At 39.5% G+C, this 115,343-nt stretch carries 103 protein-coding genes, 1 pseudogene and 1 other annotated feature (2 of these 105 only partly in view); of the genes and pseudogenes, 83 read left to right on the top strand and 21 right to left on the bottom strand.

Going from position 1 to position 115,343, the window contains the following annotated elements; translation table 11 throughout:
- The 21 genes from I6N96_RS02200 to I6N96_RS02100 all read left to right on the top strand — a co-directional run.
- Positions 1–420, top strand: the 3' end of a protein-coding gene (locus I6N96_RS02200) for a phosphotriesterase family protein (protein ID WP_209555862.1). It extends 462 nt beyond the left edge of the window; 420 of the gene's 882 nt are visible here — the last part of the coding sequence; the start codon falls outside the window, past its left edge; it ends in the stop codon at positions 418–420.
- 57 nt (positions 421–477) lie between these two features.
- Entirely contained in the window at positions 478–1,569 is a 1,092-nt protein-coding gene (locus tag I6N96_RS02195; protein WP_209555861.1) for an aminotransferase class V-fold PLP-dependent enzyme, read from the top strand.
- A gap of 21 nt (positions 1,570–1,590) precedes the next feature.
- Positions 1,591–2,514: a GntR family transcriptional regulator YhfZ gene (yhfZ, locus tag I6N96_RS02190; RefSeq protein ID WP_209555860.1), complete on the top strand. Its 924-nt coding sequence runs from the start codon at positions 1,591–1,593 to the stop codon at positions 2,512–2,514.
- Between the two features lie 11 nt (positions 2,515–2,525).
- The gene (locus I6N96_RS02185; protein WP_209555859.1) at positions 2,526–2,876 is read left to right on the top strand and encodes a PRD domain-containing protein; all 351 of its coding nucleotides are present in this window, start codon (positions 2,526–2,528) and stop codon (positions 2,874–2,876) included.
- A gap of 8 nt (positions 2,877–2,884) precedes the next feature.
- Positions 2,885–4,036, top strand: coding sequence for a YhfX family PLP-dependent enzyme (locus tag I6N96_RS02180; RefSeq protein ID WP_209555858.1), 1,152 nt, complete (start codon positions 2,885–2,887; stop codon positions 4,034–4,036).
- 5 nt (positions 4,037–4,041) lie between these two features.
- Positions 4,042–5,256 carry a phosphopentomutase gene (locus I6N96_RS02175; RefSeq protein ID WP_209555857.1) on the top strand — a complete coding sequence of 405 codons (1,215 nt, stop codon included), beginning with the start codon at positions 4,042–4,044 and terminating at the stop codon, positions 5,254–5,256.
- Between the two features lie 149 nt (positions 5,257–5,405).
- The gene (locus I6N96_RS02170) at positions 5,406–6,431 is read left to right on the top strand and encodes an amidase family protein (RefSeq protein ID WP_209555856.1); all 1,026 of its coding nucleotides are present in this window, start codon (positions 5,406–5,408) and stop codon (positions 6,429–6,431) included.
- Between the two features lie 338 nt (positions 6,432–6,769).
- Positions 6,770–7,543, top strand: a complete 774-nt coding sequence (sufC, locus tag I6N96_RS02165; RefSeq protein ID WP_209555855.1) for a Fe-S cluster assembly ATPase SufC — start codon at positions 6,770–6,772, stop codon at positions 7,541–7,543.
- Positions 7,544–7,557: 14 nt separating this feature from the next.
- Positions 7,558–8,844 carry a Fe-S cluster assembly protein SufD gene (gene sufD, locus I6N96_RS02160; RefSeq protein WP_209555854.1) on the top strand — a complete coding sequence of 429 codons (1,287 nt, stop codon included), beginning with the start codon at positions 7,558–7,560 and terminating at the stop codon, positions 8,842–8,844.
- Complete coding sequence (locus I6N96_RS02155; RefSeq protein ID WP_209555853.1) at positions 8,841–10,076, top strand: cysteine desulfurase; 1,236 nt, start codon at positions 8,841–8,843, stop codon at positions 10,074–10,076. The genes sufD and I6N96_RS02155 overlap by 4 nt, the downstream gene beginning before the upstream one ends.
- Complete coding sequence (gene sufU / locus I6N96_RS02150; RefSeq protein WP_209555852.1) at positions 10,063–10,524, top strand: Fe-S cluster assembly sulfur transfer protein SufU; 462 nt, start codon at positions 10,063–10,065, stop codon at positions 10,522–10,524. The genes I6N96_RS02155 and sufU overlap by 14 nt, the downstream gene beginning before the upstream one ends.
- A 288-nt stretch (positions 10,525–10,812) precedes the next feature.
- On the top strand, positions 10,813–12,207 hold the full coding sequence (gene sufB, locus I6N96_RS02145) for a Fe-S cluster assembly protein SufB (RefSeq protein ID WP_209555851.1): 1,395 nt from the start codon (positions 10,813–10,815) through the stop codon (positions 12,205–12,207).
- A gap of 292 nt (positions 12,208–12,499) precedes the next feature.
- Complete coding sequence (locus I6N96_RS02140) at positions 12,500–12,970, top strand: hypothetical protein (RefSeq protein ID WP_209555850.1); 471 nt, start codon at positions 12,500–12,502, stop codon at positions 12,968–12,970.
- 16 nt (positions 12,971–12,986) lie between these two features.
- Positions 12,987–13,280: a hypothetical protein gene (locus I6N96_RS02135; RefSeq protein ID WP_209555849.1), complete on the top strand. Its 294-nt coding sequence runs from the start codon at positions 12,987–12,989 to the stop codon at positions 13,278–13,280.
- Positions 13,281–13,298: 18 nt separating this feature from the next.
- Positions 13,299–13,583, top strand: coding sequence for a hypothetical protein (locus I6N96_RS02130; RefSeq protein ID WP_209555848.1), 285 nt, complete (start codon positions 13,299–13,301; stop codon positions 13,581–13,583).
- A complete protein-coding gene (locus I6N96_RS02125; RefSeq protein WP_209555847.1) occupies positions 13,580–14,833 on the top strand; it encodes a C39 family peptidase in 1,254 nt (417 codons plus the stop codon). Before I6N96_RS02130 ends, I6N96_RS02125 begins: the two co-directional genes overlap by 4 nt.
- 18 nt (positions 14,834–14,851) lie before the next feature.
- Positions 14,852–15,646 (top strand): hypothetical protein, encoded by a 795-nt coding sequence (locus I6N96_RS02120; RefSeq protein WP_209555846.1) that lies wholly within the window; start codon positions 14,852–14,854, stop codon positions 15,644–15,646.
- A 276-nt stretch (positions 15,647–15,922) separates the two neighbouring features.
- Positions 15,923–16,381, top strand: a complete 459-nt coding sequence (locus tag I6N96_RS02115; protein WP_209555845.1) for a DUF1310 family protein — start codon at positions 15,923–15,925, stop codon at positions 16,379–16,381.
- Complete coding sequence (locus tag I6N96_RS02110) at positions 16,371–17,636, top strand: hypothetical protein (RefSeq protein WP_209555844.1); 1,266 nt, start codon at positions 16,371–16,373, stop codon at positions 17,634–17,636. The genes I6N96_RS02115 and I6N96_RS02110 overlap by 11 nt, the downstream gene beginning before the upstream one ends.
- Positions 17,633–17,995, top strand: coding sequence for a hypothetical protein (locus tag I6N96_RS02105; protein WP_209555843.1), 363 nt, complete (start codon positions 17,633–17,635; stop codon positions 17,993–17,995). Before I6N96_RS02110 ends, I6N96_RS02105 begins: the two co-directional genes overlap by 4 nt.
- Before the next feature lie 2 nt (positions 17,996–17,997).
- Positions 17,998–18,276, top strand: coding sequence for a hypothetical protein (locus I6N96_RS02100; protein WP_209555842.1), 279 nt, complete (start codon positions 17,998–18,000; stop codon positions 18,274–18,276).
- A 206-nt stretch (positions 18,277–18,482) separates the two neighbouring features.
- On the opposite strand, the gene I6N96_RS02095 is transcribed toward I6N96_RS02100, so the two are convergent.
- Complete coding sequence (locus I6N96_RS02095) at positions 18,483–19,394, bottom strand: ArsR/SmtB family transcription factor (protein WP_209555841.1); 912 nt, start codon at positions 19,392–19,394, stop codon at positions 18,483–18,485.
- A 246-nt stretch (positions 19,395–19,640) separates the two neighbouring features.
- On the opposite strand from I6N96_RS02095, the gene I6N96_RS02090 reads away from it, so the two are divergent.
- The 7 genes from I6N96_RS02090 to msrA all read left to right on the top strand — a co-directional run bounded on the left by I6N96_RS02090 (position 19,641) and on the right by msrA (position 28,108).
- Positions 19,641–20,912 (top strand): extracellular solute-binding protein, encoded by a 1,272-nt coding sequence (locus tag I6N96_RS02090; protein ID WP_209555840.1) that lies wholly within the window; start codon positions 19,641–19,643, stop codon positions 20,910–20,912.
- A 259-nt stretch (positions 20,913–21,171) separates the two neighbouring features.
- Positions 21,172–22,014, top strand: coding sequence for a carbohydrate ABC transporter permease (locus I6N96_RS02085; protein WP_209555839.1), 843 nt, complete (start codon positions 21,172–21,174; stop codon positions 22,012–22,014).
- An 11-nt stretch (positions 22,015–22,025) separates the two neighbouring features.
- A complete protein-coding gene (locus I6N96_RS02080) occupies positions 22,026–22,862 on the top strand; it encodes a carbohydrate ABC transporter permease (protein ID WP_209555838.1) in 837 nt (278 codons plus the stop codon).
- A gap of 6 nt (positions 22,863–22,868) precedes the next feature.
- Entirely contained in the window at positions 22,869–23,279 is a 411-nt protein-coding gene (locus tag I6N96_RS02075) for a hypothetical protein (protein WP_209555837.1), read from the top strand.
- Positions 23,280–23,294: 15 nt separating this feature from the next.
- Positions 23,295–25,103 carry a glycoside hydrolase family 2 protein gene (locus tag I6N96_RS02070; RefSeq protein ID WP_209555836.1) on the top strand — a complete coding sequence of 603 codons (1,809 nt, stop codon included), beginning with the start codon at positions 23,295–23,297 and terminating at the stop codon, positions 25,101–25,103.
- 8 nt (positions 25,104–25,111) lie between these two features.
- Positions 25,112–26,878 (top strand): glycoside hydrolase family 2 protein, encoded by a 1,767-nt coding sequence (locus I6N96_RS02065; protein WP_209555835.1) that lies wholly within the window; start codon positions 25,112–25,114, stop codon positions 26,876–26,878.
- 390 nt (positions 26,879–27,268) lie between these two features.
- Positions 27,269–28,108, top strand: coding sequence for a peptide-methionine (S)-S-oxide reductase MsrA (gene msrA / locus I6N96_RS02060; protein WP_209555834.1), 840 nt, complete (start codon positions 27,269–27,271; stop codon positions 28,106–28,108).
- Between the two features lie 22 nt (positions 28,109–28,130).
- Here msrA and I6N96_RS02055 read toward each other — a convergent pair whose 3' ends face one another.
- Positions 28,131–28,568, bottom strand: a complete 438-nt coding sequence (locus tag I6N96_RS02055; protein WP_209555833.1) for a MerR family transcriptional regulator — start codon at positions 28,566–28,568, stop codon at positions 28,131–28,133.
- A gap of 228 nt (positions 28,569–28,796) precedes the next feature.
- Between I6N96_RS02055 and I6N96_RS02050 the strand changes: the two genes are divergently transcribed.
- Together I6N96_RS02050 and I6N96_RS02045 are read left to right on the top strand one after the other, a co-directional pair.
- A complete protein-coding gene (locus I6N96_RS02050) occupies positions 28,797–29,831 on the top strand; it encodes an SDR family oxidoreductase (protein WP_209555832.1) in 1,035 nt (344 codons plus the stop codon).
- A gap of 156 nt (positions 29,832–29,987) precedes the next feature.
- Entirely contained in the window at positions 29,988–32,306 is a 2,319-nt protein-coding gene (locus I6N96_RS02045; protein ID WP_209555831.1) for a hypothetical protein, read from the top strand.
- A 79-nt stretch (positions 32,307–32,385) separates the two neighbouring features.
- Here the strand turns inward: I6N96_RS02045 and I6N96_RS02040 are convergent, their stop codons facing one another.
- Positions 32,386–33,258 carry a helix-turn-helix transcriptional regulator gene (locus I6N96_RS02040; protein WP_209555830.1) on the bottom strand — a complete coding sequence of 291 codons (873 nt, stop codon included), beginning with the start codon at positions 33,256–33,258 and terminating at the stop codon, positions 32,386–32,388.
- 132 nt (positions 33,259–33,390) lie between these two features.
- Here I6N96_RS02040 and arfA point away from each other — a divergent pair, with 132 nt between their 5' ends.
- From arfA to I6N96_RS01990, 10 genes are all read left to right on the top strand, one after another.
- On the top strand, positions 33,391–34,893 hold the full coding sequence (gene arfA, locus I6N96_RS02035) for an arabinosylfuranosidase ArfA (protein WP_347339054.1): 1,503 nt from the start codon (positions 33,391–33,393) through the stop codon (positions 34,891–34,893).
- Between the two features lie 30 nt (positions 34,894–34,923).
- Positions 34,924–36,180, top strand: a complete 1,257-nt coding sequence (locus I6N96_RS02030; protein ID WP_209555829.1) for an ABC transporter substrate-binding protein — start codon at positions 34,924–34,926, stop codon at positions 36,178–36,180.
- Positions 36,181–36,493: 313 nt separating this feature from the next.
- A complete protein-coding gene (locus I6N96_RS02025) occupies positions 36,494–37,411 on the top strand; it encodes a carbohydrate ABC transporter permease (RefSeq protein WP_209555828.1) in 918 nt (305 codons plus the stop codon).
- Between the two features lie 18 nt (positions 37,412–37,429).
- Positions 37,430–38,272, top strand: coding sequence for a carbohydrate ABC transporter permease (locus tag I6N96_RS02020; RefSeq protein WP_209555827.1), 843 nt, complete (start codon positions 37,430–37,432; stop codon positions 38,270–38,272).
- A 406-nt stretch (positions 38,273–38,678) separates the two neighbouring features.
- Positions 38,679–39,125, top strand: a complete 447-nt coding sequence (locus I6N96_RS02015) for a MarR family transcriptional regulator (protein ID WP_209555826.1) — start codon at positions 38,679–38,681, stop codon at positions 39,123–39,125.
- Positions 39,125–41,506 (top strand): ABC transporter ATP-binding protein, encoded by a 2,382-nt coding sequence (locus tag I6N96_RS02010; RefSeq protein ID WP_209555825.1) that lies wholly within the window; start codon positions 39,125–39,127, stop codon positions 41,504–41,506. The genes I6N96_RS02015 and I6N96_RS02010 overlap by 1 nt, the downstream gene beginning before the upstream one ends.
- A 15-nt stretch (positions 41,507–41,521) precedes the next feature.
- Entirely contained in the window at positions 41,522–43,360 is a 1,839-nt protein-coding gene (locus I6N96_RS02005; RefSeq protein ID WP_209555824.1) for an ABC transporter ATP-binding protein, read from the top strand.
- A gap of 317 nt (positions 43,361–43,677) precedes the next feature.
- Positions 43,678–44,814 (top strand): peptidoglycan-binding protein, encoded by a 1,137-nt coding sequence (locus I6N96_RS02000; RefSeq protein ID WP_209555823.1) that lies wholly within the window; start codon positions 43,678–43,680, stop codon positions 44,812–44,814.
- Between the two features lie 199 nt (positions 44,815–45,013).
- Positions 45,014–45,589 carry a GNAT family N-acetyltransferase gene (locus tag I6N96_RS01995; RefSeq protein WP_209555822.1) on the top strand — a complete coding sequence of 192 codons (576 nt, stop codon included), beginning with the start codon at positions 45,014–45,016 and terminating at the stop codon, positions 45,587–45,589.
- 252 nt (positions 45,590–45,841) lie between these two features.
- A complete protein-coding gene (locus I6N96_RS01990; protein ID WP_209555821.1) occupies positions 45,842–46,477 on the top strand; it encodes a DUF2238 domain-containing protein in 636 nt (211 codons plus the stop codon).
- A 266-nt stretch (positions 46,478–46,743) separates the two neighbouring features.
- Here I6N96_RS01990 and I6N96_RS01985 read toward each other — a convergent pair whose 3' ends face one another.
- The 4 genes from I6N96_RS01985 to I6N96_RS01970 form a co-directional block, all read right to left on the bottom strand.
- Positions 46,744–49,290, bottom strand: coding sequence for an ABC transporter permease (locus I6N96_RS01985; protein WP_209555820.1), 2,547 nt, complete (start codon positions 49,288–49,290; stop codon positions 46,744–46,746).
- The gene (locus I6N96_RS01980) at positions 49,287–49,970 is read right to left on the bottom strand and encodes an ABC transporter ATP-binding protein (RefSeq protein ID WP_209556208.1); all 684 of its coding nucleotides are present in this window, start codon (positions 49,968–49,970) and stop codon (positions 49,287–49,289) included. Before I6N96_RS01980 ends, I6N96_RS01985 begins: the two co-directional genes overlap by 4 nt.
- An 84-nt stretch (positions 49,971–50,054) precedes the next feature.
- On the bottom strand, positions 50,055–51,062 hold the full coding sequence (locus tag I6N96_RS01975; protein ID WP_209555819.1) for a sensor histidine kinase: 1,008 nt from the start codon (positions 51,060–51,062) through the stop codon (positions 50,055–50,057).
- A gap of 1 nt (position 51,063) precedes the next feature.
- Positions 51,064–51,738 (bottom strand): response regulator transcription factor, encoded by a 675-nt coding sequence (locus I6N96_RS01970; protein WP_209555818.1) that lies wholly within the window; start codon positions 51,736–51,738, stop codon positions 51,064–51,066.
- A 242-nt stretch (positions 51,739–51,980) separates the two neighbouring features.
- On the opposite strand from I6N96_RS01970, the gene I6N96_RS01965 reads away from it, so the two are divergent.
- The 8 genes from I6N96_RS01965 (at position 51,981) to I6N96_RS01930 (ending at position 59,892) form a co-directional block, all read left to right on the top strand.
- Entirely contained in the window at positions 51,981–52,418 is a 438-nt protein-coding gene (locus I6N96_RS01965) for a MarR family winged helix-turn-helix transcriptional regulator (RefSeq protein ID WP_209555817.1), read from the top strand.
- An 82-nt stretch (positions 52,419–52,500) separates the two neighbouring features.
- The gene (locus I6N96_RS01960) at positions 52,501–54,264 is read left to right on the top strand and encodes an ABC transporter ATP-binding protein (protein ID WP_209555816.1); all 1,764 of its coding nucleotides are present in this window, start codon (positions 52,501–52,503) and stop codon (positions 54,262–54,264) included.
- Positions 54,257–56,032, top strand: a complete 1,776-nt coding sequence (locus I6N96_RS01955; protein ID WP_209555815.1) for an ABC transporter ATP-binding protein — start codon at positions 54,257–54,259, stop codon at positions 56,030–56,032. Before I6N96_RS01960 ends, I6N96_RS01955 begins: the two co-directional genes overlap by 8 nt.
- 45 nt (positions 56,033–56,077) lie before the next feature.
- A complete protein-coding gene (locus I6N96_RS01950) occupies positions 56,078–56,377 on the top strand; it encodes a hypothetical protein (RefSeq protein ID WP_209555814.1) in 300 nt (99 codons plus the stop codon).
- A gap of 17 nt (positions 56,378–56,394) precedes the next feature.
- Positions 56,395–56,928, top strand: coding sequence for a TetR/AcrR family transcriptional regulator (locus tag I6N96_RS01945; RefSeq protein ID WP_209555813.1), 534 nt, complete (start codon positions 56,395–56,397; stop codon positions 56,926–56,928).
- A gap of 209 nt (positions 56,929–57,137) precedes the next feature.
- Entirely contained in the window at positions 57,138–57,599 is a 462-nt protein-coding gene (locus tag I6N96_RS01940) for an adenine nucleotide alpha hydrolase family protein (RefSeq protein WP_209555812.1), read from the top strand.
- Positions 57,600–57,732: 133 nt separating this feature from the next.
- Positions 57,733–57,980 (top strand) — a binding site (T-box leader).
- A gap of 58 nt (positions 57,981–58,038) precedes the next feature.
- On the top strand, positions 58,039–59,145 hold the full coding sequence (locus I6N96_RS01935) for a 5-methyltetrahydropteroyltriglutamate--homocysteine S-methyltransferase (protein ID WP_209555811.1): 1,107 nt from the start codon (positions 58,039–58,041) through the stop codon (positions 59,143–59,145).
- A 12-nt stretch (positions 59,146–59,157) separates the two neighbouring features.
- Positions 59,158–59,892: a cyclase family protein gene (locus I6N96_RS01930; protein WP_209555810.1), complete on the top strand. Its 735-nt coding sequence runs from the start codon at positions 59,158–59,160 to the stop codon at positions 59,890–59,892.
- A gap of 116 nt (positions 59,893–60,008) precedes the next feature.
- Here the strand turns inward: I6N96_RS01930 and I6N96_RS01925 are convergent, their stop codons facing one another.
- The 6 genes from I6N96_RS01925 to I6N96_RS01900 all read right to left on the bottom strand — a co-directional run bounded on the left by I6N96_RS01925 (position 60,009) and on the right by I6N96_RS01900 (position 64,591).
- Positions 60,009–60,488 carry a DNA-deoxyinosine glycosylase gene (locus tag I6N96_RS01925; protein ID WP_209555809.1) on the bottom strand — a complete coding sequence of 160 codons (480 nt, stop codon included), beginning with the start codon at positions 60,486–60,488 and terminating at the stop codon, positions 60,009–60,011.
- Positions 60,485–61,027, bottom strand: coding sequence for a GNAT family N-acetyltransferase (locus I6N96_RS01920; protein ID WP_209555808.1), 543 nt, complete (start codon positions 61,025–61,027; stop codon positions 60,485–60,487). The genes I6N96_RS01925 and I6N96_RS01920 overlap by 4 nt, the downstream gene beginning before the upstream one ends.
- Before the next feature lie 48 nt (positions 61,028–61,075).
- On the bottom strand, positions 61,076–61,342 hold the full coding sequence (locus tag I6N96_RS01915; RefSeq protein WP_209555807.1) for a hypothetical protein: 267 nt from the start codon (positions 61,340–61,342) through the stop codon (positions 61,076–61,078).
- 155 nt (positions 61,343–61,497) lie between these two features.
- Positions 61,498–62,598 (bottom strand): SIS domain-containing protein, encoded by a 1,101-nt coding sequence (locus I6N96_RS01910; RefSeq protein ID WP_209555806.1) that lies wholly within the window; start codon positions 62,596–62,598, stop codon positions 61,498–61,500.
- A gap of 121 nt (positions 62,599–62,719) precedes the next feature.
- Positions 62,720–63,529: an HAD family hydrolase gene (locus I6N96_RS01905; RefSeq protein WP_209555805.1), complete on the bottom strand. Its 810-nt coding sequence runs from the start codon at positions 63,527–63,529 to the stop codon at positions 62,720–62,722.
- A gap of 3 nt (positions 63,530–63,532) precedes the next feature.
- Complete coding sequence (locus tag I6N96_RS01900; protein WP_209555804.1) at positions 63,533–64,591, bottom strand: LacI family DNA-binding transcriptional regulator; 1,059 nt, start codon at positions 64,589–64,591, stop codon at positions 63,533–63,535.
- Between the two features lie 184 nt (positions 64,592–64,775).
- Between I6N96_RS01900 and I6N96_RS01895 the strand changes: the two genes are divergently transcribed.
- From I6N96_RS01895 to I6N96_RS01875, 5 genes are all read left to right on the top strand, one after another.
- On the top strand, positions 64,776–65,738 hold the full coding sequence (locus I6N96_RS01895) for an ROK family protein (protein ID WP_209555803.1): 963 nt from the start codon (positions 64,776–64,778) through the stop codon (positions 65,736–65,738).
- Positions 65,731–68,124, top strand: a complete 2,394-nt coding sequence (locus tag I6N96_RS01890) for a glycoside hydrolase family 9 protein (protein WP_209555802.1) — start codon at positions 65,731–65,733, stop codon at positions 68,122–68,124. The genes I6N96_RS01895 and I6N96_RS01890 overlap by 8 nt, the downstream gene beginning before the upstream one ends.
- Positions 68,125–68,255: 131 nt before the next feature.
- A complete protein-coding gene (locus I6N96_RS01885; protein ID WP_209555801.1) occupies positions 68,256–69,566 on the top strand; it encodes a PTS sugar transporter subunit IIC in 1,311 nt (436 codons plus the stop codon).
- Positions 69,567–70,382: 816 nt separating this feature from the next.
- Positions 70,383–71,258 carry a hypothetical protein gene (locus tag I6N96_RS01880; protein ID WP_209555800.1) on the top strand — a complete coding sequence of 292 codons (876 nt, stop codon included), beginning with the start codon at positions 70,383–70,385 and terminating at the stop codon, positions 71,256–71,258.
- A gap of 119 nt (positions 71,259–71,377) precedes the next feature.
- Complete coding sequence (locus tag I6N96_RS01875; RefSeq protein WP_209555799.1) at positions 71,378–72,493, top strand: M50 family metallopeptidase; 1,116 nt, start codon at positions 71,378–71,380, stop codon at positions 72,491–72,493.
- Positions 72,494–72,549: 56 nt separating this feature from the next.
- Here I6N96_RS01875 and lpdD read toward each other — a convergent pair whose 3' ends face one another.
- From lpdD to I6N96_RS01855, 4 genes are all read right to left on the bottom strand, one after another.
- Positions 72,550–72,978: a prenylated flavin chaperone LpdD gene (gene lpdD / locus I6N96_RS01870; protein ID WP_209555798.1), complete on the bottom strand. Its 429-nt coding sequence runs from the start codon at positions 72,976–72,978 to the stop codon at positions 72,550–72,552.
- Positions 72,969–73,550: a UbiX family flavin prenyltransferase gene (locus I6N96_RS01865; protein ID WP_209555797.1), complete on the bottom strand. Its 582-nt coding sequence runs from the start codon at positions 73,548–73,550 to the stop codon at positions 72,969–72,971. Before I6N96_RS01865 ends, lpdD begins: the two co-directional genes overlap by 10 nt.
- 28 nt (positions 73,551–73,578) lie before the next feature.
- Positions 73,579–75,057 (bottom strand): UbiD family decarboxylase, encoded by a 1,479-nt coding sequence (locus tag I6N96_RS01860; protein WP_209555796.1) that lies wholly within the window; start codon positions 75,055–75,057, stop codon positions 73,579–73,581.
- Positions 75,058–75,219: 162 nt separating this feature from the next.
- Positions 75,220–76,113: a LysR family transcriptional regulator gene (locus tag I6N96_RS01855; protein ID WP_209555795.1), complete on the bottom strand. Its 894-nt coding sequence runs from the start codon at positions 76,111–76,113 to the stop codon at positions 75,220–75,222.
- A 473-nt stretch (positions 76,114–76,586) separates the two neighbouring features.
- Here I6N96_RS01855 and I6N96_RS01850 point away from each other — a divergent pair, with 473 nt between their 5' ends.
- The 27 genes and pseudogenes from I6N96_RS01850 to I6N96_RS01715 all read left to right on the top strand — a co-directional run bounded on the left by I6N96_RS01850 (position 76,587) and on the right by I6N96_RS01715 (position 108,014).
- Positions 76,587–77,963: an LPXTG cell wall anchor domain-containing protein gene (locus I6N96_RS01850; RefSeq protein ID WP_209555794.1), complete on the top strand. Its 1,377-nt coding sequence runs from the start codon at positions 76,587–76,589 to the stop codon at positions 77,961–77,963.
- A gap of 236 nt (positions 77,964–78,199) precedes the next feature.
- Entirely contained in the window at positions 78,200–78,931 is a 732-nt protein-coding gene (locus tag I6N96_RS01845; protein ID WP_209555793.1) for a LytR/AlgR family response regulator transcription factor, read from the top strand.
- Between the two features lie 249 nt (positions 78,932–79,180).
- Entirely contained in the window at positions 79,181–79,477 is a 297-nt protein-coding gene (locus I6N96_RS01840) for a WXG100 family type VII secretion target (RefSeq protein WP_202061802.1), read from the top strand.
- Between the two features lie 135 nt (positions 79,478–79,612).
- Complete coding sequence (gene esaA, locus I6N96_RS01835) at positions 79,613–83,182, top strand: type VII secretion protein EsaA (protein ID WP_209555792.1); 3,570 nt, start codon at positions 79,613–79,615, stop codon at positions 83,180–83,182.
- The gene (locus I6N96_RS01830; RefSeq protein ID WP_209555791.1) at positions 83,179–83,640 is read left to right on the top strand and encodes a hypothetical protein; all 462 of its coding nucleotides are present in this window, start codon (positions 83,179–83,181) and stop codon (positions 83,638–83,640) included. Before esaA ends, I6N96_RS01830 begins: the two co-directional genes overlap by 4 nt.
- Positions 83,640–83,915 carry an EsaB/YukD family protein gene (locus I6N96_RS01825; RefSeq protein WP_209555790.1) on the top strand — a complete coding sequence of 92 codons (276 nt, stop codon included), beginning with the start codon at positions 83,640–83,642 and terminating at the stop codon, positions 83,913–83,915. Before I6N96_RS01830 ends, I6N96_RS01825 begins: the two co-directional genes overlap by 1 nt.
- Complete coding sequence (essB, locus tag I6N96_RS01820) at positions 83,902–85,164, top strand: type VII secretion protein EssB (RefSeq protein WP_209555789.1); 1,263 nt, start codon at positions 83,902–83,904, stop codon at positions 85,162–85,164. The genes I6N96_RS01825 and essB overlap by 14 nt, the downstream gene beginning before the upstream one ends.
- 9 nt (positions 85,165–85,173) lie before the next feature.
- Positions 85,174–89,622: a type VII secretion protein EssC gene (gene essC / locus I6N96_RS01815; protein WP_209556207.1), complete on the top strand. Its 4,449-nt coding sequence runs from the start codon at positions 85,174–85,176 to the stop codon at positions 89,620–89,622.
- Between the two features lie 11 nt (positions 89,623–89,633).
- On the top strand, positions 89,634–90,098 hold the full coding sequence (locus tag I6N96_RS01810; RefSeq protein ID WP_209555788.1) for a YwqH-like family protein: 465 nt from the start codon (positions 89,634–89,636) through the stop codon (positions 90,096–90,098).
- Between the two features lie 19 nt (positions 90,099–90,117).
- Positions 90,118–90,408 carry a TIGR04197 family type VII secretion effector gene (locus tag I6N96_RS01805; protein ID WP_209555787.1) on the top strand — a complete coding sequence of 97 codons (291 nt, stop codon included), beginning with the start codon at positions 90,118–90,120 and terminating at the stop codon, positions 90,406–90,408.
- Positions 90,409–90,435: 27 nt separating this feature from the next.
- Complete coding sequence (locus I6N96_RS01800; RefSeq protein ID WP_209555786.1) at positions 90,436–91,935, top strand: T7SS effector LXG polymorphic toxin; 1,500 nt, start codon at positions 90,436–90,438, stop codon at positions 91,933–91,935.
- Positions 91,936–91,953: 18 nt separating this feature from the next.
- Positions 91,954–92,739, top strand: coding sequence for a hypothetical protein (locus I6N96_RS01795; protein WP_209555785.1), 786 nt, complete (start codon positions 91,954–91,956; stop codon positions 92,737–92,739).
- Positions 92,729–93,187: a hypothetical protein gene (locus I6N96_RS01790; protein ID WP_209555784.1), complete on the top strand. Its 459-nt coding sequence runs from the start codon at positions 92,729–92,731 to the stop codon at positions 93,185–93,187. The genes I6N96_RS01795 and I6N96_RS01790 overlap by 11 nt, the downstream gene beginning before the upstream one ends.
- A complete protein-coding gene (locus I6N96_RS01785) occupies positions 93,180–93,632 on the top strand; it encodes a DUF5085 family protein (RefSeq protein ID WP_209555783.1) in 453 nt (150 codons plus the stop codon). The genes I6N96_RS01790 and I6N96_RS01785 overlap by 8 nt, the downstream gene beginning before the upstream one ends.
- A gap of 116 nt (positions 93,633–93,748) precedes the next feature.
- Positions 93,749–95,080, top strand: coding sequence for a glucosaminidase domain-containing protein (locus I6N96_RS01780; RefSeq protein ID WP_209555782.1), 1,332 nt, complete (start codon positions 93,749–93,751; stop codon positions 95,078–95,080).
- A gap of 385 nt (positions 95,081–95,465) precedes the next feature.
- Entirely contained in the window at positions 95,466–95,921 is a 456-nt protein-coding gene (locus tag I6N96_RS01775; protein WP_209555781.1) for a hypothetical protein, read from the top strand.
- Positions 95,922–96,200: 279 nt separating this feature from the next.
- Complete coding sequence (locus I6N96_RS19980; protein WP_209555780.1) at positions 96,201–96,314, top strand: transposase; 114 nt, start codon at positions 96,201–96,203, stop codon at positions 96,312–96,314.
- A gap of 93 nt (positions 96,315–96,407) precedes the next feature.
- Positions 96,408–96,739 (top strand): annotated as a pseudogene (locus I6N96_RS19975) (transposase); the annotation flags it as partial.
- Positions 96,740–97,439: 700 nt separating this feature from the next.
- Entirely contained in the window at positions 97,440–97,649 is a 210-nt protein-coding gene (locus I6N96_RS01755) for a hypothetical protein (RefSeq protein ID WP_209555778.1), read from the top strand.
- Positions 97,650–97,656: 7 nt separating this feature from the next.
- Entirely contained in the window at positions 97,657–98,394 is a 738-nt protein-coding gene (locus I6N96_RS01750) for a hypothetical protein (protein ID WP_209555777.1), read from the top strand.
- 196 nt (positions 98,395–98,590) lie between these two features.
- Positions 98,591–98,881, top strand: coding sequence for a hypothetical protein (locus tag I6N96_RS01745; RefSeq protein ID WP_209555776.1), 291 nt, complete (start codon positions 98,591–98,593; stop codon positions 98,879–98,881).
- Positions 98,882–99,257: 376 nt separating this feature from the next.
- On the top strand, positions 99,258–100,043 hold the full coding sequence (locus I6N96_RS01740; protein WP_209555775.1) for a hypothetical protein: 786 nt from the start codon (positions 99,258–99,260) through the stop codon (positions 100,041–100,043).
- 229 nt (positions 100,044–100,272) lie between these two features.
- Positions 100,273–101,571 (top strand): MFS transporter, encoded by a 1,299-nt coding sequence (locus I6N96_RS01735; RefSeq protein WP_209555774.1) that lies wholly within the window; start codon positions 100,273–100,275, stop codon positions 101,569–101,571.
- A gap of 208 nt (positions 101,572–101,779) precedes the next feature.
- Positions 101,780–104,722 carry a right-handed parallel beta-helix repeat-containing protein gene (locus I6N96_RS01730; protein ID WP_209555773.1) on the top strand — a complete coding sequence of 981 codons (2,943 nt, stop codon included), beginning with the start codon at positions 101,780–101,782 and terminating at the stop codon, positions 104,720–104,722.
- 347 nt (positions 104,723–105,069) lie between these two features.
- Positions 105,070–105,903, top strand: coding sequence for a Cof-type HAD-IIB family hydrolase (locus tag I6N96_RS01725; protein WP_209555772.1), 834 nt, complete (start codon positions 105,070–105,072; stop codon positions 105,901–105,903).
- 180 nt (positions 105,904–106,083) lie between these two features.
- Complete coding sequence (locus I6N96_RS01720) at positions 106,084–107,169, top strand: threonine aldolase family protein (RefSeq protein WP_209555771.1); 1,086 nt, start codon at positions 106,084–106,086, stop codon at positions 107,167–107,169.
- A gap of 20 nt (positions 107,170–107,189) precedes the next feature.
- On the top strand, positions 107,190–108,014 hold the full coding sequence (locus tag I6N96_RS01715) for a prenyltransferase (protein ID WP_209556205.1): 825 nt from the start codon (positions 107,190–107,192) through the stop codon (positions 108,012–108,014).
- Positions 108,015–108,089: 75 nt separating this feature from the next.
- Here I6N96_RS01715 and I6N96_RS01710 read toward each other — a convergent pair whose 3' ends face one another.
- Both I6N96_RS01710 and I6N96_RS01705 read right to left on the bottom strand, forming a co-directional pair.
- Positions 108,090–108,821, bottom strand: a complete 732-nt coding sequence (locus I6N96_RS01710; protein ID WP_209555770.1) for a hypothetical protein — start codon at positions 108,819–108,821, stop codon at positions 108,090–108,092.
- Positions 108,805–109,632, bottom strand: a complete 828-nt coding sequence (locus I6N96_RS01705) for an ATP-binding cassette domain-containing protein (protein WP_209555769.1) — start codon at positions 109,630–109,632, stop codon at positions 108,805–108,807. Before I6N96_RS01705 ends, I6N96_RS01710 begins: the two co-directional genes overlap by 17 nt.
- A gap of 244 nt (positions 109,633–109,876) precedes the next feature.
- Here I6N96_RS01705 and I6N96_RS01700 point away from each other — a divergent pair, with 244 nt between their 5' ends.
- Positions 109,877–111,133, top strand: coding sequence for a DUF3114 domain-containing protein (locus I6N96_RS01700; RefSeq protein ID WP_209555768.1), 1,257 nt, complete (start codon positions 109,877–109,879; stop codon positions 111,131–111,133).
- Positions 111,134–111,188: 55 nt separating this feature from the next.
- On the opposite strand, the gene I6N96_RS01695 is transcribed toward I6N96_RS01700, so the two are convergent.
- Positions 111,189–112,220 carry a lactonase family protein gene (locus I6N96_RS01695; RefSeq protein ID WP_209555767.1) on the bottom strand — a complete coding sequence of 344 codons (1,032 nt, stop codon included), beginning with the start codon at positions 112,218–112,220 and terminating at the stop codon, positions 111,189–111,191.
- Positions 112,221–112,670: 450 nt separating this feature from the next.
- Here I6N96_RS01695 and clpX point away from each other — a divergent pair, with 450 nt between their 5' ends.
- Positions 112,671–113,921 carry an ATP-dependent Clp protease ATP-binding subunit ClpX gene (clpX, locus tag I6N96_RS01690; protein ID WP_209555766.1) on the top strand — a complete coding sequence of 417 codons (1,251 nt, stop codon included), beginning with the start codon at positions 112,671–112,673 and terminating at the stop codon, positions 113,919–113,921.
- Between the two features lie 256 nt (positions 113,922–114,177).
- Entirely contained in the window at positions 114,178–114,759 is a 582-nt protein-coding gene (yihA, locus tag I6N96_RS01685; protein ID WP_209555765.1) for a ribosome biogenesis GTP-binding protein YihA/YsxC, read from the top strand.
- 87 nt (positions 114,760–114,846) lie between these two features.
- On the opposite strand, the gene I6N96_RS01680 is transcribed toward yihA, so the two are convergent.
- Positions 114,847–115,343: the end of an esterase/lipase family protein gene (locus I6N96_RS01680; protein WP_209555764.1), read on the bottom strand. Its footprint extends 712 nt past the window's final position; 497 of the gene's 1,209 nt are visible here — the last part of the coding sequence; its start codon lies off the right edge, out of view; the stop codon is at positions 114,847–114,849.

Genomic DNA, 115,343 nt, shown 5'->3' with positions numbered 1-115,343 from the left:
ACGACCCATACAACATTAGGCACCTTCGGTCATGAGCAGGTGGCGTTTTTCAAAGAAAATGGTGTGGAGCTTTCCAAGGTTGTGATTGGGCATGTGGATTTGAGCGGCAGCGGCGACTATGTTCTTCATATGTTGGAGCAAGGTGTCTATGTGGAATTTGATACCGTAGGAAAAGAAAACTATCTGCCGGATATTGAACGGGTGAAGATGCTGCAGCAAATCGAAGAGGCTGGGTTTACGGATAAAGTATTCCTTTCAATGGATATCACTAGGAAATCCAATTTAGAATATCAGGATGGGATTGGTTATTCTTATCTCTTAGACGTGTTTGTTCCTTTAATGAAAGAAAATGATATTTCTGAATCATTTATTCAAAAAATGCTAGTAACGAACCCACAGGAATTCTTTTCTGTTAAGTAACGTTAAACTGAAAGTAATTACTGTAAATCAATGATTGAAGGAAAGTGAGAAGAAGCAATGAATGTATATCCTTTATCAAGCCTAACAGTTGATGAAGCTGCACAGCTGCAATTTCGGTTAGTTGATGAAATCACCAAAGTTTTTACGGGAACTGAGATTCTGACTCGCGGTGATCTAGGCGTTGTTCAGGGGTTGAATCAACCTATCACGACCAAAAATGTAGAACAGGTATTGGCCCATTTTTTTGACTGCGAAGCGGCAATGCTAGTTAGAGGTGCCGGAACAAGTGCCATTCGTCAAGCATTACATGCTACAATAGGAACTGGCGGGACGGTGTTGGTGCATGAGGCACCAATCTATCCAACGACAAAAACCTCGATCGATATGATGGGTATCCAGACAAAAGCAGTGAATTTCAATGATTTAACTGCTGTGAAGACCACTGTATCCAGTGGTGGGCTGGATGGTATTTTAATCCAAGTAACAAGACAAAAACTAGATGATTCTTACGATCTGAAGGAACTGATTGCAGCGATCCGTACTGTGGACAAGGAGATTCCGATTGTAACAGATGATAATTACTCCACGTTGAAAACACCGATAATCGGTGCACAAATTGGCGGTACACTGGCCTGCTTTTCAACCTTTAAACTTTTGGGGCCGGAAGGGATAGGTTGTATTGTAGGTAAAAAACAATACATTGATACTTTGCGTAAAGAAAATTATTCTGGAGGCAGTCAAGTTCAAGGGCATGAAAGTATCGCCGTTTTACAAGGCATGATTTACGCCCCTGTATCACTTGCACTATCTGCTCAAGTCAGTGAAGAAGTCTGCCGAAGATTGAATGATGGGGAAGTCGACGGAATCGATCATGCATTTATCGTGAATGCACAGTCAAAGGTAGTAATCGTGAAGCTGCAGCACCCGATTGCCAAGCGGGTTTTAGCAGCGGCAGAAAAGCGTGGAGCAGCACCAAATCCAGTCGGAGCCGAGTCCAAATATGAGTTTGTGCCAATGTTCTATCGTATTTCTGGCACATTTCGTGCGGCTGATCCTCAGGCAGAGGAGCAGATGATTCGGATCAATCCGATGCGAGCTGGAGCAGATACGATCATTCGCATTTTAAAGCAGGCGATGACAAAGAATTAAATGAAAAGGGTGAATTGAAAGATGAATGAGATGTTTCTAAAGAAAAAGGGGATCGTAACAAACTATTTGGCTTCTGATTTGATTCAGCTGAAAAAAGGGGATAAGCTGCCTATTGTCAGTGAATATCAGAAGAAGTTCAATGTGTCCAGAGGGACGGTTCAAAATGCTTTGAATTTTTTGAAGGAGAAGCAGGCGATCGTTTGTGAAAGCCGTGGTCATTTAGGAACATTTCTAGTCGATATCAATTACGCTATTCTACAAGAATATGCTGTTTCTGAATCTGTTTTAGGGACAATGCCTTTGCCTTATTCAAGGCTTTATGAAGGCTTTGCAACTGGACTGTATTCCTCATTCGAACAGCAGAATATCAAGTTGAATATGGCTTATATTCGAGGATCAAAAGAAAGAATTCGTTCAATCTGTACGGAAACATACCGTTTTGCGGTCGTTTCACGCTTTGCGGCACAAGAAGCGATCACACAGAATGAACCTATTCAAATCGTAAGTGATTTTGGGGAACACACCTATCTGTCACAACACATTCTTTTGTTTTCCGATGTTTCAAAAAATCAGATAGAAAATGGTATGCGTGTAGGGATCGATTACAGCTCGTATGACCAACAGCTGTTGACACAGACGTTGACAGAAGGGTATGAAATCGAGCTTGTTGAGATGCCCGGACACCAATTGATTCACGGTCTGAATCAGCAAAGAATTGATGCTGGTGTTTGGAACTATGATGAGATCGTTGATAAAAACTACCAGAACATGAACTATAAATTTTTGGAAACATCACAAATACAAGAGGATATGAGCACTGCTGTGATCATCTGTCATAAGGATGATCAGGCGATGCAGGCCATTTTGAAAAACAATTTATTGAAGGAAGAAATTTTGTTGATTCAAAAACAGGTCACGGCAGGAGAAATGGTTCCCCGATACTAGCAGGAGGGCCTATGATTAAGCAGAAATTAATTGTTTTAGAGGAATCCGGCATCATTGATACGGAAGTCCATAACTATGTACTAGCAGTTTGTGATTATCTGAAAGAAAAACAGATAATAAAAGAGGATCACGAAGCCGATGTTTTTCTGACGCATTTGGCAATGGCCGCGGCACGCCAGAAAAGCGGCGAAGCGGTCAATGCACTTGATCCATTCATCAAAGAGCAAATCATCAGTGATTCACAGTACTTGCATTCACAAGTCTTGTGGCAAGAGCTGGCAGAGCTTGTGACGATTGATTTTGATGAAACAGAACTCGACTACTTCTACTTGCATATTTGCAATATGCTGAACGAAGGGTAGGGGGTTGGATGTTTCTAGATGTAGTACGCAGAAGAAATCCGAAGCTGATCGACGTAGCTAAAATGCTTCATCAAACAGGACAAATCTTACCGGATACGTATGTCTTGGATTTGGACAATATTCAAGCAAATGCGGCTGTTATGAAGCAACAGGCGGATGAGTCAGGAATCGAGCTGTTTTATATGACTAAGCAATTAGGACGTAATCCATTGGTTGCAAAAGCAATTAGAACAGCAGGGATCGATAAAGCTGTAGTGGTTGATTATAAAGAAGCACTAGTGATGATCGATAACGATTTACCTATTGGAAATGTGGGGCATCTGGTGCAGATTCCTATTCATTTACTGAAGAAAATCGTTGCGCACCAACCAGACTATATCACTGTCTATTCTTTAGAGATGCTGAAGAACATCGATTGTGTCTGCCGTGAGTTAGGCTGTAAGCAACGAATCCTCGTTAAGATACTGGAGGCAGACGATCAAATCTATGAGGGGCAATATGGTGGGTTCCACCTTGCTGATTTACCGGAGTTGATCCATGCATATCAGACGATGGAACACGTTGAGCTGGCTGGCTTGACCTCATTCCCTTGCTTCTTATTTGATGGAGAAGAGGATTTGGTGCCGACACATAATGTAGAAAGTATCAGAAAGGCAAAAGCATTGTTTGCAGAGAATGGGATCGATCAGCTGGAACTGAATATTCCATCAGCGACCTGTGTGCGCACGATTCCGTTCATTAAGGAATTGGGTGGGACTCAGGGCGAGCCCGGACACGCATTGACAGGAAGCACACCGCTTCATGCCAAGCTGGATTTGCCGGAGCTGCCGGCAATGGTGTATGTTAGTGAAATTTCTCATTCTTTAGATAAGCACAGTTATTTTTATGGCGGCGGTTACTATCGCCGCGGACATTTAGAGAACATTTTAGTCGATGGCACAGAGGAACGATTGGATCGAATGATCCCGTTCTCAGCTGAAAATATCGACTACTATCTACAGGCGGAGCAGGAGCATGAAGTTGGTGCAACAGTTATCGCAGCGTTTCGAACACAAATATTTGTTACCAGAAGCGACGTTGCAGTTGTTTCAGGTATTCAAAGCAGCAGTCCCAAGCTTGAAGGAATCTTTGACAGTCAAGGAAATAGAATAAGAAGGTGAGACCCATGGGACGATTTGTAGTGATCGTATTGGACAGCTATGGTGTAGGCGCTATGGCTGATGTAAAAGAAGTTCGACCAAGGGATCTAGGCAGTAATACAGCACTGCATATTATGGAGAAAAATCCGGAGATTCAGCTTCCAACGCTAGAAGCGCTGGGCTTGATGAATGCAATCGGTAAAGAATATAAACAGCACAGGTTTTCTGAGACTGCGAACTGGGGAACTGCCAATTTGGCGCATCACGGTGCAGACTCCTTTCTAGGGCATCAGGAAATCATGGGCACGACACCAAAAATCCCTTTGATCCAGCCTTTTAATGCAAAAATCGACGTAGTGGAAGAAGCGTTAGTGACGCACGGATATTCTGTCCGTCGTGTCGGTGCAGCGGATGAACCGAAAATTTTAGTCGTTAATGACTGTGTAACGGTTGGGGATAACTTGGAAACAGATTACGGTCAAGTATACAATGTGACGGGCTGTTTGGATCTGATTTCTTATGAAGCGTTAAAGGAAATCGGCCATTGCGTGCGGGAAGTCGTACAGGTTTCCCGAGTGATCACTTTTGGGGGAGAGCAAGTTGATTTAAATGATTTGTTGGCCGCTCGAAAAGTGAAGAATAATGAAATCGCTGGTGTCGATGCACCGGAATCTGGTGTCTATAATCACGGTTATCAAGTAGTTCATTTAGGCTATGGCATCGATAAAAATGTACAGGTACCAACGATTTTAGATAAAGCAGATATTACTGTTTCCTTGCTGGGAAAGGTTGCTGATATTGTTCAGACAGAAAGTCCTCGTCTGTTTCCCGGAGTGGACAGCGATGAGCTGTTTGATTCGTTGCTTGGGGAAGTGCGGGAGATCGAGCGTGGCTTTATCTGTTTGAATATTCAAGAGACTGATTTAGCAGGACATGCAGAGGATGTGTCGCGTTACTCTGATCGACTGGAAGTTAGTGATCGTCGCATCAAAGAATTATTGCCATTGCTGCAAGAGGGAGATGTACTGATTGTGATGGCGGATCATGGAAACGACCCGACGATTGGTCATAGCAATCATACAAGAGAGCGTGTGCCGCTGCTAGTTTACAGTAAGGGTATCGAGAAAAAACAAATCGGGGAAAGAAAAACACTGGCTGATGTCGGTGCAACGGTTGCAGATTATTTTAATGTTGCAGCACCGCAACACGGTTCATCATTTTTAACAAAGATTTCTAACTGAAACAAATAGAAAGTGTGAGAAGATTGTGGTACAAGCAGTTCATAATGATCTGCTTGTACCACAACAGACAGGAGGGCAGAGGAATAGCGATCCTCTGCCCTTTTTGATTACGTAGTTTTCATAATATTAGAGGATTGGAGTGTATCTAGATGAATAACCCTACTGCGATAGAAGGCGCAAAAAAGAGCTTTATCGCATTGAAAAATCCGTATGCTTCTGTAGAAAAAGTCTATCCAATGATTATTGAACAATTTCAAAAGGAAAATCCGGTTTATTATGTTGGAGTCAAAAATCGCAGCCAAATCTCACAGTCATTCATCAAATTTTTAGAGGCGGTCGGTATCTATCTCCATACACTTGATAAGGCTTCGATAGCTGGAAGAGCGGTAGATATGCAATTGAAAAATCCTTATACAGGAAGACCAATGACTGGGTCCTCCAGTGGAACAGCAATCAATGTACTGCTTGGGATCAATGATATTGGCATAGGCACAGACGGAGGCGGTTCAGTCCTTGCTCCGGCAATGGCAGTTAATCTCATTGGTTTTATCAGTCCTTTGCTGGATCAGGAACATATGAAGAATACAGCGAGTAAGATATCGACTGATGGTATCTCATTTCATCCTTCCTTAGGATTCATCACGGGAAACTTCCAATTATTGTGGCAGGTTCTACACACTACATTGCCTATTGCAGGAGATGAGACAACGCTTGAAATAATTTATGACCCAAACGATTTTTCAAAAGTGGAAGCAGCACAATGGCGAGGACATATCCATGAAAAAGTTTTATCCTTCAAGTTTGATACGAGAGATTGTGTGATGCCTAGACTGAAAGAGTTGCTAAAAAGCTGTGATGTACTAGTTAGCAAAGAAGGTCCTGTGGATACAGAAGGGCTGGGAGATACAGTGCTTGGACATTTTGATGAACGAACACAGAAGATGCAAAGACAAGGAAATAAAGGATTTTTACGCGTTGTAAACATGCTGGGAGCGACAGCAATCACTCTACCAACTGAGGAATTTGCTGTAGGTGTGTTACTGATCTGTGAGTCGACACCACAAAAAATCAGTCGAATGCTTCGACTGGCTGAAAAATGGCAAAAGCATAGTAATCCTTATGCCCGCTACTTTTCAGATTGCGGCGAATACTACCCGCAGGAATTTGGCGAATAATTGATTAAGGTACGGCCAGCCATAGAGAGACTTCTCAGGTTGATCGTGCTTTTTTACAATGTCTTTATATAAATGAAGGTTCTTACATAAAATTTTACATATTTTTCAGAAAAAGCGCTGCCACTCTTAACAATCAAATAATTGTCATTTTCTGTTAGGTTATTATTTGCTATCAAAACTTCTTCTTAAGTTATAAATATTATAATTAAGAACCTTTAATAGAGCCAAAACACATGAAAAATCAGGAATCTTGGTGGCAAAGAGATTGCGATTCATTATCAATTAGGATAGAATGAATGAGAACGAAATTTTAAATTTAAAGTTGGAGGGAACAATGCATGTCAGTTTTAGAAATCAAAAATCTGCACGTATCAATTGATGATAAAGAAATCCTGAAGGGCGTAAATCTGACAATGAAAACAGGTGAAATCCATGCGATCATGGGACCAAACGGAACTGGGAAATCAACATTATCAGCAGCAATCATGGGGAACCCGAATTATGAAGTAACTGAAGGCGAAATTCTTTTAGATGGTGAAAATATTCTTGAGTTAGAAGTTGATGAGCGGGCACGTCTAGGTCTGTTTTTGGCAATGCAGTATCCAAGTGAGATTCCTGGGATCACTAACGCAGAATTCATGCGTGCAGCAATCAACGCAACACGTGATGAGGATAATAAAATCTCTGTTATGGATTTCCTGAAAAAACTAGATAGTAAGATGGATTTATTGAATATGCCTGAGGAAATGGCTGAACGTTATCTGAACGAAGGCTTTTCCGGTGGGGAGAAGAAACGTAATGAGATCTTACAATTATTGATGCTGGAACCAACCTTTGCGATTTTAGATGAAATCGACTCAGGTCTGGATATTGATGCATTAAAAGTAGTTGCTAAAGGTGTGAATGAAATGCGCGGTGAAAACTTCGGTTCATTGATCATCACTCACTACCAACGTTTATTAAACTATATCACTCCTGATGTGGTGCATATCATGATGAACGGAAAAGTTGTGAAAACAGGCAGTGCTGATTTAGCGAAACGTCTGGAAGCAGAAGGCTATGCTGGAATCAGTAAAGAATTGGGTATTGAATACAAAGAAGAAGAAGCATAGGGAGGGCACGGTAAATGAAAGATATGAATGTAAAGACTTATCTTGATGATATCCACGCTTTTTCTGCTCAAATGGAAGAACCTCTATGGATGACAGAGCTACGTGTTTCTGCTTTGGAAAAGGCTGTTGAATTAGAACTGCCAATGATTGAGCGTGTGAAATTCCATCGTTGGCCATTATTCAATGTGAACATAGAAGCATATGTACCGGCATCTGCCAATGTACCGAATTTTGGTGAGATGAAGGACAATCCAGTGATCGTTCAGCAGAACTCTGCAACGATTTTTGAACAATTATCTGTGGAGTTGGCAGATAAAGGTGTGATTTTTACAGATATATTTTCAGCGATGCAGGAGTATCCTGAATTAGTCAAAGAATATTATATGACGAAAGCAGTACAAATGGACGAAGACAAACTGACAGCGTTCCATACGGCGTTTATGAACAGTGGTGTTTTCTTATATATACCAAAAAATGTGGTGATCAAAGAACCGATCGAAGCGCTTTTCTTTCAAGATTCTGCTAGTGATCAGCCATTTTTCAAACATGTATTGATCGTAGCTGAAGAGAACAGTGAAATCAGCTACTTGGAAAGATATCAAACAATGAATGACAAGAAGGTCAAAGTCTCTGCTAATATCATCGTTGAAGTTATCGCAAAGGCTGGCGCAAAAGTGAAATATTCAGCAGTTGATCAATTAGGTGAAAATCTTTCTACCTATATGAATCGTCGTGGGCATATCATGCGTGATGCTTCTGTTGACTGGGCATTGGGCGTAATGAATGAATGTGATGTTGTTGCTGATTTTGATTCTGATTTAGTGGGCGAAGGTGCTCATTCTGAGGTCAAGGTTGTAGCCATCAGTGCTGGGAAACAAACACAAGGGATCGATACCCGTGTAACAAACAAGGCCCCTCATTCTATTGGTCATATTCTGCAGCATGGGGTCATCCGTGAAAAAGGAACATTGACCTTCAACGGAATCGGTCATATCTTGAAAGGTGCGAAAGGAGCAGATGCACAGCAGGAAAGTCGTGTATTGATGCTTTCTGATAAAGCGCGTGGGGATGCGAATCCAATCCTATTGATCGATGAAAATGAAGTAACTGCGGGACATGCGGCCAGTGTTGGGCGTGTTGATCCAGAGGAAATGTACTACTTGATGAGTCGTGGTCTACCGAAAGCAGAAGCGGAGCGTTTAGTGATTCGCGGCTTCCTAGGATCAGTGATCACTGCGATTCCTGTTAAAGAAGTTCGAGATGAATTTATTGAAGTGATTGAAAGGAAGTTGAATGCATGATAGACGTGGAGAAGATTCGTCAAGAGTTTCCCATCTTGTTTCAAGAAGTCAATGACGAGCCCCTTGTTTATCTGGATAACGCAGCAACGACCCAAAAACCAAAGGCAGTTTTAAACAAGCTGACTTACTATTATGAACATGACAATGCCAATGTCCATCGTGGTGTGCATACCTTAGCGGAGCGAGCAACCAAGGAATATGAAGCAGCCCGTGAGAAGCTGAGAAAGCTGATCAATGCGGGAGAAACTGCCGAGGTTCTTTTTACCAGGGGGACAACAACTGGTTTGAACTGGATCGCGAAAAGTTATGGAGATCTTGCTGTGAATGCAGGCGATGAGATTGTGATCTCCTATATGGAGCATCATTCCAATATCATTCCTTGGCAGCAGTTGGCGGCTTGTAAGGGTGCAACGTTAAAATATATTGATATTACTCCTGAAGGCTATTTGGATATGGCTAGTGCAAAAGAGCAGATTACGGATAAAACAAAGATCGTATCAATTGCACATGTCTCCAATGTTCTTGGTGTGATCAACCCTGTGAAGGAACTGGCAGTACTTGCTCATGAGCATGGCGCAGTGATGGTGATAGACGGTGCACAATCTGTTCCTCATATGGCTGTGGATGTTCAGGAATTGGATGCAGATTTCTTTGCATTCAGCGGACATAAAATGTGCGGACCAACCGGAATTGGTGTATTATATGGAAAACGCGCCTTGCTTGAAAAGATGGAACCGGTGGAATTTGGCGGAGAGATGATTGATTTTGTCAATCTCTATGACAGCACATGGAAAGAGCTTCCGTGGAAATTTGAGGCAGGCACACCGAATATTGGTGGAGCAATTGCTTTAGGTGCAGCGGCAGATTATTTACAAGAGATAGGTCTGGACAATATCCATCAGCACGAAGCAGATATCGTTTCTTATGTTCTGCCGAAGCTGTTGGCAATTGATGGACTGACAGTCTATGGACCGCAAGATCCGAAAGATCATACAGGTGTTATTGCCTTTAATCTGGATGGGCTTCATCCTCATGACGTAGCGACAGCTCTGGATATGGAAGGTGTTGCAGTACGAGCGGGCCATCATTGTGCGCAGCCGCTACTGAAATACTTGAAGGTTCCGGCAGCAGCGAGAGCGAGTTTTTATCTCTACAATACAAAAGCAGATGCGGATCGTCTGATTGAGGCGATCATGGCAACAAAGGAGTTTTTCCAACATGGCGCTATCTAAATTAGAAAATCTATATCGTCAAGTAATATTGGATCATTCCAGTCATCCCCATCATCATGGGACACTGGGGGATTCCAGCAAGAAAATCGAAATGAATAATCCAACCTGTGGTGATGTAATTGAACTACAGGTAGATATTCAAGATGATGTGATCAAGGACATTGCCTTTTCAGGTAGCGGCTGTTCCATCAGTACCGCTAGTGCCAGCATGATGACGGATGCAGTGATTGGTAAATCAGTTACTGAAGCAGAAGAGCTGGCTGAAGCCTTTTCTCAACTAGTACAAGGAAACGAAGTAGCTGATGATGAAAAGCTGGGCGATGCTTCTATGCTGAAAAATGTCAGTAAGTTTCCGGCACGGATCAAATGTGCCACACTGGCTTGGAAGGCGTTGGAAAAAGCAGTTGAGAACGATGGCCAAGGAACAGCAGGTCAGTTGCATTGCTGAAACAGCAGCACAACGACCTGACAAAGCGTTTTTAGTTGGTAAAGATATTATAAAATTTTTGAGTTTGTACCCCTGGTGATATCAAGGGGTAGCGAGGAAACCACATGGAGAATGTCTAGCTTCACGAGCAAGCTCTCTTCGGCAATAAGTCGAGTCAACCTCATGATAAAGAACATCATGTGTTTACCTCGAGCTTATTGCTCGAGAGCTGAACGAGCTCGTTCAGCTTTTCTAAAGAGGAGAATACATTTCCCCGCTTAGCAGATATAGGAGAGGGAGCGTGAAACAATGAGCGGCGTACCAGAGTTAGAAGAGTATAAATTCGGCTTCCACGATGATGTTGAACCAGTCTTTAGTACCGGTGAGGGTCTGACGGAGGAAGTCGTGAGAGAAATATCCCGTGTCAAAGAAGAGCCGGAATGGATGCTTGAGTTCCGTTTGAAATCATTGGAACAGTTTAACAAGATGCCCATGCAAAAATGGGGAGCAGATCTGTCCGATATCGATTTCAATGCAATCAAATATTACCAAAAACCAAGTGATCGTCCAGCCCGCGACTGGGATGATGTACCGGATAAAATCAAAGAAACCTTCGAGCGAATTGGGATTCCTGAAGCAGAACGTGCCTATTTAGCAGGAGCTTCTGCTCAATACGAATCTGAGGTTGTTTATCACAACATGAAGGAAGAGTTCCAAAAGCTGGGCATTATCTTTACAGATACTGATTCTGCCTTGAAGGAATATCCTGACCTGTTCAAGGAATACTTTGCCAAGCTAGTTCCGCCAACAGACAACAAGCTGGCAGCGCTGAACTCAGCGGTATGGTCAGGTGGAACATTTATTTATGTGCCAAAAGGTGTAAAAGTCGATGTACCGTTACAAACATACTTCCGAATCAACGCAGAAAACACGGGGCAGTTCGAACGCACATTGATCATTGTTGATGAAGATGCCAGTGTTCACTATGTTGAGGGCTGTACTGCTCCAACTTATACAAGTAACAGCTTGCACGCAGCTATCGTGGAAATCTATACACGAAAAAATGCTTACTGCCGTTACACAACAATCCAGAACTGGTCAGACAATGTCTACAATCTGGTAACCAAACGAGCAAAAGCTTACGAAGGGGCAACCGTTGAATGGATCGACGGCAACCTTGGAGCGAAAACAACGATGAAATACCCAAGTGTTCATCTTGATGGACGCGGTGCTCGCGGCACCATGCTTTCTATTGCCTTTGCCGGTGAAAACCAAGTGCAGGACACAGGGGCAAAAATGATCCACAACGCACCAAACACTTCTAGCTCGATTGTTTCAAAATCGATCGCCAAAGATGGCGGTGAGGTGAACTATCGTGGTCAGGTGACCTTCGGTAAGGACAGTGCCGGATCGATCTCACACATCGAGTGTGACACGATCATCATGGATGACAAATCCAAATCTGACACGATCCCATTCAATGAGATCCACAACAGTCAGGTAGCCTTGGAGCATGAGGCCAAAGTATCAAAAATCTCAGAAGAACAGCTGTACTACCTGATGAGCCGCGGCCTGTCAGAAGTCGAAGCGACTGAGATGATCGTCATGGGATTTGTAGAACCATTTACGAAGGAACTGCCGATGGAATATGCGGTGGAGCTGAATCGATTGATAAGTTATGAGATGGAAGGGTCTGTGGGATAATAACAAAATGCAAGCTAGAAACGCTGTTATATAGGTGTTTCTAGCTTTTTTTAGTAAAATGTTATCCAACAATTAAACACCTATAAGGGTTTGCTTATCAAAAGCAGCATGTCTTTCCCTATACCTAATCAGGAAATAATTTAGGGGGAGCTATCTATTTACATTGATTGAAGTTATTCTTTTCTAATCCTTAGAAAAAATGATAACGCTTCAAAGTTTGTATTGCTAATGCTTTGAATGTTATTTACTTTAAATTCTTTAAGTGCTAAAATTTTTACATGGAGGGAAGAGTATGAACCAAAAAAAGGACAGGATGGCAAATTGGGTAAAGGTAGAAAGAGATTTAGAGGTGTCACGAATTGATAGTCAAGTTCGGGTGTACAATGACAAAATTTTTGATTTAGAAGATCAAATAAGAGTTCTTAAAGGAAAATTAGATAAACTTTTTGATATAAGAGATAGACAAAAAGGAAATATCCAATCATTTACAGATATGCAAGATCGGAAAAAACAAAAATATAAGCGTTTGCAAGAAGTTTCATTAAATACAGCTTTTATACAAAAGCAATCCAATAAGATGTTGAATTTTTTTGAGGGGCAACGTCCACAAGGCGTATTTCATAAGTTGGAATACTCATTGCAGGCAATCGATCATGAAGTGAACGATACTGAAATAGAAATTCAGTTACTGAAGCAGGAACGGGCTGCCTATCAGAATAAAATTGAAAGCTTGTATTTGGCACGTAGAGCATTAAGTATTTAGAGAGAGGTAATGTAGTATGCATAAAATAGGTTATGATATCGTAGTCAAGGATAGTGAAGCAGAGGAGATGCAGTTGCTGGTAAAAAAATTTTTTGAAGATTTTGATGAGCGTCTTGCTAAGTATACGACTTCGTTGGAAACAATTATTAATAATGGAATCAAATCAGGTAGTGTTAATACGAATCTCTCTAAGTTTAAGGACAGTGTTGAACAGTTAGAGAGTCATTCTGAGAACTTGAATCAGCGCACTCAAAAAGTAATAATAGATTTTTTAGCAGATTTTGACGAAGCGGATGGTTCGTTTTACTAAAAAAAGGAGAGTGAAGTGATGAGTAAGGTAGATGTCGATATTACTGTTCTTACAGATGAAGTGACTAAATTGAAAAAGCTGATAGTTGAAAATGATCAGTCGATGACTATGAGTAGTCAAGGGAAAGCAATGGAAAAAATGCAGGAATTGGCATCTTTTTTAGAAATAGTAAATACTTCGTTCAATCATCTGATACAAAATACAGTTGATTTTTTAGAAAACACAAAAGATGGATATATTGATGCAGATGAAAATAGTAAAAAAATATTTGATGGTCTTGTTGAAAGGTGCGAAGAAAAATGAAGGGGATCGTTAGAGATTTTTCACAATCTAATATAGATCATATAGAGGAATTGATACAGGAAGAGGAAGATTTTGATCAGAATTTCATTGTAGATTTTTTTGATGATACTTTTTCTTCAGCAGGAGATATCAGAGATTCTTTGGATGATATTGATAGTTATCATAAGGACGTCATTGATGATGAAAATATTGGAAAAGAAAAGTTTGAGAAATTGTTGAAGGAAGTTGAGGGTGTGGACCAGAATTATGCTCAAGCGTTGGAAGGGAATTTGGACAACTTAACAGCATTGAATGATTTGCTGCATGACTTTGCGGATTTGATTACACCAAATGCAATTACTGTTCCTTCATATGAATTCAAAAAGTATCTTGAGGCATTTAATCGAACTTTTATTGTGAAGACTGGCAAATTGATATTTGACCTCGATCCTAAAGGAGAATTTGGCGCAGATCAAGGAAGCTTAAGCAGTAGATGGTCAGGAGAAAAAGATGTGATTCTTGATATGTTGAAAAGGCAATTAAGGAAAAAATATGGAGAACATTTGACTGATGAAGAATTGAATATGTATCTTAAACTAGAATCTGCGAAAAGTGGATTTTTGCCATCTAGATTTCCGGAAAGCTTAGCGGAAGATGATGTCCAAGCATATCTTGAAAAATTGAACAGTGAAGGTTGTGGTTATGCTGCAGCAATAAATATCATTTTGCTAAAATATTCTGGTCGAGAAAAGGAGTTTGAAGAAAAATATGGGATAAGCTATTATGATAAAAATGGAAATGTAAATTTTGATGAGTTGCTCTTATCATTCTATTTAGAAGAAAATGATAAGAGAAATATCCCCTTTACAGATGCTCAATTTACTTTGCAGCATCCTGGTGCTACTGGAGCGTCTATTTGCTCTAATATTGAAGATTACACATCACAATATGATGAAAAAATCATTGGAGAGCGTATTTCTATAACAGAGACAACTTCTTATGGGCAGTCACAGAACTATAAATCAGAAACAGTTGTCAAACCGGAAAAAGTTCAAAGTCAGTTGGATAATGGAAAAGTAATAACAGTAACTTGTTTAGGGGAAAGTATGAGCTTGCTATATCCCGATGGTAGTAGTTATAAGAAGCAAAATATGCATACCGTAACAATTGTTGGCTATGACGAAAATACTGGGAAATTCATTGTTACATCGTGGGGGAATCAATATTTGCTAGATTCTCTTCCCATGAATGCTGCATATTATGCGTATTAATATCAAGGAGAAAATCAAATGGCTATGTTGCTCATTTTAATCGCTATTTTTATTTTGGCTATGTTAGGGATAAAAAAGAAATGGAAATTATTTTTTTTGCTGCTCCTTATTGGGGGATTATGTGGAGGGCTCGGTTATTATGCTTTTTACGGCAAACCACTATCTAAGAAAAAGGAAGAAGTTTCAGAGTATTTTTCTTATTTTGAAGATCACTTTCAATTTCAGGATCAATTAGAGAATTATACGTGGAAAACGGATTATTCCAGTACACCACGCTTATTCTTTGATTTCGAAGCGTATCAGAAAGATTGGATATTGATCAATGATGCTCTATCAGAAACAACACCAGAGGAAACAGGAATTGGGGTTTTAAGAAACCATATTTATGCGCATTATGCAGCCTATGTTACCGAGGAGTTTATCTTTGATAAAGAACAAGGAAATGATTTTTCAAAAGTAGTTAATTATTTGGATGAACGCGGGTATGATTATCAATGGGATGCAGAAATTCATTACCCAAAAGATAGTGAAGGCTTCGATTTATATATTGAAACCTCAATCTCAGCAAATTTAAGAATCAATCGTTTGAATCAAGAAGTTTCTTTAGAAAAGGAATTGGTCTATTATAAGGATAAAACAATGGAAAGTTTTGATTTTCTAGATTACATGGCTTATTTTGACTACGGTATTCATTTAACTGGTACTTATTTTGGTGATTCTTCTGAAATCATTGATGATAGTGAGCTAAATCAGCTGATCAATGACTCTTTAACAAATGACTGTCTTACTGTAGTACTATCAAAAAAAGAATAAAACCAGACTAACCAGCAGATGTTCACTAGAACGTTCTGTTGGTTACTCTTTTTCATTTATTCAAATAATAGGTATTGATTATAATGTCCTGATTATTATTCCTGAGGATTCGAGAAAAGTTCAAATTTGCACTTCTGAAGTTCACAAATCAACTAAAGGTTCTTGGATATGTGATTTATCAAGCTGTTAAACCTAAATTGTTATTGGTTTGTAAGCTTTTTTAAGGTAAAATATATAAGGTAAAAATTTATAGATAAAATAGGAGAAATATCAGCTATGAAGGGTCACGGTGAAGAAAAAAGTGGACAAACACCTGTATCTGAAATAAAAAAAATCAAGAAAGGTGTTCTTTATAAGATTATTGGATTGATTCTAGTGATTGTTGTAGGAATAGGAGTGAAATGGTATATGGATGAAAAGCAATTTAATGATGAGATGCTAAAAATAGTAAATAGTAAAGAAGCTAAAGAATCTTATGAGAGAACGATTGGAAATAGGGATCCTTTAGCTTTTACAGAGGAAGGGATTATCCAAAGTTATAAAATAGATTATGAATCTATTGAACATAATCCTATGGGAGGAATCATGCTGGATTTGATTATAAATGATGACAAAGAACTTACAATTGATGTAATACTACATAAAAAATCCAATGGAACTATATATAATAGTGCTGGTGGTGCTTCTTCCAAATTATCAGAGATATTGGAAGGAGAAAATATAGATGCAGAATAGTTTCTCAGATCAACAGCATCAAGAAATTGCGGAAAAACAATACGATAATTTAAAAGTAGGTAAAGATGTTTATATTGGAGAAGATGCTTCAACAAAAATAGGCTATGTATCAAAAGTAGTAAATAATAAAGAGACCGGCGAACAAACCTACATCGTGACGGATAAGAAATTACCTGCAAATCCTACTTCGAAAGACTTGGAGAGTGTAACCAGTGTCACTGTTCTTTATAGAGGTTCTACCGCTCCAGGGGTAAACGCTGTGAATCCTTGGGATCCAAATCACTCGGATGTTTGGATGGATTGGAAAGACAATGATGTGCCGATTGCGAAACAAATCTTAACGAATAATTTCACTGGGCCAACGCCGCAATTAGCATCTTCAGCGAACACGTTGAATGAACAAATGGCGTTGTATAAGAATGCGTATTTTGACATTTATGGACACTCTCTAGGATCAATGAATGGCCAATATGCGATTTCTGCAAGTGATTATCCAGAACGAATTCGTAGTGCCTATTTATATCAAGGTCCAAACATTTATGGATTATTGACGGACGACCAAAAGAAACAAGCAGACAAATTGAGAGAACGTATATTTAATTACGTGGATATGAAAGATTATATACCTATTGGTTATGACCTAAAGGGAATAGGGATCATTATTCCTGTAGATTCGAAAGAGGATGTCGGACTGATTGACCGCCATATGTGGGGTGGTTATGTTTATGATAAACATGGAAATTTACGTGTAGCACAAGGGAAAATGATTGCAGTACGAACAGCACAGACAAAAATATTTATTCAAGGACAACTGAACACATTAGAGCTGCTTGAACGAAAACTAAAAGCCAGTGGTGGAGGCTTGTCTTCATCAGAAAAGATTTTTTTGGATAGTCAACGAGTGTTGGCAATCGTCAATGGCATTTATCAGTTAGTGGAACAAGCAATCCAAGATTTAGAAACAGAATATAACAAAGAAATCAGTGATATTGAAGGTTTGTGGGAAGAAACATTAACGACGGCTCGAAATGTAGGTGCTCATTTAGGAGAGGGAGAAATACTGTCTGCTTTATCGGCTGGAGGGTGTACACAAAGCACCTTGGTTACTGAACCTATTTCTGATTTAAAGAGTGATTTCAGTGAAGTGGAAGCAATTGGTGCAGACTTTGTTTCACTGGCAAATCAAATTCAATCGAGTGTCGCTCAACAGTTGGCTACTGATCAAGAATTAGCCAGTCAGGTGGGGATAGCGTGACTGAAGAACAAGAAAAACGTACGGTGACGATTGCATTAGAAAATATTGAGTCGGACTTTTTGGAGAAACGTCGATACTATGAAGATGAAGGAGAACGACTGGTTTATGAACAAAATCAGTTGAATCGGTCTTTGGATGAGTTTGCAGATTCTACGACATATTATTTACGTAAATTTGGTGTAGAAGAAAGTGAACTCTCATCTTCTAGGCGGATGATCGAAAACGGACGAGAAGAACTTTTATATGAGATCCATAAAGAACGACAAAGAGTAGACAATGTTCTGGAAGAACATAAGATGAGTTATCAAAAAGAACGAGACAATTTAGAAGAACAATTGTTAGAAATAGGACGGGAGTAACGATGACACAAGAAACACTTGATGTAGCAGAGCTGAAAAAGCAAATGATCAAGCAAATCGAGAAGATGATTATTCAGACTTCTGTTGCCAGTACAGCTCTGGCGAAAGTAAAAACAAAAAAAGCTAAATTAAAAAAAAGCAAGACAGATACATTGGCTGTGACCAAAGGGAGTATGGATGGGGTAGCCAGTGATTTATCTGACTCCTTAAAAGGTTCTTGGGGAACCAAGGCGAAAGAAAGCTTGGCGCGAAACAGCGAGAAATTAGCAGATCTCTCATAAGGTTTAATATTGTTATAAATCAGAACGTGTTACTTTGCTGGAAATGATGCCTGAGGAAATGGGATAGAAGTCTTCAGATATCGTATTTCTATGCATTATACAGCCTAAATCACGAAGAATTGGATTCTTGATAAATGGCGCCAAAAAAGAATAAAACCAGAGTAACCAGCAGATGTTCACTAGAACGTTCTGCTGGTTACTCTTTTTCATTTATTCAAGTAATAGGTATTGATCACGATGTCCTGATTATGATTTCCAAAGCCTTCACCAAACAGAGTTAGACCGCCTCTGTTTTTTGCATCATCTTCTGCTGCAAAGCGCAGCTTGATAAAGGGCTGTTCGTCAAGCTTCAAATCATGAATCGTAACGTTGGAGTATGCTTCACCGTCTATTCCGGTGTCTAGCTTATTGATTCGCAGATGCTTCAATAAGCCATATTGACTGAAGCTGTCATTCCACCATTTCGGTGTGTAGCGTCCGCGTGTGTCGGAGAAGTTTCCCGGTACGGTATAGACAGCCACTTTAACGTCATTGACATAAATCGAGATATCACTTGGCCAGATATTATTTGAAAGTGGAAATTCCGAAGCGATTTCAAAGCTGATTTCCAACAGTTCAGGAATTTCGTTTTCCTTTAAAAGATTAGGTACTTTGTATTCAACGAAACCGCTGCTGAACCAAAGCAGTGCGGCATCGACACGTTTGGAATCCATGAAGTATTTAGGGTCGTCAGATTTACCAACGACATCTTCCACTGTCGCCAGCCCGCAGGTTGGTGTAACTGAGAAGTCGACAAAGTGACCCAGCTTCAGGCTGGTAGAATGCAGCTGAAATTCCTGATAAACCTTTTCCGGGAATGAAATATGGATATCATCCACCTTTAAATAAACCATCTTCTTGTTCCTGTTTTCTCCTACACCCCTCTCTGATCCCAAGAGGCCAGCATCTTCCATCTGTTGTATATGTCTCGTTGTGATGGCATTGCTGATGTGCATATATGCGGCAATTTCTCCAATACTTCTTTTTTCGCTCCCGATAAATTTTAGGATTTCTAATCGAGTATTGCTTGCTAAGCATTCATAAACAGGGAGTGAAAGAGAATCTAGCGATAGTTCCATAATTATATGACCTCCTTTTAACTTTAAAGTTAAACGTTTTCTATGTGCCACTATTATACATCATTACCTGTTTAACTGTATAGTTGTTTTTGTTTAATGTTGATATATTAATGTTGACGACGCTTACAAACGATGGTAATTTAGCTTTAGAAACATATGGTTGAAATAAAAAATACTAAAAAGTTAAATGGTTAAGAAATTATATTTTATGTATGATTAACTTTTTGGTAAAACGGAGGAAGAACGATGAAGATGAAGAAATTGATCAGTATGACACTTGTTGCAGGAGCGTGTTTTGTAGCATTGACAGCTTGTGGAGGTTCAGGAGGAGGTTCCTCATCAGCAAGCAGCAAAGAAATAACGTTTTGGAATCCATTTACAGGTGCTGACAGTTCTAATCTAAAAGCACTGATAGATGAGTACAATAAAACGAATCCGGAATACAAAATCAAAAATGTTTCTTTAAAAGAAACCGATATGTATGCAAAAATCCCTACAGTTGTTAACTCTGGTAAAAATATTCCTGATTTAAACATTGTTCATGCTGAGCGGATCAAGAATTATAAAGATAACGATATGCTGGAAACCTACGACGATCTTTTAACAGATTACTCCGATATAAAAGCAGAGAACTATGTTGCAGAAGCATGGAACCTGGGTGAACTCGATGGTGCACGTTATAGCTTGCCGTTTGATATCCATAACTGGGGAACCTACTACAATAAAGAACTTTTAGAGAAATATGCACCGGATGCGTTGGAAGATAATATCTTGACTTTCGATGAAATACAGGAAGCTGGTGAAAAGGCGAAAGCGGACGATGTCAGAGGAATTGCAATCACTTGGGCTAAGCCTAATTTCTTGGCAACCCTCAAGCAGGAAGGTGGAGAGTTGACTTCGGATGGGACTGCACCGACGCTAGATACCGATGCATCCAAAAATGCGATCGGTAAGTGGGCCGATTTGTATAAAGAGGGCGTTACAACAAAGGATGGCGAAGACCCAACACAGTTGTTTTTAGCTGGTAAGCTTCTATTCTTCCCGGAAGGAATCTGGCTGCAAAACAATATCAAGGATTCTAGTTTTGAGTGGGGCTTGACCAATTCGCCTCAGCTATCTGATGATGCGAGTAAGATCGTTAACTGGGCTTCTTCTCATCAGTTCGTGATGTTTAAAAATGAAGATCGTTCAGACGAGAAAACTCAAGGGATCATGGAATTTATCAGTTGGATTCGTACAAATTCATTAGAGTGGGCGAAGGCTGGTCAGAATCCTGCAACTTTGGATATCCTGACAAACGAAGAGTATAAGGAAATGCCGCAATCCTTTTTTATCAACACACCGGAACAACAGGCGACCTTGTCAATTTTTGACTATAAATACAATGGCTATGTTTCTGAATATTTAGATGCGCATGGGTTTGATACGATTTTTGGCAAACAGTCAGTTGCAGATTTCACTTCCGGGATGCAAAAGGAAGTAACGGACAAGATTGCAAAGGATCGCTCGAATAATTAAGCTGTCAGGGGAAGCTGGGGCTTTAAATACAGAGTTTCAGCTTCCTTAGCTTGCAGATAAGAGGGTGGTAATTATTTGGAATAAGGGTGATTGCTGCTGGCGTTCAATTATATGCATGAATGATAGTCTTACTGTTCCGCTATCTTGCTTCTAATACAAGCTTTTAATCAAGAAAGGATTGTTCGCAACATGATGACTTCTACAGAAACGATATCAGCCGGTATATAGACGATCAAGGAAAAAGAAGCTTGTTCCATGGTTGTTTTTAGCACCGCATTTGACTATTTTCTTTATCTTTTTTCTGATCCCTGTGGTTTTTGGGATTTATATCTCCTTTACAGATTGGGATTTATTCAGTTCGCCGACCTTTGTTGGCTTGGAAAATTACAAGGACTTGCTTTTTAATGCAGACTCTACTTTTTATGAGCAGCTGCGGATCGGATTGAAAAATACGTTTCTTTTCGTGGTATTCTCTGTACCGTTTTGTATTGCAGTACCATTATTGTTAGCGGCGGCGCTAAACACGAAGCCGAAGCTTGGCAAGCTGTTTCAGTCCATTTTCTATATGCCTTCTCTGTTTGCCATTTCCGCTGTCGTGATTATTTGGACACTGATTTTTAATGTAAATTATGGACCGATCAATACGCTATTGGAAACAGCTACACCATGGACCGGCACACAGCCTTATGCGTGGATTGCATTAGTTGCTGTGACAGTATGGTGGACGATTGGCGGTAATATGATTATTTATCAGGCAGCATTGAATGGGATATCAAAGGATTTTTATGAGGCAGCTGATATCGATGGTGCGACGGCTGTCCAGAAATTCTTTAAAATCACCTTACCGGCTATCAGAGGGCAAATTCTTTACACTGTCGTGATGACAACGATTGCCCAGTTCAATGTTTATGGTCAGCCGTTGATGCTGACAGCTGGCGGGCCGAATAATTCCACACGGGTCTTGCTGATGTATATCCAGCAAAATGCATTTGGTTCCGGTCAGTCGATTGCAGGGATTGCTTCTGCGATGGCAGTGATTTTAGGTGTTTGTATCATGGCTGTATCCGCTGTTCAGTTCAAGTTCCTGCGGAATAAGGATTAGGGGGCACGAAGATGAAGAAAAGTCCGATTTCGAAAATTATTGCGTTTGTCTTTTTACTGCTGATGGCGGTTACTTGGATTGTGCCGTTACTTTATGGCGTATTGACTTCATTCAAGTCAGAAATGGAGCTGATGACTGCAGGGTTTAAGCTTTTGCCGATTGAATGGGTACTGACAAATTATACAGAGCTTTTGGTGAATAATTCAAGCACGCCATTGGTTAAATGGTTTTTGAATTCTCTGTTTATTTCTGTCACACATACATTATTGGTAGTGTTAGTGGTTTCTTTTTCAGCGTTTGCCTATAGTCGATTGAGCTTCAAAGGGAAAAATGTTTTGTTTTCGTTTCTGTTGGCAAGCATGATGTTTCCTAGTGTGGTGAACTTGATTCCATTATACAAAATTGTTGATATCTTAGGCTGGGTAAATACACCGTTAGCGATGATCGTACCTGGTGCAGCCGGCGTATTCAATATTTTCTTAGTGAAGCAATTTATGGATAATATCCCGAAAGATTTCGATGAAGCGGCACAAATCGATGGTGCGGGAGAATGGCTGATTTTTAGAAAAATTATTTTTCCATTGATCAAACCGGTGCTGCTGGTTGTTTCTCTGTTTGCCTTCACTGGTTCATGGAACGATTTTCTATGGCCGTCTATTGTTTTTAACGATATAGAAAAAATGCCGATCACTTCCGGTTTGCAGCTGCTACAGGGGATGTACCAAGCACAGCCGACCTTATTGATGGCGGGAGCGCTGGTTGCGATCATTCCAACCTTTGTCTTATATCTATTTGCACAAAAATACTTCTTGCAGTCTATGTCACTGTCTGCCGGTGTGAAAGGATAGGAGAAAATGAATCGAAAAAGAGAACGACAGCTGATCCGAATCATGGGTATCTGGCAAATTCTTGATGGTCTGTTGACAATATTCATTTACGGTTTTTATCAACAAAATATTTTTCCTGGAATAACTGCTGCAGGTGATACACAGGTAAGTGCAATCAATGCGGCGTTCGGAAATGTCTTTATGTTTGTTTGTACCTTTGGCATCCTACTGATTGGCTCGGGAATGATAAATCTGCTGATCAGTAAGCGTTATGTGAAGGATGACCAGGTCAATGTCAAAATCGGTGTGTATCTGATTCTCCAAGGACTTGCTTCCTATTTTATTCTTGATATCATCAGCTTGGCTCTGGCGATGTCTGCAGGAGTTATCTTACTCGCTCGGAATAAAGGAATCAAATGGAATACACAAAAAACTTAGTTGGGAGTTAAAAATATGATGCGTGTTGAATATCCTCGTCCGCAGTTTATGCGTGAGAAATTTTTAGTTTTAAACGGGGAATGGTCATTTGCTTTTGATGATGAAAATAATGGAATGGGAGAACGATGGTACAGAGATTCAGAGGTATTTACTAAAAAAATTCAGGTTCCCTTTGTTTATCAGTCTGTATTGAGCGGTGTTGATGATCGAACGGTTCATGATATTGTGTGGTACCGAAGAGTATTTGAGTGGAAAAAAAATAGTGGAAAAAGAGTATTCCTGCACTTTGGAGCAGTGGATTATCAGGCAGATATTTATGTAAATGGGCTCTATGTTGGCCGTCATATTGGCGGACATACCTCCTTCTCATTCGATATCACACATTTTTTGACAGATGATCATCAATCAATTGTAGTTCGTGCTTGGGACCCTCATGACGATGAAACAATCCCGAGAGGGAAGCAATTTTGGGAGGCTGAATCAAGAGGTATTTGGTACACGAATAGCACTGGTATCTGGCAGACCGTCTGGCTTGAAGAGGTGGACGATGCTCATATAGAAAAAATAGAGTTTACGCCGAATCTGGACGAAGGAAATGTTCTTTTGGCGGTAACCATACCGAAACAGGCAGTAGGTTGTACCCTTCGCTACAGCATTTTTTTTAAAGGAACACTGATTTGCGAAGACCAAGCAGCCTTGCTCAATCCTTGTACGAAGCGAAGTGTCGATATCTATAACGAAAAGATTTTTCGCACAAATTTTCATGATCATGGATGGACATGGTCTCCGGAACAGCCGAATCTGTTTGATGTCCATCTGGAGTTGATTGTTGATGGAGAGGTGACGGACGAAGTAAGCAGCTACTTTGGCATGAGAAAAATCCATGTGGAAGATGGGATGACCTTTCTGAATAATCAACCCTACTATCAAAAGCTGGTTCTGGATCAGGGCTACTGGCCGGAAGGCTTGCTTACAGCACCCTCTGATGATGATTTCGTCAAGGATATTCAGTTAGCTAAGGAAATGGGGTTTAATGGGTGTCGCAAGCACCAAAAGGTGGAAGATCCTCGTTATCTTTATTGGGCAGATAAGTTGGGATTTATTGTCTGGGGAGAATGTGCTTCTGCACCTATTTACACAGCAGGAGCAGCTGCCAAACTGACACAGGAATGGGTCGAAATCATTGAGCGAGATTACAATCATCCTTCGCTAGTTACCTGGGTACCTCTAAACGAAAGCTGGGGTATTCCAGATATTCATCTTAATCTGCAGCAGCAGAGCTTTTCACGCAGTATGTATAATTTTCTGCATGCACTGGATACAACACGTTTGGTTATTTCAAATGATGGTTGGGAAATGACCGAGACCGATGTCTGTGCGATTCATAATTATAGTCATGGTCAAAAGGAAGAGGTCAAAAAGTATCGCTACTTCAAGGACAGCCTTGCTGATGTGAAGGGGTTGATTCAGCATCCGCCGGGGAAATGGGCGACTTTTGCTAAAGGGCATCACTATAAAAATCAGCCGATTTTGTTGACCGAGTTCGGCGGTATTGGTTATGAACTTGGCGGACAGGCAGGCTGGGGCTATACTTCTGTTGATAACGAAGAACAATTCCTGGATGACTATGGACGAATCATGGATGCAGTCTATAGCTCAAGTGCTTTATGGGGGTATTGCTACACACAATTGACCGATGTAGAGCAGGAAATCAATGGTTTATTGACCTATGATCGTCAGCCGAAGGTATCATTAGAGGCAATTAGAAAAATCAATGATCAGTATCATCCGGAACGGATTTTCATTGGTCAGGAAGAGAAATGAGGGGAATTATGAAGGCAATCAGAAGAGAGCATCCACGCCCGCAATTTATACGTGAGCATTGGAACATACTGGATGGGAAGTGGGCTTTTCGATTTGACGATGAAAATAGAGGGATAAAAGAACAGTGGCAACAAGGATTGTCTCAAACTGTAGATATACAGGTTCCGTTTACTTATGAAACGGAAAAAAGCGGGATCAATGATCAGGCACATCATTCGGTTATTTGGTATGAAAAGCTGTTGACGCTGGATGAGCTGAAGCATTATACGATTATTTTCGAAGGAGCAGATTATGTTAGTCAGGTCTGGCTGAACGGTCAGTTATTGGGGGATCATCAAGGAGCGTATGAACGGTTTGAATTTGATTTGACAGGTGTTGTGTCTGGAGAAAACCGTTTGGTTGTTCGTGTGGAGGATTCTCTTGCCTGTGAGCAGCCCAGAGGGAAACAGCGCTGGCTGAAGGATAATTTCGGCTGCTGGTATGTTCAGACAACCGGTATCTGGAAGTCTGTTTGGCTTGAGGAACAACATTCAGATCAACGGATTGCTTCTGTCAAAATGACACCGGAAGTTGATAAAGATCAAATCATTTTTGAACCAATACTAAATAATCCTACGACTTACCTAAAGCAGGAGCTTCGTTTTGAGGCAGAGATTTCTTTTGATGGGAAATCAGTTAGTACACATCAGGGAATCTTTCATCATGGAATGACTCCTATTTCGATGGAGACAAGAATCAAAGAGGATGCATGCTGGGGAACCAAACTGTGGTCTCCGGAAACCCCTCATTTATATGATGTGACCTTCCGATTATTCAATCTGGAAGGGGAGCTGCTAGATGAAGTTTTCAGCTATTTTGGTATGCGGAAAATCTCTATCAAAAATGGTCAAATCCTTTTGAATAACCATCAGCTATATCAACGTTTGATTTTAGATCAGGGCTATTGGAAAGAGTCAGGTTTGACACCACCGAATGTAGATGCTTTGGAAACGGACATCGATCGAGTAGTGGAGATGGGCTATAACGGTCTGCGAAAGCATCAAAAGATTGAGGATGAGCGCTTTTTGTATCTCTGTGATGAGAAGGGGCTATTGGTTTGGTCGGAAATGGCCTCCACCTATACCTTCAATGACCAGGCTGTTGATAATTTTGTTGATGAGTGGCTGGCGATTGTTCGACAGAACTACAATCATCCATCGATCATTACATGGGTACCATTCAATGAATCCTGGGGAATCAAAGGTATTGAGCAGGACAAAAAGCAGCAGCATTTTACTGAGAGCGTTTATTATCTAACGAAAACGATCGATCCGCAGAGACCGGTGATCACGAATGACGGCTGGGTCCACACGATTTCTGATATCATCACTCTCCATGATTATGAGGAGTTTGAACAGCTGTTTAATGAACGGTATGCAGACAAAGAATCCTTATTAAGAGACGACTATCAATTTAACAAGGATTTCTATGTATTTGCAGATGGCTATAGCTACGAAGGGCAGCCAATCATTATTTCTGAGTTTGGCGGAATCGCCTTTACAACAGAGAAGGAAGAGAACTGGGGCTATGGGAATCAAGTGAAAAATGAACAGGAATTTATGGATCGCTTTGATGCAATCCATCGCTCGATTCAAGCTCTTCCCTATGTTACAGGTTATTGCTATACTCAACTGACAGATGTGGAGCAAGAAGTCAATGGTTTGCTTACGACGGATCGAATCCCTAAGATTGACTTGAAAAAAATCAAGGAGATCAATGAACGACGAGTGAAATAAAAAGAATAAAAAACCAAGCAGCTTTTGATGATGAGGATCAATAGCTGCTTGGTTTTTTTGTGGTGTCGCTTTTTACTATCTCTGAAAACAAACCTTTTGTGAATCATTAAAAGGTCAGTTTTTTATAGTCGTTTTTCTTTTGACGAATACCTCATAAAGCCAAATTCTCGCCTATCAGTAGATCTTGTGCTAAATTTCAGGTAATGATTCACTGATAAAAAAACTTATGTAAATCTCACTAAAGAGTCATTACACGAAAAGTGACCTTTATCCAGTGTATCAAACAAAGGAATAACAAGCATTTATCCTTTCTTTAATAGGATTTCTATAGATTTTTACGGCATATTGCTTATTTTTGTTTCATATTTGGTCTTCAAAGGAGGAATCCTCATGTCTTTCACACAGGAAGAACAACTAAACGATATTTACAATCTAATTTTAACTAGCGGCACCCGTGAGTGGGAACGAACACAGCTTGTTTCGGCGAAGAATGCGCTAGAGGATGGCGCTGATTTTTCTGCTGAGCTATCGAAACTAGAGGCTAATTTACGTCCTTTAGCAGTTAGAAACAATTTGACGCCGGATGTTGCTGAGTTTTATCTGAAGTTGACAGGTGAGTCAGTAAATGAAGCTGCTGACAACCGTGTTGTACATTCAGGAGATGATCCTGTTTATCAGGAACGGGCAATATTTGCGGGCGGCTGTTTTTGGTGTATGGTGGAATCATTTGAGACGATGGCGGGGATTGTCTCTGTTTTATCTGGCTATACGGGTGGACATGTAGCCCATCCAAGCTACGATCAGGTAAGCGGTGGCTATACTGGGCATGTGGAAGCGGTGGAAATCATTTTTGATACACGGATCATCACTTATGAAGAACTGGTTGCACTCTATTGGCAAATTACTGATCCAACGGATGCATTTGGACAATTTCAAGATCGTGGCAGTCAGTATCGTCCGATTATTTTTGTACAGGATGAGCGACAAAGACAAATTGCTGAAGACTCCAAACAACAGTTGATAGAGTCTGGGAAATACAAACAGCCAATTGTGACGGAAATACAAACAGCTGAGACATTTTGGCCAGCTGAAAATTATCATCAGCAATTTTATAAGAAACAACCGAAAAGATATAAACAAATCAAGCGATCTCGCCAGCAGTTTTTAACCTATCAGCACTTAAAAGGAAAAGTTCGAACAGTATTAAATAAGCATAAGAAAACGTTCTAGCCTTCTCTTGATTACATCCAGCTCAGTCAAGGAAGGGATTCGCAAGGGCGTTTTTTTCCTTTTCCATGCTTGAAAAACGTCGTTGAGCATTGATGATTTCAACGGCATTAGGAGCAGTGTAGACATCCAGTTTACGGTCGATTTCCTTTAGATTATTTTCTAAGTCGTTCATTTGCTGCAAAACATTTTTACGATGAGTAGAGAGTAATTGTTCACGTGCTTCGATTGTTGCCGTTCCTTCCATACAATAAGCGATGTAGGTGCGTATATCCTTGATAGTCATTCCTGTATTTTTCAAACAGCAAATCGTGTGGATGAATCCAAGATCCGAATCGGTGAATTCTCGATACCCTGATTTGTTCTTTGAAACAAAGGGCAGCAAGCCTTGCTTGTCGTAATACCGCAGTGTATAGATAGATAAATCAAACAGCTCAGATACTTCTTTTATAGTGTAAGTCATTTTTTTCTCCTATTCTTAAACAAAAGGCTTTCCCTAGACTATACTCTAGGGTTTAGACTATATATAAATCCTGTAAAAAGATTTTATTATATGAATATTTACCAGCTCTACGTAAGTAGGTTACTTAGTAGAATCATTTTATAGGCTCATTTCTTTGGCAGGATTTATATAACTATAAGACAAAGAACTACTTTTTACAACCAATGATGAATTTAGGAGGAAATAATTATGCAAAATAAAGTTTTAGTTACTGGTGGTACCGGTTTTGTCGGCACGCAAATCATTTTTCAATTACTGGAAAAGGGTTATATGGTCAAAACAACTGTCCGCTCATTCAAAAGTAAGGATCGTGTTATTGATGTGTTGAAAAGTAATGGTGTTTCAGCAATTGAAAATCTATCATTTGCAGAAGCAGATCTATCAAAGGATGAGGGCTGGGATGAGGCGATGGAGGACTGCGAGTATGTTTTGAGTGTTGCTTCACCTGTCTTTTTCGATATTCCAAAGGATGAAAATGAAGTGATTCGTCCGGCAATAGATGGGATCATTCGAATTTTGAAAGCTGCAAATCGCAGCAAGGTGAAACGAGTAGTCATGACCTCAAACTTTGGAGCTGTGGGATTCAGTAAGAAAAATGGCGCGCAAGAAGTCACTACTGAGAATGACTGGACTGATGAAAATGAGCCAGGCATATCTGCTTATGAAAAATCTAAACTGTTAGCTGAGAAGGCTGCCTGGTCCTATATTGAAACAGAGGGGAAACAACTGGAATTTGCGACAATCAATCCTGTAGCGATTTTCGGACCATCACTAAACAACCATGTTTCCGGTAGTTTTGATTTATTGAAAAGCCTATTGAATGGATCAACGAAGCGAGTGGCAGATATCCCTCTGAATGTTGTCGATGTGCGAGACGTAGCAGATTTACATATTCGGGCAATGGTTACACCAGAAGCAAAAGGCCAGCGCTTTATAGCATCGGCAGATGGACAGATATCAATGATGGAAATTGCTGAGTTGATTCGAAAAGAACGTCCGGAGCTAGCTTATAAAATACCAACAAAGAAATTGCCTAATGTTCTTATCGAAGCAGGAGCACTTGTCAATAAACACGCAAGAGAGGGAAAACTGTTTCTAGATATGAATCGTAATGTCAGTAATGACAAGGCAAAAAAACTATTAGAGTGGTCGCCGATATCCACCAATGAACAAGCTGTTTTGGCTGCTGTAGATAGTTTAGTAGAATATGGTCTAGTTGATTGATCCTATTAAAAAAGTACTGTGGAACGGTCATTGCATCTCTTCGAAATGTAATGGCTGTTTTTTTGTGTGGAAATTTTATAAAACTAGTTGGAAAAACATAATTATTTCGTTCCTCTGTATTGTACTATGGGTACAAAAGCAGGGGGAGTGGATAGTATGGTCATTAAAAATAAAATATTTACTCTAAATGTAACTGAGCAGGGAACGTTGGATTTGCTTCGATTGAACGCCGATCCATATCGGATGAACTGGGTAATAACAGAAGACTATTTAGACGAAGTAAATTATTACAGTAAAGATAAACTTTTTGGGAATTTTATCATAAAAATAGAGGATAAAATCTATAATAGCGCCTATATAAAACCAGAAATAAAAAAACAAAAAGAGCAAATCATTGTTCAGTATGAGTTCAGTGAATTTCAGTTGGAGCAGGTTTTCGATGTATCTGATGCTGACTCTTTCAACTGGTCTATTTCGTTTACTAATAAGCGAAAAATCCCACTAAAAATTCAGGATCTTTCTGTGTGGATTCCTTTTAGTTATATCATGTTTAGAGATACATCTGTTCGACGGAACGTTCATCAATCCGCAGCAGTGTTTCCTTCACTTTCTCCCGATTTTTCAAAAATTGCAGTGATGAGAAGAAGCAGTGAAGACAGCAGTCTCGGAATGTACCAGCTGGCGGGGGAGCTGTTCTCAGTGGGCAGTTATTGTGAATTTCAAAACAAGTTTTTTGAAGATATATCGCCTTCATTGGATGGGGTGATTTATCATAAAATGATTCTTTCAGGGAAAAACACATCAAATGAGATGGACTGGATCTATCCTGGAAAAGAAATCGTTGTTGAGGCAGAAGGGTCTGAAAAATGGCAGTACCAAATCGATGAGATCGTCGACCAGCAAGCATTTATAGAAAAGGGAATAGAGATAGGACACCCTAAAATCAGTTATCCCGAAATGGTTCCTGTCAATCAGCCCTTTGAAGTCACTGTTTATGGGACAGAAGTCGTGGCAGCTGCTATGGAATGGGAAGTGGCTGGCAGGCACCATACAAAAAAATTAAATATAACGGATGGACAAACCATCTTTGGGATTGCCACATATTGTGGGGAGCATCGTTTATCTATCGAATTGGCTAATGAGAAAAAGGATCAAGTAGTTATCAATGCTATGGAGAGTGTCCGTGAGTTGGTTGAGCGCAGAGTTGATTATCTCTGCAACCGATCCTATGGTCTTGAAGAAGAATCAGCTTTTTCTCCCCTTTCCAATCAAGGGGAATCGTTAGGTAAGCTGTCTCTGATTCTCAAAAAAAATTTGTTGGCAGAACCAAAGATCGAAGAGGTGCAAAAGGTCGAAAAGAGCCTTAACCACTATGTGCTGAACAAATGGTTTGTCAAAGGAGATTTTAAAAAGCCGAGAAATCTATATGGCTCATTTTATCGAGTGATGGATTTCGAGTATTTAGGACATGTCCTTTATCTCCTTTCGCTATTTCCAGATCAGCTGCTTCAGGAGCAGCGTGCAGATGTCTATTTGGAATGGGCGGCGAAGGTTGTTGAACTGCGTATCAATCCCGATTGTCATGATAGTTTACGGGCTAAAGAAGAATCAGAAATGCTCGGTGTATTTTTCTTATATATCAATGAGCTGATTGAGGAATTGACACAGCGAAATATCGGCGACCATGACAAGCTGAGAAGGTTATGGGAAAATAATCTATTTGAGATTTTAGAGGACAATGCAAGCTTGAAAGCTGTGACGACAGAACATTATTTTGATAACGCCGGATTTGGTCCCGCTGCTGCTGCTTTAGCAAATGCTGGATATACTAAAAGCTGTCTTCAGTACGGTGAACTGCTGCTTGCGAACATTGGCTTCAGTAACGATTTTCGTTTTCAGAATCCGGATCGTTGGTGGGAAGCGCTCGCGTATATGATTCATTCACTTTGGGGCGGGATCACTGCAGCGGCGGCATTGGACGTTTTCCATGCAGTAAAGGATCCAAAATATTTAGAAGCGAGCTATCGGGCGTTTGTCGGTGTTTTGTACTGTTATGATCCTCATTCTACAACGACGACAAAAATTGAAGCTGGCGAAGCCGTTTCAACCTACGCTGTAACTAGTCCTCATGATAATCGGTTGGATTTATCTCGAAACAGATTTGGTCAGGAAACCTTTGCGAAGGATGGCGGGATATTTGCACGGATATTTGATGAAAATTCTCGCCAAACCAGTGATTGGGATATGGGAGAAGAAATGGTTGCTTACCTTGATCGTTTCGGTCAAGATGCCTACGTCTACTATGATGAAGAAGCGGTCTTGAAGGTAGTGAATGGGAGAGCCGAGATAAGAGAAAACGAGACGTTTATCACGAGCTATGCCCCCTATCCCCGAAATATCTATTTCCTGCATGAGAAAGAATTGATACGATTAGAAGGGAATGGACAAGAAGCGATACTTAAAATGAATGGCTGAATGATTATTTTGATTAATAGATAAGAAATAGGACGGAGGCTCAAACGCTCAGTGCGTGGAACTATCTGTCCTATTTTTTTTATTTTCCTGAATGGGCACGACGATAATTCAATGGAGAAATTGCGTATTTCTTTTTGAAGCAGAGAGAAAAATAAGCAGAGTTGTTGAAGCCACATTTTATGGAAATATCCGTCATAGAAAGGTTGGTTTTGATTAAATAACTAGCGGCTTTATCCAATCGGTAGTTGACTAGATACTCTAAGGGAGTACATTGAAAGACTTGTTTCATTGAACGAACAAGATAATTCTCATGAAAATGAAAGTATTTCGATAAGGTTGTGTTCGTAATTTCCTTTGCATAATTCTGCTTGATATAAAGCTCAATGTTTTCGGCTAAATCAATAACGCTGGTCTTGGAATAGCTTTGTTCCTCCAAGGATTTCAAAAGCTGAGAAAAGCGTTTTTGATTGTCCCAGAAGACAATCGATTTCTTTTCGCCTACAGTGCCTAACAATAAGCGGTCAAGTAACGCATAAATAAACTTTGAATCGGAAAGTTTTTGATATTTTTTTAGGTGCAGCGTGTAGTCTTCATTGTGATAGTGAAGTTCAGGCATGATGACATCAGAGTTGAGCTGAATAGGCTGTTCGAGAGCTTCCCAGTGCCCATCATAATGGAAATGAAGCCAATAAAAATCGGTATCTTCCGTACAAGGCTTGGTTGAAAAGTGATGCAAAAGCGGAGAGAGTACCAGCATTTCGCCTTGCTTGATTTCATAATCTGTTGTTTCTTCAGTAATATAGAGGGTTCCTTTCAGCACAAATAGTAAGTCGAAGTAAGGGAGGTTGTTTCGATTGGGATGCTGCTGTCCAACAGAATAGGAGGTGAAATTTCCTTCGATAAATGTTGGAAAAGGCGGGATGATCATTGAGAGGATCGGTACAGTATTCATTTTTCTCCTCCTTTAGTGTGGAATATTATAAATTGTAGTTTGATTTTTATAAAACATTAAAGCGATTACATATTATAATATACTTAAATAAAGCAGAAATTGCAATTGCTGAATCGAACAAGGGGGAGTTATGTGAAGGCTAAAGTGCTTATAAATAAAGGAAATGTATTAAGTGAAATAGATGATCGCCTCTATGGATCATTTATTGAACACATGGGCAGAGCAGTTTATGGAGGTATTTTTGATCCTTCACATCCTATGTCGGATAACTATGGATTCCGAAATGACGTGAAAGCGTTGGTCAAGGATCTGAATGTTCCTCTCGTTCGGTACCCCGGAGGAAATTTTTTATCCGGCTATAACTGGGAAGACGGAATTGGTCCAATCGATCAGCGTCCAAGAAGGCTTGATCTTGCTTGGCAAACGATCGAAACGAATGAAGTCGGTCTGCATGAATTTATGCGCTGGGCAAATGAATTGGACATAGAGGTGGACATGGGTGTCAATCTGGGCACCAGAGGGATCGATGCCGCCAGAAATTTAGTGGAATATTGTAATTTTCCTGGTGGAACCTATTGGAGTGATTTGAGGAAGGCCAACGGCGCAAGTGAACCTTTCAATATCAAAACATGGTGTCTTGGCAATGAAATGGACGGTTCGTGGCAGATTGGCGCCAAGACAGCAGAGGAATATGGACGTCTGGCCTGTGAGACTGCGAAGGTTATGAAGCTTGTGGATGAGACAATCGAGCTTGTTGTTTGCGGTACATCAGTTAGTACACTACCAACCTTCGGCAGTTGGGAGCAAACCGTTCTGGAGCATACCTATGAGCACGTCGATTATCTTTCTCTGCATATGTATTATGGCAATCCAGAGAATGATATTGAGAATTATCTGGCGAAATCCTTGGATATGGATCGTTTCATTAAGGGTGTTATTGCAATCTGTGATTCTGTAAAGGCAAGAAAGAAGACGGAGAAGACACTGAATCTTGCGTTTGATGAATGGAACATCTGGTATCATACACTGGAAACAGATGAGCAGATAGAAAAGTGGCAAGTGGCAAGACCTGTGTTGGAGGATATTTATAACTTTGAAGATGCTTTGGCTTTGGGATGTCTGTTGATTACTTTGTTGAAAAACAGTGACCGAGTGAAGATTGCTTGTTTGGCCCAACTAGTCAACGTGATTGCACCGATCATGACGGAAACTGGCGGAGAGGTCTGGTGTCAGACAATTTTTTATCCTTTTCAACAGGTATCCACCCATGGTAGAGGAAAAGCCATGCTGACAACAATAGTATCGGATCAATACGATTCGAAGGATTTTTCAGATGTGCCCTATTTAGAAAGTATTATCGTAGATGATGAGGAAAGAAATGAATTGGTAGTTTTTGCAGTAAATCGTTCACAGAACGAGGAGATGCACTTGGACATAGATCTACAGGGCTATAAGATTCAGTCAGTGAGCGAGTGTTCGACATTGGCTGGCTATGAGTTGAAAGAAACCAATAAGAAAGGACAGGAGATAGTGAAGCCTGTTGCGAATAATCAAATCAGCATAACAGATATAGGAATAAATGTGGTACTACCGGCATTATCTTGGAACATGATTCGATTAGAAAAAGCAGAGTGATAAAAAAGAACTGGAAAGGTGATGGGATTTATGTGGAAAAAAGTAGCAGTGGGGTTGCTGGCGGCGGCAGCAGGAGTAACGCTTTTGGCAGGATGTGGTTCTAATGGAGGGTCGGGGTCAGGCTCTGATGACGGTAAGGTAAAAATTAAGTTCTCTGCTTGGGATAAGTTTCCCGATAATATCATTGAAGAGTTCAACAAAGAGTATCCTGATATTGAAATCGAATTGGTACAAATACCCGATTCTGACTATTCCCAAAAAATCAATCAGATGCTGGTAGGAGGAACAGCTCCAGATGTTATTTTGTCCTTTGAAACAGATTTACCAAAGTTTGCTGAATCTGGTTCGATTCTTTCCTTAGAAGATTATTTAGCGGATACAGACAAAATTGATACGGATGATTTTATTCCAGCCGTTCAGACCCTAAATGATCAAACTGGTGGTAATTACGGTCTGCCATGGGCGTACGCCTCTGAGATATTATTCTATAACAAAGATATGTTTGATGAAGCCGGTGTAGACTATCCTACAAAGGATTGGACATGGGAAGACTTTGAAAAAGCAGCACAGAAGCTGACTGTTGTGGAAAATGGGAAAACCACACAATGGGGAGCAGATGCACTGACATTCCGTGGCTTATGGTGGTCATTGGCAGGTCAGGGCGGCGATTCTATTGTAAAAGATGGATTACTGGATTTGGGTGATGGCTTGAAGAGTGCCCTTGAGTATCAGGACAAATTGACAAATGACTTGAAAGTAAGTCCGGAGCCTTCAGCCGGCGATTCTGTAGCAGATTTGTTTTCTTCGGGTCAGGCAGCAATGACACGGACTGGCAGCTGGCAGATTTTGAACTATAGGGATGCTGATTTCAACTGGGATATAGAAACACTGCCGAAGGGGGAACGTGCTTATAATTCTCTTCATACAGGCTTCTATACGATAAATTCAGCAAGCAAGCATCCGGATGAAGCATGGAAATTCATTGAGTTCATGATGAGTGAGAAAGGTCAAACGCTGAACTCTGAATGGGGGTCAAATCCATCAGCGCTTAAATCAATTGCAGAACAAGGAGCGTATAAAAAAGAAGGAAAAAATGGTCCGACAAATTGGGAAGTTATTGAGCGTGCCGGACAAGAAGGCGAATTTGGCTATGTGCTGATCAATGCTGCTTCAACGACGAATCTGGTCAATCAGTTTGATGCTTATCTTCTGGGTACGACAGATTTGGATGAAATTTTTGATAAATACATTCCGAATGCCAATCAGGAAATAAAGGATAATCAATAGACTTAAGGACTTTTTATAAATAAAAACTCTTAGTGTGCAATTGTCAGAAGCTGGAAGAACAATTGGACTGCAACGATCGCTTATAGATTAGGAATGAGGTGTTGGAGTGGTCAGGAAAGCGAACTACTCCTTCACTGTTCCATTGCAGCGATCGTTAGTGACTGTCATTTCTTTAAGAGGATTTCTATATACTCTATTCTGCGGATAGGATAGATAGAAAGGATTTTCCAGCATCGTTCATTAAAAGTCATAGGGAGTAGCAGTTTTGATCGGCTGATCGTGCTTCTTCCCTAAAGAAGAAAGAGAGGTTGCTATGAAAAATTTATCTAAAGGTAAACAAGCAAAGAAGAGGCAGAGCCTTAAAGATACACTGACAGCCTATGGCTTTTTATCACCTTGGATCATTGGGTTCATCTTCTTTACAGGTGGTCCGATCTTACTTTCATTTTTACTTAGTTTAACAAAATGGAATTTATTAGGACAACCGAGATTTGTCGGATTGGAAAACTATCAGCAGCTGTTCAGTGGAAGCTCAGATTTTTTCAATACACTGAAAATCACGTTTTTATTCACATTACTGAATGTTTTTGTAACGGTCAGTGCATCATTATTTTTAGCAGTATTATTGAATTTTAAAGTTCGTTTTATCGGCATTTTTCAATTTTTCTATTTTGTTCCGGCAGTCATGCCGTCTGTTGTAATGACAAGCTGCTTTATTCTGATGTTCAATAATCAACTTGGTATAGTGAATTATTTTCTTTCTACAGTTGGGATCACAGGGCCAAACTGGTTAGGAGATGCGAATCTGGTTTGGGTGGTGGTTGGTATTGCAAGTGTGTTTACCTTCTCAACTGGTCAAATGATGCTGATCTTTAATTCTAGTCTAAAAGAGGTACCTATCGAATTATATGAAGCAGCTCATCTAGATGGCGCCAATGCGTGGCAGCGTTTCAAAAATGTGACCCTGCCGTCTATTTCACCAATTCTATTGTTCAATACAGTTGTGGCAACAGTGAACTCCTTCAATGGTGCCTTTACCCTGCTGTTCCCATTGACTGGCGGTGGTCCGGGGAATGCAACAAAAGTATTGAGCTTGTTGATTTATGAAAAGGCCTTTAAACAGTTCGATATGGGTACCGCTTCAACATTGGCTTTCATCATGTTTATCATTGTTGCGGTGATATCGGTCCTACAGTTCAAGTTGTCAGATGATAAAGTAAATTATGGATGAGGAAGGTGAAAAAAGAGCATGAACTACGATACGAAAGCAGTCAAAATAATGCAGTATGCCATATTGATATTCTTTGCGGTACTGATGTTTTTCCCTATATTTTGGATATTCTCGAATTCCTTGAAAACATTGAATGGAATCAGTGAGTTCCCGCCTCAAATTTTCCCTTCACAACCACAATGGCAAAACTATATTGATGTCATCAAGAAAAGTAATGCGTTGGAATACTTGAAAAACAGTCTGATTCTGATTGTTGGAAATACTGTTGGAACATTGTTATCAAGCTCGATTGTAGCCTATCCTCTGGCTCGTATGGAGTTTAAAGGAAAAGGTGTTGTCTTTGGAATGATCCTGGCAACGATGATGGTTCCTACCGTAACATTAGTGATTCCACAGTTTCTGTTGTTTAGAACCTTTGGCTGGCTGGATAGCTTCCTGCCGATGATTGTGCCGAGCTTCTTTGCATTCCCATATAATGTGTTCCTGTTCCGCCAGTTCTTCAAAACGATTCCTAAGAGTATAGATGAATCTGCTATGTTGGATGGTTGTTCAAGAATTCAGGTATTTACAAAAGTGATTGCACCGCTTGCAAAGCCGATATTCATTACAGTTGGCGTTCTTTCTACTATTTTCTGGTGGAATGAATTGTTCCAACCATTGATCTTTATCGATTCAGAAAATTTGAAACCATTGACCCTTGGCGCATTGAACGCATTCAAGATTGAAGGCGGGCAAAATCAGACTGCGTGGAATATGCAGATGGCCTTTGCTATGATCATGGCAATTCCACCAATGATCCTCTATATGTTTGCATCTAAGCACTTAGTAGCAGGAATAAAAACTTCCGGAATGAAGGATTAGTGGAGGAACGCTATAAATGAATGAGTGATTTTAGCTTGTTTTTTGGAAATCTGCATGAAAATAATGAAACGATAAGAAACAGTTAAATAAGAAATAAGGCGAAGAAAGAGCATGAGACTGAATTTTGTCTCGTGCTTGTTTTTATTTTTCTTTAGTGAATAATATATGTCTTTGTGATAGTATTATTTAGTTGAAAGGAGTTTGTACTTGTGTTCGATAATGATAGTTATAATAGCGTTGTATAACACTTGTTAAATTTTTTCTCATTAAAACGTATTCATTCTTAAGTTTGGAGCTAGAGTGTTGACTTTGACAGCTATATGCGTTAATATCGAACAGCATTAGTTACTAACAGTGTTAGTGATTTTTGGTTTAAAGAAATTATTTTGAAAGAAGGGAGAGCCCTATGACATTTGCAGAGGAAGCGGAGCAGGAACTGGTTCGCTTGATGCTTCAAAATCGAAATGGTGCGTTCAGTAAGATCGAAAAGAGCAACAAAGGCGAAAACATCGTCATTAAATTTCTCGCTCGAGCCGGTGAACCAACCAGTCCCAAATGTTTAGCTGAATCGCTCAATTTATCCAGCGCACGTATTGCTGTTGTTTTGGGTGGTTTGGAGAAGAAGGGGTTGATCGTTCGCGATATGGACCCTGATGATCGTCGCCGTATCAATGTCACTCTAACAGAAAGTGGTGCAAAGATGGCCCACGCTGAAAAGAAAGAGATGCGGGATAAGATCATCCAAATATTTGAGATGATGGGGGAAAAGGATACCAAGAAATTTATTGAAATGACTGCGAAGTTCGTAGGCTGCTCTCAAAAATTAGCTCTGAAAGAGGAAGGTGACCAATAGTGAAGATTTTTAAACATCTCGGGAAATACTGGTATGCCATCATCGCTGTTGTTGTGCTTTTAGTTGTGCAGGCATATAGTGATTTGAGCCTACCAAGCTTGACATCGGATATCGTGGATGTCGGTATTCAGCAAGGTGGTCTTGAAAACACCACTCCTGAAAAAATCAGGAAGACAACTCTTCAAGGGATTGAAATGTTCATGACCGACGATGAGAAACAGACCATCGAAGACAACTATAAGCTAACGACTGAAAAAATCGATGGCAAAGAAGTTGAAGTATATAAGCTGAATCTTCAAAGTGGTATGACAGAAGAAAAGCTGGCGGATATTTTCAATTTACCAATGATGATGTTGGCCTCTTCCCAATCGAAGGATTCATCTGAAGCCAATGAAGCAAAATCGGTTATTGAGGCATATACAGCAATTGCCGAAGATGGTGCAAAAGCGAAACAGCTGGGGGAAGAAGCAGCCGCATTAGGAGAAGAAGCAAAGGCAGCTGGTGAAGCTGCTGCCGCAGCAACCGATATGGAAACAGCGGCGGCTAAAGGTGCTGAAGCACAGACTCTGGCAGCAGAAGCTCAGGAAAAAGGAGCAGAAGCACAGAAGCTAGCGGATTCAGTTACCGCAGCAGTTGATGCGATGCCGGCTAAAGTCGAAGCTGCTCGTAAAGAGATCAAAGATAGTTTAGGTGATCTTGGCGAAGATTCAATGAAAACAGTGGGAATCCAACTAACTTTGGCTGAATATAAAGCTTTAGATATGGATGTACAACAGATTCAAACCGATTATATGATTAAAACAGGAACTAAAATGGTGACTCTGACACTGATTTCTGCAGTGGCTGCCATCATTGTTGGGTTGATTGCTTCATTGGTCGCTGCTGCAGTTGGTAAAAACCTGCGTGTAGGCCAATATGAACGAACACTGCAATTTTCCAACACGGAAATGGAGAAATTCTCTCCGGCATCATTGATCACTCGTAATACTAATGACATCCAGCAAATGCAAATGGGGATCGTCATGATCATGCGTATGGTTCTATATGCACCGATTCTTGGTCTTGGCGGGATCTACGAAGTGTATAGAACAGGAACCGGCATGGGCTGGATCGTTGGTGTAGCTGTTGTCGCTGTTTTAGTTTTGGTTATGACCTTACTATTATTTACAATGCCTAAATTCAAAGCGTTACAAGACTTAGTGGATAGAGTGAATCTGGTTTCTCGTGAAATTATTACCGGATTACCAGTTATTCGTGCGTTTTCTCGTGAGAAGTTTGAAGAAGAACGTTTCGATGTTGCCAATACAGATTTGATGAAAACACAATTATTCGTCAATCGCTCCATGTCTATCATGATGCCTGTGATGATGCTGTTGATGAATGGTATCTCTGTTCTGATTGTTTGGGTCGGTGGACATAACATGGATGCCGGTCAGCTCCAAGTCGGAGATATGATGGCCTTCATTACTTATACTATGCAAATCGTTATGGCCTTCATGATGCTGTCAATGGTTTCAATCATTTTGCCTCGTGCGAATGTTGCTGCCGGTCGTGTAGAGGAAGTGCTTAATACAGTACCAACAATCATAGATCCGGAAAAACCTAAAGATGAACATGACTTTGTAGGTAAAGTGAAATTTGAAGGCGTACAATTCCGTTATGGAGATGCAGATGAGGATGTTCTTCATCATATCAACTTTACTGCGGAACCCGGACAAACCACTGCTCTGATCGGGTCAACGGGTTCCGGAAAGTCTACGATTGTGAACCTGATCCCTCGTCTTTTCGATGTGACTGGGGGACGTATCACCGTAGATGGTGTAGATGTTCGTGAAATGAGCTTGCACAAGCTTCATGAGATCATTGGCTTTGTTCCTCAAAAGGGAATTCTGTTTTCAGGAGATATTGAATCAAATATCAAATTTGGTGATGCAGACATCTCAGATGATCGAATGAAGAAAGCGGCAGAAATCGCTCAAGCAGAAGAATTTATTGATTCGAGTGAAAAAGGGTATAGTCGTGAGATTTCTCAAGGCGGAACAAATGTTTCCGGTGGGCAGAAGCAACGTCTTTCTATCGCCCGTGCATTGGCGAAGGATCCAAAAATATTGATTTTTGACGATTCTTTCTCAGCACTTGATAATAAAACCGATGTGGCATTAAGAAAAGCCTTATCTGAAAATATCAAGGATGCGACACAAATCATTGTTGCCCAAAAAATATCTACAATCATTCATGCGGACAATATCATTGTTTTAGATGAAGGACGTGTAGTTGCACAAGGAAAACATGAAGAATTGATGCAATCGTCAAAAGTTTATCAGGAAATTGCCCAGTCACAGTTAAGTAATGCTGAATTAGGCATAGAAGAAGCAGAGTAGGGAGGAGCGAAAAGAATGGCAGAAGAAAAACGAAATCGCCCTCGCGGCGGCGGCCCTGGACAAATTGCTCCAGTGGAAAAAGCCAAAGACTTCAAAGGAACGATCAAAAAATTAGTTTCCTATATTGGTGCTTATAAAATACCTGTTTTCTTTGTAATGATCTTTGCGGTTGCCTCAACTATTTTCAATATCTGGGGTCCAAAAATCTTATCATCAGCAATCACAGAGCTGTTTAACGGCTTGATCAAGAAATACCAGGGAACTGGCGGCATCGACTTTGAAAAAATCGGCGGCATCCTTCTTTTCATGCTGGGACTTTATCTTGTCGCATCACTGTTCGGGATCATGCAAGGTTGGATCATGTCGACAATTTCTCAAAAAATCACTTATCGTATGCGTAAAGAGATTTCAGAGAAAATCGATCGTATGCCAATGAATTACTTCGAAAGTAGAACAACTGGGGAAGTCTTGTCACGTATCACGAATGACGTGGATACTCTGGGGCAATCCTTGAACCAATCGATCACACAATTGATCACTTCAGTATTTACAATCATTGGAGTTATCGTTATGATGCTGTCCATCTCAGTGAAGATGACTGGTGTGGCGGTTCTGATCGTACCGATTTCATTTATTCTGATTATGATCGTTGTGAAGAACTCTCAGAAATATTTCAAGACCCAACAGGAATACCTTGGGGTCATCAATGGTAAAGTGGAAGAAACGATTGGCGGTTACAATATCGTTCGTTTATTCAATGATGAAGAAAATTCATTAAAAGAGTTTAAAGAACAAAATGATGTCTTGTTCAAATCAGCTTGGAAATCTCAATTTCTTTCAGGCTTGATGCAGCCAATCATGAACTTTGTCGGAAACTTGGGTTACGTCGCTGTAGCGATTGTCGGCGGGATCATGGCATATAATGGATCAATCACTGTCGGAGATATCCAAGCGTTCATCCAATATGTACGTAATCTGACACAGCCGATTGCTCAATTGGCTCAAGTATCCAATATGCTTCAATCAATGGCAGCAGCTGCTGAGCGTGTCTTTGAGTTCTTGGATGAGGAAGAAGAAGACCAATTTGCTGAAAATCCAGTGAAGATCGATAAAGCAAAAGGTATGGTGGACTTTGAACATGTTCACTTCGGTTATACACCAGATAAAATCGTTATCAATGACTTCACCAGCCATGTTGATCCAGGGCAGACAGTTGCTATTGTAGGACCAACTGGTGCGGGTAAAACCACAATGGTAAAATTACTGATGCGCTTTTATGATGTGAATTCCGGAGCAATCAAAATCGATGGCTATAATATCAAGGACTTCAATCGTGCAGATCTTCGTAAAAATATCGGTATGGTTTTACAGGATACTTGGCTGTTCAAGGGAACAATCATGGAGAATCTGCGTTACGGTCGTTTAGATGCGACAGATGAAGAAGTTTATGAGGCCGCAAAAGCCGCCCATGTCCATCACTTCATCCAAACATTACCAGGCGGTTACAATATGGAGCTGAATGAAGAATCATCTAATATTTCTCAAGGTCAGAAACAGCTGCTGACGATTGCTCGAGCTATTTTAGCTGATAAACCAATTTTAATTTTGGATGAAGCAACATCATCTGTTGATACACGGACAGAAGGATTGATTCAAGAAGCCATGAACAACTTGATGGCGGGACGTACGTCATTCGTTATTGCTCACCGATTGTCAACAATCAAAGATGCAGATAAGATTCTTTATATGCAAGGTGGAGACATCAAAGAGCAAGGAACACATGAAGAGCTATTGGCTCAAGGCGGCTTCTATGCTTCTCTTTACAATTCTCAGTTTGAAGAGTTGACAGAGTAGAGGAACCAACTAGAAGTGAGGCTGAAAACAGTAGTTCATTCTTGTTATCTAAAATAGTGTCAATCGGCTATTCGAAAACATGTTTACTTACATGTTTTCGAATAGCTTTTTTGTTTGATTAAGGTATTATGAGCCGTTCTAATCATTTTTTTCGGAAATCATTTTTGTGTAGAAAACGCGTCTAATCAATCTTTTCAGCTGTTATTTTTAGGAAGCGTCATATAAAAATAGAAAACGTTTTAAAGATAGTAGTGACTGTTATCTGAATGTGATATAATGAGCAATGGGTAATACAATTATTTTAGGGGGCAATATTGATGAAAAAGATTACTTTAACAACAGCTATTTTATTGGCATTATTAGCGGCTACTGGTTGTTCCGCTGACGACAAGAAGGATGCAGGCAGTTCTTCAACTGAGCAAAGCAGCTCTGTTACGACAGAAAGCAGTTCTGCTGCAGCGGCAGATATCACAATCGCTGACGGCAGCTCAACTGATTCAGCACCGGCTGAAGGAACTGTGTACATGAGACAACTGCTTACTGCACCACACGGAACGAAATCATTTGCTGTGACGAATGTTACAATGAACGGCGATAAAATTTTGGCTGTTCAATTAGATGAGTTCCAGTATGTTTCTCCAGATGATTTTACAGGAGTACCGAACTCTGATGGTGCATTTGGCGAAAACTATCCAACGGATACTGTTTTATCAAGTAAACGTGAAAATGATAAAGCCTACTCAGAAATGATGGCAGACAAAGGCGGCGCATCTCAAGGCTGGTCAGACAGCATGGATGCTATTGCAGCATTTGCTGTAGGCAAAACAGTTTCAGATTTGGAAGATACAGTGAAAGAATTGGATGGCTTAGGTGAAGATGACAGTCCAGCTGATGTTGTCACTGGTGCGACATTCTCTGATACAAGCGGTTACCTGCAAGCTATTATCGATGCAGCTACAAAAGGCATGATTTCTACAGGAATCAAGACTTCTACAGAAGATTTGAAAGAAGCTCAAGTATTAGGTGCACCTCATGGAGATAAATCTTTCTCAGTAACAACAGTTGCATTAGATGGTGATAAATTAGCAGCTGCATCATTGGATGAATTCCAATATGTTGATCCAGCAGCTTTCGGTGGAGTACCGAATTCGGATGCTGATTTTGGTGCTGATGTTCAGGACGGATTGGTTCTGTCTTCTAAAGAAGCTAACAATGACGCTTACTCTGACTTGATGGCAGACAAAGGCGGCGCATCTCAAGGCTGGTCAGACAGCATGAACGCTATTGCTGAATTTGCTTTAGGTAAAACTGTTTCTGAGCTGGAAGCTACAGTGAAGGAATTAGATGGTTTAGGTGAAGACGATAGCCCAGCTGATGTTGTGACAGGAGCAACCTTCTCTGATACATCAGGCTACTTGCAAGCAATCATTGATGCAATGAAAGCAGCTAAATAATTAGTCTGCGCTGCACTCAATAGAACTATCGTTTAATAAAAACAAACTGTGTGTTCTCCTATATTTATAAATAAACCGAAGACCTTGAATTTTCAAGTCTTCGGTTTTTACTGTATGGAGCTATTAGGATTGCGTAGAATATCAATAAGAAGTGTATAATGATTCTATGTAGTAAGTAAGAGAATGGAGGAACGAATCGATGTTGGATAAAAGCATTCCTTATCATGAGATATGGATGACTCGCTTAAAGAATGAGCCAGTGCCGTCAGTAAGGCTTCCGGAGGGATTTCGATTTTCTTATTATCAAAAGGGTGACATGTCTGAATGGGCAGCAATTGAGGCTTCGGTGTTGGAGTTTGACAATGCAGAAGAAGGCTTGGCTTATTTTGAACAAGCATTTGCTCCATTTGAAGAAGAGCTTGCTCACCAGATGTTGTTTATTGAAGATGAAGCAGGAAGAAAGGTTGCAACCTGTACTGCCTGGTGGAAGGATGTTGATGGGCAAAGACTCCCACTATTTCATTGGTTGGCAGTTAAACCGGAAGCTCAGAGAAGAGGTCTGGCGGGAGCGTTAGTCTCAAAAGCAACGGCTCTTTTACAAGAACTTGAACCGGGGAAAGACATTTATCTCCATACTCAAACATGGAGCTATGAAGCAATCAGACTCTATGAAAGGTTTGGCTATCAATTGATTGCTGAAAACATCAATGGGAGTAAGAATGAGTCGTATCAGAAAGCAATGGAGATCATCGAAGCGCAGAATCAGAGGGAGTAGATACTATCTGATGTGAAATAAAGGCTAAACTCTAAAAGAATTTGATTGTCAGTAATTCTCTAGAGGTTTCGGTATTTTGCGGTGAAGGTCAGCAGCGTTTTGGTCAGCTGACTATCTTCCAATTTTTTCAGATGTGAAACTGTGCTATCATTGAATAGAGAAAACGAAAAAGGGAGTTGATGATTCATCGAGAAGAAAAAATCAAAGCTGGATAAGCGTAAGAATCTGATTTTTATTATCGTGTTTTGCTTATTGGCAGTATCTGTTATCTATGCGGTAATCATGCTGCAGGGAGCGCCTTCTGGAAGCTCCAATAAGGAATATGAGTTAGTCAAGAGCGACTATGTACTAATGATCTTACAGTGTGTTGTAGGGATGGTTGTCATTTTTATCCCATACCGAGTAGAGAAAATATATGGAATTGATATCCCTGATTTGATGGAGATCATTTATTTCATTTTCCTGTTTTGTGCTATTTATCTGGGCGAGGTACAGAATTTCTACTATAAAATTCCGTACTGGGACATGATCCTGCATGGATTCAGTGCCGGCATGCTTAGTGCACTGGGCTTTCTGATTGTTGATTTTATCAGTAGAAGTGAGCGAAATAAAGTTCAGCTGAGTCCTTTTTTTGTCAGTCTATTTGCCTTCTGTTTTGCAACAACCTGTGGCGTGCTGTGGGAGGTTTATGAATATCTGGCAGATCATATTCTGCAGACGAACATGCAAAAATTTATGACAGCGGAGGGAGTAATCCTTTCCGGGCACGAGGCTTTAAGCGACACAATGCAGGATATCATGGTGAATTTAGCAGGGACGCTGATTGTTGTAGCTATAGGGTACCTTCATCAGAAACGACAAGAAAAGATACAAAGCCGTCTTTTGTAAAGAGTTTTGGGGAATGAATAGAGATAAAAAAGAGGCTAAGCCAAAGGTAGGATGCTCCGAGAATCAAGAAAAAATAGACGAAAATGGCTTTTCATATTTTCAGTATCCAAGTAGGTACTTTGCCACATCAGATCTACTGCGGTAGCTACTGTATGTTAAAGCAATTTTGGCTTAATTCTGAAGGAGCAGCTTTTGGCTCGCCAATTATTTGCGTTTAGAGTGTGAGACAATTTCTAATTTGATGATTGTCTCACACTCTTTTCTATTTATACGGTCTCTGTTCTCAGAGAGTCAATCAAATCCACCTTTCGAAGCTTGTGTACGGAATACAGCATAGTAATGAACACGATCAGAAAAACACTCAATATGCTGACTAGGACACTTGCGATAGGTAGACGGAAGGGCTGATCCATCGCAACAGCAATACTGGTATAAATCAGATACGTGACTCCAAAGGCAACCGGTAGGCCGTATAGAAGTGATTTGAAGCCGTAGTACAGACATTCAAAGCGCATCATTTTATTGATACTTTTCTTAGTCATACCGACAGACTCCAGCATAGCAAGCTCTCTTCGACGAAGCTGTATACTGGTAGATATCGTGTTGAAGACGTTAGCAATTGTGATCAGCGTCATCAAGGCGATGAATCCGTAGGAAAACACATTGACGATGAAAACCATATTTCTATCTGTTTCTTGATAAGAAGCAACGTCAGAAAGACCACGATCGGCGGGCAAATTCATTTGTTGTAAAAGTACAGTTAATTTTTCAGTCAGTGCTTTAGAGTCGGCAGCCTTGAAAGAAAATGTGAAAAAGTCATCATTCTCAGCTTTTGGTAAGAGAGATGCCTGGCTTTCAGGAAGAACAGCTGTTAGGCCATAGGAATAAGTACTTGTAAGCAGCTTCGGTCCTTGCTCAACAAAAGTTGATAGAGTCAGCGTCTTACCTGTTTGTTCGCTTCCATTTTCTGTGTAGCGCAGTAAGTCAAGGGTTAGCGGCTCAGCTGACTTAAACATGTTGAATTTAACCATTCGTTGAGAGGTTGAGCTGAACATGCTGATCGTTTGAACGGCAAGAACTTTAGGATCTTCTGGACGAAAATATTCTGCTTCTGTTAATCCCTGTTCCTTCAAATAAGACTTGAAAGTTTCATCGTCTATTATTTGAACAGAAAGGGGTGCAGTATCGAGCTGCTGTTCATAATCTGAACCTTCCTCCTGTAAATAATCAGTGTATTCGCTGCTTAATTCTTCTTTGGATAGATCAACTGAGAAATGAGCGTTTTGCTGCCAAGCGGCTTCTTCTGCTTCCGGAATATCAGAAGCACGGTCAAAAAACTCAGCGGCCTTTTCTTTGTTCATTTCTCCGTAACTGGTATACATAATATCCGCTTCTGTAAGATCCATACTTTGTGTAACTCCACTTGTCAGATACATACTGAAGGAAGCTGTTGAGATAAACAGAACGATACTGACAAAAAGAGAAATGATGGTACTGCGGTATGCCTTTTTGTTTCGTTTAAAATTTTTCAGAGCAATTGTACCTTCCAACCCGAACAGCTTCTGAATAATTTTTGGTGTACGGATTTTCTTCCCTGACAGCTTGATTTGATCAGTTTGTCTGATGGAAGAAATGATTGGCTTTTTCAATGCCTTTCGAGCAGGAAGATATGCCGAAATATAGATTGTTAAAATACTGGTGATAATGGATATAGCAATTGCCTGCCATGAAAATTTCAGTGTTAGAAGATTTACTGAACCAAAGGCGCCAAACTTGTCTTCCAGGAGTTTGAATGTGATCCATAAGCCGCTAAAACCGAAAAGTAGTCCCAATGGAATCCCAATTACACCAATTACAGCACCTTCAAACAATACGGAGGTTCGTAATTGTTTTTTTGTTGCACCAACAGAGGAAAGCACACCAAACTGTTTTAATCGTTCATTGATGGAGATTGCAAACGAGTTATTGATCAAAAGGATTGAACCAATACCAATCAATAAAATCAGTATTGTCCCAAGATAGAAGGACATCTTGCGAAAAGAGTCGTTTCCAGTGATTCCAAGTGATTGGAGAAGAGGACGATTGTGCTGATAAGTCATCGACTCATATTTTTTAGAGAAATCATAAATGTTTTTTGGATTTTTCAACGCAATATACTGTGTGATAGCTGTTTGAGTATCTGTTAAACCCGAGACAGCGAAATAGCAAGGCTCTGAGTAGACTTTATCGATACCCCATTCAACAAAGCCTACGACTTTATAAGTCTGTTCGTCGTCTGTTGCATAAGTTGACGGATCTACTGCTTCGTGGGTCTCATTGTCAGCGATGATTGATTCCTGCCCTAGCTTAAAAGTAACTAGATCGCCAATTTTATACGGTTCTTCTAATGTTGTCTGATAATTGATCGGCAGTAGGATTTCTGTTTCATCTTTAGGAAGCTCCCCTTGAGAAAGAGTGTAGGGGAGTTCTTTAAAAGCTTCTTGACTGTATCCTTCGATGGACAAAAAAGGGTTATCTGATTTGTCTGTTTCCGCTAAAGGAGAGTAACCGAACGTTTTTGTTGAAAAAGTCTTTTCCACATCGGAATCCTTTTGAAGTGTATCGGCTTCTTTCTTTGAGATATCCATAAATCGTATCTGCCAGTTTCCTGTAGAGGATATTGTGTTTTTCACCATGTGGTCCTGTAAGGAGACGATACTTGTAGTGACAGCAGTAACCATTGCCACAGATAGGATAACGCCGATAATCGTGACCAAGGTTCGCGTTCTATTTTTTTTAAGATTAGCCAAAGTGACTTTATTCAGGATATTCATGGTCGGATCACCTCATCCTGAGTGATTCGGCCGTCTTCTATTTTTATGATGCGGTCAGCCTGTAAGGCAATATTTTCATCATGAGTGATGACGATCATTGTCTGGTCGTATTCACGATTGGATTTGCGCAGCAGCTGCAGTATTTCTTGTCCATTTTTGCTGTCAAGATTTCCAGTAGGCTCATCAGCTAGAACAATTGCCGGGGCGTTCATCAACGCCCGCCCGATGGAAATCCGTTGCTGCTGTCCGCCGGATAACTCATTTGGCAGATGATTTTTACGATCTTTCAGGTTTAGAACAGACAGGAGTTCTTTCAACCGTTTTTTATTTACTTTGCGGCCATCCAGTAAGACGGGCAAAGTAATATTTTCAACAACATTCAATACAGGCAGCAGATTGTAAAATTGATAAATCAAACCAACCTCACGTCGCCTAAAAATCGCCAGCTGCTCGGCGTTCTGTTCATAGACATCAGTTTTATTGATATAAACTTTTCCGGATGTGGGCTTGTCCACTCCGCCAAGTAAATGCAGTAAGGTAGATTTTCCTGATCCGGAAGGACCGATGATAGCAACGAACTGACCCTTTTCAACAGTGAAGGAGACATTGTCTAGAGCAGTTACTTGATTATCACCTTTTCCATAAACCTTTGATAAATTCTTTACTTCTAATATTTTCATACTCATCACAACACTTTCTCTTTTACTTAACTCCATCTTAGCGAAGCAGAGTGACTGCTCAGTGACTTGAAAATGACAGATCCGTCATTTAAGCATGTCCTTGTAAAAACGAATAGTAAAGGCAGCACCGCCGGATGCCAGATTCTTCACTGTGATGTTGCCTCCCTGCTGAGTAATGATCATACGAGCTAAAGAAAGGCCGACACCGAAGCTGTTCTTGTGATGATTCTTTCCTTGATAAAAGCGTTCGAACACGTGAGGCAGATCCTCAGGCTCAATCCCTTTTCCTGTATCAGAAATGCAGATTTCTGTATAAAGTGCATTTTGTCTATAGGAAAGCTGCAGGTTAGAGTTGTTGTCAGAATGTTCAATGCAGTTTTTTATGATATTTCCGATTGCTTCTTGTGTCCATGAAGAGTCTATTGCTAAAGATATATTCTCTTCTCCATCATATTGGATGGACATTTCCTTTAGTTCCAAAGGGATCAGGAATGGCTCCAGTGAGTCAGATAATAGCTTTTTCAATAGAACTTCCTGAGGTTGGTACTGAACGGTTTGACCTTCGAGCTTGGCAATTTTCAAGAGAATCGTAATCAGCTGATCGATTCGCTTCAGCATATTCAACAGTTCTCGTGCTAGCTCTTTTCTCCGTCGGTCATCCAGCTCAGGTTCACTTAGAAAATCGCCGATCATGGTCAAGGTGGTCAGCGGTGTTCTCAGCTGATGAGCGATATCCGTAAGTGAAGAAGCGAGGTGTTCCTTTTCCCTTTGCAATGAACTGCTTTGTTCCTGCAGGCGGATAGTCATCTTACTTATTTGATTGGAGAGAATGGCTAGTTCTCCTTCTTCAGCATCTAACTCCAAAACCTGACTGCCATGAAGAATGTCATCGATCTGATTCGTCAGCTCTTCGATTCGCCTGTACCTGTTTCTGTTATAGTAAGAAATGACTAAGAAGAAGATCACACATAAAAGTAAAGTGATCCCTCCGGCAATGGGGTCGATCAGAAAACTGCTGCTGACAGCGATCATACTAAGAATGCTCAGGCTGAAAAAGAGAATCCGTTCTTCCTTATTCCTTAAATACTTCATTCTATGCCTCCAATTTATAGCCTAGGCCGCGAATTGTTTTGATCTTACTTGGATTTTGCGGATCGTTTTCTATTTTTTCACGCAGTCGTTTGATATAGACTGTCATGGTATTATCGTTGACAAAATCGCCGGCAATATCCCAAATCTGCTGCTGCAGCTGATCTCTTGAAAGAATTTGTCCTTGATTGTTCACAAATATCAATAGAAGTCTATATTCCAAGGCAGACAAAAAGAGCTCTTGTCCATCTTTATGAACAGTTCCGCGCTGTGTATCTATGGCAAGATTATCAATAATAATTTCTGTCTGGCCTTTTTCATTACGACGCAGTGCTGTTTTGATTCGAGAAATCAGTTCCATAGGTCGGAACGGCTTGATGATATAATCCTCTCCGCCAAGCTCTAAGCCGGTGACTACACTAGCTTCGTCGTCCATAGCAGTTAGAAAAATGAACGGACATGGATTTTCCAGATTCTTAATGCTGGTTCCAACCGCATAACCATTACCATCCGGCAGACCAATATCGATCAAAGCCAAATCGAAGGAGTGTTCCTGAAGTACAGCGATTGCTTTTTTCTGTGTATTGACTAGCTTCACTTGGTAGTGATGCTTTTGCAGCAATCTATCCAGATTTATAGCTATATCATGATCGTCTTCAATAACGAGTATTTTTTTCATTTCTTTCCCTCCATCAATAGAAAGTTTGTCGCTCTTAGTTTACCATACCTCTGTTTACGAAGAGCAAAACTATTTTAAACTCGTTTTAATCACCTCTTTCAGCTTTTCGTTTATTAAGATTTATCTAAGTGTGGAGGCGGGAAAATATAGTCTGAGGAAAATGGTTGACAGAAGAAATAGATTGTCGTATTCTAATGATAGTTAGCACGGTAACTAAAATCATCAAATGAGGAGGGACTACTTTGAAACCACATGGAACGTTGGGGTTCGAAATCCGTGAACTATCTATATTGATTGGTCGTTTCATTGAAAAAGAAGAGCTAGGTACTGACTTGGCAAAATTGAAGGGTCCTCAGGCTTGGGCATTGGGGTTTCTGAGCGAAAACTTGGATAGAGAGATTTATCAGAAGGATCTGGAAAAAGAATTGTCTATTCGTAAGCCGACAGCTAGTCGCCTGGTTGATCGAATGGAGAAAAACGGCTTTATCACGACAGTTGTTTCCGCAAAGGACAAACGCTTCAAGCGGATCATTATTACTGAAAAAGCGTTGGAGAATATGAAAAAGGTGGAGAAGTTTGTTACAAATTTGGAAGATCGTCTGACACAGAATATTCCTGAAGAAGAGCTTCGTTCATTTATAGACACGATTGGAAAATTGAAAAAGAATATTCAGAGTTAAAACTATCTGACAGGTTTCATCGTCAGATTTTTCTTTCACTATATAGTTAGCCGGGTAACTATCGGCAGTAGGAGGTTTTTGAATGATAAAAATAATGAAGAAAACAAATAAAATGGAACGCTTTTTAGTTCTTGTCAGTATTGCATTTATTGTTGTACAGGTTTGGCTGGAGTTGAAAATCCCCGACTACATGTCTGAGGTAACAAGTCAGCTGCAAATGCCGGATACAGTGATTTCAGATATCATGCAGCCGGGAATGATGATGGTACTGCTCTCTCTTTTGAGCTTCGCATCATCAGTAGTTGTGGGCTATTTTGTCGCTAGGATCGCAGCAAGCTTGACAAGTCGTCTACGGGGAGAAGTGTATCATCGAGTAATGGATTATTCCCCCGATGAGCTGCATAAATTTTCAATCCCCAGTCTGATTACTCGAACGACAAATGACATCACACAAATTCAACAGGTGGTTGCAATGGGACTGCAGGTATCGATCAAAGGGCCAATCACGGCAGTATGGGCTATCATGAAAATTGCCAATAAGAACTGGGAATGGACAGTTTCAACAGGAGTAGCAGTGGTGGTGCTCTTGGTTATGCTGACAGTGATCCTAACAATTGTTCAACCGAAATTTACTGTTGTTCAAGGTTTGACAGATAAACTGAATAGTATTACCAGAGAAAATCTTACAGGGCTGCGTGTGGTTCGTGCCTATAATGCAGAGGCGTATCAAAATGGTAAATTCAACGATGCGAATGAAGAAATGACGAAGGTCAATTTGTTTACGAATCGAATGATGGCAATCATGAGTCCGGGGATGACACTTGTTTCCAGCGGACTGACGCTAGCGGTTTACTGGATTGGTGCTTATTTGATCGAAGCAGCAGATGGTGCAATGAAAATCACATTATTCAGCGATATGGTCGTTTTCTCTTCTTATGCGATGCAGGTCGTGATGGGCTTTATGCTGATGACTGTAATATTCCTTATTTTACCGAGAGCTACAGTTTCAGCAAGACGGATAAACGAAGTGCTGGATATGGAGCCGTCAATTCAATTTCCAGAGGACAGTGGAAATATTGGTAAGAACAAGGGAGAGATCGAGTTTTCAAATGTGTCTTTTACGTATCCAAATGCTTCTGAAGCAGTAATCAAAAATGTCAGCTTTAAAGCGAAAAAGGGCGAGACAGTTGCATTTATTGGTTCAACTGGGAGCGGAAAGAGTACAATCGTGAACTTGATTCCACGATTTTATGATGTCACTGAGGGAGAAATAATCATTGATGGTAAAAATGTTCAATCCTACAGTCATGAAGATTTAAATGACAGAATTGGCTACATTCCTCAAAAGGCAGTGCTATTCAGCGGAACGATCCGGTCAAATGTCGACTTTGGTAAGAGTGGTGCTTCTCCACTGGATGACGAAAAGATCAATCAAGCGTTGGATATTGCTCAGGCAAAGGATTTTGTAGAAGGAAAAGAAGAGAAGCTGGATAGTCATGTGGCACAAAACGGAACAAACTTTTCCGGTGGTCAAAAGCAGCGTGTGGCAATTGCTCGAGCAGTAGCAAGAGAGCCGGAATTTCTGATTTTTGATGATTCTTTTTCTGCATTGGATTATAAGACCGATAAAAAGCTAAGAGACGTACTGGCTGAAAAGGTTTCTGATACAACGAAACTAATTGTCGCTCAACGAATCAGCACAATCATGGATGCAGATGAGATCCTTGTATTGGATGAAGGGAATGTTGTTGGTCAAGGAACGCATCACTCTCTCTTGAAATCAAATCGAGTGTATCAGGAAATAGCTTATTCACAGCTTTCAAAGGAGGAATTAGCGCATGGATAGTACAATAACTGAAATACAAACAGAAACAAAGAAAAGCTCAGGCTTTATGAACAATATAAAGAAGTACGCTTCAGAATATACGGTACCTTTTATTGCTGCTGTCATTTTGGCAGTGATTGGTAGTATCACGTCAATTATTGGACCGGATAAACTAAGCGAGATCACGGATTTGATTACGGCAGGCTTGCAAACCTCGATCGATCTGGATCAAATTACCAGTATTTGCTTAACGTTGGCGATCATCTACGGTATTGGTATCCTAATGTCATATGGACAGGGCTACATTATGGCAACGATCACACAGCGTTTCTCCAGAAAGCTGAGGAGACAGATATCAGAGAAAATCAATAAGATTCCACTTAGCTATTTTGATTCACATAGTCAGGGGGATACCTTAAGTCGTGTGACGAATGACTTAGATACTGTTGGTCAGTCATTGAATCAGAGCTTGGGTACATTAGTTCCTTCAATTACGTTATTTATTGGCTGTCTGTTCATGATGGTCAAATCGAATCCAATTTTGTGCTTGACCGCAGTTGTCTCAGTCCTGCTGGGTTTTGCTTTGATGATCATCATCATGAAGAAATCTCAGGTTCATTTTGACGGACAGCAAAATAATCTGGCAGAGGTCAACAGCTTTGTTGAAGAAGCATATTCAGGGCATGACGTGATCACTTCTTACAGTGCCGTCGATGAAATGTCTGATACGTTTTCTGAACTGAATGACAAGCTGCATGGCAGTGTGTGGAAGTCTCAATTTTTATCAGGGATCATGCAGCCGCTAATGAGTTTTATAGGAAATTTTGGTTATGTAGCAGTTTGTGTCGTTGGTGCTGTCCTAGCATTGAATGGCCAAATCACGTTTGGTGTGATTGTCGCATTTATGGTTTATGTCCGTCTCTTTTCACAGCCTCTGGGTCAGTTGGCTCAAGCTGTATCCAGTCTTCAATCAGCTGGTGCGGCGATGATCAGAGTATTCGAATTTCTTGATGAGGATGAGATGGAGAACGAAAATGGGAAAGCTGTACAGCTGGAAAACGTGTCAGGAAATGTTTCGTTTTCAAATGTCAGCTTTGGTTATGATTCGTCAAAAACGATTATCAAAAATTTTTCCGCCGAAGCAAGAGCTGGTCAGAAAATTGCAATCGTCGGTCCAACAGGGGCTGGAAAAACAACAATCGTCAATTTATTGATGAAATTCTATGAAATCAATCAAGGGCAAATCACAATCGATGATGTACCGATAGAAAGCATGACACGTGAGGAAGTCCATGATCAGTTTTGTATGGTGCTGCAGGATACTTGGTTATTTGAAGGAACGATTTCTGAAAATCTGATTTATAATCAGTCTGGCGTCAGTCAGCAAAGAGTAGAATCAGCTTGTAAGGCTGTTGGGATCGATCATTTTATTCGCACCTTGCCAATGGGATATGCTACAGTTTTAGATGACAGTGTTTCACTTTCTGTTGGTCAAAAACAATTATTGACTATTGCCAGAGCATTGATCAAGGATGCGCCGATGCTTATCTTGGATGAAGCGACAAGCTCAGTTGATACACGGACAGAAGAGTTGATTCAAAAAGCGATGGATCGTCTGATGGAAGGAAGAACGTCATTTGTCATTGCTCACCGCCTGTCTACGATTCGTAACGCCGACCTGATTTTGGTAATGAAGGAAGGGAATATCATAGAAAAGGGCTCTCACGATGAGCTGATTCATCAAAGAGGATTTTATGCTGATCTATACAATAGTCAGTTCGAGAAATAAAGCTGAATAACCATAACTAAACTTAAGATAAGGAAGGTGACAAGGATGAGCACGCAGACACAGACGCTCTATTTCATTGAGCGAGTCAAAAGAATTGAAGGCTCCTTTTTAGAAATCGATACATTGGGTGTAGAGGAGCATAGACAGCAGGCAATGGATAAATTTGAGGATGAAGCAAAAAAAGAAACACGGAAAAATTTTGGTGTGACTGTGACAGAATACGAAATAACTGCAGAAGCTACAATTTTTCAGAAATTGATTCGTTATTGGCAAGAGCTTCCTGGGGAAATCTTTCGAATGATGCGAATCAATGATTGTCAGTTAGTTGATCAATGTCTTAACTAGGGAGGCGGCAAGAAGCTGTGGGGGATCTAAGAACGGTAAAATCAAAAAAATTGATCCTAGATGCGTTTGAAGTGCTTCTTCAGGAGCATTCATTTGAAGAAATTTCTGTGACTAGACTCTCAGAGGAGGCTGGCATCAGTAGGAATACCTTCTACATCTATTATCTTGATAAATACAGCTTGCTGGATGAGCAATTCAATTGGTTTGACGAGCTGTGCAGCAAGACCTTTAGCACAGCGCTTTCTGTTATCAACTGGGAGGAATTCCTTAATGATCTGGAGTCATCCGGTGCGATTTTGAAAAATTTATTGAACAGTGAAGAAAGCCAATGGATCAAGGAAAAAATAAGAAACATTTTTTCAAAAGAATTATTGGCTGTCTATACACATAGCTTTGCAGAAAATGAGTTGACTTTGCTAGGATGCAGTGAGGCGATGGCGGGTGTTGTTGAATGGTGGCTGACGGCTGATCACACTACAAGTGAAAGAGCTGAAACTATTGAGTCCTTGCTTATTTTTCAAGCTTTGATCGACAAAGAGGAACCGTTCTAAAATGACAGCGATAAATCAGCTGTCAAAGAACCTCTTAGGATCGTTGACGTTGACACACTGATAAGGTCAATTTTTATTAGACATATCTGCAAATTTAGGTGATATCCAATTTTTTCAGCTGACTTAGCTGTTTCAGAATCAATTCTTTGGCATCTTACCCACAACTGATTATACTTATTGTATAAATCTTAGAAGAGAAGAGGATCTGTATGTCTTATAAAGTTGATTTTAAAGAGGTCTCAACAGTAGGTTTTGAAAGCTCACCATTTGCGGAAGCCTTGGCTGGGCTTCGAGCAAATGAAGCAAGATATTTTTGGAATAAATACAAGCATGAATTTGTGACAGTCCCTGCTGAAGAAGCACCAGATACGTTGGCATGGATAGAAAAAATTCTAGAGGAAAGAGAACTGCATTTTCCTTATAAGGCACTGGAAGTAACTGATTTTGAAGCAGAAGGAACACGGTTTTCCTATGTATTTTATGAAAATGGACTTTCTGTCAATGTGATGTACGGTCTTTCTGAAGAAGGAAAACGTGCTGTTGGCTTTAAGCTATCTGAGGGGATGGAGATACCTGCTGAGTTGGAAGGGAAATTCAAGTTTGCCCGTCAAAAATCTAAATTAGCAGGCGAAATCCGCGGCTCCTATTTTGTGATAAAGGGCAGCTATTAATTGAAGAATGAAAAGAAATCACTTAAACAATCAAGAAATTGATTGTTTAAGTGATTTTTTATGATATACCTGTTTTTTCAGAACACTGTTGACAAGCATTGGATGTGTTTGCTATATTTGATGAAATGAATATTAAAACACGATGAGAAAGAAAGTAGAAATAACTTCTTCTCCTACAGAGAGTCCCGGCAGCTGAAAAGGGATGAGAGGCACTTATTTTGAAAATGGCTTTTTGAGTGGATCTTCTGACTAAATTAAGAAGGTACGGTATGTCCCGTTAGTAAACAACAGTTTCCGATAGTTTGATCGGGCACTGAGTGAGGCAGTAGTCGTGAGAGTGCTGCAAAGTAAGGTGGTAACACATGTCATTATGTCCTTAGATATCTTTTGTGATGTCTAAGGATTTTTTTTATTATTAAAAGAAAATGGAGGAGAAAATATGACAAAAATACCTTTTCGCTGGGATCAAGTAGGCAGCTTGCTGCGTCCGACAGTATTGAAGGAGGCGCGTGAACAATTTAAACAGGGAAATATTTCAAAAGAGGCGCTGACAAGAATTGAAGATGAAGAAATCATCAAAAGTATTGAGAAACAAAAAGAAATCGGGCTATTGGCAGTTACCGATGGAGAGTTTCGTCGTCGATGGTGGCATTTGGATTTTATCGCAGGACTTAAGGGAATCACTGTCTATGATTTTGAAACAACTGCCTTTGGAATCACTACAGAAGCACAGGGAACATTTGTCAGTGGTAAATTGGCATTCGATCCGGTTCATCCTTTCTTGTCGCATTTCAAATTTACCAATGAACACGCTGCGGGAGTGCTTGCCAAGCAAACCATACCGGGACCTAATATGATTTATTTGGATTCATTTATCTTATCGAAGCATTATCATGAGAACCCTTCTTACGAGAAGAAGGAGGCGTTTATACAAGATTTGATCACAACCTATCAAGATGCGATTCAAGCATTCTACGATGCTGGATGCCGCTATCTACAATTAGATGATACCAGTTGGGGCGGTCTTTTCGATGAACGCTTCCGGGGCATGATCCAGAAGAATGGGTATGATCCAGATGAACTCATTCAAGAATTTGGTGATATCACAGAGGCGGTATTGGCTAAGAAACCAGCTGATTTAGCTGTGACATTCCATTTTTGTAAAGGAAACTTTCAGTCCCATTGGCTTTATGATGGCTCTTACGAGCTGATTGCTGAACGACTTTTATCGATTACGCAGTTCGACGGTTTCTTTTTAGAATTTGATGACGAACGCTCTGGTACGTTTGAACCATTGAAAAATCTTAAAAATCAGCGGCTTGTTTTAGGGTTAATTACGACGAAAACACCAGAATTAGAAAGCAAAGAGCTTTTATTAAATCGAATCAAAGAAGCCTCCAAGTATGTTCCTTTAGAACAGCTGTGCTTAAGTCCTCAATGTGGATTCTCATCTACGCATGAAGGAAATAAAGTGAGTGAAGCCGATCAATGGGCGAAGCTGAAGCTAGTTGTAGAAACGGCAAAAGAAGTATGGCCTAACGGGTAGGGGGGAGAGGGAATGATGACGATATTAGAGAGCATAGCATTTTTGAAAAAACAAAAATGGGTCGATTTGACCCACGAAGTCACAGGAGATATTCCCTATTTTTCTTCTTTTAAGCCGTTGACTGAGAAGACATTATTTACTGTGGAGGAACATGGTTTTCTAGCGAAAGAGTACAACCTAGTCACACAATATGGAACACACATTGATGCTCCTTGTCATTTTGCTTCAGGAAAACGATATCTGGAAGAGCTTGAGCTGAAGGAGCTTGTCTTGCCGCTGTTCGTTTTTCATAAAGAAGCAGAGGTCGCTGAGGACAATGATTACCAGCTTTCGGTAGAGGATATTCTTGCTTTTGAAAAGAAGCATGGAAAGATTCCAGAAGACAGTTTTGTTGCATTTGCAAGCGACTGGTCCAAACGCTGGGAAGATCATGACGACTATTATAATCGAGATGAAAATGGACAAGTCCACACACCAGGCTGGTCACTAGAAGCGTTGCGATTTTTGCATGAGGAAAGGAATGTTCAGGCTATCGGACATGAAACACTTGATACGGATTCTGCAGTCGAATGCGCCAATAATGGCGGCTTGATTGGTGAGCTCTATTGGCTCTCGCAGAATAAATTTCAGGTGGAGGTACTGACGAATTTGTCAGAAATCCCAGAGGTTGGTGCAGCAATCTTTTTGGGCGTTCCAAAAATCAAACAGGCACCAGGCTTCAACATTCGAGCATTCGCAATCGTCTAAATAAAAAAAAGAGTCTGGGGACATAAAATAGTCCCCAGACTCTTTTTGTGCTAAAACCCGAATAAACGGTAGGTCAGTGCCCTTTTGTTCTAACTTCTATATCTAAGCAAAGTTACTCATTGCTTCAAAAGGGCAAGAGCCGCTTGCCATTCAGCTTTTCGCTGTACTTGTCTGCCGTTATTGGCTCCGCTTGTAGAGGAGCATTTTACAACAGTCAAATCAGGGAATAGGTGATGCTTTTCAATGATTCGGAAAGACTCGTTTCCGTTGGCGATGATCATCTTTATTTTTGCTTGAGCAAGTATTTCTGAAAAATCATTCAGTTTGGTTTCCTTGTAATTGATATCCATGCTTCCTTGTCGTTCAAAGGCACCGTAAACATCCCAGAGCCCAATATGATGTTTTTTCAGAAGGTCGATTCGCTTGGGATAGCTGATTGGGTCAACGAGACTCAAGGCATCAAAAACAACACGCCAAAATTGATTTCCTTTGTTTCCATAGTATTGCTGAAGGGCGATTGAACGATCACTGGGACCACTTCCCAGAACAAGAATTTCTGTTTGCTGATCAAAAACCGGTGCAAGACCTTCCTTCATCCTATCTCTCCTAATCTATATTCTAATTGTCGATCAAAAGGCTCATCATCAGTATGTTTGGTAGAAGGTTCGACCGCATCAACACAACCTAATGAAGAATAAAATGCTTGTGTTTCTACAGCAGAATGGCTGGATATATATAGTTTTTCTGCGCCTTGTTTTTCTGCAAAATCTGCAGCTGATAAGAATAGCTGCCTTCCGATTTTCTGACCACGTACATCTTCTGAGACATGAATGGCAGATAAGTCAAGGTATTGCTTGTGACTGCCAAATAACTGGCCTTCAACACTAGCAAAGCCTTTCAGTTGATTGTTATCAGAAAATGCACCGAGAACAATCCCTCCATTTTTGAGGGTAGTTTTTAAATGGCTGCAAAGCTGAGCGTGTTCTTCTGATTCCCATTCTTCTGTAAAGTTTACGGGTTCTATTTTCCACTGACCATCAGAATAGCGCCAACAGTGTGTAACCTGCTGATGACGACTAAAATGGTTAAATAATTCAGGGGTTATGTTGCTCATTTCAATTTTTTCAATATTCATTCTATTTCCTCCAAAAAAAGTTGTACGTTGCTTTTGAATAATAAATTTCTATCCTGCTAATAAAGAAAAAAGTAACAGTATCAAGCAGGCAAGGCAAAGGGCAGGGATATAGTGAAGAACCCACGAGCTGAATTGATCCCCACCTCTTTTTTCACTGCTGTAAAATGGATTTTTGCTGTCCAGTATGAACCTCTGTGGTGTTCTGGAAAGAAACAACCCGTCAGTGACATACTTGATGAGTAGTGCAAACAACAGCAATAAACCTGTGGATACAAAACCAGCAGCTGTAAATAAACGAATTTCTCCTATATCCATACAAATCCCTCCATTTCTTTGATATTCTATCAAAAGTATACCATGCTGTAAGAAGGTGTGAAAGGTTGAAAAAGAAAAGAACTCCTAAGTTTCAGCTGTTGCTGGGACTTAGGAGTAATAAATAGATACTTAGTATTCGATTTTAAGGAAAGTTGCTATACGTAGTCTTGAACAGTTGTTTTACTCTTAACTGCTTGAGAGAAATCGGTAAAAATACGTTGTGTGATATCAATTCCCTTTGCACGAGAGATATACCAGCAGAATACTTGGAATGGCAGGATTGCCAAATAAGGTGTTTTGAACTCATCCTTGTAGTTGCCAAGCGCCAGCACGTGTCCATCGTTGGACTCTTCTAATCGAAGTGAGATAGTAAAGACATGTTCCGTATGTCGTTGCTCGTAAGCTTTTAGCAGCTCTGCTTTTTCAATGATTTCGGGTTTTGCAGGTGTATCAATGAAAAATAGACGATGATTGGGATTGATTTCCAGATAAGGACCATGCATAAAAGCTTCAAGCTCTACTCCCTGAGAAGGGACGCGAATCGTCTCTGAAAATTTTGTTTCCATTTCTTGAGCAGTTCCCATTGCAGGACCATAAGCAATAGAGGTAAAACGAAAAGCCTCTTTAAAATCCTGATGATGCTTGTCAAAAAAGGCTGTTGATTTTGTAATTGTCTCATTGAACCGCTGAGTCATCGCAAGAAATTCTGCTAATTCAGTTTGTTCCTTTTCAACAGATATCAATCCTTTTTTCACACCTACTCTAAGCCCTAGAAGCATCAATGCAAGTACTGTTGCAGAGAAACCAAGAGTGACATAGCCAACTCGTTCACGACCGGAAAGAATATCCAATGTACTTGTTGTTTCTTTGGTGATTTCGCTGTCAGGAATACTTGTAACAGCCATTGTATGAACGGTATGATGTGCAGTGATTTTGTTGATCGCTTCAATCGTTGAGGTGCTTTGACCGCTTTGTGAAATGCCTAATACAACTTGAAGTTTAGGATCGATCTTTTCGTAGTGGGTGAAATTATATGGCTCTTCGATCGATAATTTGATATCAGCTGTTTTTTCAATATAGTATTTGGCACTTTGAGCAGCGTTGATACTTGATCCTGTTCCAAGAACCAACCAGTTGTCTGCATCGATAGCGAGACCAGTCAACGCCTGATCGATATTTTTAGGGTACTTGCCAATGATTTCAGTCAGTGTATCTTGCTCCTCCATAATGTAGGAAAGCATTGTTGGTTTTGTCATGATTTAAAAGCTCCTTTTGTTTTTCGAGGAAACGGCTCAGCTGGTTGTGTTCAGTTTCTCTGTTTTTGCTTCCTGTTACCGTGTTCCTAGTGCAGTTGAGAACATGCGTTACATTTTTTCTTTACTTAAAATAGTTGATTAGAAAATTCGCGATACCATCTTCTGTGTTAGTATCTGTGATAAATTTTGCTTGCTGTTTCAGCTCGTCAACGGCATTTCCCATCGCAACGCTAACACCAGAGGCTTGCAGCATTTCCATGTCATTCATACCATCACCGAAGCTGATGATTTGCTCTTTCGGTATTGCCAGCTCTTTTTGGATTTCCTGTATAGCTGTTGCTTTATTAACGCCTTTAGGAATCAGTTCAATGTTATTAGGATGTGAAGAGGACAGCGAGAGCAAGTTCTTTTCTGCCAGCTCTGCTTTGACTGTTCCTAATTCATCCTGTCGATCCTCCGCAATGATGATTCCATTGACGATTCGAGTACTCATAGAGAGTAACTTATCTATTGAATCAATGAATAGGAAATCTTCTTCTCCATTATTACTGACCCGTGATTGATCGCCCTTTTGCAAATAATCAGGTAATGCTTCTGTATAGAAAACTGTATGCTCACCGAAAAAGAACATCGGTAAATTTTTATAAGAAACAGTTTCATAAATTGCTGCTAAAGCATCCCGAGATAACTGCTTTTTATGCAACGTATCATTAACTGAATAAATACTGCCATTCGATGCAACGACTTTTGTGTCTGTATTGAGTTTTTGAGCCATTTCAAAAGCAGAGGAGTATTTTCTGCCGGTAGCGACATAAAATTGATGCCCCTCTTGTTGAAGCTCTGTGATTACTGAGCGGGTTTTGTCAGAGATTTTCTGATCCCTATCTACTAATGTACCGTCTATGTCCATAAAAATAAGATGTTTGTCCATGTTCTATGTTCTCCTTTGAATACCGCAAGACTCACGAATGATCAGGTCCGGAGAATGCAGATCTATTGCACCCAGAGGTTCTTCGTTGATCAATTTCAGCAGTCTTTTCACGGCTAGTTGACCTAATATTTGATTGTGCTGATTGATTGTTGTGATTCGAGGAATTTGATATTCGCCGTCTGGAAAGGCGTCACAGCTGGCAATAGCAATATCCTCAGGACAAGACAATTGCTTGTCTTTAAGTGCACGAAAGGCACCGATTGCGACACGGTCATTGATAGCCAAAACCGCATCCGGCAGCGTTTCCTGTTCCTGGATGATTTTCGTCATACTTTGATAGCCGTCTTCTGTATAGAAATCGCTCAAATAGAGAAGAGAAGCATCAAATGTACTGTATAAAGATAATGCTTTTTCAAATGCCTGCACTCTTTGCGTTGTGATTTTTACACCGGACTCGCCGCCAATGAAGCCGATTCGTCGATAACCAAGTGCCAGCAAATGCTGCATTGCTAAAAAGACACCCTTCTCTAAATCACGTTCCAGAAATGAGCAGGTGCAATCCTTCTGAGCTTGACCAATGATCAAGACCGGAATCTGCTTATTCAACTGATTCAATGCCTTTAGATAGTCAGGATTAGGATCATCTCGATCGATTTCACCACCAAGAATGAGCACACCATCAACTTTTTTCTCAAGGATCGTGTTGAAGGTATCCTTCTCAATGAAGCTGCCATCAGGCTTCTTTTTGTGCCCAGCGGTCATTGTATTGAAGAGAAGAAGAGAGTAATGCTGATCTTGACTAGCTAATTCGATCTCAGATACAAGAGAAGTGAAGTACGGGTTAGTGATATCTGAAACGACAACGGCTAATGTTTTGGTCTGATTAGAAACCATTCCTCGAGCCAACATGCTCGGTTGAAAGCTTTCTTCCTCTATGATTGCTTGAACCTTTGCTCGCTTCACAGGAGAAACAGATGGATGATTATTTAAAACGCGGGAAACAGTGGATACCGAGACACCGCTTTTTTTGGCGATTTCTTTGATTGTAATATTTTTTTTCATGCAAAAGACCTCCTCAACTTCTAGTTTATGTTAGGTTTGAAAAAAAAGCAATAATTTTTGGTAACGTTTCTAAAATTATAAAAATAGTATTGACAGACTATTGATTAAGGTTGTATGATGATCGTGAAAGCGAAAACATAATAATTATATTTGGTAACGTTATCAAATGGTCGAGGTGATTGAAATGACACAGACAGTTTTAGCCGTTGATTTAGGCGGTACAAAAATATTAGTAGGTGAGGTTACTAGAGAAGGAACGATTTTATCCAGTCGAAGGTATCCATCTAATGTGAATGACATGCGAACAGCAGCTGAAAAGATAAAGGAGGCAATCAGGGATTATCTGTCACAGCAAGTAATCAAGGGAAAGCTTATTGGAATTGGTGTATGTGTGGTGGGAAGGGTAGAAACAACAACTGGTAAATGGTTCGAGATTCGTCCCGGTTTATCAGAACCGATGAATCTTGCTGAAGAGCTGACAACTGAATTTCAGCTTCCATGCTGGTTGACTAATGATGTTTCAGGAGCTGCTCTGGCTGAACAAATGCTGGGTAAGGGCAGAGAAACAGATAACTTTGTCTATATAAATATCGGCACAGGAATCGCCGGCAGAGTGGTTACTGATGGTCAACTGATCATCGGCGGCAACTGTAATGCCGGAGAAGTCGGTCATATGGTTGTTGATATGAATAGCGAAGATCGTTGTCTCTGCGGAAGAGTCGGCTGTGTGGAGCTATTTGCTTCCGGTTTGGGTATGCATAATCAAGCAGTTAAATTTGCAGTTGATTATCCGGACACATGCTTAGATATAAACAGTTTAGAGCGAGTGTCATTTTACGAGCTCATACAGGCATATGACGAAAACGATCAATTAGCAAAGAAAGTAGTGAACCAGGCACTGAAGGCTGCAGCAGCTTTGACAATGAACCTTGTACGTGTCAGTGATCCGGAAGCTGTTGTCTTTGGCGGTGGCGTTATGAACAATGGGTGGTTTTTAGAGCATTTGGTAACGTTTCTAAATGAAAAAACGATTCGTTTTGTTACGAAAGGAATTTCAGTAACTGAACTGGACCCTAATGTTGTTGCTCTTAAAGGAACGGCGGCTTTGGTATTTATAAAACAGAAAGGAGATAGAAAGCATGCTTGACTTTGAAAAACAGCTAAAAGCATCCGGCTATATTCATCGACCATTGCCGCTGGATCATACACACTCATATGAAAAACAGCAGCTGGATAAAGAAGAAATCATTCAGCGGCGTTCAATCGTATCAGGCGGTATGATATGGCAGCATCAGGGAAGAGGCAAGCTGAAGACTAACGGGACTGCGGTGACACTGATCAGTGATACACGCTATGACTCTTGGCCGGAAGGCGCTTCGGATGATGGTGATTACGTAAACTTTGGAGAAGTCGGTGCGCATCTTGCAATCAATCGAGAGGACTGGACAAATTTTACCCAAATCAAACTATCCGTTACGGCCGAATGCACGAATGTTATTAATCCCAACATTGTGATCACGTTGGAAAATGATGGCGCAATTAAAATTCCTGATATCTATAACAGAGAAGGAACCCATGTGATCAATTTAGAAGGGCAGGAGAAGCACGTATATGTCCTTGATATCAGCAACCTCCCAAGAGAAGAAGTGACAGGCATCCGCATCTTTTCAGGTGCAAATGGTTCTTACATGAATTTAGCTGGGCAGTTGAGCTATACAATCAGTGATCTCTATTTAGAGGAAAACAGACAAAATACTTCTGCTAAAGGCTGGCAGGCACCAAACAGAGAAATCGTCTATTCTCATATCGGGTATTATCCTGATTTCAGAAAAACAGCTATTATCAATCCCGAGGATTTTTCTGAGAATATCTTTGAAGTAAGAAGAGCTGACGATGAACAGCTTGTATTGGAAAAAGCGATTAGTAGGAGTGAAACTGTCAACGGCTCTTTCGGTGTACTTGATTTCTCTGAGCTAACAGAAGTCGGTGCCTATATTCTTCAAATAGGGGATACAAGAACACAATCATTTATGATCAATAATTTTTCAGAGCTGAGCATATCTTCAACTTGGAAATCATTGAATTTCATTTTTTGCGAACGATGCGGTTGTCCGGTTCACGGCATTCATGGGACTTGCCATGAGGATTTGACAGTGGAGTATAAAGGTACATTGGTCAATTTCAGCGGCGGCTGGCATGATGCGGGTGATCTTTCACAACAATTGATCCAGACAGCAGAAGTCACAGCAAGTTTGTTTGAGGCAGCAGAAGCAGCGAGGGGAAATGACTTACTTTCTATCCGTCTGTTGGAGGAAGGAGAATGGGGTATTAACTTTATTCTCAAGACTCGATTAGACGCTGGCGACCGGATCACTAGTGCGGGGATCACACGTTGGACAGATAACCGAATTGGCAACATGGATGATGCGGTTCCTCGTATTCATAATAGTCCGTATGACAATTTTCTGATTACCGGTTTATTGGCAAAGATCATCAAAGCATTACCGAAAGATCATCCGTTGAAAGCTAAGCTTTTACAAGTAGTAAGAGAAGACTATAATTACGCGATGGCTGGGTTTGAAAAAACTGGTTTCAAGCATGAACCCATTTTCTGGGAGCATACCTACAGCACATCGAAAAGTACTTTTTTAGCAACAATCGCTTGGACTTCTGCCTTGATGTATCAGCTTTTTTCAGAAGATAATTACCAGAAAGAAGCCCTTCAGCGTTTTGAACAGCTACTGCTGTGTCAGGAAAAAGAAGGATTAGTATTAGCTGATGGACGATTGCTAAAAGGAATGTTCTATCGAGATGAAACATGTAAAGTGTTCCAGCATTTTAACCATCAAGCCAGAGAGCATCTTTATGCCCAAGCTTTTGAAGAAATGATGACAGCCTTTCCTGCTCATGAAAAACATGAGGCATGGCTCCAAGCTGCAAGAGCGTATGGAGAATACCTTGATTATTTGGATACATTTACTGCGCCGTATCCAATGTTTGCCAGCGGCATTTATCAAAAGGATGAATGGCAAGATAAGGACAGTTTTTATAAACAGCATTTGTTAGTAAGTGATGAAGCAGAAGAGAGCTATCAAAAGCAGTTGGAGCAAGGGATCGAGGTTGGTAATGGACTATACATCAAACGATTTCCAGTCTGGTTTTCTTTTAGAGGGAATAATGCGATTCTGCTTTCTATGGGAAAATCAGCAGCAGTTATAGGACGGCTGACAAACAACCAAGCGTTGCTTGATATGGGGCACCAACAGCTTCAATGGATGGTTGGCAAAAATCCATTCGGGCAGTCGATGGTTTATGGTGAAGGTCATAATTATCCGCAGCAATACTCTGTTTCTTCCGGTGAAATCACTGGAGAAATGCCAGTAGGAATGCAGACCTTTGGAGAAGAAGATCAACCGTATTGGCCGCAGTTCAACAATGCAACGTATAAAGAAGTTTGGGTTGGTGTCGCTGGGAAATGGCTCTCACTGACAGCAGAATTGCTGAAGTATGAAGAGGGGAAGCGAGCAAAATAAATCTTTAAATTGATAAAAAAATGGAAGCAATACACTGGAGAACCACCTGTAATAAAACCACATCGGCGCTGTCGAGGTAGTTGCCGTGTGGTATGTGATAGATCATATAAAATCGAAAAGGAGCTCAAACCATGATGAAGGACAATAGTTTCAACAAAGAGGCGTTAGGGGAAAAAATTGCCTTATACGCCAACAAGGTAGCAACGAACAGATTTATCGGAGCGATTCGTGATGCCTTTGCAAGTACGATCCCAATTACAATCACTGCCGCTTTTTTCCTGCTGGTCAATAATGTTTTGTTGACAGAGAACACAGGACTTTTAAGAGGGATTCCGGGAAGAGACATTATTTCAGAGATTTGTGTTCAGGCTTATAATGGTACTCTTGGTATTTTAGGAATTATGGTAACGTTTCTAATTGGTGTTCGACTGGCTCGTTCGTATAATTCGGATGGCGCTTTAGAAGGAATCGTGGCATTAGCGAGCTATGTTGCTTTAGTTCCAAATGTTATTAATATCACTGGTTTTGACGGGACTGAAATTCAAACGTCGGGTGCTTTAACGCAGACTTATACAAGCGCTTCCGCAATGCTTTTAGGTATTTTAGCTGCATTGATCAGTGTTCCTTTGGTTGTTAAGTTGTCGTCTAATGAACGTCTAAAAATAAAAATGCCTGAAAGTGTACCTCCGGCAATTGCGAAATCATTCAATAGTTTGATTCCGGCTTTTATTGCAATTAGTGTTTTTGCTATTGGAGAAGTGGTCCTTCGTACGGTTACAGGGCTGACGATTCCGGAAATTGTTGTTAATATTTTACAGGCACCATTAGTTGGCGGTTTCCAAACATTACCAGGGATTTTGCTCTATGTATTTCTTTCAACTTTTGTCTTTATCTTTGGTATTCATGGGGCATTTGTATTTGGGGCAGTTTCAGGCCCAATCTTACTAACCTCATTACAGCAGAACGTAGAGGCAATCAATGCCGGATCAGAAGCTCCAAATATTGTGACACAGCCGTTTTTGGATGCGTATGTTTACATGGGCGGCGGCGGAACGATGATTTGTCTAGTTATTGCTGTACTGATGTTTTCTAAAAGAGAAGATCAACGAATGATTGCTAAGCTTGGTGGTGTGTCCAGCCTGTTCAATATCAGTGAGCCAATGATGTTTGGTTTACCAATCGTGTTCAATCCAGTCTATGCAATTCCATTTTGTATCGTGCCGATGGTTTCAACCTTATTAGCGTATATCGCAACAAGCTTAAGTCTTGTGAATCCAACGTACATCTTGATTCCTTGGGTCACTCCACCAGTGCTTTCCGGTTACTTGGCAACAGCAGGTGACTTCAGAGCATCCATTCTGCAAATTGTGATCATTGTTGTCGGTACATTGATTTATATGCCGTTTGTTATCTTCTCTAATCGAATGGAAGTAGAAGGATAAAATTAACCTCATAAAAATATCTGTCAATCATTGATACTGCAAAATAAGCAGAAGGTCGACAGATGAACAAAAGCCCATGGTCATTGACTTTTGGGCTTTTGTTCATGTAAAATGAATCTGAAAAGTACAAGAAAACAGAAGGTCGACAGAAATGCTCGCTAAAACCCTTGCTGCATAAGGGCTAGATCAACGAGGGGTCTTAATCTAAACAGAGTGTAATGTGAATTCAGCAAAATCATCATCTGAAACTGTCATCACACCGGTCTTAATCTAAACAGAGTGTAATGTGAATAAGGGATACCAGGCATTTTTCATTCTTGAAAAAGCAGTCTTAATCTAAACAAAGTGTAATATGAATACTATATTTTCGAATAAATCAAAACTTTTATTTACTTGAAACTTCGAATGATTAACCAAAGCAGCTGTTACGGCTGCTTTTTTGTTTTACTCTAAAAAATGAATATTCTGTTGTACCACATATTGGAATAATAGTTGATTTAGAATCAATCGATCTATATGAAGTTAGTCATCAGCAAGACTGTCAGATAAGGATAGGATAAGAAAATGTTGAACTTAGTGCAGAACCTCTAATAATCGGAAACTCTTTCCAGCTCAAAGAATTGTGTTACAGATATCAAAAGCCCAATCATTTGAAAATAGCCATATTCTGACTGAGAAGGGGCAACGAGCTTCAGCAGTAAAAAATTCAGTCAACAGATTATTTTTCTTATTTCGAATATTTTTAAATCATTTTAGAGTGTAAATATTATTTACTCTAAGGTAATATGGGTAGTGTATAAAGAAAGGATGGATAAAATGAAAGTGAAAAAAATTGTTTTTGGTGGTTCTGCTGCTGCAGTGTTGATTGGTGTAGGATTTGGATTTTCTAACACAATAGCAAGCGAAGAGTATGTGTCAATCCCAAACCAGGATGTAAAGACTGAGATTCTCACTATTTTAGAAGAAAATGAGTCAGTTGATGAGAATGCGCTTTCGAATTTGAGAAATTTCCACTATATTTCTAAAGGAGCATTGCAGAATGCAGAGGAGTTTAATAGCTTAAGTATTCAGTCAAAGAACAATGAAAATCCTGAAAATAGCAGTTTGGAAGGCTTACAAGGAATGTTTGTCGAGGACTTAGCTATTACTATGCCGATTATTGATATTACGCCGCTTGCTCAAGTGAGGGGAGTAAAGAGTCTGAGTCTTGAGAGCACTTATTTCGATTTAGGCTATACACATGGAATCAGAGATTTGAATGCCCTTGAAAGTTGGACGGAGCTTGAATCATTTTATTACCAGAACATGACAGGAATGGGAGAAGTTGAAGGGAAAACCCCGTTACTTGATATCTCGGCATTGAGCAATATAACAACTTTACGTAATATTTGCATTGAGACGGCTGGTACGTTAGATCCGATTTATTTATCTGTAGAAGACAATAATTATGAAACGACACTGCCAGTTACTTTATCCAATCAATTTAACGGCGTGGAAAGCTGGAATGTTAATTCTGAGAGTCCTTTTTATATGGAGCCAGAATATGAAGGTGACCACCAACAGAAAATGTCAGACAAGTTAAGATGGGAAAGTATTGAAGAGGGTACTGAGTATTTAGATATCTGGGTTCAGATTCAACCAAGAGGTCAGTATTATATTGCCGATATTAAGATCCCGATCATCTGGGAATAGACCGAAGATTTAAGCAGCTGAAAGGCTGCTTTTTTTCTTTTTCCAAAGAAACAATTTTTTACACCTGTTATTCTGATTCTATTTCCGCTAAAATATGATTGAGGTAAAGGAGGAATAAAATGAAAAAAGTGATGAAACAGCTTATAAATATTTTAGTGATGGCAATAATCGGTGGTTTCTTTGGGTATTATCTGGGTATGGGAATCGGAAGAGGAGAAATAAGTGGGACGGTGATTATTCTAACAGTTCTTTCTTTTCCTGTCTGGTTTGTTGTTCAGATTATTATTCATGAAGCCGGTCATGCGCTCTTTGGCTTATTGACAGGTTATAGGATGGTTAGTTTTCGAATATTTTCTTTTATGTGGGTCTGGCAGAAAGATGGGAAAATCGTTTTTCGTCGTCACAAGATACCAGGAACATTAGGCCAGTGCTTGATGTCGCCGCCACCTTATAATGAAGGGAAATTCCCATTTCGATTGTATCTAATGGGCGGTGTGTTGGCAAATCTGATTTTCAGCTTGATTATCGGAATTCTGTTTACGTCAGGTTCTCTACCAGCAACTGCGTTTGTCATTATTGGTTTGTTTTTTGCTTTGACAAACGGTATTCCATCGGGGTTCAATGACGGTGCGACAATTCGAATGGCTTCATCAAGTAAGGAACAGGCATATCTGTTTTATTTACAGGTTGAAGCAAATTATCTGTTTAATTTAGGCAAGACATATGTGGACTTGCCGGAAAGCTATTTTGATCTTGTTCCTGAGATTCCAAAGAGAACTTATTTTAATGACTATCAGGCATTTCTACAATTGGGACTCTTATTTGAACAAAAAAATCTAGTTGAATATGAAGAACGTTTAGAGGAGCTTTGGGATAGACAGGACGAGATGATTCCTCTGTATCAGATTGAGTTGAAGAAGACAATGCTGACATGGCTTTGTACAAACGAACCGGAGGATGAATGGATTCCTCAGCTATGGAACGACAAGACAGTGAAAACAAGCCTGAAGCAGCCGCGTATGGGAAATAGAATAACAGAAGCAGCTTATTATGGTTTTGTTGAAGGCAATCAAGAAAAAGCTGTAGCACTTCTGACAGATGGAAAAGCATTATATGACAAGGCGCCTAACCTTGCTGCTGCAAAATTAAGTCTTGATGAAATTGAATGGCTGGAACAGTTATTGAAGGAATCGTTTCAGGATGAATATTTGGAAGTAGAAGAAGTAACAGAATAGATATTACCAAAACAGCTGTGGTTGTCTCAATTAAGGAGACAACCACAGCTGTTTCTCTATTTTTCCAATGGGGATTCATTTGCATTATAATAGATTGGCTCTTTTGCTTCAGCAGGGTGTTCTTGCAGCCAGTGAAGGATAGCCGTTCCTAAATGACTCGCCATTTTTGAAGCTGCTTGAATCTGTTCTTGAGTAATGTGATCGACATGGATACCCGATGTGATAACACAGTTTCCTCTAAGTGCTGGCTGAATAATTTTCAAAACGATTTCTGCAAGTACATCATCTTTATGCTTTCTCCCGGAATGGCTTGGAAAGCGAAATGAGCTTGCTGGATCATTTTCAGAGAATACAGTTACTGTACCGATATGTGGTGTATCGCCGCCGGTCAACAGGATCAAAATATCTGAGCCGATTCTTTTAAGCTCTGCTTTCATCTCGTAGCCTACCATTTCTACAGAAAAGGACTGCTCTTTTATTGACATGTATTACCCTCCCAACGACTTTGGAAATCGTTACGAATATTTAAGGCGTCCAACAGCTTCATCGTTTGATGATCGACAAGATCCTGAATAGTCTGTGGTTGATTATAAAAAGCTGGAATTGGCGGTATGATTTGTACCCCCATTTTCGCCAGCTTGGTCATATTTTCCAAATGAATGATGTTCAAAGGTGTTTCCCTTGGCACAATAACTAATTTTCTCTGTTCTTTCAATGTCACATCTGCAGCTCGACCAATCAGATTATCGCTAAAACCACAGGCAATGCCGGCAATCGTCTTCATACTTGCAGGCACAATGATCATGCCGTCCGTTAGGAAAGAGCCGCTTGCGATTTTAGCTCCGAGATCCTTAGCACTATAGTAAAAATCCATTAGTTTAACCAATTCTTCAAGCGTCGTATCTGTTTCCAATTTAAGATTTTCTTTTGCCCATGGACTCAATACTCCGTGAACTTCAATCATTGGATATTCCTGTAATTTTTTTATTAGATTCACAGCGTAAATACTGCCGGAAGCCCCAGTTATTCCTACAACGATTCTTTTTTTCTCGCTCATTTTCTCAGCTCATTTCTATTGATGTGGATCAATCTTCTAAATATTTTTGCCAGTTCTCGACGTCCTTGAATGCTGCTCGTTCAAATTGGCTCTTAAGATCAAAGGGCACTGTGCCGTCCAAAACCAGTTTAGAGGACATTCCCTTGAAACGAATCCTTCCTGGTGAATATTCTGGTGTTTCGGAAGGGTCAAGGGGATGATTGCGCATACCTTCCAATACCATGATATCTTGATTTGCCTGAAATCGTGTATTGACCGTCCACATCACATCATTCATATCAAAAATATCCACATCTTCGTCAACTAGAATGACCGTTTTCAGTTCTTTGAATGCGGAAAAAGCGAGAAGGGCTGCTTGGCGTTGGATTCCTTCGTCTGCCGAACCTTCTTTATGAATTTGCATGATTGTCATCAATTTTCCTCCACCAGCCGGAGGATTGTAGACATTTAGAACCTTTCCGGGAATGGCTTTGTCAACAAGGTTCAGAATACTTGCTTCTGTAGGGATACCTGCCATTGAAACATGCTCTTCGCTTGGGCCTAGAGTTGTCTGCATAATTGGTCGATCTTTCCGATGAGTCACAGCTTTGACCTTTATTACATGAAGAGCCGGATTCGCATCACCATTATAGCCGGGGAATTCAGGCATCGCATGTCCCGTATTTGTGTTGATGTCCTCTCTAATTCGTTCATGTGGTAGAATCTCGCCTTCTAGGATAAATTCAGAGCGGGCAATACCTACCTCATCGACTGTAATACTGTCAACTAGTTGTACAGGCTCATTCCTCAGCGAGCCAGCAGCCCAGAGCTCGTTATAGCCTAGAGGAGTGGTGGGAGGCTCAAAGGTAGCTCCAATAGAGATTGCCGGATCTAAACCAATATTGATCGTGATAGGCATTGGCTCGTTTAATTTCTCATATTCTTCTTGAAAATGCCCAATATGTCTACCACCGGGCATAATGTAAATGCCGATAGTATCTTCATCTTCCAGAACCATGCGATGGATTGTTACATCACTAATGCTCTTGTCTGGACTTGAACCATAGACTAAGCCCATCGTGATATAAGGACCAGCATCATATTCTGTATTAGTAGGTGCAGCCACAAGTTTGCGAATATCGAAATCAGGATCAGTTGATAGATGAACGACTTCCTGAGCGGGTGCTTCGTCTCGTGAGATTTTCACTGGCTTGACGGGATGATTCACAGCGTCCTTTAATAGATGTCCCAGTGTCCGATAGTCATGACCAAGTATTTTTCCAACCCGTTTTCTGCTGGCCATGATCCCTGTCAGTATACGAGTTTCAGGAAATCCTTTGATTGTATTGAACATCATGGTTGGACCTTCCTGTGTCGGGCGTTTGATTGTTCCACCGGCACCAATATAGCGGTATACGCCGGATAATTCTGCATGAGGATCAATTTCAAGGTTTGTCTCATGATATTGCCCTGGCATTTCCTTTAACTCTTTTAGCACTTTTCTTAGATCGTAAGGTTCATTTGTCATTTGCTTATCTCCTTATCTATGCTTTCAGCTGAATAAAGCCATCGCTGCTTGTGTACTTTAATTATTAGTTTACTTGCAGGAGAGGGAAGGAACAATTCTGATTTACGGCTCTTTATATTCCAAAGTGGAATGTTTGAGAAATGAAAAAGCTCCTGAAATGATTCAGGAGCTAAGGTTGGTTTTTTGTTGAAGAAATGTCCAAAATTGTTCAAGGCCGGAATTACTTGTTTTCTTCTTTTTAATTAGATAGAGATTACAGCTGACGTTCTCCTTTAAAGGAACTGCAACAATATTTCCTTCATCGAAATAATCAACTGTTTCAGCCATCATAAGTGAAATCCCCATCTTATTTGCAACAAGGTTCATGATCATGCTATTTCGATGCCCGGCATAGCCGATCGTTGGATCAAATCCTGCTGTTTTACACATTGATCGAACTACATCATAAAGCTGTGTACTTTCTCCCAATTGAAAAAACGTTTCTTGTCTTAGATCGATAAGTGAGATCGATTCCTTTTTAGCTAAAGGGTGGTCATTAGGGAGCACTGCAACAAAACGGTCGTTACCCGTGAGAACCTGTTCATAGTCTTTTGAACACTCAGTTGAGTTGTCGAAGCTTCGTAGGAAAATAATGTCACAACGATCATTTTTCAAACTGTTGATTAGATCGACACTCTCCTCTTCTTTAACCTTAAATGGGATATCCGGATGATTTTTATGAAATTCTCCAACCAGCTTGAGTATCTGATAGCTGGACATTGTTGGAATACCATGCAAAGTAACCTGATGCTGGGCTTCTTTAAAAGGACGTAGACTCTGCTTTAGTTCATAGAAATTATCAACCATTTTTTTTGCATAAGGCAATAGAGCTGTTCCGGCTTCTGTCAGTTGAGTTACTCGCTGTGTTCGTGTGAATAGCTGTACCTCCAAATCCTTTTCCAAAGAAATGATCTGTTTAGAGATATTTCCTTGAGTCGTATAGAGTCTTTCAGCTGTTTCAGTATAATTTAAGGTTTCAGCTAAGACTACAAAAGCTTCAAATTTCTGAATATTCATTTTGCTAAAAGCCTCCCTTCTTTTTATAACTATACCATAGAATATTTTAAGAAATACATCGGTTTGCGGCAGAAAATTCCTTTCTATTTTGTCTAACCTTATCGGTGCGCATATCGAGAGAGTATCTATGGATTCGAGAAATAATTGAGGATAAATCCTAATCAGCATATATTGAGTTGATAAAAAAATATATTGGAAAATGCGTATTTATACTTTAGCAGCATAGTCCTGTTGGAAAAAAGAAATGAAAATATAGAAATTGAGGTTATTTAAAGCGTCTTTTTTGTAAACGTTGTACAGATAAAATGGTTGATAATTGTTGAATTTATGGGATTGATAGAACGATATAAATTATTTTTGAGTTATTTTGTAAAAAAAGTATTTTTAACATAGATTTTTATGTTAAAATGAATAAGTATTTAGCATGAGAGTGCTGACAATTTAGAGTTCAAATACATTTTAGGAGTGAAGAGATGAAGAAAAAGATTTATGGGATGTTGGTAGTATTATGTTGTCCGGTTATTTTGAATGCTCAGCATGTGTTTGCAGAAGAGTTGCCAACTGAAGGCACAGATGCAAGTGCTGTAGTAGAAGAAATTATGGCAGAAGCGTTGATGACAGTACCGGAGGCAGCAGTAGAAGTTTTTACTGAACCTGTAGTAGAAGAATCAACTGAAGTAATAGAAGATTCTACATCTGTTGACAGCTCTACCGACGAAACAGAAGAAAGTAGTACAGAAATAACAGAAGAAACAAATGAGAGTGCAACAGAAGAGTCTGTAGAAGATTCTATTGAATTGTCGGAAGAGTCAGTGGAAGTTCCAGTAGAAGATACTATTGTACAAGAAGAAGCAGAAGCTGATACATTGTCAGTAGAAGAAGTTGAGCCTGCAGCTGCCAGAGCTGCTACTGTTTCAACAACTATAAAATTGACTGTGAATGGTACAGTGATTCACAGTGAGGTTTTTTCTGGGGCAGAAGGAGATTATTATTCATATCTCTTGCGTGACTTTAGTGAGTATAAGGTTCATTCAATTTCTGATGATAGATTTGGAGCGAGACAGACTGGTGATTTTGCCACTTTGTACATTCCACTTGTTTCAGACGCACCTGAAGTAATTGTAGAACTGGTATCAAATACTACGGTAGGGGTATTTTTCAATTTGGCTACTACAACTGGTCGAATGTTAACTTCTGAATATGGCGAACACCCTGTACAAGTTATCTACCAAGAAAATGGTGAAAGAACATACAGCTATACACCACCAGCGGTTGAGTACTATGAATATATAGGACCTGAAGTAATAACCGGAGAGTTTGATGATTCAGGGATGATCACAGTTGAATTGGCCTATTATGCAAGATCAACTTATAGTATGACTGTAGAATATGTGGATGAATTTGGAAAGCATATAGATACAGAGGTATTCCATGATGCAATATGGGGATACGACTACCTCTTTACACCAAAAACATTTCCTGGAAGAACATTGATCAGCGTTGATGGGCAATCAATAAACGAATTACGCCTACCATATAGAATCGTTATGTTCCCTAGAGAAAATATGACAATGACAGTTGTTTACAGTGCTATTCCGGAAACTATTCCTGAAAATCCTATTACTCCAGAAGATGTGTTGGATTCTCAAGGAACTGATTCTGTTTTGGAGCAAGTGGGTAGTGAAAACTTAGTTCCGCTGAAAACAATTCAACCAATTGAAAACAAAAAGATCATCCTTCCTGAAACAGGAGAAGAAATGAATTCTGTAGCAGTGATGGTTGGTACCGCGTTGTTCTTACAAGCTGGCTACATGATGCTGAAGAAGAAAAGAGACGAATCAGAGTTATAAGAATCGAACGATGATTTATTCATAATAATCACTATGTGTGTTTCAATGAGGACATAAAAGGTCTTCTCAATTTTACTGACAAAATCTGGTATCCTATCTGATTTTGTCGGTTTTTGTATATGTTGTTGAGATGTGCTTAAAGAAAAATGGTTGGAATAAAAGGTCATGATACAGGAAACTGTTATCATTTGTTAGAGCAAGAATTGATTTTTGCTATCAAAAAGGGGTAAAGAAACATGAATATTGCGTTGTATGATGGTAACAATGACGACTTAAAGAAATTGGAAGAATGTCTGAGAACGCAGGTTGGGTATGAACATGACATAGAGACCTTCAATAGAGGAACAGAGCTTTTAGATACAATCAGTAGAAACCAGAAGGAATTTGATATTCATTTTCTTTCAATTGAAACTAATAAGCTTAGTGGACTAAAAATAGCTGAAGAAATCAGAAAAGTTGATTTGACTGCACTGATTATTTTTTTATCAGATGATGCTGAGCAGATGAGCAATGTGTTTGAATTCCATGCATTTGACTACTTGATCAAACCAGTGACTGTTGAAATAATGGAATCAACTTTTCAGCGGGCGAAAAAATATCTCAATGGAAATCAATCATACATTGAGTTTTCCTTTAAAAAAGAAAAGTTTCTACTACCAATGGATGAAATCGTCTATGTGACTAAATCCGGAAGAATTGCCTTCATTCACACGAAGAATGAAGTTTACAAAAGCTATTTGACTATGTTTGAAATATTAAATAAGTTGAACGATGAACGTTTTATCCGTGTTCATGGCAGCTATGTCATCAATTTGGATTATGTTGCAAGGATAGTCAAGGATGAAGTATTTTTATGTGCGCCAGGGCAACGGGGATCGGCAAATGAAACGTCGATTTCTATTAGTAGAAGATTTAAGGATGATTTTCAACTAAGCGTTGAGCACCTTAAAATAGGAGAAGGTAGATAATGAAAGATAGTTGATATGACTATATCTATCTAATCTTTAAATAGTATATCTTTCTTTATTATTAATATAATTATGTTTACATTTAAATTCTTTAGGAATTATATTGTTTTGATAAGAAGTGTTATTTTTTACTTGTAAATTGTATTTTTTTACTTCTAAGTCGCTTTTGTTGTTGATTATGATAAAATGTATATAACGGAATGTATACAATACTTCCTAATACTAAAAAAATTAATTGGAGGAATAAAAATGGCTGATCAAATTACTATGCATCCTGCCGAGCTGCGTGCTCAAGCAAAAAAATACATCGAAGGTTCTGAGTCTGTGAATGAAGTATTGAATTCATTAACTGCTACTCAACAACAAATTTTAGATGGATGGAAAGGTGAAGCTTCTACTCGTTTTAACGATCAATTTGAAGAGCTGAAACCAAAAGTAACTGAGTTTTCTGAATTGTTGGTACAAATCAACGGACAGTTGGAAAAAGCTGCAGAAATCGTGGAACAAACAGATTCAGAGCTTTCTGGCGTGTTTGGATTCCAATAAGACAAATTAGTCTAAAGATGAGAAGAATAGCGAGGGGGTCCTGCCTCCCCCTATTCTTTTTTATTATTTTTTAGGGTTTTAATGATATAGAAAATACACAGATATAAGGAAATCTGTCGCTATAGGAGCGTGGAGATGAATAATAAAAAACTTTATTATATTTTGAAATCAGTCTGGATGGTTGTTGTTCTGATTGTTGCACTTATATTTATGAATCGAGACCATACCGATATTTCAGCGAACAAAGAAGAAGAAGAAACCAGATTGAACATAGCTTTGGTAAATGAGGATGTTGGGGTAACTCGTAATGGGCGAGACTACAGCTTAGGTGTTGATTATGTTAAGAAAATCGAGAAAGACACTGATCATAACTGGTTTACTGTAACTCGAGGAATCGGGGAAAGCGGATTGAAAAATGGTACATACAATTTGTTGATCACTATCCCCAGTTCATTTTCGGAGAAGCTATTGGAATTGGACAGTGTTTCTCCTGAAAAGCTTCAAATCAACTATAAGATAAATGCTAACGGTAACAGTACATTAGAGAATGAATCCAGAACTGTAGGTCGTAATATTGTCAACGGGCTGAATCAGCAGTTAGTAGACATGTATGTCGTCAGCATTATTGATAACTTGTTTACAGCACAAAGAAATATTGAAAAAGTCTATACAAATCAAACGGAGTCAGTTGGGAATTTTCAGGATATTCTGTATCAACCAACAATCAACTTTAAAGATTATTTGCCGGCGTTGACTAGTCAGTCAAATAGTGCTTTACAGTCGAATGATTTATTGACAAGCTTACTTTCTAGTTTTTCAGATAGTACCGTTTCTCTGTTGGATAGTCACAAGGATTATTCTACTATTTTAGAAGAGCTGCTTCAGCAAAGAGCAGAGGGCAAGCTGACATATGAAGAGTTTTTGGAAATCTTATTGTCTTTAGATAGTAGTATTTTAAGCTCAGAGACAAGTAGCTTAATGTCTACAATCAGTAGTCTAAATGATTATTTTGTCCAGCAATTCAGTTCTCAGGAAGAAGGGAAATACTTCCAGCAAATGGCTGGTTTGACAGGTGACTTTGAACAATCAAAATTGGACATTGAAAGTCAAATTGCTGAACTGGACGCTTTGAGAGATAAGTACTTTGAAAAATATGAAGCACAATTTTATTCAGCGTTTGGGTATACCCTAAATGAGGGGGATGAAGCACCTGGTATTACTTTGAGGGATGTAATCAAAAAGAAATATGAAATGGATCCTTCTATTCCAGAAAATGAAGTTGAAAGTGCAGTAACTAACTACTTTGATCAGATTGAAAACTTTAATGATAACTACATTCAAAGAATGCAGGATCGATTGAATATTCTACCGTTGAGAGAAACAAATGATTTTGTGAACGCTGCATCAGCATTACCGGCAACAGCAGATATTTTCAACTATATGGATGCACCTTATTGGAACACATCGGGCAGTACAAGTGGTCATCCATTATCTGAAATTGAGGGGTATTTGTCTAGTATCAATTCTAAAGTTACAGCAATCAATGGGGATATTGAAGATCAAAATGATGCTCATTATGATCCGGTCGATTGGAGCGATCCATATATTGGTGTGCCGACATTGCAATTTTCTGTAGATAATGGCGATGTAGATGTTAGCAGCGGCAGCTACTATAGTGCCCTTCATACAGCTTATCTAGATCTGAATTCAGAGAGAAATATTGCAGTAAATACTGGTCGTGAAATTGTCATTGAATGGAGAAACATGGGGAATGAAGCATCTATTTTTATTGCTCCAACTACGGATGTTGAATTATCTCGTAACCCTATAAATGCTTCTCATGAAGGCACAGTGGTGGAAAGTGGACCGAATACTGGTTGGACAGAGTATCGCGTAACGCGATCAAATGGTGCCAAAACCATCAGAATTCCATACAAATTTGTTGCAGGTTATGATGAAAGCAAAACTAGTCCAACTATACGAGTTAAGGTATCACAAGCTAAAGTTGTTCTTGATTCAAATAATAACCCAGTTCCTACACCATTAAAAGTCACTCAAAATGATGATAATACACTTGTAGTAGAGTCTCTAACTTCTACTTCCGGAGATGCTATTGAAGCTGAAAGTAGTACTGACGAGATTGAGGCAAGCCAAGAAAGTTCTAGTTCTTCAGATGAAGTAATCGGTGATGATACTGAGTATTCAGATCTTCCACAACCTGACATTGAGGCCGATACGCTACCGACAACACCTGAGGCACAAATCGAACCGAGAGCTGCTGATGGTGAACAAGATGGCTATTATGTGACGATTGACTATCCTTTGGATGTATCAGCATTTCTTTCTACGGATTATCAAAATGCGAAAAGAGTATATTCAGAGGAAATCGGAAAGATTTTAGAACTTTATAAAACTGTAGATGAAGAATTGGAGGAGTTCAGCAACTATCCATTTATCACCTTCCATACCTTCTTGGATATGAATTTAACAGATGTGTTCAAAACGGTTTTAAACCAATCATTCATGAATACAGATGGCGATTTTGATAAACAGTGGAAGCAGCTGCATGAGCTGAAAAACTTAGCCGCGTCAATTGAATTAAGAAATACAGATGTTCAGACAACGTTAGTTCAAACACAGGAGAACACAACGTCTTTGAACGCATCTGTTGCGGAACAAATTGAATTACTGAATTCTTGGCAAGAAACGAGTCAATCGTTGACCTCCAGCGAAAGCCTTGTCAGCGCAGTGAACAGCCAGACAGATTCAGAAGTTAACTCGATTTATGAAACATTGAAGATGATTCTGTCTCAATCTGAAATAGTAAAAGATTCATCTCAGCAAAATGTAGAACAAGCTGATGGTGTGAAGACAGTATTTGATTCCTTTAATAAAGAAGTTCAGAATGCACAGAAAAATAGTGAAGAGCTGTCAGAAAATGCAGATCAAGTCATGGATGATTTGAACGCTGAATTGGCAAATAATTCTAATTTCGTTGATGCATTTGTCAAGGTTCTGAATAACGCTTATCAGGACGGAGTTCCGAATAATTCTCTGCTTCAGTTCATCGCTAACCCGATAACAGGAAATGCAGAGGCAACAATTCAGACAACTGAGGTCAACCAGCCGTTTACATGGATTTTGATCATGTTTACATTGAGTTTGTTCCTTGCATACTTGTTTGCAACACAGCCAGTTGTTCGACGAATCAAGGATAAATTCAAGAGGGACCAGCTATGGTTCAAGGATAATATTGTTGAGACAATTTTATTGAGTGCGAGCGCTGTAGTTGTTGGTTTGATTTTGGCACTGCTAAGTATCGGTGAGTTGGCAATTACGAAGGAAGCCCAGATTGTTTGGGTCATGATGGTGCTGATTTTCATGTTGATCTTCTCGCTGATGAATCATTATGCATTGAAGCAGTTCCATATTGCAGGTTTTGCATTAAGTCTCTTCCTATTTGTCAGTTACGTTTTCGTAACGAATGCGATAGGTAAGACAAAAGAAAATAATCCGCTAGTCGGTTTCATCAGGCAAATCAATCCGCTTTCGATCGGTGAGCACAATTTAGCAGATATTCTTTCAAATAATCCATTGGATGTTGTCAAGATTCTTCTTTATCTGTTCATCATTGTTGGATTGGTAGCATTCAATATCCTCATTTGGAAACCACGGAAAAAAGCAAAGGAAGTGGCAAAGAAATGAAGAAATTGCTGATTATTCTTTTAGCAGCAGTTAGCGTAACTCTATTTTCTGCAACAGCTTCGGCAAAAGAAAATCTGCTGGATAATGAGTTGGATTTGAAAACAGATCGCTTGAATAAGGAGCAAGGAGCCGACAATAAAACACAGAGCTTTATTGCAGAAGATCGTTTGTTCGATACCGAGATGATGGAAAAGGTCGAACATGCAAAGGAAGTCAAGGAAAAGAAAAGTGAACAAGAAAAGTCGGAATACTTTTTGGTGGAGGTACCGGCTGTTAAAGAGATAGACACAGACGATCTGTTTGTCGTTGGAGAAACAGTCAAGGTGGCACAACAGGAGGAAACTGCTTCGGCAGTTTCCTCGCCGCCATCTTTGTGGCCGTTGATATTAGGGACAGCTTTGTTAACTGTAGTTGCATTGTTCTTGTTTCACTCTAGAAGGAAAAAGAGGTTAGTTTAATGGCAGACAATAATGAACATATTAATATTACGCTAGTGTACAGTGATAACCGTAGGAAAATAGTAGACTTACGGATTCCTAGTAATATCACTGTCTATCGTTTTATTAGAGAGCTAAATCAGATTTTCGGAAGAAACAAAGTGTTGAAAAAATATCAACTGAAAGTTTTGAATAAAGGGATTCTGTTAAGTGAAGAACAAAGGATAAAGGATTATCCGATCACTGATGGAGATATCATAGAAGTGTTGGAGGAGCAAGTACATGGAATCGTCTAAGGGTGCGTCAGCAATCATAACTATTGAAAATCACACATATGAATTTGAAAAATCAGCAGCTGAGTGGCTGTTAACATTACGTAAATCAGAGGTACAGGTCAGCGAGGAAAAGGATTTGGCACTGCTGAAGGTTGCCCATCCCTTATTGATGGCAACTGGTATCCACTGGGAAGAAGATGAAGTGACTTTCACGTACCATCTTCCAAAAGAAAGTATCAGCTTTAGTGAACTGAAAAGTCGTCCTAAAGAGGACAAGCTGAGAGCGATGGCTAATATGATGGAAGTGAAGCAGCTATTAGATTTGCCATTGACATTCTTTATTCATCCGGAAAATATTCTATTCGATTATAATTTGGTTCCAACAATCGCATACCGCGGTTTGGAAGGGAAAATGCCTCCTCAAGTAATTAATGAAGAATTGCTGTTGCGTCAGTATAAAAGCTTGATTATTGCCTTATTTGAAAAGGATCAAGACTTTTCAAAGTTGTATGAAGGTCAACTGGATATCAAGAAGGGTTCTAAGTTTATTCAAACAATTATTGGTTTAGATACCTTTGAAGCAATTCGTCAATACTTGATTGAAAATTACGAGCAGACAGTCACTGAATTGGAAAGAACCACAAGGAAAGTGAGCAAAAGAAGCTTTACTTTGATTAAACAGCTATCTATCTGGATGTCTGTTTTATCTGTTGTGCTAGTTGTGCCCCTTGTATATCTATTGTTTTTCCAAATTCCATTCCTAGATCGTATGCAGGATACAGATACAGCATTTTTGAAAAATGACTATGAAGGAGTTATTTCCACTCTTGAACCAATCAAAACTGAGGACGTTCCTTATACACAAAAATATGAATTGGCCTATAGTTTTGTTCAAGGGGAAGCTCTTCAGGATAAACAAAAAACAGTTATTTTAAATAATATTACATTGCGCTCTGATAAAAACTATCTGGATTTTTGGATCGAAAATGGTCGTGGAAATCTAGATGAGGCTTTGGATATTGCGAAAAAATTGGAAGACTCAGATTTGATCTTATACGGAATCACGCAGAAAATCGAGCAGGTTCGTAACGATGCGAATCTTTCAGGAACAGAGAAAGAGGAGACAATTGGGGCTCTTGAGAGTGATTATGAGAAATACAAAGAAAAACGGAATACTAGTATAGAAGAGGCAACTGCTGAAACAACAACTGAGGCTGCAGCTGAAGCTACTACCGAAACAACAGGGACTTCCCAGCAGGAGGGAAACTAGATGGATAAAATGCAAGCCATCCTCTATTTCGAAGGCTATCGCTATCAACTTCTTCTGGACCAAGAAAAAGAACAGGTTATTTCCAATAATAATCAAGCTACTCTTCATATGCCGTTACCACAGGAAAAAGAGTTGGTTCTATATTATGAGGACGGCTGGTACTTGAAGCAGGAGGAAGCAGAACAGGAATTAACAGTTGACGAAGAGCTTACGGTCGCTTTAGACAGCGAACTGTCGCTGCAGCTATTGATCACTCCTGTTCAAAAAACGATGGTTTTTGATCTCTTAGATAGAACAGAGCTGGTTATTGGGCATGAAAGAGGCGTTTCTCTGACACTTGCAGAAAAGCATTTTTCGGCAGTAATGAAAAAAAGTGGAGAGAACTGGCAGCTTCTTTTGTTGGACGGCTCAGCGACACTCAATAATAAAGTGATGACTGAAACAGAGTATCTGCTGGAAAAAGGAGACGAGATTTCCTTTGGCCGACACACGCTGAAGGTGTTTCCTCACGAAATTCATGCGACAAGAGGAACCGTTGCGGATTCAACACTGTGTGAGATTTACCGCTCTCGTTATGAAATGTATGAAGAATACCCGGATTTCCACCGTTCGCCACGAATTATTTATCGTGAACCTGAGGAAAAGGTAACAATCAACGCACCGAGTGATCCAAAGGACGAACCAAAGGAACAGCTGGTCAAAATTATTTTGCCGCCGCTTGCGATGCTTGCGGTAACCGCAGTAATGGCATTCTTACGTTCGAATATGCTATTTGTCATAGCCAGTGGAGCAACTACGTTGATGACGTTGACATTCTCGATTCAAAGCTTCTTTAAAAATAAAAAAGAACATAAGCAAAGCTTGATCGATCGTGAAGTTCAATACAATAAATACTTAGTTGATAAATCTGTCGAGCTGTATCAAATGAATGAAAAGCAGCGCCAAGGACAGCATTATCATTATCCAAGCATCGCTGAACTGTTGGAAATGGGAAAAACTTACAGTCCGCGTGTTTATGAAAAAACAGCTCTTCACTTCGACTTCCTATATTATCGTTTAGGTTTGGGAAGAGTGCAGAGTACCAGCTCTATTGACTATTCAAACAAAGAGCGTGGAAAAGAAACAGATGATCTAGAAAAATCAGGGTACGAGCTTTATACAAAGAGCTTGGAACTGGATGAAATGCCAATTTTGGCAAATCTGGTAAATGGTCCTGTTGGTTACATTGGACCGAGAAACTTTGTTTTGGAGCAGCTTCATTTATTAGTAAATCAGCTATCTCTTTTCCATAGTTATCACGATTTACAATTCATTTCCATTTTCCCTGAAAGTGAAAAGGATCAATGGGAATGGATGCGTTGGCTGCCTCATGCGAAATTACAGGATGTGAACGTTCGAGGGTTCGTATACAACCAGCGTAGTCGTGACCAAGTGTTGAACAGTCTGAATCAAATTTTGAAAAACCGTAAAAATGCATTGGCAGAAAATGGCAACAGTCGTGATAGTACATTGTTCACACCCCATTATGTCGTGATGATCACGGATGAGAAATTGATTCTTGACCATGTAATCATGGAATTCTTTAATGAAGACCCTAGCGAATTGGGCTGTAGCGTGATTTTTGTAGAAGATGTATTGAGCAGCTTGTCTGACAATATCAAGACGGTTATTGACATCAGAGATAGAAATACAGGTGTCCTGCTGCTTGAAAAAGGGCAACTGAAAAATACGAAATTCCAATTGGACCATTTTCCGGCTGGCTTTGATAAAGAAGCTTTGCCAAGACTGTTGGCGCCGCTGAATCATCTACAGAATCTGAAATCCAGTATCCCAGAAGCAGTAACCTTCCTTGAAATGTACGGCATTGAAACCTTCAATGAGTTTAATGTGACTCAACGTTGGGCACAGAACTCACCACATAAAACCTTGGCTGTTCCTCTGGGACTACGAGGAAAAGATGATATCGTGATGTTGAATCTTCATGAGAAGGCGCACGGACCACATGGATTGGTTGCCGGAACAACAGGTTCTGGTAAATCGGAAATCGTACAGAGTTATATTTTAAGTCTGGCAGTGAATTTCCATCCCTATGATGTAGCCTTTCTACTGATTGACTACAAGGGTGGGGGAATGGCGAACTTGTTCAGAAACCTGCCTCACTTATTGGGAAGTATTACCAACTTGGACGGAGCGCAAAGTATGCGGGCACTGATTTCCATCAATGCCGAGTTGAAACGCCGCCAACGTCTATTCTCAGAAAATAATGTGAACCATATCAATCAATATCAAAAGCTGTATAAGAGCGGTGATGTGGCGGAACCAATGCCTCACCTATTCTTGATCAGTGATGAGTTTGCTGAATTGAAATCGGAACAGCCTGAATTTATGAAAGAGTTGGTTTCAACAGCTCGTATCGGGCGTTCACTGGGGATTCACTTGATTCTGGCGACACAGAAACCATCCGGTGTGGTCAATGACCAAATCTGGAGTAACTCGAAATTCAAGCTTTGTCTGAAAGTTGCAGATAAAGCGGATAGTATGGAAATGCTGAAAACTCCGGATGCGGCAGAAATCACACAGGCCGGACGTTCTTACCTTCAGGTCGGGAACAATGAAATTTATGAACTGTTCCAAAGTGCCTGGAGTGGTGCAGATTATCAACCAGATAAAGATGATCAGCAAATCGAAGACCATACGATTTATTTGGTGAATGAATTAGGCCAATACGAAATCCTAAGTGAAGATTTAAGTGGTTTGGAGAATGTAGACGATGTGAAGCAGATCCCAACTGAGCTGGATGCAATTATCGATGGTATCCATGATGTAGCGGAGCAAGAAAGTATCACGCCGTTACCAAGACCATGGTTGCCTCCGTTGGAAGAACGTATTGTTGTGACAGACTTGCATGAAGTTGACTTCAAAGAAGAATGGGCATCAGAAAAACAACATTTGATCCCGACGATCGGTGTTGTGGATATTCCAAGTATGCAGGCACAGGAAACCTTGAAACTGGATATGACGAACGAAGGACATATGGCTGTATTCAGCAGCCCTGGTTATGGAAAGAGTACCTTTATGCAGAATGTTGTCATGGATCTGGCACGTGTACACAGTCCGGAACGACTACATGTCTATCTGCTTGATTTTGGAACAAACGGGTTGCTTCCATTGAAGCGCCTGCCGCATGTAGCTGATACGATGGCCATCGATGAAGAAGAAAAAATTGCCAAGTTTGCTCGACGAATCAATGATGAATTGAAACGTCGTAAGAAGCTGTTGAGTGAGTTTTCCGTTGCAACATTGGAAATGTACGAAAAAGCCAGCGGCAAAGAAGAACCAATCATTCTGATTCTATTGGATGGTTATGAAGGAATGAAGGGCTCGAAATTTGAAGAGATGCTGGATAAGGTCATCACTCAGGTTGCCCGTGAAGGTGCCGGTATCGGTATCCATCTATTGCTATCTGCAGGTCGCCAAAATGCGATGCGTATGAACCTGTCAAGCAATATCAAACTGCAGATTGCACTGAAAATGATCGACGATGCTGAACCAAGATCGATTGTCGGCAGAACCACTCTGACTATTGATGACTTACCAGGACGCGGACTGATCAAACTGGAAGAGCCGGAATTATTTCAAGCTGCTCTACCGGCAGCCGGTGAAGATACACTTAAAATCATCGAAGCAATCCAGGCTGAAGTAACAGAGATGGACGCACATTGGACTGGGGAAAGACCGGAAGAAATACCGATGGTACCGGAAGTGCTTGATTTTGAGACGTTTAGAAGGAAGAAACAGACCACACATTTGACAGAAGCAGGAGTGCTGTCACTGGGAGTAGATTATGAAGATGTAAATGTTATTCCATTTGATTTAGCTGAGTATGGAAATTTGGCTGTATTTGGAGAACAGCGGAAGACATTTTTACCACTTAAACAATCGGTCTTAGCTTCTATAGAGTTATTGGCTGGAAAGCATAATACCATGGTTATTGATTCAGGAAATATTTGTGAAAAGACTGAACTTGCAGTCAACGCGTATATAGCTGATCAAGACATGTTTACGCAAGTCAAAGAAGACATACTAGTGGAAATTGATAACAGAATCGAAGGTGGCTTTGTCGGTCAACCTAGATGGTTGATTTATATCACAGATATGGAAGTGTTTGAAAAAGCTGTTAACCTAACTGAAGATGAGCTGAAGAAGTTATTTTCAGCGGCTGAACAGACAGGTGTCCATTTTGTGATAGCTGGGGATCATCAATATATGGCAAAAACAAGAATCGGTTTGCCAAAACACTACAAAGAGCTAATTAAGTCTGCAATATTCTCAATGCGAGTATCTGATCAAGAATTTTTAGAAAAACCATATGTTTCTAGAGAACCCGAACTGGAATTTGATAGTGGACACTATTCAATAGAAAAACAATTTATTAAAATCAAACATATAAGAGGATAGAAGGTGAGAAGATGGCTGAATTAGGGATAAGAGAAGATCGTAAAGCTCAAGCCGCAAAAGATGCTATTAAGGCACAGAAACGTGCTCAAATTATGACTCAGTTGACAGCAACACAAAATAGATTAACTAGTTTAAATATTCAAAAATTGAGCTTAGAGGATAAAGTACAAAGACTGAATACAGCATTAACAAATATAGAATCTTCTAAAAGTGAATTTGATACAGGAAAGTCAAGTCTAGATGGAATTACTATTGAGTCAGGTTCCTGGAAAGGTGAAAATGCCACCAAAGCGAATACTGAGCTTGAACAGATGAAAACATCTGTTCAAGATATCGGTACGAAAATAAGTGATGCCATAACAACGCTTCAAGATGATAAAGCAAAGTATGAAAAAGAATTAGAACAAACAGTGACGGACATTGCAACTGGTAATGCTCGGGTGTCCACTCTGTTGAATCAATTGAATAGTTTATAATACAAAGGAGGTTTAAGAAATGAGTGGTAAGGTTGGTATAAATTATGGTGTATTTAATTCTGAGATTACTAAAATGAGATCTAGTGCTAATTCAGTAAAATTTGATATGAGTGCTAGTTTGTCAACTACAGATATCAATCCTTTTAAAGAGTATAGCTCAATAGTTTCTGATTTAAAAAGTTCAATTTCTCAGTATAAAAATCAAACTTCAGGAGACATTCAACGTATACAGGTGGTTGGGCAAGAGATACGAGATGCTGATGCAAATATATCTTCAAGTGTTATTGGAAAAGGTGGGAAAATCTTTTAAATATAGAAGAATAAAAGAGGTGATTAAATGGCAAATGTTGATATGACTGAGGTACATGACTATTTTGAAGAGTATACTTCTGCTTCAGAAGTCTTAAGAGAATCATTACTAGAGTTAAGGAATAATATGAGAAGCCTTTCTGGCTTGAACTCTTTTGAAGGAGAAAGTGCATCTGCAGTAAAAAATTATTTGACAGACGTTCATGTGGAAACTAGTGTTGGATATCAGGATTTAATCGATTCATCAAAATCATTAATGAAATTTTCAATAAATCTATTTCATGATATGGTGGATAGTGACCACAGCTGCATTATAAAAAGCGATTATATTGATTCATTAGAAGATGATGTGAAATCTACGAAGGACTCATTGAAAAGTAGCGTTGAAAGTGTAAATAAAGAAATTGGAACAATCGCTGATATTTCTTCTGCGTCGACAATTGATGCAGGGACAATAACGGATACTTATGATAAACTTAAAAAAGTCACAACCGACTTATTGACTCATCTGACAGAATTTACCAGTGTTCAAAATGGAAGAAGTAGTAATTTAGAAGAACTATTATCTAATTTAAATAGTGTACATGGAGAAATGAGTGCTTTATCTCAAAGTGGAAAAGGTATCTCAGGGTACTCTAAAGAGAGTACAGGCATTGATATTTTAGGGATTCTAAAAAAAGGTAAAAGTATCAGAGGCGATGTGAAAAGAGGTATAAAGTACTCAAAAGCAGCGTACCTTTGGAAGATAACAAAGGATTCAAAACTTATTGATAGAAGCAAACATTATTTAAGTGGATGCAAATATTATTTAAAAGATTCTAAATGGAGCAAAATGTTTGGCATAAAATTTCTGAACACAGATGGTAAGGCAAGAATACTGGAATATAAAAATGGTGTAATTACAAAAGAAGGAAAAAATATTTATAAGCAACTAGGTTTTGTCGATGGAGATCCTAAGTTTTTATTAAACTATGGGAAAGGAAAATTAGGCGTAGTAAAAGGCGTAGGTAAAGCTGCAGCAGATGGAGCGAAGGGCAGCTTCAAAATAATCGATTACAAGGGTTATAGTGAACTTGGTAAGTTTGGGAAAGCTATGACGCATGCGGGAAATGTAATGAGTGTAGCGGCTGTAGGATTATCTGCTTATGATAATTATACTGAAGCTAAGTTGCAGGGATTAAATACATCACAACGGATAGTTAGTACAACAGTCAATACTGGGATTGATTTAGCAGCTGCTGGAGCCGGAGCTAAAGTAGGAATGGCTATTGGGGGGCTTGTAGGGGGGCCTCTGGGTATAGTTGTAGGCGTAGCTGCTGGATATGTTATAGGGAAGGCGGCGGCTCCAATTGTAAAAGGTATCAAAGACGGTGTGAATTATGTTATTAAGAATGGTGTTTCGAAAAGTATAGATGCAGCTGGAAAAGCGGTTAAGGAAACAGCGAAAAAAGTAACTGATAGTGTAAAAAATACTGTAGATAATATAAGTAACGGCTTTGCTTCTATTGGAAAATGGGCATTTGGCTAAAAGAAAGTAGGTTTTTAAATGCTAAAAAAATTTGAAATTGAAGATTTCTATATGATAGGAAGTTCTTTTGAAAAGTATCGTCAGGGATTAGGAAGTTCAACTACAATGAATCTTATTTGGCTATTTCTATGTCCATTGATTCTTTTTTATGAACTAAACCAATTAAACGAAATATTCTATGATATAAAACCAATAGCATTTCTATTTTTACTTGTTCTATGTATCATAAGTATTTTTACCGCTGGATTCAGTTTCTTTGTTGGGAAAAACAGCTCTGCAAAATATGAGATGAAAAATGTGAAAATTAGTATATTTAGTTTCTATACACTTGCTCTATTGTTAATAGGCTTTGGTTTCCTCGATTTTTTAGCGACAAATAGAGAAATCATTTTTAAGCGATATACAGATAGTCAAGTATTAATAGCAGGGAATCTTTTATTGATGCTGACTTTACCGACCCTTATAGTGTCCAGTGTTGTTTTATATCAACGGATTAAACGTGGTATGTATAGAAAAAATTACAAGAGAATCTCTAAATTGGATAATTTGGCGTTGCTAACAGAAATGTTAACACCGATTGCTACAAGTATATCTTTCAGTGTCATAATGATTTCAAATGTAGGAATAAGCAATTTATTGGATACTTTTATGTCACTTTTTTGTGTAGTTACAGGCTATTTACTTATCATGAAGCTACCATTTTTATCAATGATGTATTATTTAAGGAAAAGGTTTCCAGAAAACTATTTGGAAAATTATGAAAATAAAGAAAATATGTTGGAGGGAAAGAAGAATGAAGGTTGAACGTCTACCGTTTATTATGAAAAACTTGATTCGTTATAAAACTGTTATGAAATTCGATGAGTGGGATAAGGGTTTCGATGTACTAAGAGGTATTGAGTTCAAAGAAGGAGTATACAAAAATGGTCCGTTATTCTTTTCAATGGTAGATGAGGAGAATGAGCCTAAATATAAAACTTTTGAATTTTTTATGCCGATTAGTTACCCAGTGGATGGAGAGCAAAATGAATTTTTAGATTTTGTTGATGAAATAGAAATTTCAGATACTTTGATGATGCGCCAAGCAGACAATGAAGCAGATTTTTCTTCAGTAAGGAATAAGCTAGAAAAAATTGCTGAAGAACATAAGTATCAACTATCTAATAAATCGTTTTGTGTATGTACAGACATTTATGGAGAGATTATTATAGATGTGTATATTCCAATAGAAAGTGGCGAAAAAAATGATTAGTGAAGGACAGATTCTCTCATTTAGAAATGTTGTTTCTAAAATTTATAAAGTTTACTCGAATGAGTTCGACTTAGCCATGGACGATATGTCAGAGCTAATGGAAAAATATTCCTTGCATGCTAATGGGCCATTCTTTTATTCAATTATAAGCGACTTTCTTAATGACCCTTTAATTATAGAAATTTTCGTTCCTGTGAAGGAATCATCAATAGTTAATCTCGAAGAAAACGAATTGGAGTTCAAATCTTATTTTTTAGTTGATAGCTTATTGATGATGAGAGTCGATAATGAATTTGAAAAGAGAACTGTTGAAGCTCAGATGAAGATGATTAACTATGTTGAGAAAAACAATATGGAAATTCATTCACCATTCTTTACTATGTTAAAGGAAGTAGAAAATCAATTATATATTGAGGTATATTTGAGAGCTCTGTATAAACAATAAAGAACTTATTCTTTAACCTTAACTATATTTTGTAAAGCATAGTGGTTTGTGTAAATTTCATAGCTTTATTTTCTTAAAATTTAATAAATAGGAAGAGAAGGAGTCTCTCAAAATTTATGAAACGAAAAATAACAATAATAGGTGTATTGGGCGTTCTCTTTTTGAATGCTTTCAATCCAGTTCTAGTTTATGGATTAGAGTTGGAGAAGACTGATACAATACCACCAACAGAAGAAACAGTTGAATCTACAGAAGAAACGACAGACAGCAGCACAACTGAAAGTACAGATAGTAGTACGAACGAAAGCTCAACTGGTGACTCTGGATCGGGCACGACAGATTCAAGTACTTCTCCAGAGATTCCAGAAGCATCTGTCCCGCCAGTAGAAACTCCACAGGTACCTCAAACACCAGTGCAGCCAGCGCCGGTTCCTGATGCAGCACCAAGTCAAAACTGGACAGACAGCAGCGATATTTCAAGCATAAATCAGTCAACAGAAGCACCGGAGGCAGGAACGATTTCGGTTAATCGTAACGAGCCTACTGATTTATTTATTTTAAGGATTGGCGAGAAAGCTCGTAAGGTCGGGCAAGAACATGGTCTTTATGCCTCTGTGATGATTGCACAGGCAATACTGGAAACAGGATCAGGTGGCAGTCAGCTTAGTCAAGAGCCTTACTATAATCTATTTGGTATTAAAGGAGAGCACGAAGGACAGTCTGTAACATTTGCGACTTACGAAGATGATGGTTCAGGAAACTGGTATCAGATTCAATCGGCATTCAGACAGTACCCAAGCTATACAGAATCTTTTGAAGACTATGCAGAATTATTGAAGGATGGCACTGAATGGAATCCGACGGTTTATGAAGGAACTTGGAAAGAAAATGCAGCGAGCTATCGTGAAGCGACGAAAGCGTTGACTGGTGTTTATGCGACTGATACGTTATATGACGAGAAGCTGAATGCATTTATCGAAGAGTATGAGTTGACGGAATATGATAAAGCTGAACCCTCTGTATCATCTGGCGGTTTGATCATTACAGATAGTCATCCTGACAGTGACTTTAAGGATTATGCAGGTGAAAGTTATCCGGGCGCTGAGTATTACGCAGCTGGAAATTGTACCCAATATGCGTACAATCGAATTGTTCAGCTTGGCGGTTATGTTGAAGTAAATATGGGAAATGGTATGGACTGGGGAGCAACTGGGAAAGCCAGAGGCTACGAAGTCAGCCATGAACCAAAAGCTGGGACAGCACTTTGCTTCCAACCAGGAGTAGCCGGAGCAGACAGCACATATGGACATGTGGCATTTGTGGAACATGTATATGAAGACGGATCAATCTTGATTTCAGAGATGAATGCAGCTGGACTAGGTGTTGTTTCATTCAGAATGATCGACAAACAAACAGCAGATATTTTAACATACATCACACCGAAATAAGAAGAATACTTCTTTTATCATGCATCGAAAATTAATTGACTTTCGGTGCATGAGTAAGGGAAGAATAATATTCATAAAAGTAGCAATAATAAAGGGAGTATTATCACTTTTTCTGATTGAAAAATAGAGTAATACTTAGTGTGTTTATTACCAGTAAACTTAATTATGAAAGTCAATTATGTATGATGATCTTTTTACTGTTTAAACAAAATAGTATTTACTTACCTTGAGTGCAGGTGCCAGTGTTTCTGGTCAAGAAGCATTTAGCTGGGGACCAGTCAATATAAATTCAGTAACATTACAAGCGGAAGCAGTTTTTGGAGTAGGTGCAGGTTTTTCTTTAACTTTATCAATCCCTACATTAGATTTTGGATGGTGGTAAAAATTGAATACATGGATAGAAAAAAATAAAAAAATTTGGTGGGTATTTACATTGTTAGCAGGGATTTTCGCTTATTTAAACCCATCGATTGGCTTTTTTTCATTACTATACGCAGTCTTTTTTTTAGTTGATATGGGATTGAGGGCTATGGTAAAAGGACAATATAAAGCTTTAGTTATTAACGATAATGATTCACAGCTTAAGTCTTCTTTATTTAATAAAGGATTGTTATTTTTTATAGTAATGAAAAGTTTCTTTTCTATAGCAAGCATAGCAATTCCCATAGTAATATTAAATGAAAGCCTTAATAACAAAAAGTTGATGACGCCGTATTACTTTTCTTTGATAGCAGAAAGTGCGATTTTGAAGTTGTTATGTGTTATTATTTCAATAATATCAGTGCTTATTTCGTGGGTATTATTTATTGGGTATATTCGTTCATTTAAACAAAAGTTATAGAAAGAGAGAAGCAAATGTGGGAAAAAGTGAATTTTTTTCAAGATTAGCTGAGTATCAATTAAGTATGCTGAACAATAGACTTTCGAAAGTGTTATTGTATATATCTACATTTTTTTTGGAGTGCTATTTTTCATTGGAAATATCTATTTAGTATTTAATGAAAGTGCCCCGATTTTTTTTGAAGCAACTGTAGTAACCCAAAAAGTTAGACTTTTATGAAGTGGAGAAATTGGAACTGGGATAATAAACTGGGTATAAAGAAAAAGTGAGGAATCCTCCATGTCTAGACGTTCATTTGATAAATCATTCAAAATAGTTGCTGTAAAATTAATTATTGAAGAGAGTTTTTCTGTTAAAGAAGTGAGTAGTCAATTGGACGTCCATGCTAAATAGTTTGTATCGTTGGATTCAAAAAGTTGAAAATATGGAGATAGTACGTTTCCTAGGAAACGCACTATTTGTTACGACAGAAAAAATAAGATTTGACTAGGAGACATTACCTACATTCTTCTACAGAAAGGAACCCTATATATAGTTGTCCTTATTGATGTCTATACACGAAAAATTGTTGGTTGGGCAATGTCTCCAAGAATGAAAGATCAGTTGATCATTGACGCCTTCCTTCAAGCCTGTGAGAAAGAACAACCACAGGCAGAACTCATTGTTCATATGGATCAAGGTTCACAGCACAGAAACACTAGCTTCCAATCAGAATTAAGAAAAAAACTATCTCTAGTTTGAGCCGTAAAGGAAATTCATATGATAATGCTCTGATGGAGTCCTTTTATAAAACAATAAAAAGAGAGCTTATCAATGATTTAAAAAAAGCAAGATTATCGGATATCCTAATTCAAGATGATGGTTGTTGGTTAGTAGAGGGAGCAAACGGGCGAGTTCATATACTGAAACCTGATGGAGAGGTAATTACTATAATGAATAATATTTCAAAGAGCAATCTTCAAAAAAGAATTAGGAGTAGCAAGTGGGAAAATTTGACATTAGAACAACAAAATAAATTTAAAGATGATTTTATTGATTATATTAATTGGAAATGACGGAGATGGAAAATATGAATAGTAATTTATTGTATGGAAAATATTTAGAAAATATCTAGGATGTAGCTTTTGATATAAGTCAAGCTGATTATTGGGGATCGAAACTATTTGATAGTGCATATGATCAAAGAATATTGATAAGTAGACAAGATATAGATAATATTCCTGAGTATATTAAGAGTATATTCATTGAAGAAGAATTGATGTTCCTTGTGTCTAAACTTAAAGAATCATCAGAAGTATTTGATGATGGAAGTATAATATTCAAGTTCGAATCATTGCCTTTTGCTTTTATCACAAGATTGCTAATGAAAATTCAATTATTATGGAAAAGAACTAATTTCATCCTTGCTTGTTAGTTTTTTAGCAGTTCACTAATGAGATTGATAGATAGTATTGTTACAACATATTATGTATTTCAGGTAGTAAATCTCAAATTTCAATTTAAAGAGAAGGAGATAATGTGGTAATTGTTCAGAGTAGCGGAAGTTCTAAGGGAAATGTAATTACTAGCTATGGACCTGATGGTCCAAGAGGAAATAGTGGTGCTGCTATATTTGGTGGAAGTCCGAATGATCCTGGAAAGGCTATAAGCCATGATGCGATCATCAACGGAAATATACCGACACCCAAAGGGGATTCTTTACCGCCTTCTGAACAAATTTACCCATAAAAATATGATGAAAATAAGAATAGTTGAGAGTACAAAAGATTTTATTGATAATCATCAAGTGAGGTGGTATCCTTCAAGTCAAGAAATTTGGATTGGAACTGTAGTGGACTATAAGGAAATTGAAACAAAAATAGCTACTTCTTTTGGCAGCTTCCGCTGGTTATTATCAGATGTGGATACTTTATTATTTGATAAAAACAGTTTGCAGCTTACTACAGCAATTATCAAAGTTAGTGAACCGATAAAAATTTTGGAGAGCAGTTCAAAACTATTTTCTAATATTGAGGAAAAAAAAGGTTCAGTTGAACTTTGTAATAGCGAAAATTTTTCAAGTGAAATAGGAAACTTTTCTTATTACTCTACTTTGGAGGATATACTTATTTCATGCAAAGAGCTTCCTAGTACAGGCGATGAGAAGGTGGTATTTTTAGAAATATCTATTGATACGTCTTTTATCATTAAAGATTCTGAAATTATTGGGATAGTACTCAAAAATGCAAGTTTACATTTATTGCCGAGTGAGCTTTCTAATATATCAATGGATTACAAAAAGAATAATGAGAGGCAAAAAATATTAATTAACTATTTGAGATTAATTAATATGCTCGATATGGATTTATCAGATGAAGAAGAAGAAAGCTTAAAAAATGATTTTAAGCATTTTTATGAAAAAATAAAATCGATTTCTGACATGCCAATCAAAGCGATTAGTGAGAGTGTTAATGGTGTTATAGATTTCATGTGAAATTTTCTGAAAGTTAGAATTAATGGTATGGAGTAGATTCATTATTTTAGCAACTTGCAAATATCTGTTAATAAAAAAATCAAGACAAGCCTGGAGAAATTTTCTCTAGGCTTTTCTTGTTGATAGTTCTATTCTGCAAAGCTGAAAATCGGGTATAATAGTGTGAAGACACAAGTAAGTAATGTGAAGAATGGTCGTGAGCAAAGTAAATACTTTAGAAAATTACAGGATGCCTGAACAGGCTCAAAAAATTCTTGATGACTATAAACTGACAATTGAAGATTTTAATAGGATTAATGCAAATTCAAATAAAACACAAAAAGAAATTGCTCTACTTAAAGTAATAAGAGGAAAAGTGCCTACTCCAACAACTGATATATGTAAAGTTATTCCTGTTGAGCTTGTGGAAGGGACCATTATTAACTCCGAGTATGCTAATGTTGGTGAGTTTATTACTAAACAAAAGTATGTGGATGATATAACCTGATATTTTTGATTCCAGTGTACCAAAATGGGTAGTATCAGCTGATAAAGCATTGAAACCAAAATTCATAAATTTATTGATGGGAAAGATATAGTAGTAGCCAATTGGGATGTTATTGCAGAGAAATGGATTCCAATTAATAAATGACCATTTAGCAAAGATAGCTAGAGATTTGAACCAGTTTCTTCATTCATCTATCAGTTATGAAATTATTTTTTTGCAAAAAGTAATACAGACATGTGTTTTGAAAATAGCAAAGAGTATCTTGCTCTTTCAAAAAGTATAATAAATAGAATAAATTTACATTTGAGTAATAATAACTGATTTCTTAAATCCAAATAAATGGTTTTTTGGCTAATTGATAGAAAATGAGGTATAAATGATTATGAGGAAAAAACGAACGGCAGCTGATTATTACTATTATGGTGAAACGATTAAACCGACTGTTACAGATGTTAAATCTATGCGATTTATGCTCTATTTGCAATTATTCTTTTCAGTGGTTTCGCCTATTTACATTTTTAAACAGTTAGATGAGGAAATATTGCCTTACGCTGGATTATTTGGCATTGTATTGTTATCCTTGGTAGTATTTTTTGTTCTTGACTTAATTATTTTGTGTCTGTTTAAGACCAAAATATACGAAGCGAGTGTCTATTTTGGTGCAGGGTTATTCTTCATGTGTTTATCAGGGTTGATGATTGTGTTTGGTTATAGTTATTTCTTTGATAGGCATGTCAGTATGGAAGTCTTTCACACTTTGAATGAAACGGATATTGAGCAAAAAAAAATAGTATTATTAAACAGATTACTTTTACTCCCTATAGTATTCTTTATAATTGGAAGCGTCTACCAGTGGCAAATTATTGCTAGAGGGGAAGCGAGAGAGCATAGTCGAACAACAGAGAAGTATAAAAAAAGCTCTAAATATGCGACACAGTTATTTTCTATCTATTTTCCAATAATAGTCAGTCTTCTGTTTTTTTTACGAATAATTGAATCATTTGATCTAGCTAAATCAATTATACCCATTCTATTCATTGCTTCGGGGGGAGTACTGGCATGGACTGCACCAATTTTCTTCATCATTAGCCGTATCAAATTTAAGTATCCAAATATTTATTTAGAAAAGAATATTTTAGATAACAGAGGTAGAAGTGAATGAAAGTTTTTAGAAGACACTCAGTTTGATTTACCAATCAAGGAAATGGTATGATCGACTTGTTAAAACTAGATTAAGGAAAGGAGAGTTCGACATGTTATTTTTTATGAAAAACACTATCGACTCTATTCGTATGAGAAATAGATAAGCTCTTCTTTTTTTGGAAGCACTCCAAATTAGGAAGAAGAAGTTGATTATTTCCTAAATAAAACGATGAAACAGGAGTGTTTATATGAATGAACAAACGACGATTGACATGAAAAACTGGCGGAGGAATTTTTATTTATTTCTTACCGGACAGTTTTTATCTGGAATAACAAGTATGGTGGTTCAGTATTCGATCATTTGGTATTTAACGGAGGCAACCGGTTCTGCAACTGTTTTAAGTATTGCAACGTTATTGGGAATGATTCCAATGGTTGTACTTAGTCCGTTTGCGGGGCCGTTCATCGATCGATTGAATAAAAAAGGACTATTGATGATCACGGATATCATCGTTGCGATTTTTGCTTTGATCTTATCTGTTGTTGGTACGCTGTCTGCAGATTTTCCTCTGTGGCTGGTTTTTGTCTCTTTACTGATACGAGCAATTGCACAGACCTTTCAAATGCCGACGATCCAATCGATTTTACCGACGATGGTGCCTGAAGAAGAATTAACAAAGATCAATGGTCAGCTTGGTATGGTTCAATCGGCAAATTTCATCATTGCACCTGCTTTGGGAGCATTTCTTTTTTCAGTGATTCCGATGAATTTTCTGATTCTTGTTGATGTGCTTGGTGCTATAGTAGGTGTCGGGCTATTGATTTTTATAAAAATTCCGCATATCCCATCTGAAGGAGAACGGATTCAATTGATGGAGGATACCGTATTTGGTTTCAAAAAGCTGATTGAGAATAAAGGACTCTGGTATATCACACTTATTGGTGCTGCATTTACTTTGATTTTTATGCCGGCTGCCAGTCTGTATCCTTTGATGACCATGAGCTATTTCAATGGGACTGTTGGACAAGCAGGATTAATTGAAGTGATTTATGCGATGGGGATGTTAGTTGGTGGGACAATCATAGGTATATTTGGTCATTGGAAAAATCGAATGAAGCCAATACTTCTTGCTTACCTAGTCATTGGCTTGACGATTGGTGCCAGCGGTTTGATGCCGCCGACGAGTCGAGGCTTTGTTTACTTTGCGATGTTGAATGCCGCAGCAGGCTTTGCAACGCCTTACTTCAATACGCTGCTGATGGCTATGATTCAGCAAAGCTATGAACCTAAATATCTTGGTCGTATTTTGGGCGTACTGAACTCCTTGATGAGTATTACCGGCCCTGTCGGGTTGATTTTTGCCGGTCCTTTAGCAGATAAAATTGGTGTTGAGAATATATTTCTTATTGCCGGTGTCGGCACGCTTATTTGTGGATTAGTGAATTTTCTAGTTCCTACAGCCAGAAATTATGACAAGGAATTACAACGAAAGCTTCAAGAGGCAAAGAAGATTGCGGCGGATGAACGAGAGAATATTATAAAGTGAGCCACGCTATCAAGTAATGTTGGAAAGAGCGTAGTAGTGATAAACTGCTGCGCTTTATTTTTTTACTTTTCAGGTGATGCTGCAAGCTAGGGATTTTCAGTTTACAAGTAGGATTTGATTTTAGGAATACTTGACTTTTTGTTCTTATTTTGAGATATTAGTTAAGGAAAGCGCTTTTTTTCTATTTTTTAAAAGGGAGAGGAACGATTTGGCAGGTAAGTTTATTCGGAAATTTGTAACATTGTCTTATTGTGCGGCGTCGCTGTCGTTGCCGATAACAGCAATCGCAGTTGATGGGACAGAAGCAACGACAACAGAAAATTCTTTTTTGGAAGAAAATGTTCACGTGAACAATTCCGTCAATACTGAATTTTCATCTGAAATGGAGAACCAAGTTTCTACAGAAACAGAAGATTCAAATGTGAACGATGCAGAGAAAATAGCTGAATCCAGCGAGTCTGAAAAAGCGGCAACAGAAGTAAAGGAAATTCAATCATCGGTTGTGCCTAAAGCATTAGGGGAATGGCAAAATATCTTTTTTGGGGAAAGTACAAACGAAGCGAAAACAAGTATTGATGTGATTGATGAAAAAACGGTAAATATTAAAAGTAAGGACAACGGCGGTAAATTTTTGATCAGTGGAACAGATGGGCTTTCGTATTACTACACGCAGGTGCCAAAGGAGAAGAATTTTTCACTCTCAGGAAAGGTAACTGTCAATACATGGAAATATACGAACGGACAGGAAGGCTTTGCTTTGATGGTTCGAGATGCTGTACCAGCAGAAACAATGTATGATCGAAGCCATTATTCAAATTCTTACTCTATCCTTGGCAGCAGATTGGAATATATCTGGGATTTTGACAACAATCAGGTGACTACTGGTAATGGTACAAAGTATGCGATGAAGCTGGGGTTAGGCACTAGAACGGTAGTTGGTGTAACAAGTAATCCGTTGAATCCGCCAGAAGTTGGTTCTGTGACTACTAGTTATTTTCCGTTAGAGACAGCTGCAGCAGCAAACAATCTTGAGGCAGGCACATATAATGTGATTGGTCATGCAGAATCCGAGGTCGGCGCTGTGACAATCGGTGATCTAACAACCTTTGATTTTACGATGAAAAAGACTAATAGTGGTTTCGAAGCGTATTACACGGATGCATCAGGCCAAACGGTTCGTGATGTGCTTTGGGATTGGGAATCAATGTTTGTGTTGGATCAGGAAAATGTTTGTGTTGGTTTTGCGACGGCTCGAAACATGGATATTACAGTCAGTGGAATAGAAATGACCTATTCTGATCCGGCGGAAGATCCAGATCCGGAAGAACGCCCAACAGAAAAAATCGATCCAGTTTATAGTATTTCGTCAAGTAAGGAGAGCGGAACAAAAGAGTATGATTTACGCTTTAAAGCGAATGCAGATGGTTCATTGATTCTTCGGGACAAGGAGACTGGGGAAACTTTCGATGCTGGCAATGGTTTGGCTATTAGTGCGAATAAGGAAGTTGTTGTCCCTGTGGAATTGTCAAAAGCGTTGACGAAATTTGAAGCAGTTTTTACTCCGGATAGGGATTATACACCAGGAGAATACATGGAGATGAGTAATTATGATGAAGCAGTCATTGAGCATCAGGTGGCCTATAGAGACTTAAAATCAACAATTTATGTAACACCTGGGGGGACAGATAGTGGTGCAGGAACAGTTGAAGAGCCACTGGCGTTAACTACCGCATTGAGCTACGCGAAGCCGGGAATGACGATTGTAATGGCTGTAGGGAACTATACCTTTGATAAAAAGCTATCTGTTCAAAAAGGAGTAAATGGTACAGCGGAACAGCCGATTACATTGGTTGCGGAAAAGAATGAAGCAGGCCTTCGTCCAGTGATTGATTTTACAGGAAAAGGGGGCGGCCTGTCTCATTGGGGCAATTATTGGGTTTATCGTGGTTTCGATGTGACAGGGGCTTCCGATATGTCTAAAGGGATTGAAGTTTCGGGACATTACAACTGGTTAGAGGATCTTCACACTTACCGAAATGGCAATACAGGGATTCAAATCAGTGGATCGGCTACGGATACCATAAATGAATGGCCGTCATACAATACGATCAAGAATTGTACCTCCTATGAAAATGCAGATACTGGTTTCGAAGATGCAGATGGTTTTGCGGCAAAAATCACCACAGGTCCGGGAAATGTGTTTGATGGCTGTATCGCCTATCACAATGCGGATGATGGATGGGATCTGTTTGCTAAAAACGAGACAGGAAGTATCGGCAAAGTGACGATCAAAAATTCAGTAGCTTATCGAAATGGCTGGTTGGCAAATAATCCATCTAAAACGGGGAATGGAAATGGCTTTAAAATGGGCGGCTCTTCTCTTCCCGGAGATCATGAGTTGATCAACAGTTTAACTTTTGAGAACTTAGGCAAAGGCATCGACTCCAATAGTGGGATAGATATCATCATCAACAGCAGTACGTCCTTTAACAATCAGTCCCACAATGTAGCCTTATACACGACTTCTTCAGATACAACGAATTATTTTGCAGATGGCATCCTTTCTTTCAGAACGACAGGAGTTGAAATTGCTGAAAAACTGGAGCTGAGAAATCAGGAGGAATCACAGATTTATGGCGCAACGAACTATTATTGGGTGCCGTCAGTTACTCGTAGTTCAGTAAACACAGCAGATCATCTGATTCAAGACAAATGGTTTGAAAGTTTAACAACACTTCCGGAAAGTGATCGTCCATCTGAGCAGCCAATCACTCGTTATAGTAACGGCAGTATCAATGTACATGGTCTGATGCAAGTCAAGAACTATTCAAACGAAACCTTGGCAGAAGGGATTGGCGCAGTTTTTAATGAAATGACATCGCCGAATTCAGCATATCCTGTCTATGATTTGTCAGGGGAAGGAACCGATGATTCCTCAGACACGTCTACAACAACAGATAGCAGCTCATCTAATACTGACACAGTAAATAGTGATTCATCAGCTGATAAGCCGACAGGAGGCAGCAGTTCAGATGGCACTGGATTGCCGCAGACTGGTGAATTCAGAAATATGGTTTTAGGCTCAGCGGGAATGCTGGTATTGCTGGGTTCAGTTTTACTTTATTGGTCGAAGAAGCGACATCAAGCATAGTTCTCGATAGCTAAAATAAGTAAAACGAAAGTGTGCAGGGAATTTTATCTTCCTGTGCACTTTTTTTAAACACTGTTGCATGTATTGCTTGTCGTGAAGAATCCGTTGTTTTTTTTACAAGTGTCTATCTGGTATTTTTTTCAATAACATAAGGTGTGTAAGCTTTTTCATTATAGAATTTTGATTCGTTATAAACTATACTGATAGTAGGGTGTGTCTGGAAATTCCAGTAATGGGGAAGCTTCAATCATACGCTGATAACAAAAATAATAATGGATGGCTCTTTTTATTGCAGCAGCAATCATTAGTGGGAGAAGGTCATTCAGCGAGTCAGAGGAGCAGACGATATGACAATCAAAGCAATCGTGTTAGACATTGATGGAACCTTACTGAATGATGAAAAGGAAATATCAGAAAAAACAAAACAGGCACTGATCGATGCGCAGGAAAATGGCATAAAAGTGATTCTTGCGTCTGGACGCCCGACAACCGGGATGCGTAAGCATGTGGAAGAACTGCAATTGGACAAGTATGAAGGCTTCATTGTTTCCTTCAATGGTGCATGTGTAGTTGACTGTAAGACAGAAGAAATACTGTTTAATCAGGCAATGTCTGTTGAAGATGGGAAAGCGATTCTTGAACATTTGAAGCAGTTTGATGTAAAACCAATGATCGATAAAGATGACTATCTATACGTCAATGATGTATTTGACAACACATTATATTTGCCGACTGGAGAGTTCAATATTATTGAATATGAATCCAGAGGCGGAAACTTTAAGCTGTGTGAGATTGATGATCTTGCAGCTTTTGTGGACTTTCCTTTGAATAAAATTTTAATTGCGGCTGATGCGCAGTATTTACAAGAGAACCACAAAAAAATCCAAGCACCCTTCGAAGGTCGTTTGAATGCTATGTTCACAGCACCTTTCTATTTTGAATTTACAGATAAAGGAATTGATAAAGCGAAGGCTCTAGATAGTGTGCTGCCGGATTTTGGCATTCATGCTGATGAAATCATTTCATTTGGAGATGGGCACAATGACCGCTCAATCATAGAATACGCAGGAGTCGGAGTAGCGATGGCTAATGCGGTTGATGATCTAAAGGAAGCGGCCGATGAAATCACGCTATCAAACAATGAGGACGGCATTGCATTCATGCTTGAAAAATATTTATAAGCGGATTCTGCATATATAAACCTATTATAGAAATGACGATTGTTTTTAATTTCATTTTTATACACATTGCGTAAAGGTCATTCTTCGTGTGGATAGGATGTATATCAATTAAAAGCAGCAGTTGAGGCTGTTGCTTTTTCCTATTGTTAGCTATAGAAAAAATGAAGAGGTGTTTAAACGATGGATGAGTTGAAAAAAAGCTGGAAAGAAGCAAAATATAAGCTGGGAAACCATGGAGATCGTACAATCGATGTACTGAAGCAGGCATTGACAGCTGTTGATGATAAAGAAGAAAGTGACATCTATGGGACTGGAACTGTAATCGAAGATTTTCAAGAGAAAATGGCTAAGGTACTTGGTAAGGAGGCAGCAGTATTTTTTCCAAGTGGAACAATGGCGCAGCAAATCGTTTTAAGGATTTGGACTGATCATGGGAAGAATAACCGGGTTGCTTATCATCCGCTGTCTCACTTGGAAATCCATGAAGAGGGTGGCGTGAAGGAGCTTCATCATATTCAAACTGTTTTGTTGGGAGAGGCGGATCGTCTTTTCACGCTGAACGATCTGAAGCAGCTTGAAGAGCCAATCACTTGTCTACTTGTTGAATTGCCGCAAAGAGAAATTGGCGGACAGCTGCCAACCTTTGAGGAGTTGAAGGAAATCTCTCAGTTCTGCAGAGAGAATGAGATAAAAGTGCATCTGGATGGTGCACGGCTATGGGAGTGTCTGCCTTATTACAACAAGACAGCAGCTGAAATCTGTTCCTTGTTTGATAGTGTCTATGTGTCCTTTTATAAGGGACTAGGAGGAATTGCAGGAGCAATTCTGGCAGGTGATCAGTCGTTGATTGACGAATCGAAAATTTGGAAAAGACGGCATGGGGGTGATCTGATCAGTCTTTATCCCTATGTATTGTCGTCAGATTATTATTATGAACAGAGAATTGGAAAAATGGCTGACTATTATAACAGCGCAAAAAGAGTGGCGGAACAGTTCAACCTTTGTGAAGGGATCGAGACAATTCCCCGTAAACCGGTAACAAATATGTTCCACGTTCATTTTTCAAAACCCAAAACAGAAGTAGCGGCAATCCTGACAACACTTCAGCAGGAGACAAGCATTGGTTTTACAGGAATGCTGAAGAATCATGGGGATTCAGTCTGTTCCTTTGAGCTGTCATTGGGAGATGCATTTGATAAAATACCGGAAAAGGATTGGCTGGCTGCTTTTCAAGAGCTGAATAAGAGAATGAATCTCTCGAGTTGAAAGGAGAAGAGCAAATGGCTGTGATGAAAGAATACCAAGGCGATGTTGAAGAAATTCTGGCTCATCGCTATGACTTAGGTGCCGACTACTGGACGACTTCAGACAAGCGTTTGATCAAGGGAGCTCCTTTTTCGACACTGGAAAGCATGATGCTGTTGACGGAATTGGGAATGGACCGAACAGATCCGCTAATTGCAGAAACAGCTGAGTTGATTTTCAGCACTTGGCGGGAAGACGGTCGTTTTCAGGTAACTGGTAAGGGGGCGATCCTGCCCTGTCAGACAGTAAATGCTGTGAATACACTTTGTCATATGGGGTATCAAGACGATGAGCGGATCAAAACGACCTTCAAGCATTTATTGGCTACTCAATACGAAAAAGGCGGCTGGCGCTGCAATAAGTTCAGCTATGGTCGAGGGGAAGAAACACTGTATGCGAATCCTGGACCAACATTAACAGGCCTAAGTGCCTTTCGCTTCACGGAATACTTGAATCAGGAAGCTGAGCTTGATTCAGCGGTTGAACTTTTATTGGAACATTGGCGGATAAAGAGACCAATAGGCCCTTGCCATTACGGCATAGGGACGTTGTTCATGCAGCCGGAATACCCGTTTCGAACGTATAATCTTTTCTATTATGTCTACGTTCTTTCTTTTTATGAGAAGGCGAAGAAGGATGAACGGTTTCTTGAAGCTTTTGCAGCATTACAGAAAACGATGAAGGACGAGCAAATCGTGGTTGTGCGGAATAATAAAAAACTAGCAGGACTCTCCTTTTGTAAAAAAGGAGAGCCTAGCGTTCTTGCAACTAAAAGGTATCAAGAAATTCTACAAAACCTGAAATAGGAACCGAAAAAAATAAAAATGTGAAGCTCTTGGAAGGTCTAAGTTCCGAGGGCTTCACGTTTTTTAGTACCTGTATTAGAATTTTATTTTCTTCAAGAGTCCAATTTTTACTGCTGAAAAGGCACCTGCATAAATCAGCAGCTGGCCAAACAGTTGGAAGGTAACAGGTCGAGAAAAGGCGGTACTGACTGGATAAGCTTTAGTAATATCTGCAACTGGGGGAATAACCCACAAAATAAATTTCAAGAAGGAGTACTCTCTGACCATGGCAAGTCGCGCTGACGAGAAGACAACAAGAAAAAGAGCAGTCAGTAAAATCAGTTTTTTATCCTTTATGATTCTTGGGTGAAGCAGAGAACCAAGGGCACTTCCCGCACAAGCACAGGAGAACAGAAGCAATAGGGAGCAGAAAAAATCATTTGTTTCAAATGGTCGATCGAAGAGTGTCTGCTGACTGACAATGGCTGCAATCAAGGGCGCAATAGCAGAGATCAAACTGATGATGGCACTTAGGATCAGTAAAAAAACAGAAATACTTAGATAATATACAGTCTCACTCTTTACTCGTAGGATCAAAAGCTGTTCACCTACTTCATCCTCCAAGTTGTTATAGGAAAGCCCAACCCACATCGCAATCAAAAACGTATACATACAAGACATAAAAATACTGTCCATCAAACCAATTGGGCGAGGTGTTGTATAAATAGCCAGCTGAAGCAGCAATAGCCAAACTAGAGGCATTACAAATCTGGACGATTTAAAATAGGAAAGGCGCTGATAGTTCAATAAATCAGTCAGAGTTTTCATCTTGCATCCCCCGTAATGTCCAATGATTATCCAACATTTGCCGGATCAGTAAATTCGTCTGGCTCGCTGGAACAGATAGTCGTACCTGATTATCAAAGCGTTCGATGGAAAACGCTACATCCGGAAGGACAGCTTTTCCTTGTTCATCGATAAAGACTAAATGAAAAACGGCTTCAGAATCAAAAGTACTCATTGCAGTTGGTAAAATCTTGCGGTTTTCTATTTGATACGCTGTATCTGAAATAGCACGAATCAAATGCTTTTCATGACAGGACATGATGATTGTGACCCTTTCTTCCAACAGGCTTTTCATTTTTGTAATAAACACTTTCTGAGAGCGTTCGTCTTGACCGGATAGAGGCTCATCGAGAAGTAAGATATCCGGAGTACGCAGTAATGCCTGAATCACGCCAATCTTTTGGAGTGTACCCTTGGAGAGGAAGCTCAGCGGAGTATGAAGCATTTCACTCATATAGAAATCCTCTGCTAAGTCTTGTATTCGGTTCTTTAGTTCAAATATGGGGCAGCCGTCGATTTTCCCCATTGCCAGAAGATACTGATAAGCACTCATTTTTTTCCGAGGGAAATGCTCAGGAATATAATGAATCAACAGCTCTTGGCTGCGGTGAACTTTTCCAGAAGAAAGGCTGGTCAAGCCTGCAATCATTTTCAGCATCGTACTCTTCCCACTGCCATTTTTACCTGTAAACACAATCGATTGCCCTTTATAAATAGATAAATCAACTGCTTCAAAAAGAATATTTTTATGAAAGCGTTTGGTCAACTGTTCTATTCGGATAATTTCCTCCACAGTATTCCTCCGTTCGTTATTGTTATTATAAGAAAGCTGTTCTTTTATTTTAGCATAACCTTGACTAGAGTATGATTGAAAATATGAAATTTGAAGGATGAAGCAATAGAACGATTTGGAAAGTGTGTATTCACTGAAACATGCTTAAAGAAAAGGCAAGAAGCCAAAGGCGAATCACTACTGCTTTAATGGTACAATAAGCTCAATGAAGAATAGGGGAAGGGGCGAAGGGATGAGGAACTGTATGGAAGAGGACAAGGATAATCAACTGAAAGCTGGAGCGGAACAGCGGGTATTGCAGCTATTTTCAACAGTCTTTCGAAACTTGGGGAGAAATGAATTGTCTGAATGTTGGGAACAACTAGTCCGCCATTGTCAGCACTTTTTGATGATGGATTGGGATCAGGCTGCTGTGAATGTCTATGGTCATGAACTTTTAAAGCAAGTCCAACAATCTGAAACTGCAGCGATGCTGATTGAGCAAGTGGCAGAAAATGACCTAGCCCTTCAAACGATAGGCAGTCCCTTATACGAACGACTTTTCAACGTTTTCGGAATGGATGAGGTAGGAGCTGTTAGTGAAGAACAAGCAAAAAAGCGTTTAGCATTATTACTCAAACACTTGGGCGGAGAAATGGATGAGAATGAGATGCTTCAATTGAACGGTAAGGCAGCTTTTGATGACCAGCTTGCTCCCCATGCAATCTTTTGGAGTACTCTGGCTGAGACGGTTCAAGCCGCATATCCAGTCAACATTTTGTCTAATCGATCGATTCATCAGCTGAGGATGTATATCGACCGTCAGAATATCAGCTATGTTCGTTCTAATTTCAAAAAGTTGGGCATGACAGATGAACAAGCTCTTGCGTCTTACGTGAAGGCACCGACGCCCAAAGGACGCAACGGCAAGCGGATCGAGCGAGAACCTGCTCGTTATCATAATAAGCTGATACTCGGTGAGAACTATAACGATCGAGTAAAAGGAAATGAAAACAAAAAACGTACAGTTGGCTTTCATTCGGAATTCATTATTGATCCAATGGGGAATTTTGTCAGCCAGTGGAATGTACTTGAGAAAGATTCCGAGAGTGGCAAGTACTACAGTGCTTTAAGTGATTACCAACATAGGTATAGAAATAGGACAGCCTATTTTGAAGAACAGCTGATGAATGGAGAATCCTTCAATTATGCCAATCGAAATGATGAAACTCATGTACGATTGGATGTCAAACCACCAGCTAAGCTGGATACACGGCTGCGAAAAGACATAGGTCGATATGGGCTGCTTGGCAATGGAAATCTGGATGAATCAATGAAGGGATCGGCCGTTGAACGTAACCAAAAGAATAAATGGTTCAGCCCAAAACGAAAAAGTAAAGATAACTCGAAAGTGAATTATGACTATCTTTCTGATAAAGGAGATGCTTATTCTGGTCGTTTATTGGAGCGATTAATGGATCAGTTTTACAAAGTGATCAGGCGATTTAAGCTCAGAGAATAACAAAAGAATCCTTCCAAAAGAGACAGCTCTCATGGAAAGATTCTTTTTCGTTTACCTATTTAAAGTATACACAGACACATTCCGGTGCATAAATATCTTTTTGGATCATTGTCAGCAACCCGGATTCTTTATCACGACGATAAAGAGTCAAATTATCTGTATTCTGATTGGCAGCTACAATATATTCTTCTGTTGCATTCAGATCAAAGTCTCTTGGAAAATCACCTTCGGTCGAAATCAATTGAATCAACTCAACCATACTGCCTTCTTCTTTGACAGCGAAGACAGCCAGAGAATTGTGCCCACGATTAGAAGCATAGAGGAAACGACCGTCTTTAGAAATACGAATAGCAGCTCCGCCGCTAAATTCTGTGAAATCTTCAGGTAAGGTAGATGCCTTCTGTTTTTGTGTGAAGGTACCATCAGCTGCATCATAGGCAAGAACAGTCACTGTATTGTCAAGCTCACCGAACAGATAAGCAAATTTTTCATTTGGATGAAAGACCAAATGACGTGGTCCGGTACCAGGCTCTGCTACGTACTGGGCCTTCTCCGTTAATTTGCCATCAGAAGCAACATCATAGGTATAAATACGGTCTGTACCTAAATCACAAACAGCTAAACGTTTATCAGGAGTTAAATCTGTATAATGAACATGCGCATTATTTTGGTTATCGTGAGGACCAGTTGGTTCATCATGTGTGATTTTATCCGCAAGCTCAAGAGAGCCGTCTTCTAAAATACGATGGCTGTAAACCATTCCTCGGTGATAGTTTGCACCGTACATCAGTTGACGTTCTTCATCAACAGCAACATAACAGTGGGGTGCTCCTTTCTCAGTTACAGCATTTATTAATTCAAAGGTATGGTCATCGCTGGCTTTGAAAGCACCGGCACCACCTTCTTCACCTACTTCAATAACAGAATATAAATTTCCGGCATTACTTAAAGTAACATAAGTCGGCCCATTAGCTTCAGCAACCAGCTCTGCTTTTGAAAGCTCCCCTTTTTCAGTATCCAACACGATTTCATGAACCCCTTTGCTGATTCTTCGTGTGTAAGTCCCTAGTAAAATCTTTTCTGTCATACATATACCCTCCATTATTTAATAATTGAAAACTACGTTAACAGTATAACATAAAGCGGAATCATTGAAGAAGAACAACAGTTAGCTAAGATAAAGAGACAGGTAGAAAAAATAAACAGATGAATGTCTTTTAGCGGCTCTATTCAGGGCATTCCTTTACCGACGACTGAATTAAAAAGGACTTGAACCTTTCCACTGAAGAGAGAAGAATTAACTAAAAAATAATGGTTCAACGTCGAAATTATGTTGGTTATCGGATAGATTTTTTCCATCCTCTAATCGAACTGTTAGTTGAAAACCTAATGACAAAAAGACTAGCAGCAGATCTGTTATTAAAGAACAGGATGAATCTTAAAAAATGATTTTCAAAGTTCGCATTTTTTCCTTCTTTGTGATATGATTTCTTAAGACTGTACCTGCAGTTACTTTCGAGTTTAAGGAGGAACGTACGTGTACGACAATACAAATAATAATGGCCCTGTTCGTTGTTCTTTCTGCGGAAAAACGCAAGAAGAAGTGAAAAAGATTGTAGCGGGACCAGGCGTATACATTTGTAATGAATGTATTGACCTATGCAAAGAGATTATTGACGAAGAATTTTATGATGAAGCTGTACGTGAATTAACGGATGTTCCTAAACCCCAAGAAATTTTGGATGTTTTAGATCAATATGTGATAGGACAAGAGCAGGCGAAGAGAGCACTTTCTGTTGCTGTCTACAATCACTATAAACGAGTAAATCACACGGATAATAATAGCTCAGACGATGTAGAGCTGCAAAAAAGTAATATCTGCCTGATCGGTCCTACCGGTTCTGGGAAGACATTTCTGGCTCAAACATTAGCGAAGACACTGAACGTACCCTTTGCCATTGCTGATGCAACTAGCTTAACAGAAGCCGGCTATGTTGGTGAAGATGTAGAGAATATCTTATTGAAGCTGCTTCAGTCTGCGGATTACAATGTTGAGCGAGCGGAAAAGGGAATCATCTACATTGATGAAATCGATAAAATCGCACGTAAAAGTGAAAATGTTTCAATTACAAGAGATGTATCCGGTGAAGGTGTGCAGCAAGCCTTACTGAAAATTTTAGAAGGCACAGTAGCAAGTGTACCTCCTCAAGGAGGACGTAAGCACCCGCACCAAGAATTCATCCAAATCGATACAACGAACATTCTGTTTATCGTTGGTGGTGCATTTGATGGGATTGAATCAATCGTCAAAAATCGCCTAGGGGATAAAACGATTGGCTTTGGTACTAACAACAGCAAAATTTCTGAGGATCAAAGCATCATGCAGCAGATCATCCCAGAAGACCTACTGAAATTCGGTTTGATTCCAGAATTTATCGGACGTTTACCAGTTACTGCTGCTTTAGAAAAACTGACAGTAGACGATCTGGTTCGTATCTTGAAAGAGCCTAAAAATGCTTTGGTTAAGCAGTATCAAAAACTGTTGTCTCTGGATAATACAGAGCTGGAGTTTGAAGAAGATGCGTTACGAGGCATTGCTCAAAAAGCAATTGAAAGAAATACCGGAGCTCGCGGCTTACGTTCAATCATTGAAGGAATCATGATGGATGTCATGTTCGATATTCCTTCAGATGAGACAATCAAGAAAGTCATCATCACTGAATTGGCTGTCGAGGGCAAAGGAAAACCGGCAATCGTTTATGATAAAAAAGACCAAAAAGCCGGCTAATCACTGAAGTCATTGAAAAGGGATTCGTATCGAGTATACTTACCAGCCTATGATTTGTAGGAATGAAGGATCACTCACTGAATCCTGAGTAAAAGGTTGAGCACCTAAAATCGGCTCAACTGCATGAATGGAATTGATAGGTCGGGACGAAATATCTGCAAAGGTATGAGCCCCGACTTTTTTATGGAAATAAATTAGCCAGCCCTTGCTTTTTTCAGTAGTGAAGGACAATAAGGCTGGAAAAGGAGGAAAAAATATGAACGTACATAATGCTGAAATCGTAATCAGTGCGGTTTCGCCGGCGCAGTATCCGGAGACACAGATTCCGGAGATCGCCCTTGCCGGACGATCCAACGTAGGAAAGTCATCATTCATCAATACTCTGATCAATCGTAAAAATCTAGCTCGTACCTCTGGGAAACCGGGAAAGACACAGACACTGAATTTTTATTTAATTGAAGAGGCTCTGCATTTTGTTGATGTACCGGGATACGGTTATGCCAAGGTATCTAAAACAGAGCGTGCGAAGTGGGGGAAGATGATCGAAACCTATATGACGAAGAGAGAGCAGCTGCGTGCAGTTGTTTCCTTAGTCGATCTGCGTCATCCGCCAACCCAGGAAGATATTCAAATGTATGAATTCCTCAAATATTATGATTTACCTGTGATCGTTGTTGCAACGAAAGCGGATAAAATTCCAAGAGGAAAATGGAACAAACATGAAAGTGTCATTAAGAAGGCACTGAATTTTGATCCATCGGATGATTTTATCCTGTTTTCATCTCAAACGAAGATGGGGAAAGTAGAAGCTTGGAAGGCAATCGAACAATATCTTTAAGCACAATAAAAAACCGGAAAAATATCAGTTCTCTGATTGTTTTTCCGGTTTTTACTATTCGTCTGTCTTCTATTTGAAGTGACTTTATTACAACGTATAATTTCTCAAGACAATATTTTCATAAAAGCTTCGTACCTTCGTTCTCAAGATTGGTGCTTGTAGATAGTCCTGTCCGATAAAGTCAATGTGGTCCCAACCCTTGATGACTGGTTCAACATACCAAACACCAGGTTCCACTAAATTATCAGCGGACTTACTTTTCTGTGTGAAAGGTGCTTTAGCTGAAATAACAGGGACAAGTCCATCGTTGGCGCGCCATTCTGTAGTTCCGGTTTTTCCTAAAACCATAGAAGGAATCGTAAAGAGTGGAGACATGGTGATTGAAGGCAGGTAGTTGTTGCTTACCCCTGATTTATAGGTTGCGTCTCCTGCAAAAGAAAAGTAGTATACATCTTCTGAAAGATTTGTCATTTGATTGATGGAGTTTGCACCTGCTACCGTTAAATCATGCAGCGCTACATCCTGACTATTGTTCCAAACATTACTCTCCAATACGCGTTTCATATAAGCCTTTTTACTCTCAC

It is taken from the genome of Enterococcus larvae (assembly GCF_017830045.1).
In the GTDB taxonomy this organism is placed as follows: Bacteria; Bacillota; Bacilli; order Lactobacillales; family Enterococcaceae; genus Enterococcus_L; species Enterococcus_L larvae.
Note: the sequence above shows the minus strand (reverse complement) of the source record. Positions and strands in the feature narration are given on the sequence as shown.

What these genes read in the sequence shown, in the direction of transcription:
- I6N96_RS02000 (WP_209555823.1), top strand. Translation starts at nt 43,678, where the DNA reads ATGAAAAAGATTACTTTAACAACAGCTATTTTATTGGCATTATTAGCG.
- I6N96_RS01710 (WP_209555770.1), bottom strand. Translation starts at nt 108,821, where the DNA reads ATGAAAACTCTGACTGATTTATTGAACTATCAGCGCCTTTCCTATTTT.
- I6N96_RS02045 (WP_209555831.1), top strand. Translation starts at nt 29,988, where the DNA reads ATGGTCATTAAAAATAAAATATTTACTCTAAATGTAACTGAGCAGGGA.
- I6N96_RS01740 (WP_209555775.1), top strand. Translation starts at nt 99,258, where the DNA reads ATGATTATGAGGAAAAAACGAACGGCAGCTGATTATTACTATTATGGT.
- I6N96_RS01890 (WP_209555802.1), top strand. Translation starts at nt 65,731, where the DNA reads ATGCTTGACTTTGAAAAACAGCTAAAAGCATCCGGCTATATTCATCGA.
- I6N96_RS01750 (WP_209555777.1), top strand. Translation starts at nt 97,657, where the DNA reads ATGAAAATAAGAATAGTTGAGAGTACAAAAGATTTTATTGATAATCAT.
- sufD (WP_209555854.1), top strand. Translation starts at nt 7,558, where the DNA reads ATGAAAGATATGAATGTAAAGACTTATCTTGATGATATCCACGCTTTT.
- I6N96_RS02130 (WP_209555848.1), top strand. Translation starts at nt 13,299, where the DNA reads ATGAGTAAGGTAGATGTCGATATTACTGTTCTTACAGATGAAGTGACT.
- I6N96_RS01810 (WP_209555788.1), top strand. Translation starts at nt 89,634, where the DNA reads ATGGCTGAATTAGGGATAAGAGAAGATCGTAAAGCTCAAGCCGCAAAA.
- I6N96_RS02180 (WP_209555858.1), top strand. Translation starts at nt 2,885, where the DNA reads ATGTTTCTAGATGTAGTACGCAGAAGAAATCCGAAGCTGATCGACGTA.
- essC (WP_209556207.1), top strand. Translation starts at nt 85,174, where the DNA reads ATGCAAGCCATCCTCTATTTCGAAGGCTATCGCTATCAACTTCTTCTG.
- I6N96_RS01915 (WP_209555807.1), bottom strand. Translation starts at nt 61,342, where the DNA reads ATGGATATAGGAGAAATTCGTTTATTTACAGCTGCTGGTTTTGTATCC.
- I6N96_RS01840 (WP_202061802.1), top strand. Translation starts at nt 79,181, where the DNA reads ATGGCTGATCAAATTACTATGCATCCTGCCGAGCTGCGTGCTCAAGCA.
- I6N96_RS01850 (WP_209555794.1), top strand. Translation starts at nt 76,587, where the DNA reads ATGAAGAAAAAGATTTATGGGATGTTGGTAGTATTATGTTGTCCGGTT.
- I6N96_RS01980 (WP_209556208.1), bottom strand. Translation starts at nt 49,970, where the DNA reads ATGAAAATATTAGAAGTAAAGAATTTATCAAAGGTTTATGGAAAAGGT.
- I6N96_RS01930 (WP_209555810.1), top strand. Translation starts at nt 59,158, where the DNA reads ATGATGACGATATTAGAGAGCATAGCATTTTTGAAAAAACAAAAATGG.
- I6N96_RS01785 (WP_209555783.1), top strand. Translation starts at nt 93,180, where the DNA reads ATGATTAGTGAAGGACAGATTCTCTCATTTAGAAATGTTGTTTCTAAA.
- yhfZ (WP_209555860.1), top strand. Translation starts at nt 1,591, where the DNA reads ATGAATGAGATGTTTCTAAAGAAAAAGGGGATCGTAACAAACTATTTG.
- I6N96_RS01995 (WP_209555822.1), top strand. Translation starts at nt 45,014, where the DNA reads ATGTTGGATAAAAGCATTCCTTATCATGAGATATGGATGACTCGCTTA.
- I6N96_RS01875 (WP_209555799.1), top strand. Translation starts at nt 71,378, where the DNA reads ATGAAAAAAGTGATGAAACAGCTTATAAATATTTTAGTGATGGCAATA.
- I6N96_RS01940 (WP_209555812.1), top strand. Translation starts at nt 57,138, where the DNA reads ATGTCTTATAAAGTTGATTTTAAAGAGGTCTCAACAGTAGGTTTTGAA.
- I6N96_RS01735 (WP_209555774.1), top strand. Translation starts at nt 100,273, where the DNA reads ATGAATGAACAAACGACGATTGACATGAAAAACTGGCGGAGGAATTTT.
- I6N96_RS01695 (WP_209555767.1), bottom strand. Translation starts at nt 112,220, where the DNA reads ATGACAGAAAAGATTTTACTAGGGACTTACACACGAAGAATCAGCAAA.
- I6N96_RS02070 (WP_209555836.1), top strand. Translation starts at nt 23,295, where the DNA reads ATGATGCGTGTTGAATATCCTCGTCCGCAGTTTATGCGTGAGAAATTT.
- I6N96_RS01865 (WP_209555797.1), bottom strand. Translation starts at nt 73,550, where the DNA reads ATGAGCGAGAAAAAAAGAATCGTTGTAGGAATAACTGGGGCTTCCGGC.
- I6N96_RS01780 (WP_209555782.1), top strand. Translation starts at nt 93,749, where the DNA reads ATGAAACGAAAAATAACAATAATAGGTGTATTGGGCGTTCTCTTTTTG.
- sufU (WP_209555852.1), top strand. Translation starts at nt 10,063, where the DNA reads ATGGCGCTATCTAAATTAGAAAATCTATATCGTCAAGTAATATTGGAT.
- I6N96_RS01795 (WP_209555785.1), top strand. Translation starts at nt 91,954, where the DNA reads ATGCTAAAAAAATTTGAAATTGAAGATTTCTATATGATAGGAAGTTCT.
- I6N96_RS01960 (WP_209555816.1), top strand. Translation starts at nt 52,501, where the DNA reads ATGATAAAAATAATGAAGAAAACAAATAAAATGGAACGCTTTTTAGTT.
- I6N96_RS02075 (WP_209555837.1), top strand. Translation starts at nt 22,869, where the DNA reads ATGAATCGAAAAAGAGAACGACAGCTGATCCGAATCATGGGTATCTGG.
- I6N96_RS02170 (WP_209555856.1), top strand. Translation starts at nt 5,406, where the DNA reads ATGAATAACCCTACTGCGATAGAAGGCGCAAAAAAGAGCTTTATCGCA.
- sufC (WP_209555855.1), top strand. Translation starts at nt 6,770, where the DNA reads ATGTCAGTTTTAGAAATCAAAAATCTGCACGTATCAATTGATGATAAA.
- I6N96_RS01935 (WP_209555811.1), top strand. Translation starts at nt 58,039, where the DNA reads ATGACAAAAATACCTTTTCGCTGGGATCAAGTAGGCAGCTTGCTGCGT.
- I6N96_RS02100 (WP_209555842.1), top strand. Translation starts at nt 17,998, where the DNA reads ATGACACAAGAAACACTTGATGTAGCAGAGCTGAAAAAGCAAATGATC.
- I6N96_RS19980 (WP_209555780.1), top strand. Translation starts at nt 96,201, where the DNA reads ATGTCTAGACGTTCATTTGATAAATCATTCAAAATAGTTGCTGTAAAA.
- sufB (WP_209555851.1), top strand. Translation starts at nt 10,813, where the DNA reads ATGAGCGGCGTACCAGAGTTAGAAGAGTATAAATTCGGCTTCCACGAT.
- I6N96_RS02025 (WP_209555828.1), top strand. Translation starts at nt 36,494, where the DNA reads ATGAAAAATTTATCTAAAGGTAAACAAGCAAAGAAGAGGCAGAGCCTT.
- yihA (WP_209555765.1), top strand. Translation starts at nt 114,178, where the DNA reads ATGAACGTACATAATGCTGAAATCGTAATCAGTGCGGTTTCGCCGGCG.
- I6N96_RS02140 (WP_209555850.1), top strand. Translation starts at nt 12,500, where the DNA reads ATGAACCAAAAAAAGGACAGGATGGCAAATTGGGTAAAGGTAGAAAGA.
- I6N96_RS02030 (WP_209555829.1), top strand. Translation starts at nt 34,924, where the DNA reads ATGTGGAAAAAAGTAGCAGTGGGGTTGCTGGCGGCGGCAGCAGGAGTA.
- I6N96_RS01700 (WP_209555768.1), top strand. Translation starts at nt 109,877, where the DNA reads ATGGAAGAGGACAAGGATAATCAACTGAAAGCTGGAGCGGAACAGCGG.
- I6N96_RS02155 (WP_209555853.1), top strand. Translation starts at nt 8,841, where the DNA reads ATGATAGACGTGGAGAAGATTCGTCAAGAGTTTCCCATCTTGTTTCAA.
- I6N96_RS02110 (WP_209555844.1), top strand. Translation starts at nt 16,371, where the DNA reads ATGCAGAATAGTTTCTCAGATCAACAGCATCAAGAAATTGCGGAAAAA.
- I6N96_RS02185 (WP_209555859.1), top strand. Translation starts at nt 2,526, where the DNA reads ATGATTAAGCAGAAATTAATTGTTTTAGAGGAATCCGGCATCATTGAT.
- I6N96_RS01975 (WP_209555819.1), bottom strand. Translation starts at nt 51,062, where the DNA reads ATGAAGTATTTAAGGAATAAGGAAGAACGGATTCTCTTTTTCAGCCTG.
- I6N96_RS01925 (WP_209555809.1), bottom strand. Translation starts at nt 60,488, where the DNA reads ATGAAGGAAGGTCTTGCACCGGTTTTTGATCAGCAAACAGAAATTCTT.
- I6N96_RS01830 (WP_209555791.1), top strand. Translation starts at nt 83,179, where the DNA reads ATGAAGAAATTGCTGATTATTCTTTTAGCAGCAGTTAGCGTAACTCTA.
- I6N96_RS02055 (WP_209555833.1), bottom strand. Translation starts at nt 28,568, where the DNA reads ATGACTTACACTATAAAAGAAGTATCTGAGCTGTTTGATTTATCTATC.
- I6N96_RS02080 (WP_209555838.1), top strand. Translation starts at nt 22,026, where the DNA reads ATGAAGAAAAGTCCGATTTCGAAAATTATTGCGTTTGTCTTTTTACTG.
- I6N96_RS01910 (WP_209555806.1), bottom strand. Translation starts at nt 62,598, where the DNA reads ATGACAAAACCAACAATGCTTTCCTACATTATGGAGGAGCAAGATACA.
- I6N96_RS01900 (WP_209555804.1), bottom strand. Translation starts at nt 64,591, where the DNA reads ATGAAAAAAAATATTACAATCAAAGAAATCGCCAAAAAAAGCGGTGTC.
- I6N96_RS01920 (WP_209555808.1), bottom strand. Translation starts at nt 61,027, where the DNA reads ATGAATATTGAAAAAATTGAAATGAGCAACATAACCCCTGAATTATTT.
- I6N96_RS01725 (WP_209555772.1), top strand. Translation starts at nt 105,070, where the DNA reads ATGACAATCAAAGCAATCGTGTTAGACATTGATGGAACCTTACTGAAT.
- I6N96_RS02115 (WP_209555845.1), top strand. Translation starts at nt 15,923, where the DNA reads ATGAAGGGTCACGGTGAAGAAAAAAGTGGACAAACACCTGTATCTGAA.
- I6N96_RS01985 (WP_209555820.1), bottom strand. Translation starts at nt 49,290, where the DNA reads ATGAATATCCTGAATAAAGTCACTTTGGCTAATCTTAAAAAAAATAGA.
- I6N96_RS01950 (WP_209555814.1), top strand. Translation starts at nt 56,078, where the DNA reads ATGAGCACGCAGACACAGACGCTCTATTTCATTGAGCGAGTCAAAAGA.
- I6N96_RS01860 (WP_209555796.1), bottom strand. Translation starts at nt 75,057, where the DNA reads ATGACAAATGAACCTTACGATCTAAGAAAAGTGCTAAAAGAGTTAAAG.
- I6N96_RS01800 (WP_209555786.1), top strand. Translation starts at nt 90,436, where the DNA reads ATGGCAAATGTTGATATGACTGAGGTACATGACTATTTTGAAGAGTAT.
- I6N96_RS02090 (WP_209555840.1), top strand. Translation starts at nt 19,641, where the DNA reads ATGAAGATGAAGAAATTGATCAGTATGACACTTGTTGCAGGAGCGTGT.
- I6N96_RS02020 (WP_209555827.1), top strand. Translation starts at nt 37,430, where the DNA reads ATGAACTACGATACGAAAGCAGTCAAAATAATGCAGTATGCCATATTG.
- I6N96_RS01845 (WP_209555793.1), top strand. Translation starts at nt 78,200, where the DNA reads ATGAATATTGCGTTGTATGATGGTAACAATGACGACTTAAAGAAATTG.
- I6N96_RS02120 (WP_209555846.1), top strand. Translation starts at nt 14,852, where the DNA reads ATGGCTATGTTGCTCATTTTAATCGCTATTTTTATTTTGGCTATGTTA.
- lpdD (WP_209555798.1), bottom strand. Translation starts at nt 72,978, where the DNA reads ATGTCAATAAAAGAGCAGTCCTTTTCTGTAGAAATGGTAGGCTACGAG.
- I6N96_RS01805 (WP_209555787.1), top strand. Translation starts at nt 90,118, where the DNA reads ATGAGTGGTAAGGTTGGTATAAATTATGGTGTATTTAATTCTGAGATT.
- I6N96_RS01970 (WP_209555818.1), bottom strand. Translation starts at nt 51,738, where the DNA reads ATGAAAAAAATACTCGTTATTGAAGACGATCATGATATAGCTATAAAT.
- I6N96_RS02065 (WP_209555835.1), top strand. Translation starts at nt 25,112, where the DNA reads ATGAAGGCAATCAGAAGAGAGCATCCACGCCCGCAATTTATACGTGAG.
- I6N96_RS02125 (WP_209555847.1), top strand. Translation starts at nt 13,580, where the DNA reads ATGAAGGGGATCGTTAGAGATTTTTCACAATCTAATATAGATCATATA.
- I6N96_RS01885 (WP_209555801.1), top strand. Translation starts at nt 68,256, where the DNA reads ATGATGAAGGACAATAGTTTCAACAAAGAGGCGTTAGGGGAAAAAATT.
- I6N96_RS02015 (WP_209555826.1), top strand. Translation starts at nt 38,679, where the DNA reads ATGACATTTGCAGAGGAAGCGGAGCAGGAACTGGTTCGCTTGATGCTT.
- I6N96_RS01955 (WP_209555815.1), top strand. Translation starts at nt 54,257, where the DNA reads ATGGATAGTACAATAACTGAAATACAAACAGAAACAAAGAAAAGCTCA.
- I6N96_RS02175 (WP_209555857.1), top strand. Translation starts at nt 4,042, where the DNA reads ATGGGACGATTTGTAGTGATCGTATTGGACAGCTATGGTGTAGGCGCT.
- I6N96_RS02005 (WP_209555824.1), top strand. Translation starts at nt 41,522, where the DNA reads ATGGCAGAAGAAAAACGAAATCGCCCTCGCGGCGGCGGCCCTGGACAA.
- I6N96_RS01720 (WP_209555771.1), top strand. Translation starts at nt 106,084, where the DNA reads ATGGATGAGTTGAAAAAAAGCTGGAAAGAAGCAAAATATAAGCTGGGA.
- I6N96_RS02195 (WP_209555861.1), top strand. Translation starts at nt 478, where the DNA reads ATGAATGTATATCCTTTATCAAGCCTAACAGTTGATGAAGCTGCACAG.
- msrA (WP_209555834.1), top strand. Translation starts at nt 27,269, where the DNA reads ATGTCTTTCACACAGGAAGAACAACTAAACGATATTTACAATCTAATT.
- esaA (WP_209555792.1), top strand. Translation starts at nt 79,613, where the DNA reads ATGAATAATAAAAAACTTTATTATATTTTGAAATCAGTCTGGATGGTT.
- I6N96_RS01855 (WP_209555795.1), bottom strand. Translation starts at nt 76,113, where the DNA reads ATGAATATTCAGAAATTTGAAGCTTTTGTAGTCTTAGCTGAAACCTTA.
- I6N96_RS01905 (WP_209555805.1), bottom strand. Translation starts at nt 63,529, where the DNA reads ATGGACAAACATCTTATTTTTATGGACATAGACGGTACATTAGTAGAT.
- I6N96_RS01895 (WP_209555803.1), top strand. Translation starts at nt 64,776, where the DNA reads ATGACACAGACAGTTTTAGCCGTTGATTTAGGCGGTACAAAAATATTA.
- I6N96_RS01825 (WP_209555790.1), top strand. Translation starts at nt 83,640, where the DNA reads ATGGCAGACAATAATGAACATATTAATATTACGCTAGTGTACAGTGAT.
- I6N96_RS02050 (WP_209555832.1), top strand. Translation starts at nt 28,797, where the DNA reads ATGCAAAATAAAGTTTTAGTTACTGGTGGTACCGGTTTTGTCGGCACG.
- I6N96_RS02095 (WP_209555841.1), bottom strand. Translation starts at nt 19,394, where the DNA reads ATGGAACTATCGCTAGATTCTCTTTCACTCCCTGTTTATGAATGCTTA.
- I6N96_RS01880 (WP_209555800.1), top strand. Translation starts at nt 70,383, where the DNA reads ATGAAAGTGAAAAAAATTGTTTTTGGTGGTTCTGCTGCTGCAGTGTTG.
- I6N96_RS02040 (WP_209555830.1), bottom strand. Translation starts at nt 33,258, where the DNA reads ATGAATACTGTACCGATCCTCTCAATGATCATCCCGCCTTTTCCAACA.
- essB (WP_209555789.1), top strand. Translation starts at nt 83,902, where the DNA reads ATGGAATCGTCTAAGGGTGCGTCAGCAATCATAACTATTGAAAATCAC.
- I6N96_RS01790 (WP_209555784.1), top strand. Translation starts at nt 92,729, where the DNA reads ATGAAGGTTGAACGTCTACCGTTTATTATGAAAAACTTGATTCGTTAT.
- I6N96_RS02135 (WP_209555849.1), top strand. Translation starts at nt 12,987, where the DNA reads ATGCATAAAATAGGTTATGATATCGTAGTCAAGGATAGTGAAGCAGAG.